The sequence below is a fragment of the Methylolobus aquaticus genome, assembly GCF_054172105.1.
Map to the genome: position 1 here is coordinate 115,343 of NZ_JBSYXP010000008.1, position 115,343 is coordinate 230,685.

At 63.6% G+C, this 115,343-nt stretch carries 99 protein-coding genes and 2 tRNA genes (2 of these 101 running past the window's edge); 48 read left to right on the plus strand and 53 right to left on the minus strand.

Annotated features, from left to right (window positions below; genetic code table 11):
- Positions 1-201, minus strand: the 5' portion of a protein-coding gene (locus tag ACW73L_RS12445) for a hypothetical protein (RefSeq protein WP_498922397.1). The gene continues 114 nt to the left of window position 1, outside the view; the window shows 201 of its 315 coding nt (coding positions 1-201); it begins with the start codon at positions 199-201; its stop codon lies beyond the left edge, outside the window.
- A 48-nt stretch (positions 202-249) separates the two neighbouring features.
- On the minus strand, positions 250-1,107 hold the full coding sequence (locus ACW73L_RS12450; protein ID WP_498922398.1) for a tRNA nucleotidyltransferase: 858 nt from the start codon (positions 1,105-1,107) through the stop codon (positions 250-252).
- 189 nt (positions 1,108-1,296) lie between these two features.
- On the opposite strand from ACW73L_RS12450, the gene ACW73L_RS12455 reads away from it, so the two are divergent.
- Positions 1,297-1,761 (plus strand): hypothetical protein, encoded by a 465-nt coding sequence (locus ACW73L_RS12455; RefSeq protein ID WP_498922400.1) that lies wholly within the window; start codon positions 1,297-1,299, stop codon positions 1,759-1,761.
- A 40-nt stretch (positions 1,762-1,801) separates the two neighbouring features.
- Here the strand turns inward: ACW73L_RS12455 and ACW73L_RS12460 are convergent, their stop codons facing one another.
- The gene (locus tag ACW73L_RS12460; RefSeq protein ID WP_498922402.1) at positions 1,802-2,368 is read right to left on the minus strand and encodes a hypothetical protein; all 567 of its coding nucleotides are present in this window, start codon (positions 2,366-2,368) and stop codon (positions 1,802-1,804) included.
- 650 nt (positions 2,369-3,018) lie between these two features.
- Between ACW73L_RS12460 and ACW73L_RS12465 the strand changes: the two genes are divergently transcribed.
- Positions 3,019-3,243, plus strand: coding sequence for a hypothetical protein (locus ACW73L_RS12465; RefSeq protein ID WP_498922404.1), 225 nt, complete (start codon positions 3,019-3,021; stop codon positions 3,241-3,243).
- A 185-nt stretch (positions 3,244-3,428) separates the two neighbouring features.
- On the opposite strand, the gene ACW73L_RS12470 is transcribed toward ACW73L_RS12465, so the two are convergent.
- On the minus strand, positions 3,429-3,593 hold the full coding sequence (locus ACW73L_RS12470) for a hypothetical protein (protein WP_498922609.1): 165 nt from the start codon (positions 3,591-3,593) through the stop codon (positions 3,429-3,431).
- Here ACW73L_RS12470 and ACW73L_RS12475 point away from each other — a divergent pair.
- Positions 3,526-4,050 carry a DUF4396 domain-containing protein gene (locus ACW73L_RS12475; protein ID WP_498922607.1) on the plus strand — a complete coding sequence of 175 codons (525 nt, stop codon included), beginning with the start codon at positions 3,526-3,528 and terminating at the stop codon, positions 4,048-4,050. The genes ACW73L_RS12470 and ACW73L_RS12475 overlap by 68 nt on opposite strands.
- Here the strand turns inward: ACW73L_RS12475 and ACW73L_RS12480 are convergent.
- The 3 genes from ACW73L_RS12480 to ACW73L_RS12490 form a co-directional block, all read right to left on the minus strand.
- Positions 3,962-4,333, minus strand: a complete 372-nt coding sequence (locus ACW73L_RS12480) for a translation initiation factor Sui1 (RefSeq protein WP_498922405.1) — start codon at positions 4,331-4,333, stop codon at positions 3,962-3,964. The two genes, ACW73L_RS12475 and ACW73L_RS12480, sit on opposite strands and share 89 nt — an antisense overlap.
- 276 nt (positions 4,334-4,609) lie before the next feature.
- Complete coding sequence (locus ACW73L_RS12485; protein WP_498922407.1) at positions 4,610-4,963, minus strand: hypothetical protein; 354 nt, start codon at positions 4,961-4,963, stop codon at positions 4,610-4,612.
- A gap of 45 nt (positions 4,964-5,008) precedes the next feature.
- On the minus strand, positions 5,009-5,377 hold the full coding sequence (locus tag ACW73L_RS12490; RefSeq protein WP_498922409.1) for a hypothetical protein: 369 nt from the start codon (positions 5,375-5,377) through the stop codon (positions 5,009-5,011).
- A 420-nt stretch (positions 5,378-5,797) separates the two neighbouring features.
- Here ACW73L_RS12490 and ACW73L_RS12495 point away from each other — a divergent pair, with 420 nt between their 5' ends.
- On the plus strand, positions 5,798-5,968 hold the full coding sequence (locus ACW73L_RS12495) for a nuclear transport factor 2 family protein (RefSeq protein ID WP_498922410.1): 171 nt from the start codon (positions 5,798-5,800) through the stop codon (positions 5,966-5,968).
- A gap of 267 nt (positions 5,969-6,235) precedes the next feature.
- Here the strand turns inward: ACW73L_RS12495 and ACW73L_RS12500 are convergent, their stop codons facing one another.
- Positions 6,236-8,128 carry a hypothetical protein gene (locus tag ACW73L_RS12500; protein WP_498922412.1) on the minus strand — a complete coding sequence of 631 codons (1,893 nt, stop codon included), beginning with the start codon at positions 8,126-8,128 and terminating at the stop codon, positions 6,236-6,238.
- A 124-nt stretch (positions 8,129-8,252) separates the two neighbouring features.
- Positions 8,253-9,599: a hypothetical protein gene (locus ACW73L_RS12505; protein WP_498922414.1), complete on the minus strand. Its 1,347-nt coding sequence runs from the start codon at positions 9,597-9,599 to the stop codon at positions 8,253-8,255.
- Between the two features lie 497 nt (positions 9,600-10,096).
- Between ACW73L_RS12505 and ACW73L_RS12510 the strand changes: the two genes are divergently transcribed.
- Positions 10,097-10,825 carry a class I SAM-dependent methyltransferase gene (locus ACW73L_RS12510; protein WP_498922415.1) on the plus strand — a complete coding sequence of 243 codons (729 nt, stop codon included), beginning with the start codon at positions 10,097-10,099 and terminating at the stop codon, positions 10,823-10,825.
- A 24-nt stretch (positions 10,826-10,849) separates the two neighbouring features.
- On the opposite strand, the gene ACW73L_RS12515 is transcribed toward ACW73L_RS12510, so the two are convergent.
- From ACW73L_RS12515 to ACW73L_RS12525, 3 genes are read right to left on the minus strand one after another with little or no spacing between them, the layout of a single operon-like run.
- The gene (locus tag ACW73L_RS12515) at positions 10,850-11,743 is read right to left on the minus strand and encodes an alpha/beta fold hydrolase (protein WP_498922416.1); all 894 of its coding nucleotides are present in this window, start codon (positions 11,741-11,743) and stop codon (positions 10,850-10,852) included.
- Between the two features lie 50 nt (positions 11,744-11,793).
- A complete protein-coding gene (lplT, locus tag ACW73L_RS12520; protein ID WP_498922417.1) occupies positions 11,794-12,945 on the minus strand; it encodes a lysophospholipid transporter LplT in 1,152 nt (383 codons plus the stop codon).
- Positions 12,942-15,164: an AMP-binding protein gene (locus tag ACW73L_RS12525; protein ID WP_498922418.1), complete on the minus strand. Its 2,223-nt coding sequence runs from the start codon at positions 15,162-15,164 to the stop codon at positions 12,942-12,944. The genes lplT and ACW73L_RS12525 overlap by 4 nt, the downstream gene beginning before the upstream one ends.
- A gap of 160 nt (positions 15,165-15,324) precedes the next feature.
- Between ACW73L_RS12525 and ACW73L_RS12530 the strand changes: the two genes are divergently transcribed.
- The 4 genes from ACW73L_RS12530 (at position 15,325) to ACW73L_RS12545 (ending at position 20,185) form a co-directional block, all read left to right on the plus strand.
- Entirely contained in the window at positions 15,325-15,780 is a 456-nt protein-coding gene (locus ACW73L_RS12530; protein ID WP_498922419.1) for a gamma-glutamylcyclotransferase family protein, read from the plus strand.
- A gap of 165 nt (positions 15,781-15,945) precedes the next feature.
- Entirely contained in the window at positions 15,946-16,281 is a 336-nt protein-coding gene (locus ACW73L_RS12535; RefSeq protein WP_139559413.1) for an STAS domain-containing protein, read from the plus strand.
- A gap of 9 nt (positions 16,282-16,290) precedes the next feature.
- The gene (locus ACW73L_RS12540; RefSeq protein WP_498922421.1) at positions 16,291-16,716 is read left to right on the plus strand and encodes an ATP-binding protein; all 426 of its coding nucleotides are present in this window, start codon (positions 16,291-16,293) and stop codon (positions 16,714-16,716) included.
- Positions 16,717-16,813: 97 nt separating this feature from the next.
- The gene (locus ACW73L_RS12545) at positions 16,814-20,185 is read left to right on the plus strand and encodes an NAD-glutamate dehydrogenase domain-containing protein (protein ID WP_498922423.1); all 3,372 of its coding nucleotides are present in this window, start codon (positions 16,814-16,816) and stop codon (positions 20,183-20,185) included.
- Here ACW73L_RS12545 and ACW73L_RS12550 read toward each other — a convergent pair.
- The 5 genes from ACW73L_RS12550 to ACW73L_RS12570 form a co-directional block, all read right to left on the minus strand.
- Positions 20,179-22,413 carry a SpoIIE family protein phosphatase gene (locus ACW73L_RS12550; protein WP_498922425.1) on the minus strand — a complete coding sequence of 745 codons (2,235 nt, stop codon included), beginning with the start codon at positions 22,411-22,413 and terminating at the stop codon, positions 20,179-20,181. The two genes, ACW73L_RS12545 and ACW73L_RS12550, sit on opposite strands and share 7 nt — an antisense overlap.
- A gap of 206 nt (positions 22,414-22,619) precedes the next feature.
- Positions 22,620-23,018 carry an exosortase system-associated protein, TIGR04073 family gene (locus ACW73L_RS12555; RefSeq protein ID WP_498922427.1) on the minus strand — a complete coding sequence of 133 codons (399 nt, stop codon included), beginning with the start codon at positions 23,016-23,018 and terminating at the stop codon, positions 22,620-22,622.
- Positions 23,012-23,707 carry an SDR family oxidoreductase gene (locus ACW73L_RS12560; protein ID WP_498922428.1) on the minus strand — a complete coding sequence of 232 codons (696 nt, stop codon included), beginning with the start codon at positions 23,705-23,707 and terminating at the stop codon, positions 23,012-23,014. The genes ACW73L_RS12555 and ACW73L_RS12560 overlap by 7 nt, the downstream gene beginning before the upstream one ends.
- 132 nt (positions 23,708-23,839) lie before the next feature.
- Entirely contained in the window at positions 23,840-24,424 is a 585-nt protein-coding gene (locus ACW73L_RS12565; protein ID WP_498922429.1) for a superoxide dismutase, read from the minus strand.
- Positions 24,425-24,626: 202 nt separating this feature from the next.
- Positions 24,627-25,082 carry a YybH family protein gene (locus tag ACW73L_RS12570; RefSeq protein ID WP_139559407.1) on the minus strand — a complete coding sequence of 152 codons (456 nt, stop codon included), beginning with the start codon at positions 25,080-25,082 and terminating at the stop codon, positions 24,627-24,629.
- A gap of 119 nt (positions 25,083-25,201) precedes the next feature.
- Between ACW73L_RS12570 and ACW73L_RS12575 the strand changes: the two genes are divergently transcribed.
- The 7 genes from ACW73L_RS12575 to ACW73L_RS12605 all read left to right on the plus strand — a co-directional run bounded on the left by ACW73L_RS12575 (position 25,202) and on the right by ACW73L_RS12605 (position 30,350).
- Positions 25,202-26,128, plus strand: a complete 927-nt coding sequence (locus tag ACW73L_RS12575; protein WP_139559406.1) for a LysR family transcriptional regulator — start codon at positions 25,202-25,204, stop codon at positions 26,126-26,128.
- A 157-nt stretch (positions 26,129-26,285) separates the two neighbouring features.
- Entirely contained in the window at positions 26,286-26,477 is a 192-nt protein-coding gene (locus ACW73L_RS12580; protein ID WP_139559405.1) for a hypothetical protein, read from the plus strand.
- A gap of 8 nt (positions 26,478-26,485) precedes the next feature.
- Positions 26,486-26,962 (plus strand): CYTH domain-containing protein, encoded by a 477-nt coding sequence (locus ACW73L_RS12585; RefSeq protein ID WP_498922432.1) that lies wholly within the window; start codon positions 26,486-26,488, stop codon positions 26,960-26,962.
- Between the two features lie 64 nt (positions 26,963-27,026).
- Positions 27,027-27,587, plus strand: coding sequence for an SRPBCC family protein (locus ACW73L_RS12590; protein ID WP_498922434.1), 561 nt, complete (start codon positions 27,027-27,029; stop codon positions 27,585-27,587).
- Between the two features lie 88 nt (positions 27,588-27,675).
- Positions 27,676-28,284, plus strand: coding sequence for a CPBP family intramembrane glutamic endopeptidase (locus tag ACW73L_RS12595; protein ID WP_498922436.1), 609 nt, complete (start codon positions 27,676-27,678; stop codon positions 28,282-28,284).
- 130 nt (positions 28,285-28,414) lie between these two features.
- Complete coding sequence (locus tag ACW73L_RS12600) at positions 28,415-29,005, plus strand: hypothetical protein (RefSeq protein ID WP_498922438.1); 591 nt, start codon at positions 28,415-28,417, stop codon at positions 29,003-29,005.
- A 1,048-nt stretch (positions 29,006-30,053) separates the two neighbouring features.
- A complete protein-coding gene (locus tag ACW73L_RS12605; RefSeq protein WP_498922439.1) occupies positions 30,054-30,350 on the plus strand; it encodes a hypothetical protein in 297 nt (98 codons plus the stop codon).
- Between the two features lie 276 nt (positions 30,351-30,626).
- Here ACW73L_RS12605 and ACW73L_RS12610 read toward each other — a convergent pair whose 3' ends face one another.
- The 8 genes from ACW73L_RS12610 to ACW73L_RS12645 form a co-directional block, all read right to left on the minus strand.
- Positions 30,627-32,711 carry a cation:proton antiporter gene (locus tag ACW73L_RS12610; protein ID WP_498922441.1) on the minus strand — a complete coding sequence of 695 codons (2,085 nt, stop codon included), beginning with the start codon at positions 32,709-32,711 and terminating at the stop codon, positions 30,627-30,629.
- Positions 32,712-32,964: 253 nt separating this feature from the next.
- Positions 32,965-33,774 carry a phosphodiesterase gene (locus ACW73L_RS12615; RefSeq protein WP_498922442.1) on the minus strand — a complete coding sequence of 270 codons (810 nt, stop codon included), beginning with the start codon at positions 33,772-33,774 and terminating at the stop codon, positions 32,965-32,967.
- Between the two features lie 46 nt (positions 33,775-33,820).
- Positions 33,821-35,161 carry an amino-acid N-acetyltransferase gene (gene argA, locus ACW73L_RS12620; protein ID WP_498922444.1) on the minus strand — a complete coding sequence of 447 codons (1,341 nt, stop codon included), beginning with the start codon at positions 35,159-35,161 and terminating at the stop codon, positions 33,821-33,823.
- 16 nt (positions 35,162-35,177) lie between these two features.
- On the minus strand, positions 35,178-36,335 hold the full coding sequence (argE, locus tag ACW73L_RS12625; protein WP_498922446.1) for an acetylornithine deacetylase: 1,158 nt from the start codon (positions 36,333-36,335) through the stop codon (positions 35,178-35,180).
- Positions 36,336-36,340: 5 nt separating this feature from the next.
- Complete coding sequence (gene ilvD, locus ACW73L_RS12630) at positions 36,341-38,038, minus strand: dihydroxy-acid dehydratase (protein ID WP_498922448.1); 1,698 nt, start codon at positions 38,036-38,038, stop codon at positions 36,341-36,343.
- Positions 38,039-38,088: 50 nt separating this feature from the next.
- The gene (locus ACW73L_RS12635) at positions 38,089-38,718 is read right to left on the minus strand and encodes a TIGR04211 family SH3 domain-containing protein (RefSeq protein ID WP_498922449.1); all 630 of its coding nucleotides are present in this window, start codon (positions 38,716-38,718) and stop codon (positions 38,089-38,091) included.
- Positions 38,719-38,783: 65 nt separating this feature from the next.
- Positions 38,784-39,683, minus strand: a complete 900-nt coding sequence (gene argF, locus ACW73L_RS12640; protein ID WP_498922451.1) for an ornithine carbamoyltransferase — start codon at positions 39,681-39,683, stop codon at positions 38,784-38,786.
- 7 nt (positions 39,684-39,690) lie between these two features.
- Entirely contained in the window at positions 39,691-40,866 is a 1,176-nt protein-coding gene (locus ACW73L_RS12645; protein WP_498922453.1) for an aspartate aminotransferase family protein, read from the minus strand.
- Positions 40,867-41,106: 240 nt separating this feature from the next.
- Between ACW73L_RS12645 and grxD the strand changes: the two genes are divergently transcribed.
- On the plus strand, positions 41,107-41,418 hold the full coding sequence (gene grxD, locus ACW73L_RS12650; protein WP_498922455.1) for a Grx4 family monothiol glutaredoxin: 312 nt from the start codon (positions 41,107-41,109) through the stop codon (positions 41,416-41,418).
- On the opposite strand, the gene rnt is transcribed toward grxD, so the two are convergent.
- Positions 41,415-42,107, minus strand: a complete 693-nt coding sequence (gene rnt, locus ACW73L_RS12655) for a ribonuclease T (RefSeq protein ID WP_498922457.1) — start codon at positions 42,105-42,107, stop codon at positions 41,415-41,417. The two genes, grxD and rnt, sit on opposite strands and share 4 nt — an antisense overlap.
- A gap of 211 nt (positions 42,108-42,318) precedes the next feature.
- Here rnt and ACW73L_RS12660 point away from each other — a divergent pair, with 211 nt between their 5' ends.
- Positions 42,319-43,131: an MlaA family lipoprotein gene (locus tag ACW73L_RS12660; protein ID WP_498922459.1), complete on the plus strand. Its 813-nt coding sequence runs from the start codon at positions 42,319-42,321 to the stop codon at positions 43,129-43,131.
- Positions 43,132-43,161: 30 nt separating this feature from the next.
- On the opposite strand, the gene pyrC is transcribed toward ACW73L_RS12660, so the two are convergent.
- Entirely contained in the window at positions 43,162-44,211 is a 1,050-nt protein-coding gene (pyrC, locus tag ACW73L_RS12665; RefSeq protein ID WP_498922461.1) for a dihydroorotase, read from the minus strand.
- A 147-nt stretch (positions 44,212-44,358) separates the two neighbouring features.
- On the opposite strand from pyrC, the gene ACW73L_RS12670 reads away from it, so the two are divergent.
- The 3 genes from ACW73L_RS12670 (at position 44,359) to ACW73L_RS12680 (ending at position 50,924) form a co-directional block, all read left to right on the plus strand.
- Entirely contained in the window at positions 44,359-44,661 is a 303-nt protein-coding gene (locus tag ACW73L_RS12670; protein ID WP_139559389.1) for an FmdB family zinc ribbon protein, read from the plus strand.
- Between the two features lie 93 nt (positions 44,662-44,754).
- Positions 44,755-46,545 carry an aspartate--tRNA ligase gene (aspS, locus tag ACW73L_RS12675; protein ID WP_498922464.1) on the plus strand — a complete coding sequence of 597 codons (1,791 nt, stop codon included), beginning with the start codon at positions 44,755-44,757 and terminating at the stop codon, positions 46,543-46,545.
- Positions 46,546-46,682: 137 nt separating this feature from the next.
- On the plus strand, positions 46,683-50,924 hold the full coding sequence (locus tag ACW73L_RS12680; RefSeq protein ID WP_498922465.1) for a DEAD/DEAH box helicase: 4,242 nt from the start codon (positions 46,683-46,685) through the stop codon (positions 50,922-50,924).
- A gap of 22 nt (positions 50,925-50,946) precedes the next feature.
- On the opposite strand, the gene ACW73L_RS12685 is transcribed toward ACW73L_RS12680, so the two are convergent.
- Both ACW73L_RS12685 and ACW73L_RS12690 read right to left on the minus strand, forming a co-directional pair.
- Entirely contained in the window at positions 50,947-51,849 is a 903-nt protein-coding gene (locus ACW73L_RS12685) for a cation diffusion facilitator family transporter (protein WP_498922467.1), read from the minus strand.
- A 128-nt stretch (positions 51,850-51,977) separates the two neighbouring features.
- Positions 51,978-54,542, minus strand: coding sequence for a putative bifunctional diguanylate cyclase/phosphodiesterase (locus ACW73L_RS12690; protein WP_498922469.1), 2,565 nt, complete (start codon positions 54,540-54,542; stop codon positions 51,978-51,980).
- Between the two features lie 379 nt (positions 54,543-54,921).
- Between ACW73L_RS12690 and ACW73L_RS12695 the strand changes: the two genes are divergently transcribed.
- The 7 genes from ACW73L_RS12695 (at position 54,922) to ACW73L_RS12725 (ending at position 63,886) form a co-directional block, all read left to right on the plus strand.
- On the plus strand, positions 54,922-56,292 hold the full coding sequence (locus ACW73L_RS12695) for a GH1 family beta-glucosidase (protein WP_498922471.1): 1,371 nt from the start codon (positions 54,922-54,924) through the stop codon (positions 56,290-56,292).
- A 321-nt stretch (positions 56,293-56,613) separates the two neighbouring features.
- Positions 56,614-57,498, plus strand: coding sequence for a DMT family transporter (locus ACW73L_RS12700; protein ID WP_498922473.1), 885 nt, complete (start codon positions 56,614-56,616; stop codon positions 57,496-57,498).
- A 235-nt stretch (positions 57,499-57,733) separates the two neighbouring features.
- A complete protein-coding gene (locus tag ACW73L_RS12705) occupies positions 57,734-58,435 on the plus strand; it encodes a carbonic anhydrase (RefSeq protein WP_498922475.1) in 702 nt (233 codons plus the stop codon).
- 12 nt (positions 58,436-58,447) lie between these two features.
- Positions 58,448-60,175, plus strand: coding sequence for a uracil-xanthine permease family protein (locus ACW73L_RS12710; protein ID WP_498922477.1), 1,728 nt, complete (start codon positions 58,448-58,450; stop codon positions 60,173-60,175).
- Between the two features lie 39 nt (positions 60,176-60,214).
- Positions 60,215-60,541 (plus strand): STAS domain-containing protein, encoded by a 327-nt coding sequence (locus tag ACW73L_RS12715; protein WP_498922479.1) that lies wholly within the window; start codon positions 60,215-60,217, stop codon positions 60,539-60,541.
- 28 nt (positions 60,542-60,569) lie between these two features.
- The gene (locus ACW73L_RS12720) at positions 60,570-61,847 is read left to right on the plus strand and encodes an urea ABC transporter substrate-binding protein (protein WP_498922480.1); all 1,278 of its coding nucleotides are present in this window, start codon (positions 60,570-60,572) and stop codon (positions 61,845-61,847) included.
- Between the two features lie 2 nt (positions 61,848-61,849).
- Positions 61,850-63,886 carry a methyl-accepting chemotaxis protein gene (locus ACW73L_RS12725; RefSeq protein WP_498922482.1) on the plus strand — a complete coding sequence of 679 codons (2,037 nt, stop codon included), beginning with the start codon at positions 61,850-61,852 and terminating at the stop codon, positions 63,884-63,886.
- Positions 63,887-63,933: 47 nt separating this feature from the next.
- Here ACW73L_RS12725 and ACW73L_RS12730 read toward each other — a convergent pair whose 3' ends face one another.
- The 6 genes from ACW73L_RS12730 to ACW73L_RS12755 are packed head-to-tail and all read right to left on the minus strand — an operon-like array spanning position 63,934 to position 70,764.
- A complete protein-coding gene (locus ACW73L_RS12730) occupies positions 63,934-65,109 on the minus strand; it encodes a SpoIIE family protein phosphatase (protein ID WP_498922483.1) in 1,176 nt (391 codons plus the stop codon).
- A complete protein-coding gene (gene cheB, locus ACW73L_RS12735) occupies positions 65,106-66,137 on the minus strand; it encodes a chemotaxis-specific protein-glutamate methyltransferase CheB (protein ID WP_498922484.1) in 1,032 nt (343 codons plus the stop codon). The genes ACW73L_RS12730 and cheB overlap by 4 nt, the downstream gene beginning before the upstream one ends.
- Complete coding sequence (locus ACW73L_RS12740; protein ID WP_498922485.1) at positions 66,134-68,410, minus strand: hybrid sensor histidine kinase/response regulator; 2,277 nt, start codon at positions 68,408-68,410, stop codon at positions 66,134-66,136. The genes cheB and ACW73L_RS12740 overlap by 4 nt, the downstream gene beginning before the upstream one ends.
- A complete protein-coding gene (locus ACW73L_RS12745) occupies positions 68,407-69,066 on the minus strand; it encodes a chemotaxis protein CheW (RefSeq protein ID WP_498922487.1) in 660 nt (219 codons plus the stop codon). Before ACW73L_RS12745 ends, ACW73L_RS12740 begins: the two co-directional genes overlap by 4 nt.
- Positions 69,063-70,292: a CheR family methyltransferase gene (locus ACW73L_RS12750; protein WP_498922488.1), complete on the minus strand. Its 1,230-nt coding sequence runs from the start codon at positions 70,290-70,292 to the stop codon at positions 69,063-69,065. Before ACW73L_RS12750 ends, ACW73L_RS12745 begins: the two co-directional genes overlap by 4 nt.
- Positions 70,293-70,299: 7 nt before the next feature.
- Positions 70,300-70,764 (minus strand): chemotaxis protein CheW, encoded by a 465-nt coding sequence (locus tag ACW73L_RS12755; RefSeq protein WP_498922489.1) that lies wholly within the window; start codon positions 70,762-70,764, stop codon positions 70,300-70,302.
- A gap of 381 nt (positions 70,765-71,145) precedes the next feature.
- Here ACW73L_RS12755 and ACW73L_RS12760 point away from each other — a divergent pair, with 381 nt between their 5' ends.
- On the plus strand, positions 71,146-71,313 hold the full coding sequence (locus ACW73L_RS12760; protein ID WP_162560232.1) for a hypothetical protein: 168 nt from the start codon (positions 71,146-71,148) through the stop codon (positions 71,311-71,313).
- Positions 71,314-71,525: 212 nt separating this feature from the next.
- Here the strand turns inward: ACW73L_RS12760 and ACW73L_RS12765 are convergent, their stop codons facing one another.
- On the minus strand, positions 71,526-73,061 hold the full coding sequence (locus ACW73L_RS12765; RefSeq protein ID WP_498922491.1) for an FG-GAP repeat protein: 1,536 nt from the start codon (positions 73,059-73,061) through the stop codon (positions 71,526-71,528).
- 400 nt (positions 73,062-73,461) lie between these two features.
- Positions 73,462-74,808 (minus strand): right-handed parallel beta-helix repeat-containing protein, encoded by a 1,347-nt coding sequence (locus tag ACW73L_RS12770; RefSeq protein ID WP_498922493.1) that lies wholly within the window; start codon positions 74,806-74,808, stop codon positions 73,462-73,464.
- A 1,143-nt stretch (positions 74,809-75,951) separates the two neighbouring features.
- Between ACW73L_RS12770 and ACW73L_RS12775 the strand changes: the two genes are divergently transcribed.
- Positions 75,952-77,673, plus strand: coding sequence for a hypothetical protein (locus ACW73L_RS12775; RefSeq protein ID WP_498922495.1), 1,722 nt, complete (start codon positions 75,952-75,954; stop codon positions 77,671-77,673).
- A gap of 442 nt (positions 77,674-78,115) precedes the next feature.
- On the opposite strand, the gene ACW73L_RS12780 is transcribed toward ACW73L_RS12775, so the two are convergent.
- The 5 genes from ACW73L_RS12780 to ubiK all read right to left on the minus strand — a co-directional run bounded on the left by ACW73L_RS12780 (position 78,116) and on the right by ubiK (position 82,185).
- A tRNA-Pro gene (locus tag ACW73L_RS12780) sits at positions 78,116-78,192 on the minus strand.
- A gap of 75 nt (positions 78,193-78,267) precedes the next feature.
- Positions 78,268-78,344: transfer RNA gene (locus tag ACW73L_RS12785), tRNA-Arg, on the minus strand.
- A gap of 24 nt (positions 78,345-78,368) precedes the next feature.
- Positions 78,369-80,381 carry a DNA helicase Rep gene (gene rep, locus ACW73L_RS12790; protein ID WP_498922497.1) on the minus strand — a complete coding sequence of 671 codons (2,013 nt, stop codon included), beginning with the start codon at positions 80,379-80,381 and terminating at the stop codon, positions 78,369-78,371.
- A gap of 3 nt (positions 80,382-80,384) precedes the next feature.
- Positions 80,385-81,914: a YifB family Mg chelatase-like AAA ATPase gene (locus ACW73L_RS12795; protein WP_498922499.1), complete on the minus strand. Its 1,530-nt coding sequence runs from the start codon at positions 81,912-81,914 to the stop codon at positions 80,385-80,387.
- Positions 81,915-81,933: 19 nt separating this feature from the next.
- On the minus strand, positions 81,934-82,185 hold the full coding sequence (ubiK, locus tag ACW73L_RS12800; RefSeq protein ID WP_498922501.1) for a ubiquinone biosynthesis accessory factor UbiK: 252 nt from the start codon (positions 82,183-82,185) through the stop codon (positions 81,934-81,936).
- A gap of 311 nt (positions 82,186-82,496) precedes the next feature.
- Between ubiK and glnK the strand changes: the two genes are divergently transcribed.
- Both glnK and ACW73L_RS12810 read left to right on the plus strand, forming a co-directional pair.
- Positions 82,497-82,835 (plus strand): P-II family nitrogen regulator, encoded by a 339-nt coding sequence (gene glnK, locus ACW73L_RS12805; RefSeq protein WP_129883045.1) that lies wholly within the window; start codon positions 82,497-82,499, stop codon positions 82,833-82,835.
- A gap of 15 nt (positions 82,836-82,850) precedes the next feature.
- Entirely contained in the window at positions 82,851-84,260 is a 1,410-nt protein-coding gene (locus ACW73L_RS12810) for an ammonium transporter (protein WP_129883044.1), read from the plus strand.
- 114 nt (positions 84,261-84,374) lie between these two features.
- Here the strand turns inward: ACW73L_RS12810 and ACW73L_RS12815 are convergent, their stop codons facing one another.
- On the minus strand, positions 84,375-84,599 hold the full coding sequence (locus ACW73L_RS12815) for a YgaP family membrane protein (RefSeq protein ID WP_129883043.1): 225 nt from the start codon (positions 84,597-84,599) through the stop codon (positions 84,375-84,377).
- A gap of 92 nt (positions 84,600-84,691) precedes the next feature.
- On the opposite strand from ACW73L_RS12815, the gene grxC reads away from it, so the two are divergent.
- Positions 84,692-84,952 (plus strand): glutaredoxin 3, encoded by a 261-nt coding sequence (gene grxC / locus ACW73L_RS12820; RefSeq protein WP_129883042.1) that lies wholly within the window; start codon positions 84,692-84,694, stop codon positions 84,950-84,952.
- A 24-nt stretch (positions 84,953-84,976) separates the two neighbouring features.
- On the opposite strand, the gene ACW73L_RS12825 is transcribed toward grxC, so the two are convergent.
- On the minus strand, positions 84,977-85,141 hold the full coding sequence (locus ACW73L_RS12825; protein ID WP_498922504.1) for a hypothetical protein: 165 nt from the start codon (positions 85,139-85,141) through the stop codon (positions 84,977-84,979).
- On the opposite strand from ACW73L_RS12825, the gene ACW73L_RS12830 reads away from it, so the two are divergent.
- The 5 genes from ACW73L_RS12830 to ACW73L_RS12850 all read left to right on the plus strand — a co-directional run bounded on the left by ACW73L_RS12830 (position 85,140) and on the right by ACW73L_RS12850 (position 92,814).
- On the plus strand, positions 85,140-86,231 hold the full coding sequence (locus tag ACW73L_RS12830; RefSeq protein WP_498922505.1) for an efflux RND transporter periplasmic adaptor subunit: 1,092 nt from the start codon (positions 85,140-85,142) through the stop codon (positions 86,229-86,231). The two genes, ACW73L_RS12825 and ACW73L_RS12830, sit on opposite strands and share 2 nt — an antisense overlap.
- 7 nt (positions 86,232-86,238) lie before the next feature.
- On the plus strand, positions 86,239-89,295 hold the full coding sequence (locus ACW73L_RS12835; protein WP_498922507.1) for an efflux RND transporter permease subunit: 3,057 nt from the start codon (positions 86,239-86,241) through the stop codon (positions 89,293-89,295).
- A 182-nt stretch (positions 89,296-89,477) separates the two neighbouring features.
- The gene (locus tag ACW73L_RS12840; protein WP_139555984.1) at positions 89,478-90,065 is read left to right on the plus strand and encodes a hypothetical protein; all 588 of its coding nucleotides are present in this window, start codon (positions 89,478-89,480) and stop codon (positions 90,063-90,065) included.
- 98 nt (positions 90,066-90,163) lie between these two features.
- On the plus strand, positions 90,164-91,900 hold the full coding sequence (locus tag ACW73L_RS12845) for a multicopper oxidase domain-containing protein (RefSeq protein WP_498922608.1): 1,737 nt from the start codon (positions 90,164-90,166) through the stop codon (positions 91,898-91,900).
- A gap of 8 nt (positions 91,901-91,908) precedes the next feature.
- Entirely contained in the window at positions 91,909-92,814 is a 906-nt protein-coding gene (locus ACW73L_RS12850) for a cupredoxin domain-containing protein (protein WP_498922509.1), read from the plus strand.
- A gap of 146 nt (positions 92,815-92,960) precedes the next feature.
- Here the strand turns inward: ACW73L_RS12850 and ACW73L_RS12855 are convergent, their stop codons facing one another.
- The 3 genes from ACW73L_RS12855 to ACW73L_RS12865 form a co-directional block, all read right to left on the minus strand.
- Complete coding sequence (locus ACW73L_RS12855) at positions 92,961-94,169, minus strand: HD domain-containing phosphohydrolase (RefSeq protein WP_498922510.1); 1,209 nt, start codon at positions 94,167-94,169, stop codon at positions 92,961-92,963.
- A 119-nt stretch (positions 94,170-94,288) separates the two neighbouring features.
- Positions 94,289-94,786: a glutathione peroxidase gene (locus tag ACW73L_RS12860; protein ID WP_498922512.1), complete on the minus strand. Its 498-nt coding sequence runs from the start codon at positions 94,784-94,786 to the stop codon at positions 94,289-94,291.
- Between the two features lie 75 nt (positions 94,787-94,861).
- Positions 94,862-96,535, minus strand: a complete 1,674-nt coding sequence (locus ACW73L_RS12865; RefSeq protein WP_498922514.1) for a formate--tetrahydrofolate ligase — start codon at positions 96,533-96,535, stop codon at positions 94,862-94,864.
- Between the two features lie 210 nt (positions 96,536-96,745).
- Between ACW73L_RS12865 and mutL the strand changes: the two genes are divergently transcribed.
- Positions 96,746-98,533, plus strand: a complete 1,788-nt coding sequence (gene mutL, locus ACW73L_RS12870) for a DNA mismatch repair endonuclease MutL (RefSeq protein WP_498922516.1) — start codon at positions 96,746-96,748, stop codon at positions 98,531-98,533.
- Entirely contained in the window at positions 98,530-99,495 is a 966-nt protein-coding gene (miaA, locus tag ACW73L_RS12875; RefSeq protein ID WP_498922518.1) for a tRNA (adenosine(37)-N6)-dimethylallyltransferase MiaA, read from the plus strand. Before mutL ends, miaA begins: the two co-directional genes overlap by 4 nt.
- A 55-nt stretch (positions 99,496-99,550) precedes the next feature.
- Here the strand turns inward: miaA and ACW73L_RS12880 are convergent, their stop codons facing one another.
- The 3 genes from ACW73L_RS12880 to ACW73L_RS12890 all read right to left on the minus strand — a co-directional run bounded on the left by ACW73L_RS12880 (position 99,551) and on the right by ACW73L_RS12890 (position 104,429).
- Entirely contained in the window at positions 99,551-101,968 is a 2,418-nt protein-coding gene (locus ACW73L_RS12880) for an AMP-binding protein (protein ID WP_498922520.1), read from the minus strand.
- Positions 101,969-102,144: 176 nt separating this feature from the next.
- Entirely contained in the window at positions 102,145-103,884 is a 1,740-nt protein-coding gene (locus tag ACW73L_RS12885) for an ABC transporter transmembrane domain-containing protein (protein WP_498922522.1), read from the minus strand.
- 50 nt (positions 103,885-103,934) lie between these two features.
- A complete protein-coding gene (locus ACW73L_RS12890; protein WP_498922524.1) occupies positions 103,935-104,429 on the minus strand; it encodes a CIA30 family protein in 495 nt (164 codons plus the stop codon).
- A gap of 195 nt (positions 104,430-104,624) precedes the next feature.
- Here ACW73L_RS12890 and ACW73L_RS12895 point away from each other — a divergent pair, with 195 nt between their 5' ends.
- Positions 104,625-105,332 (plus strand): potassium channel family protein, encoded by a 708-nt coding sequence (locus ACW73L_RS12895; RefSeq protein WP_498922526.1) that lies wholly within the window; start codon positions 104,625-104,627, stop codon positions 105,330-105,332.
- Between the two features lie 202 nt (positions 105,333-105,534).
- Positions 105,535-105,759, plus strand: coding sequence for a YdcH family protein (locus tag ACW73L_RS12900; RefSeq protein WP_498922528.1), 225 nt, complete (start codon positions 105,535-105,537; stop codon positions 105,757-105,759).
- 166 nt (positions 105,760-105,925) lie between these two features.
- Here the strand turns inward: ACW73L_RS12900 and ACW73L_RS12905 are convergent, their stop codons facing one another.
- Positions 105,926-107,158, minus strand: coding sequence for an MFS transporter (locus tag ACW73L_RS12905; protein WP_498922530.1), 1,233 nt, complete (start codon positions 107,156-107,158; stop codon positions 105,926-105,928).
- A gap of 175 nt (positions 107,159-107,333) precedes the next feature.
- Between ACW73L_RS12905 and ACW73L_RS12910 the strand changes: the two genes are divergently transcribed.
- Positions 107,334-107,474, plus strand: a complete 141-nt coding sequence (locus ACW73L_RS12910; RefSeq protein WP_498922532.1) for a hypothetical protein — start codon at positions 107,334-107,336, stop codon at positions 107,472-107,474.
- A 259-nt stretch (positions 107,475-107,733) separates the two neighbouring features.
- Here ACW73L_RS12910 and ACW73L_RS12915 read toward each other — a convergent pair whose 3' ends face one another.
- Positions 107,734-108,399: a TVP38/TMEM64 family protein gene (locus ACW73L_RS12915; RefSeq protein WP_498922534.1), complete on the minus strand. Its 666-nt coding sequence runs from the start codon at positions 108,397-108,399 to the stop codon at positions 107,734-107,736.
- Between the two features lie 260 nt (positions 108,400-108,659).
- Entirely contained in the window at positions 108,660-112,334 is a 3,675-nt protein-coding gene (locus ACW73L_RS12920) for a hydantoinase B/oxoprolinase family protein (RefSeq protein ID WP_498922536.1), read from the minus strand.
- A 123-nt stretch (positions 112,335-112,457) separates the two neighbouring features.
- Here ACW73L_RS12920 and ACW73L_RS12925 point away from each other — a divergent pair, with 123 nt between their 5' ends.
- The 5 genes from ACW73L_RS12925 to rlmN all read left to right on the plus strand — a co-directional run.
- On the plus strand, positions 112,458-112,958 hold the full coding sequence (locus tag ACW73L_RS12925) for an Rrf2 family transcriptional regulator (RefSeq protein ID WP_498922538.1): 501 nt from the start codon (positions 112,458-112,460) through the stop codon (positions 112,956-112,958).
- Positions 112,955-114,106, plus strand: coding sequence for a cysteine desulfurase family protein (locus ACW73L_RS12930; RefSeq protein WP_498922540.1), 1,152 nt, complete (start codon positions 112,955-112,957; stop codon positions 114,104-114,106). Before ACW73L_RS12925 ends, ACW73L_RS12930 begins: the two co-directional genes overlap by 4 nt.
- Positions 114,107-114,220: 114 nt before the next feature.
- Positions 114,221-114,544, plus strand: a complete 324-nt coding sequence (locus ACW73L_RS12935) for a HesB/IscA family protein (RefSeq protein WP_498922542.1) — start codon at positions 114,221-114,223, stop codon at positions 114,542-114,544.
- A gap of 216 nt (positions 114,545-114,760) precedes the next feature.
- On the plus strand, positions 114,761-115,192 hold the full coding sequence (gene ndk, locus ACW73L_RS12940) for a nucleoside-diphosphate kinase (RefSeq protein WP_139555970.1): 432 nt from the start codon (positions 114,761-114,763) through the stop codon (positions 115,190-115,192).
- On the plus strand, positions 115,167-115,343 hold the start of the coding sequence (rlmN, locus tag ACW73L_RS12945; RefSeq protein ID WP_498922543.1) for a dual-specificity RNA methyltransferase RlmN. 933 nt of this gene lie beyond the right edge of the window; 177 of the gene's 1,110 nt are visible here — the first part of the coding sequence; it begins with the start codon at positions 115,167-115,169; the stop codon falls past the right edge of the window. The genes ndk and rlmN overlap by 26 nt, the downstream gene beginning before the upstream one ends.

Sequence of the window (115,343 nt, forward strand, 5' to 3'; positions counted from 1 at the left end):
CCAGGTAATCAACTGCTTGATCAGCCTGCGGGCCGGTATCCTCTCGGGCACGAGGCCGGGGAAGGCAGCGAGCCCGAAGCGGCTCTCGATATCGCTTAGGCACGAGAAGATATAGTCTCGGTCCGCGCCGAAATCCACCGGATGCTCCGGGGCGCGGGCGACCATGCGCAGTTCGCTGAGTTCAGGGATGTAGTCGGTCATCGCCTCGTATGCTCCCATCCAGACCGCGAGCCCACCTTCGGTATATGGCTAGCAATCCGCGTTCGTCCAGCGTTCGGAGCGCAAGGCCGCCGCGATCGCCGCGGCCCGCGCTTCGACCAAGCCGTCGCCTGCAACGACGCCGGTGCAGGCCTGCAGCGCGATGCGCAGCACGGCCGCTTTTGGATACGCCTCCGGTGTGCGCCCGCGATAGGCGCCGTAATCGCAGGCACAAAGCGTCATCAGTCGCTCGAAGCGCTCCGGGTGCTCGAAAGCTCCCAGACGCTCCAGCATCACCGCCACAGGGCCCGCCCGCGTCTCGGTTACGCGGTGCACTCGCTCGCATTCGGCAAGCGCCAGCAGCGCGAGCTCGCGGCAGTCGTCCGGGATGTCGAATCGTTCACAAAGCGCTTCGATGCGCGGTTGTCCGCGCTCCACATGGCGGTAGTGCACCGGCAGATGCTCCGGCGGCGAGTCGGACTTGCCCGTGTGCATGACCAAGGCCGCGAAGCGCACCGACAATGGGGCGCCGGCTGCGGCCGCCAGGTCCAGCACCCGCAGCAGGTGCTGGCCGATATCGACTTGCGGCGGATCGTCCGCGATCTGCGGTACGCCGAACACTGTCGCGACCTCGGGCAGAATGGCGTGGAGTGCGCTGCACGCGAACAATGCGCGCAGCATATTGGAGGGCTTCGGTGCCATCAGTCCGACCGCGAGTTCCCGCCAGATATCTCGTGGAGCGACGGTCGCGAGCACGCCGGCCTGTACCTGGGCGAACATCAGCTCCAGCGTCTCGTCATCGAGCCGGCCATCGGGCCCCGCATACAGCGCCGCAAGGCGCAGAACACTCAGACCTGGCTCGATCTGCAGGAGATCTGCAAGAGGGGGATGGGGTGCTTCGGTGGTCATGACAGGCTCCCGGAACGTTCGGCTGCAGCATCACCGGCGGGTCTGGAATGCACCGCTGGTCCGGATGTGCGGGCTCCGAGCACCGACGGACTGTCGAGCCTCATCAACGGTATGGCATGTTTGCTGCCTGGGTCGGTGCAGCGCCACCCAATGGCGCAGCTCTCGTAAATCCTCTGCATGGAGTACACCGTGATTGCACTGTCCGAGAAAAAGCTGCTCATTCCGCTGAAATCAGCCAAAGCCACCGGCCTGAACGATCTGGGAGTTCCCCAGCCCGAAACGGCCGTGATCAGGAAGGGAACGTTGCACGAGTTGACACAGACGCTGGAAAGCGGTGCCGTCGGCCGCCGCTTTCAGAACCTTCGGGTCATCGCGATCAAGGCTACTGAGGGCGGTATCGAGTCCGCCAAGGTCTTCATTCAGTTCGAGGTCTTCGGCGACGACAACGTCCCGGAAACCGAGAGCAGCGGCTTCGAGGCCGCGCTGTATGGCGGATCGGAATGCTTGTTTGCGCTGCGCCCCGGTGCCATGTTCATGCCATATGCGCGGAGTTGGTACGATAACCGCTTCGTCTTCGATATCCCGATCGACGTGTTCGAGCGGGCTGATGGCCTGGAATTCACCGCGCGGGCGGACTCCGTCCGCGCGCTTTGAAATCCATGCGTCGCACAGCCGCCATGGGGGTGTTGGCCGATCAAGCATCACGCTGCCGGCTCCGCGCAAGTTTCTTCGCCAGGGCATCTGCGGCGCTGTCGATGTCCGATGCCCGGTTGCGCATCAGCCGCAGCATTTCCTCGAGAAGTTGCTCGGGGGCGGCCTCTGCCACGCCTTCACCGACGAGCCAGCACGCCAGCGCCGCTTCGTCGCGGTTCAGGGCACGCGCGGTTTCCCGCTGCCAGTCACTGCCGAAGAGCAGGCGCGCGGCGTCGCGGAACCAAGCCCTTGCATAGATCTCCAGCGGTGCTTCTTCCGCGTCGGTGTCATGGCTCGCCGATAGGCGCGGCGACTCCTGCATGGCTTCCGCCAGCCGAGATATCTCGGGCAGCACCGAACGAACGAGTTCGGCGCCGGCAAGGGGCACGCTCCAGCAGCGCAGATCCGAACGCCAGCGGGCATTCGGTACCCAACGCAGCATTCGCTGCAGGGTTTCGCTATAGCCCGCCTTGATGATGATGTGGTCGTCGCGGATCTGGACCCACTGACTCGCCGGAAACGGATTGGCTGTCAGCCGGGCTTTCGCGTCTTCCTCCGATCCCTTCATGCGCGCCTCCGGCGTCTGTGCGCGTTGGCCGTCACGCCCGTCTGCGTCATTCCGGGGTCCTCTTCAGCGGCCTCGCAACGCCGGTGGTGGGCATCCGCGATGGCGCGGGGAGCGACACCCTATGGGCGTCGCCGACGCCTGCGACGGGGTCCACAAAACTGACAAAGCCGACAAACATGACAATACCGAGACTGCTCCAGCGGAACTACGAAAGGTGTTCGAGGTGTTGAAGTCGGGCGGATCAGGTGAGCGGGAAAATCTCCCGGTGCAATCGGGTGCGCGGGCGGCAGGAGCCATACACACCACTTTGCACCGACGGGGTTTACCCCGGCAGCGGTCCGGACCGACCCGATCCTGCGCCGTCCATTCGGCGATTGCGAAGCAATTTTCGGCCCAGTGGGTGCAACGGGATGGTTGCCTGCGGCTGAGCAACGCGAGGAGTCGGGCGTCAAGCTGCAATCAGTCAGTGTGCTCGGCGATCCGGTTCGTTGTTGCGATCGGGCCCGCGCCCGGCCGATGGCGTGCAGGACCAGCCTGGAACATCGAGATTCAGGCCTCGCGAACGAACCTCATGGGCGAGGCATCGACCTTGCTTCATGCATGCCGGCCGATACTCGGTTTGCTGTGAACAGACATTGCGAGGCTTCGAGATGAGTGGATTTTTCGTGGATTGGGACGGCAACTTGCGCAGCGTCGAAGACCCGGGCGACGGCTATGTGTGCGATGTCGATAACGTAACGCGCTACGTCGCCGTCATGAAGGGAAGCGTGCTGGCGCATGAGGCGACGCTGTACCGCACCCTCACCGATGTCGAGAAGGCGGGAATCAAAGCGACCCTGGTGCCCGGTTCACAGCCCTGGGGCGACCCGAACTGACAGGCTCCCAAAATTCCGGTAGCTTCCGCGACTTCGTTGCAGGTCCGGGGATCGCACCGAAGAACGCGCCGCCACCGGGCGGGGGCTGGCATCGCCATCGGGTGGGAACTCGGCGTGGTTCCGGCGCCGGCAGATCATGCTGTGCGTCCGGTATCCCGTAGATCAGGAGTTGCCATGCCTCAAAGTCACCCAGCGGCCGCAAGGTCTTCGCTGAGCCGTATCGCCTTCAGCGCGACCGCCCATTGCCTTTCCGGCTGCGCCATCGGCGAGGTACTTGGCATGATGATCGGTACTGCACTCAAGTGGGGCAGTAGCGCGACGGTCGTGTTGTCGGTCGTGCTGGCGTTCATCTCCGGCTATGCGCTGACTCTGACTCCTCTGCTCAAGGCCGGTCTACCCGCCGCCGCGGCCATCCGGCTTGCGCTGGCGGCGGACACCGTGTCGATCACGATCATGGAGATCGTGGATAATGCGGTGATGATCGCGATTCCGGGGGCGATGGACGCGACACTGCGTAATCTGCTGTTCTGGGGCAGTCTGGTGTTGTCGTTGCTGGTTGCCGGCCTTGCGGCCCCCCCAGCGAATCGCTGGCTGATCGCGCGCGGACGGGGGCAGGCGGTGGTGCACTCGTACCACAAGTCGCCGTCCGATTACGGGCACCACCACGGAAGGGCGCATCGTATGGACTCTGCTTGGTGCGCCGCCGCTTGGCAGTCGCTCAGTGCCCGCCCGCCTTCTTCACGGTGTAGCCGCGCTTCGTCAATTCGGCGACGACCGTGTCGCGGTGGTCGCCCTGGATCTCGATGACCCCATCCTTGACCGTGCCGCCGGAGCCGCAACGCTGCTTCAATTCCTTGCCGATTGCATCGAGCGCCGCAGGCAGAACCGGAATGCCCATGACTACCGTGACGCCTTTGCCCTTGCGGCCTTTCGTCTCAAGCCTGACTCGCACGATGCCGTCCGACGGTACGCCAGCTTTCTGCTGTTTGCAGATGCATCTTGCGACCGGCTGCCGGCATCCCGGGCACATCTTGCCGTGAGCGGTGGAGTAAACGAGTCCGCCCTGTGCGGTGCTTTTGTTCAGCTTCATGACGGTATGAACGGGTAGGGAACGGAGGGCACAGGGTAGCAAAGCGGAGCAGGCTGCGGGTGTCGAAGCCGGTCGGTATGTGCACGGCGTTCCGACGAGGAGACGCTCAGTTGCCCATGGACGGAAGCGTCACTCTGGCCGGAAGAGATGGCGCAGTGTCTGCGTCAGGGTCTAGGGCTGGCCGGCCGCGCGGCAGGTGGTGTGTTTCCCTGCCGTGGCTTGGCTCGGTCATCAAGGGGCGTGCGTTACGGTCGGGCAAGCGCTTGAGCGCCTTGACTACTTGCGCAGCCAGGGACCGAGCGGGCAACTCAACGAGAACTGGTGACGGCGTCGGAGATCCAGGCCACGAAGTCCCGGGTAGTTGCGCGCGTACTTGCAGGCGCGGAAGAAGGTCAGCGGGGGATTCTCCTCAGCATTGGACTTGCACTTGATCTCGCCATTCGCGAAGACCGGGCTGATGAATTCCCACGCCACAATTCCGGCCGGCGTGACTTCGATCACGTGCTGCATCGGTGACGATGCGAACAGCGTATTTCCATTCGGAAGCCGCTGGCCGTAAGCCTGGAAATCGGTCAACAGGGATTGCTGCGCCGAGGTCTGGTACTGCCAGGCGACGTTCGGTTCAGGCATCCACCGGCCTTGCGCATGTGTCTTGAACTCGATCTCCAGCACACGTCAACGGCGATCTTCCGGGCGCATCCATCCATTATCGAAACCCTGCATACGTCCGGCGGACTCGGACGACGTGACGAAATTCGTGCGATGCGGGCCCCAGAGTTGAGTGGCACCATCGTTCATCCACTTCGGCTCCGGGCCCGTTTTGGTCGCAAACGGGTTACCCCAGCGGCCGACGATCTGCTGGGTGTGGGGGTCGATGAGGTAGGTTTCGCAGAACGATCGTGAAGTCAGCAGTAACGGCTCATTCGTCGGGTCATGGTCGATCCAGTTGACATGCATGTAGTCAGCGGTGCTGCGGTTCGAAATCGCGCGTTCCGGAATGTGATGACTGATGTCGAGCCGGTCTGCCGAGACCGAGGCCTCCATCAGTGCCCAACCATCCCATTTCCCGGCCCTGTCCGCCGAGTTCGATGGCCACGTCGGCCCATGGTCCGCCGCAGTAGGTGCTGCGGGCGCAGCGTGACAGGTTGCCTGCGGCGTTGAAGAGCAGATAAAGATACGCGTCCTGGATCCGGCCTCTGGCAAGGGCTTCGGTATCGCTGTGGCGTTCCCATACCGCGACCAAGGAGTTGCCGTCGCCGTTCTAGCGAAACGTATGGTGCAGGACCGAATCGGCGTCCGCGTTGGTGCAGCTCCAGCTGAGAGTTCCGTTGGTGAAAAACGGGTTGATTTGTCCGACCGTGCCGCGCCAGTTGACGAAGTTATCCGGGCTCGTGTTGGCGCCATGACGCAGGATGTCCCCGTTTTCGAGAAGCTCTTCTGACCGCCGCCGGGACGCCGCTACAAGTGGGACATACGGGCTCGGCAGGCTGGATCGCGACTGAAACGACGTGGCAATTTGCGAACGGTACCGTTCCCTTCCGAATTAGCCTCGTATTGGGGAAGGAGCACGGTAAGTGGAAGATCGTGCAGCAGCACTTTTCCGTAGGGATTGGCAACGATCAGCTGCCTCTTTGAAACGCGCTTGAACTGAGGTCAGGGAGCCAGGCCTGAAGACATCCTGCCTGGCTCCTTCCTCCTTCCGCGGTCCGACGGCAAGCGACGCGGGTAATCTCGATGAGTTGGGGGATTTCTGGTTGGGACAGCGAGCGCTTTTCGAGTGGATGAGCGGGCGGTAGACGCGATATTCGCCCGGTTGATCGACGGGGCGGCGGAGAAGTGGTCAGGGCGGAACGTCCGCGGGGTCCGGTCGTCGGGCGGTCCCGGATGAAGCCGATGACGCGGTCAGTCGGGAGCGGTGATCGGCGATGCGTCGCCCGGAGCGGCATCCAGAGTCATCGAACGGAACAGGAGTCCCAGTCGCCGCGTGTCATATGCCGACTGGCCGGCTTCCCGGGGCGTCGGGGCCGTATCCATGATCAGATCGATGTCGACGAAGCCCTCCTGAACATCGGTCGGCAGGATGAGAGCCGAGCGTGCGGCAAAGGTCCTCGGATCGTCGAAGTGCCAGGTCTGTGCGAGCCGGTGACCGATCGTCACCTTGACCTGTCGCGGGCCTGCTGGCATGAAGGCCCGCGCAACGACGGTCAGCCGAACCGCGTAGGGCAGATTCCCCACGAACGCTCGGAGGCGCGCGGTCGTCTGATCTGTCCAACGCGCGTCGACGGAAGGTTCGTACGAACTCCAGCCTTCCCGAAAAAACTCCGACGCTGTCGCCGAGATGGTGTTTCCCACCGAGAGCGCCGGAAAGGCGTAGCCGGCCAAACCGAAATACGTCACCCGGTGGCGAAACTCGGGGACTTGCTGTGCCACCCATGGGCCGAAGCGTTCGGGCGTCAGAATGAGGGTCCGGACACCACGCTCGGTCGCAATCCGGTCGACGTCGTGCCGCAATGGTAGCAGCGGGCTGCCCGTAACCTGGCCGTGGCGGCGATAGTCCAGAAAGGTTTCCAGTGTGATGCGTCTCCAGTCGTCCACGGCCGGTTCGAAGCCCCTGTCCTGTGTTGCCAAATCAGGTAACACAAACCATGAGCGATAGGGCAGCAGCGAGTCCACGAACGCCCAGTCGTGGGTTCGCGCGTAGCGGACTTGCTGGCTCTCACGATAGACGGCCTGGGCGGCCGGCGCAGACCATAAGACAAGGCCTGACAACAGCACGCAGGTGCCGATCCGGAGTGCAGGCTGCGGCGATGCCAGGCCGATCCGCAGGTTCCAGAGCAGCGCAGGGATCACGAGGATATAGGCCGGGGTGACATAGTAGAGCGCGTCCAGACCCAGAATGACGAAGGCGCCGGCGTAGGCTAGGCCGCCGGCGAGCAGCCCGTCGAAAGACGATATCCCCGTGGACCGCTTCAGCAGGGCAAAACGTAGGACCAACAGACCTGCCGCCACGATCAGCAGCGGGTGCTGTGCGCCGGTTGACAAAGCCACCTCGACTAGGCCGCGACCGCCGTCCCGACCCTGGTGATACCACTGTGTGGCGGTGCGAAACGACAGGAAGTAATACAGAACGAGAAAAAGGCCGCCACTGGCCAGCAGGGCCAGGTTCAGCCATCGGCGGCTGCCGGAGTCGGGGTCCCGATTAAGTGAATCGAACAGTGCCGGGACTGTCGTCGCGAGAAACGCCGGCTCCTTCAAATAGCAGCCTGCGGTGCCCGACAGCAAGGCCAGCAAACCCCAACCGGTATGGGTAGTCGAAGAGAACCGTAGCCAGGACAGCCCGAACACCGCCAGCAACGGGATCAGTGTCTGTTCCGGGTAGATCGTGACCGAAAAGACCTGGTAGACCCCCGGACTCAGCCAGAACACAGCAAAGAAGCCGCTCACGAGCAGTCCGGCGACCGACGGGCGCGCGAGTGTGGTGAGGGTGGTACCGGCGGCGGTCAGCAGCATCTGAACCAGCAGTGCGGCAGTCAGCAGGGCCTTCGCGGCCACCCATCCGAAAGCGAGGTCCGGCCTGTCGCCCAGGTAAACGAGTGCGTCGAACTCGAGATAGTAAAGCGGGTTGAACCGCCCCTGCGACCAGTTGCCGGCATGCGTCCAGAACTGACCAGACAGCACGGTTCGCAGCAGTTGGGCATCGTCCGAAAGCACCCAGGCACCGTCATCCCAAAGGGAAAACGTCAGCCATCCGAAGCACGCGACGACGAGGCCGCAGAGCAGGTAGTAGCTCGGCACCAAGAGCGCTTGAGCCAGGAATGAGCCATTATGCGCTGCAGGCGCATTTGGTCTGGGCTTAGGCGGGGTGAATTGCATGCCGGTCGAGACGTGGGTTCCGGTGTCCGGGCTCGTCGTGCCAGCGTCAGCTGGCGTGCCGCGCGGCGGCTCGCGTCAGGCGAGTGCTCGCGTAGCGGTAGGCCAGGGCGGCGGCCAGGACGATGCCGGCGCTGAAGCTGACCCACTGCAACGCCATCCGGTAGGCATGATTCACGAGCTCGGTAGCGCGGGCCTGTGTGCGTTCGGTCAGGGCCTCCGCCTGCGACGAGAGGGCTGCGAAGTTCTCCGGGTTCATGGTCGGCTGAAGGGCGGCGAGCAATAGCTGCAACTGCTGCGACATCCGCGTGATCTCGGCTGCAGTCTCCGCATACTCCTTGATGCGAAAGGGTTCTGATGGTTCCCGGGACGTTTTGGGGGCGTCCTGGAAGCGATCCGTCAGATCCCGGAATGTCTTAAGCGCACCGTTGGCGGCGTCAGCCATCTTCGTGCCGGCCCTCAGCGTCACGCCGAGCTGTTGCGACAGCACGGCCAGCTGCCCTTCCTGTGATTTCAGGGCGTCCAGGATACGTTCGCGTTCTGCGCTGATCACGGCCGGTGTTTGTTCGAGCGTCCGGCTCAGGCGGTCGCCGGAGGCGGCAAGCTGGGTGGAGTTGGCCACCAGTTGCCGCACCTCCGGCACGCTTGCGGCCTGCAGCGTCAGCAACTCCGCTTGCCACTGCAGGAGTTGCGGCATACGTTGCCCGATGAACAGCGCGCGCTCCGCGAACAGACGGGTCTGAGCCAATTCGCGTGTGGCGGGATCCAGGCCGGCGAGCGGATCCAGGTCCAGCAGGGCAAACACGCTGGTGGTAACGGACTCGCGCCGCCGGCGCGCCGCCTTGGTCACCTCGTCCACCAGGGATACACTGGCGTACAGCGGCAGGCTGGTCGGCTTGGCGCTGCGTTCCCGCTGCCAGGTGTTCAGCGCTTGCCGCAATTCTGCGCAGTGCTCGGGGCTCAGGGCCTTTTCGGCCAAGGCCCAGATCGTCGCTTCCCGCGTGCGGAAGGCGTCCAGCATGGCGGTTGCCGAGCTGCCGTAGACCTGGGGCATCCAGTAGTCTTCGATGCGCATACGCCCCGCGGTCGTAAGGAAAAGCAGGTCGATCAGATTGCCCAGGGCGCTGGCACCTGTCGCACTGGTCAGGATATCCCACCCCAGGTAAACCCGGAGCTGCAGCAGTTCGGCATGTTCCATCGGCTTGCCGCCCAGTCGCAACTGATCGGCGGCGGTGATCGCTGCGGCGGACAGATTGTCCGCGTAGCGCAGCAGATCTTCCTGTAGTTCGACAGGATCGAAACTGCCCGTCTCGCTATGCCCCGGAAACCACGAGGCCGCTTCCTTGAAGGCTGACTCACCCGTGTGGGTGATCGAACTGCAACCGGCGATCGTCAATGCCAGTATCGAGCCCAGCGCAGCGACCCCGACTGTAAGTAGACCCTGGGTAGTCCTGACGGCCCTCGTCCGCCTGCGTGGAGGCGCGTCGGCCTCATGGTCAGGCCGATTCCGATCAGCAGGCGGCGTCATATGAAGGCAATCGCTTTCCAGAGCTTATCGAAGGTGCGGTGAGGAGCGCCGCGGGCGACCCGCTGGTGAAGCCAAACTGCCCTGTCAACCCGGGCCGAGGCCGCAAACTGAGGGCGTTGAGCACAACAGGCATGCGGTTCGAAGGACGTTATATCATTTTGCTCGCCGCGTGCGACAGAACGGGTGTTGTTGTCGCGTTCTTCATCCGATGCAAGGCCCTGGCCCGCACGGGGCGGAATCACGTGAACGACGGTCGTACACAGGTTCTGGTGCACTTCCGAACGATCGTTGCGGCACCCAATGGCACGTGGCGAGTCAGTTTGCGGAGCCATAAAGAGCAAGGTGGCAAGATGTCGACGTTTCGGATGAATTCGCCTGAGGGCAAGGCCATCCTGGCCCGGGTGCGCGGCGGTGACTATGCACACCCAGGGGAGGAGGCCGCGATCGTCCAGGCCGCTGCACTGGTCGATCGCACCGGAGTCCGGCGGATATTGGATGTGGGCTGTGGTCGCGGTGGCACCGCGGGATGGTTCAAGCAGTGCGGCTGGGGCGAGATCGTCGGAATCGACATCGATGCCGACTCGGTCGGCCTCGCACAATCACAGTATCCCGGAGTCGAGTTTCTCGTGGCCGACGTCGGACACCTGGACCGGGTAGGCCTCGCGCCGTTCGATCTGGTGTACCTGCTGACCGCGTTCTACGCGTTTCCGGATCAGAGCCTGGCCCTACGGCAACTGGCGCAGGCCTGCCGTCACGGCGGGCAGCTGTTGCTGGTGGATTACACCTGTCCAGCGGGCGCCGCGCCGCCAGCGGAGCTCGGCCGCGAGATCGGTCAGCCGGTGGTGCTGGAGGTCCTGGCCGACGCTCTGTCCCGCGACGCCTGGGTGAATATCCGAATCACCGACTGGACGACGCTCTTCGTCGGCTGGTACGCGGACCTGCTGCAGCGGTTTGGCGCGCAGCGGCAGGTCATCGTCGCCGAATGGGGTCGCGACTGGTACGACTACGTGAGTCGCTGGTATGACGCATTGCATACGGCGTTGGTCGAGAGACGCCTGGGCGGTGCTGCCGTGACGGCGATGCGTGCGGGGTGACGGAGGAGCACGCTCGTCTGGCTGTCAGCTGTTCGGTCCGGGATGCAGAAAGTCGAGGAGCAGCGCGTTGACGGTTTCCGGCGCATCGGCCTGCACCCAGTGGCTTGCCTCGGGGATGCGCGCCACGGTGAGATTGCTGACCCAGCGCTCCAGCCCCTCGGTGAACCGCAGGCCCAGGTAGCGGTCCTGTTCGCCCCAGATCAGCAACGTGGGACACACGATCGGGCGAGCGGCCCGGTAGATATCGAGCGGGTTGCGGCGGAACAGCGCACGGTAGTAGTTGATCGTCGCGGTCAGCGCTCCCGGTTGTGCGAGCGCGCTGCGGTAGGCTTCGATGTCATCGGGGTTGAAAGCGGCGGAATTCACTGGATCGCGCGACAGCACCCGGTCAAGCGACGCGAAATTGGCGCGTCTCAGCAGCCATTCCGGCAGCCAGGGCAGTTGAAAGAAGAACACGTACCACGATTTCAACAGTTGCGAAGCCGTTCTGAATTCCTCGAACACGCGGCGTGGATGGGGCCCGTTCAACACCACCAGTCGCTGGACCACCTCAGGGTGAGCCATGGCGACGCTCCAGGCGATCGCGCCGCCCCAGTCATGGCCGACGACGATGGCACTGTCCTCGCCGGCCGCCCGGATGATGCCGACGACATCGTCGACCAGATGTTCCAGGCGGTAGGGCGCGATGCCGAGCGGCTTCTCCGAGGTGTTGTACCCACGCTGGTCGAGCGCGATGACGCGGAAACCGGCGTCGACGAGTGCCGGAATCTGGCGGCGCCACGCGTACCAGAACTCCGGAAAGCCGTGCAGCAGCAAGACCAGCGTTCCCTGTCCGGCTTCCACGTAATGCAGCCGAACATCATTGACGTGGGATTCCCGGTGCTGCCAGCCGGCTGGGAGCGCAATCGCGTCGATCATCGTGCCCGGTTCTCCTGTTTATGCCCTTCCCGGCCGCGCTCGGCCGTCGCTCAGCTCTTGGGCAATCGGAGCGATACCGAGATCGTCGCGGCCAGCATCAGCCCGCCCAGCGTGTAGATCGCTCCGACCGGCCCGACGCCATGCGCTGCAGCCAGCGTGTAGCCGGACACCGCACCGAGCATCGTCAGGTTCTGAAACAGGTTCTGCATCGCAACGGCGCCACCGCTCCCGATGGTCTGGTGGCCGATATGCTGCATGGCCGCGTTCAAGGGCACGACGAACAAGCCGCCAGCGGTGCCGATTGCCAACAATACGGCCCGTGCCGCCCAGATGCTTTCGACGTCGGCCAGCAGCAAGAACGACAGGGACAGTGCATAAGCGGGGATCCGGGCCCGCCGTATGCTGTCCAGGGTAATGAACCGCGGTGCCGCCACGGAGCCGATCACGATGCCGATCGCGAGAAACAGCGTCAATTCGGCGATGTCACCGGCGTTCCTGGTCTGCAGGACGAGGGGTGCCCAGGCCACCAGGACGATGCGCAGCGTCGCCGCGGCCGCCCAGAAAAGGCTCAGCGACAATACCACGAGCCGGGCGCGGGCCGATGCGAAAACGGTCCGGATACGGGCGGCAAGTTGTCCCAGGGCGACATCGAGGCGGGCGCCGCGTGCTTCCAGTCGGGGCAGCGCGAGCCCGGCGACGGCTGAGAGGACGTATAGCCCCGCAGTCAGCGCCAAGGCTTGCGGTACCGAATGGTCGGCGAGTTTGGCTCCGGCCAGCGTGCCGATCAGGATAGCCGCGATTGTCGCGCCCTCGACCACGCTGTTGGCGCGCACGAGGTTATCCTTGGCAACGAGTTCGGGCAGGATTCCGTATTTTGCCGGGCTGTAGAGTGCCGCCCCGACACCGACGACCGCATAAGCGATCAGAGGCTCCAGCCCAGCCAGGATCAGCAGTGTCCCGGTGGCCTTGAGCGCGTTGGCCGCCATCAATACCTGAGGTTTCGGGAAGCGGTCGGCCGCCGGGCCAACCCATGGCGCGCACGCGACAAAGGCGACCAGAAACACACTCTGCAGTGCCGGAATGTACCAGGCGGCCGGATTCCCGGCCTTCAGCACGATCGCGACGACGACGAACAGGATGGCATTGTCGGAAAACGCCGAAAGGAACTGCGCAACGACCAGCGCCAGCAGGTTGCGGTTCATGAATCCCGAAACTCGGGCAGATACCCTTGCAGTGCCGGATAGTCGACCTTTCCGGTTGCCAGCAGCGGTATCGAGTCAATGGATTGCACGCTGCGCGGAATCATCAGTTCGCCCAGTCCCTCGGCACGGGCTGCGGCGACCAGTGCCTCGCGCGTTGCGGACGGTTGTTCGGTCAGCAGCACGATTTGCTCGCCCTTGCGGCTGTCCGGCATGCTGAGCGCTGCGCTGATCACGTTCGGCCAGGCTTTCGCGGCCAGTTCCTCGACGCGCGTCAGCGAGACCATTTCCCCCGCGATCTTGGCAAAACGCTTGGCGCGGCCACTGATCCTCACAAAGCCTTCGTCGTCCAGTTCGACAATGTCCCCCGTGTCGTACCAGCCTTCGCCCTGAGTCGAACGGGGGGGCACGAGGACGCCGGGCTGGTCGGCCAGCAGGTAGCCCAGCATGATGTTCGGGCCACGAACGTGGAGCCGACCGCCATGCTCGATTCCGGAGACGGGCTCCAGATGGGCTTCGATGCCGGGCAGCAAGCGCCCCACGGTGCCCTCGCGGTAATACATGGTCGTGTTGACGGCCAGCACCGGGCTGGTCTCGGTCGCGCCGTAGCCCTCCATGATGCGGATACCGAATTTCTCGACCCAACTGCGCCGCGTATCGGACTGCAGTTTCTCGGCACCGGCAAACACATAGTGGATGCTGTAGAAATCGTAGGGATGGGCATGCTTGGCGTATGCGGCAAGGAAGGTATTGGTACCGAACAGGATGGTCGCGTTGATGTCGTAGGCGACTTCCGGGATCACCCGGTAGTGCAGCGGTGAGGGGTAAAGGAATGTCAGCATGCCCGACATCAGGGGCAGCAAGGTACCGGCCGTGAGCCCGAAGGAGTGGAACAATGGCAGCGCATTCAGCACGATGTCCTGGGCCGTGAAATCCACTCTGGCCGCCATCTGCGCGCGATTGCTGAGCAGGTTGGCATGCGACAGGACCACGCCCTTCGGCACGCCCTCGGACCCGGACGTGAACAGAATGACGGCGGGCTGGTCCGGGTCGATGCCTTCGTCTCGCTGCCAGTAGCCTGCAGTGATCGCGGCGAGTGCCCCCCGCAGCTTGTCGAAACGGCTGATCGTCGGAGCAATGTCTTCCAGATAGACGAGCCGGACGGCTTCCTGCAGCCGCTCCACCGCTTCCTCGAGCTTGGCTGCGGTGATGAAGCGGCGCGAGGTCACAACCGTCCGGATCTCGGCCAGACGGCAGGTCGCGACCAGGCTTTCGATCCCGAGGCTGTAGTTCAGCATGGCGGGCACGAAGGCTCGATGCTGCAACCCGAGCAGTGTGGCGACCGTTCCCGCCGCGCTGGGCAGCATTACGCCGATCGTGCGGTGCTCGGTGGGCAGCGTCCGCTGCAGCGCCTGTCCCAGGACCAGCGCCCGCGTGATCAGCCCGTTGTAGGTAATCCGCTGGCGCGACACGTCTTCCAGCACTTGCCGGCGGCCGCCATGAACCCGGCGCGCGTCGAGTACGGCGTGAAATAGCGTCTGTCGACGCTCGCCGGTGGCGAAAATCATCTCGCACATCAGGTCGGAGAGTTCAGTGCCCGCGGTGCGGCGCCGTCGGCGGAGATTGCCCTTCGGGCAGCAGGCGGTGACCGAAAGATGCCGCGGCGGCAGGAAGTTCAGCGAGATCTTGGGGAACCAGCGCAGGCGCACGACACCCTGCAGGCGCGAGAACGGCGTGTACTGCGCGCCGTCGATGCGCACCGGCAGAATGACGGCGCCCGACTTCTCGGCGATCAGGCCGGCCCCGTCGTAGATCTTCATCAGGGCGCCGGTGACGGTGATCCGACCTTCCGGGAAGATGACTGCCTTGCGGTCACCCTGCAGGTAGCGCGTCAGCGCCTTCGTGGACATCGGACTGGTCGGGTCCATCGGGAAGGTGCGGACGAAGCGCAGCGCCGGCTTGACCCACCAGTGTTCCGCGATCCGGGTGTTGATTGCGAAGGTCACATCGTCGGGCAGGAAAGCCCACAGCAGGAGAGGGTCGAGGTAGGACGTGTGGTTGGCGATGATCAGGACCCGTTGTCCTGCCGCGCAATAATGCGCGTCTCCTGTCACTTTGACCTGGTAGAGCCAGGACAACACCGCCCGGGCGCACCGCTTGACGATACCGGCGACGAAACGGCCGGAGGGTGAGTCCTCGGCCTGAGGGTTGGCGGCGGTCATGAAAAGTCGCATCCTTTGAGTCGTTGTTCGGTCGGTTGCCTGCCGATGGGCGGGCACGGCGCGCCCAATGATAGCAACAGCCATCGTTCCGTTGCGTGACGCTGCGCGAAGGGAACCCGCGAGAAGCCCGCTCACCGGTGCCAGCAAGAGAGAAAGTGTCATGCGGACTCATGTTTTTACCTACGGCTCCCTGCAGTTGTCCTCCGTCATGGGTGCTGTCACGGGACGGCATTTCACCGCAGTTCCGGCGCAGTTGCCGGGTTATGCGCGCTATTCGCTCCGCCGTCGTCGCTATCCAGGTCTACGCCCGCGCCGCAATCACACCACCCCAGGTGTCTTGTATCGGGACGTGGATGCGCTGTCGTTGCAGCGGCTCGATGCCTTCGAGGATGCCTTTTATCGGCGTCGGCGCGTGACGGTTTACGTCGGTGGGGAGCATCCGGTGCTGGCCGATGTCTACGTTGTCGAGGCGGCGAGTTACCGCTTGTTGCAGCCGCGGCGCTGGGAACTGACGGCATTTCGGCGGCGCTTCCTGAAACCTTATTTGCGGCACTGCCGACGCGGCTTCGCCGCCGGGCCACGGGATGCAGCCGTCGTATCGGCCTGCGGCGGGTAACACCCCGCTCCCTGTGGTTGCGTGGTGTGGTCAATCGCGCTAGCGTGTCGAAGCTGGCGATGTTCGGAATTTCTCTGCTCGTGTCGGCCGCTACCGGAGATCTGCCGGGGCGCATTCGGAATCAGCCCGACCGTCCCTGGGCGGCGGGAAGGAAAGTGTAGACCGATGAATGTTGAAATCGACCAGAGTGACGCTCGCTCGGTGCTCCGACTGAATGAGGAGCGCATCGACGCTCACAACGCTGGCGAGTTGAAGAACTCGCTGCTCAATGCCTTGGAAGACGGTTGTCGACTGCTGATCGTGGATCTTGCCGCAGTGCATTTCATCGACAGCTCGGGGCTGGGTGCTTTGCTGTCCGGCTACAAGAATGCCAACCTGCGTCAGGCGCGCTTCGTGCTGACTGGTCTTCAGGCGCGCGTACGTTCGATGTTCGAGCTGACGCGGCTGCACCGCGTGTTCGAAATCGCCGAGCACGTGGGCGATGTGGTGGTGAATCCTTAGGCTGGTGCCGTGCACAAAAACCGATTCACGCTGGACTTGCGAGTTCCGGGTCGTACCGAGTACCTGTCGCTGGTCGGCAGTATCGCGGAATGCGTGGCGCAGCGGCTCGACAATTACCGCGGTGATCGCGAGGCACTGGCTTTCCACCTGAATGTGGTGGTCACCGAGGCGGTCGGCAATGCGATTCGCCACGGCCTTTCGGAGCATCAGCAGAGCCGCGTGCGGCTCTGCATCGAAGTTCGTGGGGACGAGTTGATCATCGAGGTTCATGATCGCGGTCAAGGATTCGATTTGTGCAGCCTTTCCGAGGCCTGCCCCGACGATCTCGACGAGGGCGGGCGTGGTCTGTTCCTGATGCGCTCCCTGATGGACTCGGTTTCGTACCGTCGCACCAGGGCTGGCAATGTGCTGGAGATGCGCAAGCGCTTGCGATGAGTACCGCACGGAGGGCGGGGGCGAGGATAACGGTATGGTCTGCCGTTGCCGCCCGCGGGCCGCTTGTCGACCATCTGCGAAGGCGTGAGGAGGGACGGTGAGGGCAGCCGCAATACCGAATTGGGACGTCTCATTCGCCAAGGCCCTGCGCCGCTGTGCGGCCGGGGCCAAACGGTCTGACGACGTGGCCGGGTTCCTGGCCGCGATCAGTTGCGATTATCGCCGGTGGGTCGAACCTTGCGCGGCGGTTCGGGACTGCCGTGATTTTTCGGCGATGAAGAGCCCTACGGATCTGGCCGTGGCGCTGCGAATCAGCCCGGACCGCGTCTCTCTGCTGGTACGCTTCGCCCTGCCATTCGAGCGTCCGCTCGATGAATTTCTTCCCTGGCTCGCGCATCTGGGCTTGCGCGTCCACGACCACATTCAGTTCGTGCTGCAACTGCCGTCGCGCCTCGGGTTCGTGCGGTTGTTCCGCGTGGTGCCGCAACAAGCCGATGTGGCGGCGCTGCTCGCGCGGCGCCGGCAACTGATCGAAGCGCTGGAAGCCGTTGCGCGCGGCGCCTTGGCCGACGACCCCATGAACGGTCTGATCGCATCGGGTAATCTGGCGGCCGCGGATGCGGATGTGCTGCGCGCTTACCGGAACTACTATGCGCAGCTGCACGGCCCCATCGCGGGAGGACGTCTCGAACAGGCGCTGCTGGCGCACCCGCAGGTGGCGCGGATCCTGTTCGACTACTTCGCGGCCCGTTTCGACCCCGCCGACGGAATGTCCGATCTGTCGGTCCGAGAGGAGACCCGTTTGGAGCCGCTGCGCCGGACCCTGTCGGAGGCCTTGGTCGATGTGGTGGATGTCGAGGCTGATCGGGTGCTGCGGGCGTTGTTCAACATGATCGATGCCACGCTCCGGACCAACCACTATCAGCGGGGCGAACGTGCCGATGCGGCCCTGGCGCTGAAAATCGACGCGCTCGGCGTCATCGACATGCCCGCTCCGCGACCGGCGTACGAGACCTACGTGCATGCCGTCGATTTCGAGGGCATACACCTGCGAGGGGCCCGCGTCGCGCGGGGAGGCATCCGCTGGTCGGAACGGACGACGGACCTCAGGGCGGAGATTCTCGACCTGCAACAGACGCAGATGCTGAAGAACGCGCTTATCGTGCCCCAGGGTGCGAAGGGCGGGTTCGTGATCCGCAAGCCACCCGCGAGGCTGGATGACCGGAATGCCGCCTGCCGCCGCATCTACCGCCGCTTTATCGAGGCCCTGCTCGACGTGACGGACCAGACCCCCGGGCCGGTGCCGCGTCGGGGGCCGCAGGTGCTGGCCTACGAAGGAACCGACAGTTATCTGGTTGTGGCGGCCGACAAGGGAACCTCGGGTCTTTCCGACCTGGCCAACGAAGTTGCCGCCGAAACGGGTTTCTGGCTGGGAGATGCCTTCGCGAGTGGGGGTTCCCGCGGTTACAACCACAAACGCTTCGGCATCACAGCGCGCGGCGCGTGGGAGAGCCTCCGGCGGCATTTCCGCGAGTTGGGTCGTGATCTGGAGCGCGAGCCCATCACGGTCGTCGGGGTCGGCAGCATGGATGGCGATGTGTTCGGCAATGCCATGCTGTTGTCGGAAAACATTCGGCTTCTTGGCGCATTTTCCGCCGCGCACGTGTTTCTCGACCCGAACGGTGACGCTGCCAGCGCCTTTCGGGAGCGCAGGCGGCTGTTCGAGTTGCCGGGGTCGACCTGGGACCACTATGACCGCTCAGTGATCGGCAGCGGCGGCGGCGTTTTTCCAAGAGGCGCAAAGTGGATTCCGCTGTCGCCCGTTTGCCGCGAGTGGCTCGGCGTTCGGGAAAGCGGGGTGGATGGCGAGGAGTTGGTGCGGCTACTGCTGACTGCCCCGGTCGATTTGCTGTGGTTCGGCGGCATCGGGACCTACGTCAAGAGCCGAGACGAAAGTGCGGAACAGGTCGGCGACCGTGCGAACGAAAGCGTGCGGGTGGACGCCGCCGCGCTGCGGGCAAAGGTGGTCGGCGAGGGCGCCAATCTGGCGTTCACGCAGCGGGGCCGGGTCGAATACGCGCTGTCCGGAGGGCGGATCAACATGGATGCGATCGATAACTCCGGCGGAGTGGATCTGTCCGATCACGAGGTCAACCTGAAGATTCTGCTCGGCCCGTCGTCGGGTATGGAGACGCCGATGCGCGACAGCCGGGACGACTTGCTGGCGGCGGTCGCGAACGAAGTGTGTGCGGCGGTCATTGCCCACAATGCCGATCAGAGCCTGGCGTTGTCGCTAGACGAGGCGCGTTGTCGCGCCCGGCCCGAGCCCTTCTTCGAATTGCTTTCCCGGTTCGAGGAAACGGGACTGCTGGATCGCCGGCGTGCGGGAATTGCCAGCCGGACCGAGGTGCAGTCCCGGCCGCAGCGCGGCCTGACGCGGCCGGAACTGGCGCAGCTGCTGGCGCCCGCGAAACTGACGCTCAAGACGGCGTTGACGGAGGCCCTCGAATTTTTCGATTGCGATTGTTACGAAGCGGAGCTGAGGGCCTATTTTCCCGAGCGGATCCGAGCCGGCTTCGGCCGCGAGTTGCGCCGACATCCGCTCGCCCGGGAGATCACCGCCAGCCAGCTGTGCAACCGGATCATCGATCGCGCCGGGGCGACCTTCCTGACCTGGACCGGCGAGCCGACACCGCGAGTCTTGAGTCGGGCGGTGATGCTGTACGTTCTTTTCGACGGCGCTCTGGGTGGCGCGGGTTTGCAGCGCGCGATCCGGGCCATGACGGCGCTGCCGGCCGAGCGTGAGATCGCATGGCTGCTGCGGGTGGAGCAGGCGCTGCAGGTGTTGTGCCGCTGGGGTTTGGCGCGCTCCGCGCCGAGCGCGGCTGACGCCGCGACCGTCGAGCTCTGGCGTCGAGACTGGCTGGCCTTTTGCGAAGTCGTCCACGCGGCGCGCCTCGATAGTGACAAGGCCCTGGCGGACGCGGTGACGGCTGCCGACGAGGAGGCGGATCCGGAACTGGCAAAAGCCCTGGTGCCCTTGGAGTACGCGGCCGAGTTCCCCCATGTCGTGGCTATTGCCCGTTACGCCGCGATCGATCTGAGCGAGGCTTGGTCGCGTTACCGTCGCGTGGCCGCCTGGCTGGGATGGCCCGAGATTCAGCGCAGCGTGTCACGCTCAGTGCTCGAGGAAGGCCAGGTGGCGGCCCTGTTCGCAGCGCAGGAGCGATTGTTCGGAGCCTTCGGCCGTCTCGCCACCGCATCGGTCGTGGCCGGCGGGACGGATCCGCAGCGCTTTCTCGAAACGCTGCGAGATCAGGGATTACTGTCTAAGGTGCCGCGCCTCAGGCAGCGGATTGCGGGTGCCGCCAGCCACCAGCTCGTGGAGTGGCTCATGATTCTGCTGAGCGAGGCCGAAGCGGCCGCGGACGATTGCAGCGGTGCGGTGGGAGCACTCGGCACTCAGTAGACCTTCAAGACCAGCAGGCTGGTGTCGTCCGCCTGATGGTCCTCTCCCCGGAATGCTCGGACATCGTCGAGCAGAGCCTGCATCAGGGTGTCGGGTGGTTCCAGTCGATGCTTCAGCAGCTGCGAGCAAAGCCGCTCGACGCCATACATCTCGCCGTTCCGGTCGATGGCCTCGATGACGCCATCGGTGTAGAGCAGCACGACGTCTCCCGCCTTCAGCAACAGACTCTTTTCCTCGAAGCGGACTTGCGGTCGTACGCCGAGGACAAGTCCCTCGGCATCCAGGGTGACGCACCGCTGACTGTGGTTCTTGGCGACCAGGCCCGGGCAATGTCCCGCATTCGCATAGCGCAAGCGGCGGGTGATCGGGTCGAAGTCGACGAACAGCATCGTGATGAACAGGTCAGCGCCGTTCAGATCGTCGAAGAGCAGTTCGTTCAGCACGGACAGCATGCCGGCCGGTCCGAACCGACCGCCGTCGGCGCCCGCGGTGCGGATTTCCGCCCGCAACGCACTGCGCGTTTCGGACATCATCAGCGCCGCCCCGACACTGTGTCCCGAGACGTCCGCAATCGCGAGGCTAACGCCTTCCTTCGACGAAAAATAATCGTAGAAGTCGCCGCCGACCGCGCCGGCCGGGATGCAGATACCGGTGGCCTCGAGTTTGTCGCTCTTCAGGGGTGCCTTCGGTAGCAGCGACGTCTGTATATGGCGCGCCATCTCCAGTTCATGCCGTGTCTCGGCGGCCCGCTGGCGCTCGGTGACATCGGCGATGATCCAGATGAAATGGGTGACGCGGCCATCACCATCACGTACCGGTGATACCTGGAGGTCGGCCCAGAATGACGCGCCGTCGTGGCGCTTGACGCGGGTGGTCAGCGAAACCGGTGCGGCTTCGGCGAGCCCGGCGTCGATCACCCGCCAGGCGGCCGGGTCGGCGTCGGGTCCCAGCAGGACGGTTTGGCTGCAACGCAGCAGACGTTCTTTCGGAACCCCGACCATGCCGCTGAGCGTGGCATTCGCATAGATGATCGGCCGGTCGTCGGCCACCGCATCGATGATGGTGATGCCGACGCTGGCGGCCTCGATCGCGCGCTCGCGAACGCGCAGCGCATCCTCGAAGCGTTTGCGTGTCGTAATGTCATGATCGACCCCGCGCCAGGCCAGGATCTCCCCTCGTTCCCCGATTACGGGCTCTCCGGAGGACTCGGTAAAGACCTCTCGCCCGTCCTTGTGGCGGTAGCGGTTGACCAGGCGCCGAAAGGCCCGCGGAATGTTCGGCGAGGCGGGGAGGGCGCTAGTCCAGTGCCGGCGGTCGCCTTCGGTGAGGATCTCGAGATACGACTTGCCAATGATTTCCTCCGGCCGGTATCCGAGGATGGTGAACAGGGCTGCGCTCGAGTAGGTATACCGCCCCTCGCTGTCCTGTTCCCAGAGCCACTCCCCTGCCAGTTCCGTGACTTTTCGGAAGCGCTGTTCGCTGCGGGCGAGGGCGGTTTTAGTCATCTCCTGCTCAGTGACTTCCTGCCGCGCGATCAGGAAGTGGGTGACCTGGCCCGATTCGTCAGTGAGTGGGGATAGCGTTTCCAGCAGCGAGACCGCCGTCCCGTCGATGACTTCCTGCAGAATCTGCTTTCCGCTTGCGGTGCCGGCTCCCCCTTGCAGTTTTGCGACGAAACTCTCGCTCCCCAGGTTGAGGGCCGCCTCGTCCAGGCAGCGACCACGCAGTTCCGTTTGTTCTGCGCCGGCCAGGTGACAGAAGGCCGGATTACCGTGCACGGCCCGTCCGTCGTGGTCGACGATCAGCATCGCGAACGGGCTCTGTTCGAAGGCCCGGGTCAACAACAGCGCATCAGCTGGACACGCGTCGCGCGCTGGCGACTCCTCGAGCGTCATGACCGCCCCGCCTTCCGCAGTCCGTCTGATCGTCACGTCGAGCCGCAGCGCTGAACCGCGGAACTCCTGCGCCGGCCATCGCTGAGTGACGGCCCGTTCGACAGCGTGAGGTTCCGTCCCCAGGCGACGATACGCAGCCAGTACCGGCGCGCCGAGGATTGCAGTGAGAGCGTCCAGCTTCGCTCCGGTCAGCTCCGAGGCCTGGGTTCCCAACGAGGCGGCGGCCCGGTGATTTGCGAAAGCGACGCGCCCCGATCCGTCAATCGCAAGGATTGCGATCGGAAGGGCCTCCAGTATCGGGGGCAGCGGCGCTGTGACCGCCGCCTCGGGCAACAGAGACGCCTCCGCGTTGGGGGCTGGCCTGCTGTGGGTGTCCGACGGGGTTGGCCTTCGGTCGTGTTCAGCCACGGCCGTGCCGGCCTTTCGGCTGATTGAGCCGGTGGGTGTGAGACAGGCGCCGCGACCTCATGTGTCAGTCTGCTGACCCGTATTACGCAGGGTTGTAGGGCGCCTGTCCAGCCGTTACCGGAAGGGCAGGTTCAGGGGCGTTGAAAGACGGGCCCGTATTGGGTTTCCGTCTGGAAGTCCTGCCATACCAGCGGTGGTCGGGTGATCGGCTGGGTCGGCACCGGGAACGTCACGATGTCGACGATTCCGGAGAGCGTGCGGCCCAGCGTATGCAGCAGTCCCTTGATCGCGCCACCCGTCACGCCGAACAGCGCATTGGTCTGGTTGGTCGTGATGATCATATTCTTGGGTATCTCGGCGATACCGAGAGCCATGTTGCTGAATCCGGAGGCCAGCTTGCGACCAACGAGCTGCCCGTAATCGGCGGGTGGCGGCGCAGGTTCCGCGGCACTTGCACTGTGCCAGAGCAGTTGCCCCAGCAGCACCATGACCGCGAGTAGCGATGCCGCACGTGACGACCGGGTTACCATGGCAGTTCTCTCCCGCGGAAATCCAGGAACCGGCCGGACTGTGCCGGGGTGTAACCGTCGATGATGCGGCGCATTCCGGCGACGCTCTCGGGCGGCAGGGTGGGGGCTTCTCTTCCGCCCATGTCGGTCCTGACCCATCCCGGGTGCAGTATCAGTACGCCGATGCCGGAGGCTTTCAGGTCGATCGAGAGGCTCTTCATTGCTGCGTTCAGCGCGGCCTTGCTGGAGCGATAGAGGGGCGATCCGCCGCTGCCATTGTCGGCGATGCTGCCCATCAGACTGCTGACCGCAATCACCAGCTTGCGCTGCCCGGCTTTCAGGTTGGGGAGCAAGGCTTCCGCGAGCTTGACCGGGGCCAGGGTATTGATGCGGAGCACTTCGGCCCAACGGGCGTAATCGAGACGCCCGAACGGCCGGTCGCGCGTGTCACCGTAGACGCCGGCGTTGTTGAGCAGTATGTCGATTGCCGTGCCCCTGAGGCTGGCGGCGAGTGCGTCGACCGCGTTGAAGTCGCTCACGTCGAGCGCATGGATCGATAACTGGCCCTGCGCAGGGTCAAGTTCTTGCAAGTGGATCGCTGCCGTGGGAGAACGGCAGCAGGCCAGCACGTTCCAACCGGACTCGAGGTATTGACGACAGAATTCAAGACCCAGCCCGCGATTGGCTCCAGTGATGAGAACGGTCGGCATGTTCGAACGGACTCCGCTAGATTGGCACCTGACAAAACAGCGCGAGGAGCCGCGTCTCTCGGTTTGCGGTCACTCGCGCCGCATGATAGCCGATGCCGCGCAGATGCGGTAATCAGGCGCGTCGGGAGTCGCTCAGGCCGCGAAATTCTTGGCGGCGAATTCCCAGTTGACGAGACTCCAGAAGGCCTCGACATACTTCGGACGGACGTTTCGGTAGTCGATGTAATACGCGTGCTCCCAGACGTCGCAGGTCAGCAGCGGAGTCTGTCCGGCCGTCAGAGGGCATCCGGCATTGCTGGTGCTGACGATCGCGAGACTGCCATCCGCGCTCTTTACCAGCCAGGCCCATCCGGAGCCGAATGTGGTCACGGCGCACTTGGTGAATTCCTCTTTGAATTTCTCGAAGGAGCCGAAGGCGCTGTCAATGGCGCTGGCCAACGCGCCGGTCGGGGCGCCGCCACCATTCGGGGCAAGGCTGTGCCAGTAGAACGTGTGGTTCCAGATCTGCGCCGCATTGTTGAAGATGCCACCCGCTGGCGCCTTCTTGATGATTTCCTCGAGCGACAGACCGGCGTACTCGGTGCCCGGAACGAGATTGTTCAGGTTGGTCACATAGGTCTGGTGATGTTTGCCGTGGTGGAACTCCAGTGTCTCGGCAGAGATATGCGGCGCCAGAGCATCCTTGGAATACGGCAGATCGGGCAGGGTATAGGTCATAAGGCAATCCTCCAGGTAAAAAATCGGGCTTTACAGGCTTTGGACGCCGCAGAAGGCGGTAACTTCATGCGACAATCATGCCATGATTTTACCATCGCCCGCGCGACGCGGAGAAGTCGTTCGCTGTGAGCGGGTGTGTTGCCCGATATGCCCAGACGGAGGGGGGTGTCGCGTCGTGGTGGGCCCGCAGTAGCGGAGACGGTCAGCTTTTCGTTGGGCCGGACCAGCGCTGGATTCTGGCTTTCCAACTGCCGTCGGGTTGTCGCTGGAGAACGTTGTACAGCACGCCGTCGTACTGGTAGCGGATACCTGGGGTCGACGTACCGATGCGCTTGATTTCCGAAAAGGTCGTGGTCACTACGATGGTGTCCTCCTTCTCACTGTGCGCGCCTACCACGTCGACCGCGAACTCCCCGGACTGCATGAGACTCTGCCAGAACGCCCGGATCTGCGCGGGGTTGCGTGAGACCTCGCCGTCCGGCCGCAACAGCATCGCGTCACCCGTATAAAGCGCGAGGATCTCGTCGAGTTGGCGGTGGGCAAGCGCGGTGTTCCAGCGTGCAGCGCTCATTTCGGCAACGCTGTGGGCGGTTTCGGCGTGGACGGAGCCGGCGGCCGCCATGGCCGCGAGCAGGGAGGAAATCCGTAATCGCTTCATCTTGATACTCGTCAATTGAGACTGAATTACTATAGACTATAGCTCGGGTATTTTGGTTGACAATGTTGAATAAAATTTTCTGATTGTTTCCATAAACGGACAGATGAACAAGGTCGCGAATGGATAAACTGACTAGCATGATCGTGTTTACGAGGGTCGCCAAGGCGGGCTCGTTTGCCGCAGCTGCCAAGGAGATTGGTCTCTCTCGGGCGATGGCGACGAAACACGTCATGCAACTCGAGAACAGCCTCGGTGTTCGCCTGCTGAACCGCACGACACGACACCTCAGCTTGACCGAGGTGGGCGTGGTCTATCTGGAACGCTGCCTGCAGATTCTGGACGACATTGAAGAGACCGAGCTCGCGGTCACACGGCTGCAGACCGAGCCGCGCGGCGTGCTGAAGGTCACGGCGACGCCTTTTTTCGGCGCCTATCATCTGGGCCCAGCCATCGCCGCCTATCTCGAACAGTACCCCGACGTGGGTGTCGAACTGATTCTTCAAGCCGGCTATGTGGATTTGGTTGAGGAAGGCTTCGACCTCGCCATTCACCTGGACGAATTACGGGATTCCAGTCTGATTGCCCGCAAGCTGGGGATTTCTCAGCGCATCGTTTGCGGTTCGCCGGACTACTTTCGACGGCGGGGTACACCAAAAACTCCGGAGGACCTCAAAAAGCACAACTGCCTGGTCAATTCGACGCTGGCGCCGCGGGACCAATGGCAATTCATCGAGCCGACCGGCGGCAAGCCGACGGTCGTCAAGGTTTCGGGTTCGATGGAGAGCAATGCGGCCGATGCCTTGCGAATGGCAGCCATTCAAGGGCTCGGTCTGGTTTTGCTGCCGACTTATATGGTGGGCCAGGATATACGCAAGGGGCGCCTGACGGCCGTGCTGACCCATCATGTTCCGGCTCCGCTCGAGATCCATGCCGTCTATCCGCACCGCAAGCATCTGTCGGCGAAGGTTCGGACCTTCGTGGATTTTCTCCACACCCGCTTCCAGCCCACGCCGTACTGGGAAGACTGGGGTGAAGCGCACGACTGAGGAACCTTCCGCCTGCCCCGAGTGGTCTTACTAATCTGGTTTGCCTCAAGCCGAGGCGACCGGCGGCGCGGCGCACAAAGAGCGTGGCGTTTGCGGTGCGGCCAGTGCGTCCCACCTTACGAGTGCTGACAACCCTTTATCGGAGGCTCGGTTAACAATGCAGCGGCAGGATGAATTCATCACCATCATGAAGGACATGATGCTCCTCTTCTCGGTCTTGGCGAGCGTCGGTTCCTTCTACCATGCCAAGATCGTGGCCGGGCTGTGCTACCTCGCGGTCGCCGCGGTTTTGTATCACGAGGCGGCCGTGCGCCATTGGCTTCGCCGGCACTTCTCGTCAGGCGTTTAGGCAACAGCATGCCGGTCGAGATCGAGCGGAAGTTCCTGGTCGTCGGAGGCGAATGGCGGCAACAGGCCGCGCGTTCGTTGCGGCTTCGCCAGGGTTATCTGAATCGCGCACAGGACTGCTCGATCCGTGTGCGCTGCGACGGCGAGCGTGGGTGGCTGAATATCAAGGGCGTGACGATCGGCGCACAGCGGCGGGAATACGAGTACGAGATCCCGCTGGAGGAAGCCGAGGAGTTGCTCAACGATTTCAGACAAGGCCCGCTCGTAGAGAAAACCCGGTTCTTCATCGAAGCCGGGGACCATGTGTGGGAAGTCGATGAATTCGAGGGTGACAATGCCGGTTTGGTCGTCGCCGAGATCGAACTGGAGGATCCCGACGAAGTCTTCGAGCGCCCCGTCTGGCTCGGCGCGGAGGTGACCGACGACGTCCGCTATTACAATACCCAACTGGCGCACCATCCGTATCGCGAGTGGGCTCGTCCCTGAGGCTCGACCGAGTCGTCGGGGGCGTGCCGGAACCGCCGGGATGGTCTGAACTTGAGCGAAGTGAATGACGATGTTCTGGGTCTCGTTTCTGGCAATTGGATTGAGCGTCGTCGGCGTGGTTGGCTGGATCGGGTCCCGCTTGCCGAAGACCCACATCGCCGCCAGCCGCATACGGCTGTCAGTCCCGCCGGAGGAGGTGTGGCGCGTGATCACGGATTTCAGTACCCATCCCGATTGGCGCCCCGGTCTCGAGCGCGTGGACTTGGGTCCGGATATCGATGGCCTTCCGAGTTGGTATGAGGTCTGCGCGCGGGCGCGCGTGCATTTTCGCGTGGTCGAAAGCGCGCCGCCCCGGCGCCTGGTCACTCGACTGGTGGGCGAAGGTCTGCCCTTGAGCGGAACCTGGGTGTATGAACTGGTGCCGGTCGGCGAGGGCGAAACCGAATTGGTCATTACCGAGCAGGACCGGATCTACAGTCCCTTCTTTCGCTTTGCGACACGCTTCATCCTGGCATATCACGGCGTCATGGACGTATTCCTGATCGCGCTGGCGCGTGCTTTCGGTCAGGACGCGCACCCGGAACATCTGAGTTTGCGTCAAGAAACCGCAGCGGGTGAATCATGAGACGCGCGGTGCGTGAAGGGTGCGCTGCGCCAGAGAGCTTTGTCCTCCCGGGCGGGAACGCGCTTAGCCGGACATACGGGGGTCAGCAATGCTGAGTCCCGGCGGGCAGGCGTCACGGGATAACTTTCTGCTGCTGGCCACGGTTTTCGAGGGCGGTCTATTCGGAATCGCTTTTTTGCTGGGCTGGGTTCTCTCGATCGATCCGATCGCTCACTGGTCGCTGAACACGACCGCCGTGGCGTGGGGTTTGGTCGGCACGCTGCCGTTATACGCGCTGTTCGTCTTCAGCTATCGCGCGCCGGGCGGCGGACTTAAGCAGATCCGTGAACTGCTCCTCGAGCGGTTGGGCCCATTTTTGAACGCTTGCAGTGTGCCTGATTTGATTTACCTCGGATTGCTGGCGGGCGTGACCGAGGAAGTGCTCTTCCGCGGCCTTCTGCAGCCGTGGTTCGAAGGCAACTGGGGCTGGTTGGGCGGTCTGGTGTTCAGCAATCTCGTGTTTGCTCTGGCGCATTGGGTGACCCCGCTGTACGGGTTGCTGGCGGGGCTGACCGGCGCCTATCTCGGCTGGTCGCTGGACGTTTCCGGTGAGCGGAACCTGCTCGTTCCAGTCTTGATCCATGGTGTCTACGATGTGCTGGCCTTCATGGCCGTGGCCCGCAGCTACCGGGCCTATGCCGGGGGGCGCAGACTTTAGGTTAGCGCAGAGGCGAGCCGGCGCCCTCGGGCGCGCTTCGGTGTTGGCATCGTCGCCGGCCCCCTGTCCCGGGCCGCTCGGAGTGCCTGTGCTGGTGCCACCAACGATAAATTTGGCATACGGATTTCCAATGCTTGGCATTCATTCACTGGAGTGGTCGACGAGCCGTACTTCGCGGCGCGTTCGAAACCTGGGCCTCATCGCGGTTGCTGCGGGACTGGTCGCATGCGCGCACGTCGAACGCGAGGCGTCTCAGGGTATGGAAACGGAACTCGGTCTGGCCGGGTTCAAGGTCATGGCCGCCGACAGCGCCGAGAAGCAGAACATGTTGCATTCTTTGCCGCCACAAACGGTGACGCGCATCGTCCGGCCCGATCAGACCTATTACATATACGCCGACCCCAATCTCTGTGCCTGTCTTTACGTCGGGCGTCAGGCCGAATACGACGCCTTGACACGCCTGGGCGTCGAGCGGCGCCTGTCCGACCGACAACTCGCGGTCAACGAGATGGAACAGGGACAAGCCGCCGGCTGGACCCCGTCCGGACCCTGGGGCAACTGGGGATGGGGCGGTGGTTATGGCGGTTACGGTGGGATGGGCTACGGCGGCGTAGGACCGGGGGGGACAGGCTACGGCGGGGGCATGGGACCGGGCGCCACCGGCTACGGTGTGGATGGCTGGGGCGGAGCCTACATGCGTCCCGCCTGGGATCCGTGGTAGGTCCGCGGCGCGGGGGCTGCGGCGGTGTGTTGCGTCCCGAATCAACCCGCTGACCGGAGTGTCGTTGCCGCCGGTACCGCGTCTCTCGTCGCGTCCGCGACGACCCTCTGACTCGATCATCTCCCGAATCGCCGGCGCTCTTGAGGCTATCGATGCGGGAACGCGTAGCCATGTCGAGGCATACGGCCTCCTGTGTCGATCCCATCTGTGCTGCGCACTTGCTGGGGTGGTACACGCAACAGAGCGACATGGCAAGCACGGCGTGGGTGTCAATTACGTCCGGGGGGCTTCGCGGCATCCCCTGTCTGCGTTGCACTCAACCGCAGCATTCAGCCGCGCTTCTGCTCGCCGTTCACGTTACTTTCGGTCACGGATGGGCAGGGACATCCGGGCCCCGCGCTGTTCGTCCGTCGTGCTGAGCAGTCCGATCAGTGCGCCGCGCGCAGTCGTTTTCCGAAAGATGAAGCTAATGAGGCGCTTGTGTCGAGGCTCCGAAAACGGGATGTAACGGATTCCGTGTACCTCAGTGGGCGCAGTGATGCGCTCGATCAGAGTTGCAGCAGCGCCGGCCTTCACCATCGTCCATGGTGTCTCCAGACTGGCGGCAGGTAAATCGGGTTCTTCGTGGCTGCCGTGCCGATCTCAAGGGTCCGGGGCCTGTTCCCGGAGGCAATGGCCCTTATCCAGCACGAACAGCTTCAAGTCAGCGAGAGCCGCCGTGTCGATCGGTTCCCGTTGGGTCCAAGGGTGGCTCTCTGGCAGCGTAGGCAGAAACGAAGCCGTGTTCCGCTGCCAGACTGAAGTCGTTCAGGTCGGCGATCGCAATACGGCACTTAGAGCCGTGCAAATCCATCGAGAAACGACGTGCTCGCCTGCGGAGGCGGGGCTTCGGGGTGCGCTGTATGATAGAGATAGATGATTAATAAAATAAAAACAAACGATTTCATTTATAACAAATCGGGCCCCAGAATACAGTTCACGCGGGAAGTCGGGACTAAAGATCCCCTTCCCGGCGACGGCTCCGCTTCATCGACTCAGGAGATACGCCATGAAAGCTCGCCAACTGTATCAGGCCGCAATCGTCATCGTTACCGTCTTGGTCTCGGGCTCAGCCCTGGCCCATGGTGCTCAGGCATCGGGCACCGGATCCACCAACCGGCAAGTCCTCGGCCCCGTGCTTTACACCAACGCGGCCTACACCCATGCGATATCGGGGGCGCCGAACCCTGCAACGGAAGTCAGCGCTGCGGATGGCGACCCGATCTACGTCGACCCGGCGAACGGCCAGGCCATCTATGGTTATCCGGGTCACGCCCGTACCGGGGGGGGCAGCGTCGGCCGCTAGCGCTCGTCGACCCAGCGCTTGCATGGACAGGCCTGACGTGAGGAATGCGCTGACGGAGCCGTCGGGGACGACCCCGGCTCCGCCCGCACGCTGATTTAGGCCTGCCTTGCCTGACGGCCTCGCATGACCGTTGTCACGCAACGGTTCGGTGACGCCCCCTGCGGGTCGGACGGACGAAAGCTCGACTTTGTCGGTTGATCGCCACGCCCGGCGCCTATCGCCGAAAGGTGGTAGATTATCCTCACGGGTTTCGAAAACCGGATCAATCGGGTTGCGTCAGCCCGTCTCATCCAGTTCGTTGCTGAGCAGGATGAACAGCTTGCTGGTGATGATCTCGTTCTTGTGCAGGTTGTTGAGCGTTTCGATCTGTACGGAGTTCAGCGCGGCCTCTGCGCTCGCTTCGTTCAGGTGATTCAGCAGGAACGCATGCTTCTTCGTCAGTGTCTCCATCCGACTCCGGGTGTTCTCCTGAAAGGATTGGTAGAGCGCGACCAGTTTGTCGAGCGCAGTCTTGTCATCGAACACCTCGCCGAAGCTGCTGTCGCTGAGTGAGGCCAGTTGGTCCAGGGCATGGGCATTGATCTTGGTCAGCGCCCACAGGTACAGGTACATCTCCTCCGGTTTGATGAAGTAGCTCCGAGAGAAGAACATCCGTCGAAAGAATGCGATGAGCTGTTCGAAGCCATCGGTCGGGAAGCTTTCCTGGGCTGAGCTGACCTGGGCCTTGCCGTTTTCGATACGGTCCGTCTGGATGCTCAGCATGTTGAGGATCTTCTTGTAGATCTTCTCGGTTATCTCGCCCCTTTGGAATAGCTCCTTCAGCTTTCCCTTTTCGACGCCCAGGGCGTAGATGCGCAGTATGTTCTCGAGCAGTTCACCGGACTCGCGCAGATGGCTCTTGCAGTTGAAACAGGCCTTCTGGTAGAGCGCCAGATACTGCTGATCGAGGATCTGGTACTGTGGTTCAGTGATCTTGTTGTTTTCGACCAGTTCCTTCAGCTTCGCACGCATTTCGTCGTACATCGCCGCCTTGCTCTTGTGGTAGCCCACCCACTCTTCCTCGGTCAGGGCGTCGATGCCTAGCCAGTTCATGACCCTGCCTATCGTCGTGGCCTTGACCAGCAGCGTGAAGTAGATGCTGCCGATCGTGATCGCGGCGACAAACTGCTTGACGCTGAAGTCGTAGGTCCAGCCCGGTATGGTCACGTCGTCGGGAATCAGCAGCACCATAATGACGGCCAGCGACCCGCGCAGGCTGCCCCAGGACAACAGGTGCATCCAGTTGGCCGGAATCGGCTCGCCCCGGCCGATCAGGTTCAGTATCCATAACAACGGATAGATCGAGATCGCGCGTCCCACGACGACGACGGCTATGGCCAGCGCAATGGGCAAGATGGCGACGTTCAGCGAGATCGACAGGCTGGCGAACAGCAGGCCCATCAGGATGAAGACCAGGGAATTCGTGACGAAGGCGAAATAACCCCAGAACTGCTCCATGTATTCTTCGACGCCGGGCGACATCTTGTAGCGTCCGAAATTACCGATGACCAGCGACGCGACGGTAGTGGCAATGATGGACGACAGGTGGATGGAGTGGCCGAGGATCACCAGATGCTCTGAGATGACCTCGGCCAGTATGAACGTGAAATGCGCGACCAGCAGTGTCAGCGTGATTTCCAGGTGTTCGTTGCCCCGCACCCATTCGATGATCTTGGCGAAACCGAAGCCCATCAGCAGGCCGAAAAGGATGCCGCCGATCAGCATCGTGAAGAACGAAAAGAGCGCCGACGTGATCGAGGCGTACCCGCTGTAGCCGTGCACCAGCAATTCGAGCACGACGAGAAAGGCGGCGAAGCCGGTGGCGTCGTTCAGGAGGCTTTCGCCCTCGAAGATCAGGGTCAGCCGCTTCGGCGCGCCGTACTCCTTGAACAGCGCGAGCACGGCGACCGGGTCGGTCGACGAAATGATCGCGCCGAACAGCAGCAAGGCCAGCAGCGGCACCTCGAAGCCGGCCAGCCGGAACACATAGAATCCGACGACGCCGATGAAGACGGTGGAAACGATCAGGCCGACGACGGCCAGCAGCGCAATCGAATGGATGTTCTCGGTCAGGCTCCGGATGTTCATGTTGTAGGCCGATTCGAAGATCAGGATCGGCAGGAACACGAAGAAGAGGAGCTCCGGTGTCAGATGAAAGCTGGTGATGAACGAGAAGAACTCGATCTTCGAGATCGGGACCAGCAGGGAGCCGGCGATCACCAGCAACACCGTGTAGGGAACCTTCAGCTTGCGCGCCAGCAGGAACACCGCGAGCGAAAGCAGCATCAGGCTGAACAGGGACAGGAATACGTCGAGGTGCATGCTGGATTCCTTTTCGAAAGCCTCAAGATTCTTTGGAGTGGTTGGACCGCAGTGCGGTGCCGGCCCGAGCACGAACTCGTGACATCGTCAGCCTCTTGCCGCGCTCGGGTTACCCGTCTGCGCCCTTTCCAGCTCGAACCAAGCTGACCGGTGGCCTCCCAGGGCGCCGGTGCCGGCTTCGCGGAGCGGGGGTCGCGTTAAGGTTTCCATTTAAGCACAGCAGTTTAGATTCTGCGCCGGCGTCTCGTTGCCTTCAGTGTTGCCGCGGAACGTCGCAGAGCACATGGCTCTCGCCGAGATAGCGGACGCCGGTGTCGAAACCGCCGTCCGGGTGGAGTTCCAGCCAGCGGTAACCCGGCGGCAAGACCGAGCGCCGGAACGTCGGCGACCGCGGCTCGAACTGGCAGCTGGTCGCCGGGGCCCCGAGCACGCGAACGCGGCCTACCGTCGCATCGAATGCCTGGTGGATATGACCAAAAATCACGACGCGGGTGCCATTGCCCCGGCTCTGCAGCAAGCCCATCAAGGCGTCGCCATTGCGCAGCATCATGGCATCCATCCATGGGCTCCCGCAGGGCACCGGATGATGGTGGACCGCGACCAGCACATGTTGGTCCGGGGCGTCGTCTAGTGTCGAGACCACCCATTCGAGTTGATCGTCGCACAGGAAGCCGTCCGAGCGGCCAGGCACCGAGCTGTCCAGCATCAGGATCCGCCAGTCGCCGTGTGTGTGCGCGGACTCGACCGCGGGGTTGCCGCCGCTCAGGCACCCGCGCAGCAAGTCGGGGTGATCATGATTGCCCGGCAGGCACAGACAGGGGACTGGCACGCGGCGCAGTTGCTGGCGGAGCAGGGCATACGCTGTCGGCGTTGGCTGCTCGACCAGATCCCCGGTCAGCAGGACCACATCATAGGCCCGTGGCTCGGACAGCGCCTGATCCAGCACCGCCCGCAGCGAGGTTTCCGTGTCCAGCCCCTGCACTCGCCCGCCCGCTGCATCGGGCAGGTGGCTATCCGTCAGCTGGAGGATCCGGAGCGGCTGCATGACGTGGTCGACGATCATCGTCTCGGCGGTTTCGGAGCCAGTCCGGTGTGCAACGGGGCGGCGCTCAGGGGCCGCCGGTTTCCGACGAAGCCCGCAGGGTCTTGGCCAGCACCATCGAGTTGCGTCCGGGGCTGTAGGTCTGCTGGCGCTCGAGCGGCATGGCGCCTATGGCCAGGGGAACATAACCCCGCTCACGGAACCAGTGGCTGGTCCGCGTGGTCAGTGCGAAAAGTTGTCTGATCCCCTGCTGACGCGCACGCTCCTCGATGTGCAGCAATAGCCGCTCGCCGCGCTTCGCGCCGCGATAGCCGGCCCGGACGGCGAGGCAGGCCAGCTCGCCCATGCCTGCCTCAGGGTAGGCATGCAAGGCCGCACAGGCCACGATCAATCCGTCTCTCTCAGTCACGAAATAATCGTCGATATCGGTTTCCAGGCGTTCCCGCGAGCGCGGGACCAGGATGCCGCTGTCTTCGAGCGGGCGGATGAGTTCCAGGATGCCGGCGACATCGTGGCTGGTGGCGGTTCGTGTCGCCTCGAACGGCGTCTGGCTGACCAGCGTTCCGACCCCGTCGCGCGTGAACAACTCCTGCAGCAACGAGCCGTCGATGTGCCGGTCCAGCAAGTGAGCCCGCTCGACACCCGCGTCACAGGCCAGGCAGGCCGCGCGCAGGTGCGGCCGCACTGCCTCCGGTACCGGTGAGTCCGCGGCGGCCATCGCGGCCTCGGCTTCCCCGGTCGTGATTTGCTGTACGAGGGATGCGCCGTCGGCGCCATAGAGTGCCTGTTCCATCAACAGGATCAGCTTGTGAGCGCCGAGTGCCACGGCTGCCGAGGTGGCGATTTCCTCGGCACTCAGATTGAAGACCTCGCCGGTGGGCGAATAGCCGATCGGCGACAACAGCACGACATTGCCGGCGTCCAGCTGGCCGCGGATGCCTTCGGCATCGATACGGCGGACCTCGCCGGTGTGTTCAAAGTCGATGCCGTCTTGCACGCCGAGCGGCTTGGCGACGACGAAATTACCCGAAGCGACCCGAATCCGCGCGCCTGCCATCGGCGAGTTGGCCAGGCCCATCGACAGCAGTGCCTCGATCTCGACCCGCACGGCTCCGGCAGCCTCTTTGACGCACGCCAGGGCGGCCGTATCGGTGACCCGTAGGCCGCGGTGGTAGCGCAGCATCGCGCCCTGCTCGGTCAGGCGTCGTTCCACCTGTGGCCGGATCCCGTGCACCAGCACCAGCCGCACGCCAAGGCTGTGCAACAGGGCGAAGTCATGGGCAAGGTTCGCGAAAAGTCCGTCTGCGACCGTTTCACCGCCGAAGGAAATGACGAAAATCTTGCCGCGATGGGCATTGATATACGGCGAGGTATCACGCAGCCAGCGGACGAATGGGACGTTGCTCAACGGATTCCGTTCCCCGTCAGTGCAAACAGAACTCGTCGATCAGCTGCTCGAGGGTTGCGATGCAGGGATCGATATGCGCCAACGGTAGGAACTCATCCGGCTGATGTGCCTGCGCGATATGCCCCGGGCCCATGACCAGCGTCTGCAGTCCGGTTTGCGTCAGCAGTGGGGCTTCGGTGCCGAACGCCACCGCTGCGGCGTTGGCTCCCGTAATGGCTTCGCAGCGACGCACTAGCAGCGCATCGGCTGGCGTCTCGAACGGCGGAACCCCGGCAAACAACGATTCGACCGACCCGCGCAGACGTGGGTGGCGGGTCAGTGCGGCGGCCACACGCCGCCGCAGGTCTTCACGCAGCGCGCTCATCTGCATCCCGGGAAGCGGTCGCAGATCGATGTTCAGCCGGCAGTGGCCACAGATCCGGTTCGGGTTGTCGCCCCCGGCGATCGCGCCGAGATTGAGGGTCGGGAATGGCACGTGAAACGCCGCGTTGTGATGTTTGGCCTTGATCTCTTCGCGCCATTCGATCAATTCGCACAGGATGGCGTGCATGCCGTCGATCGCATTGGCGCCGAGATCCGGATCGCTCGAATGTCCGGACTGTCCTTCGACATCGATCGCTTCCATCATGACGCCCTTGTGCATCCGGATCGGCTTCAGGCCGGTCGGTTCCCCGATGATGCAGTAGCGGCCCAGCCGTCGCTGCTGTGCGGCCAGCAGACGGGCTCCCGACATCGAGCTTTCCTCGTCCGCGGTGGCCAGGATGACCAGCGGCCGTTTCAGCTTCCGAGCGTCGAGCCGGCTGGCAGCAAGCACGGCGAGCGCCAGAAACGACTTCATGTCGGCGCTGCCGAGGCCATACAGCGCATCGTCCCGAATCTCACCGGCGAACGGGTCGGTGGACCAGCGACCCTCGTCGAACGGGACGGTGTCGGTATGGCCGGACAACACCAGGCCATCCATGGCTTCCAAGCCGCCCAGCGTCGCGATCAGATTGGCCTTGCGGTCGTTGATCTGCTGGATCTCGACAGCAAAGCCCAGGGCATCCAGCCACTCGGCAAGTAGCGCGATGACGCCGGCGTTGCTCTGGTCGAGTGCCGGGTCGGCGCTGCTGACCGACGGGCTCGCGATCAGTGCCCGCATCATCTCCAGCACCGAGGGCGTCCGGACGATCATCGGCGTTACGGCAGCGGCAGGTCGCGATCGGTGACGGCGCCTTCCGACGCGGTTCCGACCAAGGCGGCGAATTTGGCCAGCACGCCGCGCCGATAGCGCGGCGCCGGAGCTTGCCACGCGGCCAAGCGGGCTGCCAGGACAGGCGGCTCGACATGCAACCGGAGTTCACGGGTTTCGGTGTCGATCGTGATCGTATCGCCGTTCTCGACCAGAGCCAGCGGTCCGCCTAGGCAGGCTTCGGGAGTGATATGCCCGACGACGAAGCCATGCGTACCGCCGGAGAAGCGCCCGTCGGTGATCAGCGCCACCTCTTTGCCTAACCCGCGACCCATGACGGCGGAGGTCGGTGACAGCATTTCGCGCATGCCGGGGCCGCCCTTGGGACCCTCGTAGCGAATCACGATGACATCGCCGGACTGCACCGTGCCATCCAGGATCGCTGTCAGAGCCAGCTCCTCGCAGTCGAACACACGGGCGGAACCCGTGAACTGCAGCCCTTCCTTGCCGCTGATCTTGGCCACGGCACCTTGCGGCGCGAGGTTGCCGCGCAGCACGACCAGATGACTGTCCTTCTTGATGGGTTGCTCCAGGGGCCGGATGATCTGCTGTCCTTCCGGATAGGGCGCGACATCGGCCAGATTCTCGGCGACGGTCTTGCCGGTCACGGTCATGCAGTCGCCATGTAGCAGTCCCCGATCCAGCAGCATCTTCATCAACGGCAGGATGCCGCCAATCTCGATCAACTCCGCCATCGAGTAACGCCCGCTCGGCTTAAGGTCGCCGAGCACCGGCACGCGCTGGCCGATGCGCGTGAAATCGTCGAGTTCCAGCGGCACGTCGACCGCATGGGCCATCGCCAGCAGGTGCAGCACCGCGTTGGTCGAGCCGCCCAACGCGATGACGACCGTGATCGCGTTCTCGAAAGCCTGGCGGGTCATGATGTCGCGCGGCCTCAGGCCCAGTTCCAGCAGTTTCAGTACCTGCGCACCGGCACGCTCGCAATCCAGCGTCTTGTCCGGCGACACGGCAGCCTGCGCAGAACTGCCCGGCAGGCTCAAGCCCAGTGCTTCGATGGCCGAGGCCATCGTGTTGGCGGTGTACATTCCGCCGCAGGAGCCGGGGCCGGGAATCGCCTTGGCTTCGATAGCCTTCAGTTCCGGATCGTCGATCTTGTTGTTTGCTCGGGCACCCACGGCTTCGAACACGGAGACGATGTCCAGCTTGCGCTCGCCGTGGCTGCCGGGAAGGATGGTGCCGCCGTAGACGAAGACCGATGGCCGGTTCAGTCGGGCCATTGCGATCACGCAGCCCGGCATGTTCTTGTCGCACCCGCCGATCGTGACGAGGCCGTCGAAGCCCTGGCAACCGACCACGGTTTCGATGGAGTCGGCGATGACCTCGCGGGAAACCAGCGAGTATTTCATGCCCTCGGTGCCCATCGAGATGCCGTCGGAGATCGTGATCGTGTTGAACACGACGGCCTTACCGCCCGCCGCATCGGCGCCGCGGGCGGCATCGTCGGCCAGGCGATTGATGTGCATGTTGCAGGGCGTGACCATGCTCCAGGTCGACGCGATGCCCACCTGAGGCTTGGCGAAGTCGGCGTCGGTGAAGCCCACCGCATGCAGCATGGCGCGGCTCGGCGCGCGCTGCATGCCGTCTACAACCTCGGCGGAAAATTCACGGCGTTTGTCGTTGCTCAAGTCGGTCTCCCGGGAAATGCCTTATGGGGTGAGTGCCGGTTCTACTCCGGCTAGAAAGTATCCCAGCTGCTGCGCTTGCGCCAGCTTAGATGGGGCAATATCAGACCAAGCACTATTCCGCCCAGCATGACGCCGGCCCCGACCAGAAACCAGCTTTGCCGCGAGTCGGCTTCCAGCGAAACCTTGGCGCGTTTTACCGTTTCGAGCTCCCGCTCAAGTCTGACCACGCTTTCATGCAGATGATCGCGTTCCGCCTGGATCTGGAGCGCGTTGGCGGCGCTTTGTCGAATGGTCATAAGCTCATTCCGGAGTTCCTGGATCCTGGCTTCGAGCTCCGGTATCGTCTCTCCCGAGCTGCCGCGGTTCACCGACAGTGCAGCAACCTGCCCTTTCAGCAACCGATTCTCGTCGGTCAGTTCGTTGATCCGCTGTTGGCGCGGGTCAACCTTCCGCTGTGCGGTGGTCTTGCCAGCCGGTTTGTGGGAGTCGGCCGCAGCAAGCTGAATGAACGGAGCAGGCTCCCATGGGGAAGGGGCGGTTCCGGGTCCCAACTGGGCTGCTGTTCCGGCGTCGCACCACAGGGACATGAAGCCGAGGAGCACGCAACAGATTGACGAAAGATTGGGGCGCAATCGACCCGCGAGCGGCGGTCCCGCGTGGCTGAGGGTCGAAGCTGACATATTGCGGATCAACTGCTTTCGAACTGGAGCCTTTGCTCGTTTCAGAGGCGAAGGAGCGGGATCGATCAGCCTGTCAACAGAAGCTCGAGCAGCGCCTTCTGAGCATGCAGGCGGTTCTCCGCCTCGTCCCAGACTATGCTCTGCCGGCCTTCGAGCACCTCGGCAGTGACTTCCTCGCCCCGGTGTGCCGGGAGACAATGCATGAAGACGGCGTCGGGTCTGGCCAGCGCCATCAGCGCCCCGTCCACGCAATAGGCCTGAAAGGCTGCGGCCCGCGCACCTTGCTCCTCTTCCTGGCCCATGCTGGCCCAAACGTCGGTGACGACGAGATCCGCGTTGCGGACGGCTTCCCGCGCGTCGCGCAGTAGCGTGACGCGATCGCCGGCGGTGGCGAGCAGTTCGTGCTCCGGCTCGTAGCCATGTGGGCAGGCGATGCGCAACTCGAAGTCAAGCAACTCCGCCGCGTGGATGTAGGTCTGGCAGACGTTGTTGCCGTCGCCGATCCAGGCCACCGTGCGCCCGGCGATGTCGCCGCGGTGTTCGACGAACGTCTGCATGTCGGCCAGCAACTGGCACGGATGAAAGCGGTCGGTCAGCCCGTTGATTACCGGCACCCGTGAGTGTTGGGCGAAGGTCTCGACAGTCGCATGCACATGGGTTCGGAGCATGACGACATCGACCATGCGCGACAGCACCCGCGCCGAATCCTCGATCGGTTCGCCACGCCCGAGTTGCGTGTCACGGGGCGACAGAAAAATTGCGGCGCCTCCGAACTGGACCATCCCGGCCTCGAACGACACGCGCGTGCGGGTCGACGACTTCTCGAAGATCATCCCGAGCACCTTGTTCTTGAACGGCTCGTAGGTTTCCCTCAGCGCCTTGAGTTGCATGGCGCGGTCGATCAGTCGACGGAATTCGGCGCCGCTGATGTCCAGCAGCGTGATGAAATGACGTGGCTCCGCCATCGGCGTCCTATGCAGTGAGTTTGAGATAGCCGACGATCAGTTTGCTGAGCTCGTCCGCGAGCAGACGGGCCTGTTCCTCGGTAAAAACGAGGGGCGGCAGCAGTCGGACCACCTTGTCGGCCGTGACGTTGATCAACAAGCCCCGTTCCAGGGCCAGGCTCACGAGTTCGCCGCAGGGCTGGTCGAGCTCGATGCCGATCATCATGCCTTTGCCGCGCACGTCGACCACGTGGGGATGATGGCCGAGAGCCGTGCGCAGTGTCTCGCGGATCTGGTCACCCAGGCGCGCCGCCCGCTCGATCAGCTGGTCACGGCTCAGCGCCTTCAGCACGGCAAGCGCGGCGCTGCAGGCCAGGGCATTTCCGCCGAAGGTCGAGCCGTGCTTGCCGGCCGTCAACATCTCGCTGGCGACGCCGGAAGCGAGGCACGCGCCGATCGGTACGCCATTGCCCAGGGCCTTGGCCACCGAGATGACGTCCGGGCGCACGAAGGTATGTTGATAGGCCAGGAACTTGCCTGTCCGGCCAATTCCGGTCTGAATCTCGTCCAGCATCAGCAACCATTCGCGCTGGTCGCAGATGCGCCGTAGCTGGAGCAGGAAATCATCCGCCGGGACACGAATGCCGCCTTCTCCCTGGATGGGCTCGACCAGAATGGCGACGACATTGGGGTCGGCAACCGCTTCCACTGCCGCTATGTCGTCATAGGGCACGCGCACGAAGCCGCTCATCAACGGCGCAAAGCCTTCCTGGACCTTGCGATTGCCGGTGGCGCTGAGGGTTGCCAGCGTGCGTCCGTGAAAGGCGCCCTCCATGACGATGACGGCCGGCTCGTCGATGCCGCGAAAGTGACCGTAGCGGCGCGCAATCTTCAGCGCGGCCTCGTTGGCTTCCGCCCCCGAGTTACAGAAGAAGACGTTTTCCATCCCGCTGACGCGGCAGAGTTCCTGCGCCAGCTCTTCCTGTTTCTCGATACGGTAGAGATTCGACGTGTGGACGAGCTTGCCGGCCTGTTCACAAACGGCCGCGAAGACGGCGGGATGCGCATGACCGAGATTGCACACGGCAATTCCGGAAATGGCGTCGAGATAGCGCCGGTCCTGCTTGTCCCACAGCCACGCGCCTTCCCCGCGTTCGAACATCACCGGCAGCCGGGCGTAGGTCGGCATCACCTGACTGGGCATTAATGCGTAACCTCATGAAAAGCAAAAGGCAGTCTTTAGACTGCCTGTAGGTCAGCCCAATACTATATGCGACCCGGGGACGGTCCGACAAGCGTAGCGTAACGGCAGCGAAGGACAGGCCGATACGCTCGGTGGCACGAACGCGCATCGCGCCCGCGGGGAAAACAAACCGGCTGAGCTTGACGGCACGGCTGCCATTTTTCTATAAACACGCTAGGTTTTTGCTTCAGGAAGGTACCCATGAACATTACTGAGCGTCTCAAAAAGCAGGTCGAAGAAACTCCGGTCATCCTTTACATGAAGGGGACGCCGGACTTCCCCCAATGCGGATTTTCCGCCCGGGCCGTGCAAATTTTGGAGCAGTGCGGGGCCCGGTACGAATTCGTCAATGTCTTCGAAGAACCCGAAGTGCGTGAAAACCTGAAGCTGGTATCGGGTTGGCCAACCTTTCCGCAACTCTTCATCCGGGGCGAACTGGTCGGTGGCAGCGACATCATGATGGAGCTATTCCAGAGCGGCGAACTGCAGAAGATGCTGCCCGCGGCAGACTAGCCCACGGGTACCCTCGCGGAGGATTGTTCGAGCGCGGTCAGATCCGACCAACGGTTGACCATCCAGAAGAACAACCGGGCGGTGCGTTCCGCGTCGTAGGCCGCACTGTGGGCGGACGCGGAGTCCCAATCGAAGCCAGCGGCCCGCAGCGCCTTGGGCAAAGCGGTCTGGCCCAGCATCAAACCGCTCAACGTCGCCGTATCGAAGCTGGTGAACGTATGAAAGGGATTTTTCCCGATACCCGTTCGTGTCACTGCGGCATTGAGAAAAGCGAGATCGAAGGCCGCGTTGTGCGCAACCAGCACGGCCTTGAGACAATCCGAGCGGGCCAGCGCGGCGCGGATCGGGGCGAAGATGGCTTCCAGCGCCGAGGCTTCGGGTACCGCGAGGCGGAAGGGATGGAATGGGTCGATTCTGTTGAAGGCCAGCGCCGAGGCCTCGATTTCGGCTCCTTCGAAGGGCGCGACGTGGACCGAGTGAATCTCGCCGATCTGCCAGCGTCCAGCCTCGTCGGCTGACGGGATGACCGCGGCGATTTCGAGTATCGCGTGGCGGTGAGCGGTCAGTCCCGATGTCTCGATATCGACGACGATCGGCAGGAAGCGGCGAAATCGCCGTGAAAATGGTATCTTTCCGTTGGGCGCGGGCATGGGCTCCTGAATCCTCTCGACGACAATGCTGTGGACCATTATATTTTCAGCGGTCCACGCTGCAGACTGGTGGGCAAAACAGGCTGCGGTCAACGACGACCAGCCTCGTCGGGCAGCTTCGAACAACAGCGGTGTTTCGGCCTGTGTGGCTGTGAGCCTGGGTCCGCTCGGCCGGGGGGACGATGGGAATCACAGCGCTGGTGGCTGTCTGGATCCCCCCCGTTGACGTGAATAATAAGGAACAACTGCAATGAGCAACTTCCCTATTGGGAGCCTACTGCGCGGCGTGGCAGTCGCTAGCCTTGTCGCCCTGGTCGTTTCGGGCTGCGCGTCGACTGCACGCCACGATCCGCGGGATCCTCTCGAAGGCTGGAATCGCGGGGTCCAGTCGTTCAACGACCGTTTGGACGATTACTTCATGAAGCCGGTTTCACGCGGCTATCAGTGGATCACGCCGACCTTCGTCGACAAGGGCGTGACCAACTTCTTCAACAACATCGACGATATCGCGGTCGTTGCGAACGACTTGCTGCAGGCCAAGTTCCTGCAGTCGGGGAGGGACACCGGGCGTTTCCTGATCAACACCACCGCCGGTTTGGGTGGCCTCTTCGACGTCGCATCGAAGGTGAATCTGACGAAAAGCAACGAGGACCTGGACCAGACGCTCGGCTATTGGGGCCTTCCGACCGGCCCGTATCTGGTGCTGCCGCTGCTGGGTCCGAGTTCGCCGCGCGGCGTCGTCGGCGTTGGCGGCAACACGGTGGCCAATCCGATCAACTGGATCTCGCCCTGGTACGTGCCCTTCAGCGTTGGCGTGCTGAACACGCTGGATACCCGCGCGGACCTGCTGAGCGCCACGAAGATCGCCGACGAAGCCTCGGTCGATCGGTACGAGTTCATTCGGAACGCCTATTTCCAGCAGCGCGAATATCTGGTGCATGACGGAAATCCGCCGCTTGACGAGGATCTGGAAAAGCAGATCGATCTCGAACTGGAAGGCCTGGACGAGCAGTTGAATCGAGAGGCAAACCAGCCGGGGCCGGACGCGATCGACGCGAAATAATCGCCGGGTAGTCCGCCGTTACCGCGAGGGTCAGTCGTCACCGCTCGAGCCGTCCAGTCGCCACGCGACCGTTTCGCCCGCGGTGAGGGGGATCAATCGATCGGCGCCGAACGGGAAGGAATCGGGCGTCGCCATCGGTTCTCGGCGCAAGGTGATGGTGCGGTCATTGACCGGCAACCCATAGAAGCGAGCGCCGCTGAGGCTGGCGAATTGCTCCAGGCGGTGGAGTGAGCCGGCCTGGTCGAAGGCCGTCGCGTACAATTCGATCGCGGCGTAGGCCGTATAGCAACCGGCACAACCGCACGATGCCTCTTTCCGCCCATGTGCGTGCGGTGCACTGTCGGTACCCAGGAAAAACTTCGGGTCTCCGCTGCACGCGGCCTCCACGAGTGCCTCGCGATGCGGTTCGCGCTTCAGGACGGGCAGGCAATAGAAATGCGGCCGGATGCCGCCGGCCAGCAGCGCATTGCGGTTGTACAGCAGATGATGGGCCGTAATCGAGGCCGCAACCTTGGGACCGCACGCGCGGACGAAGGCCACGGCCTCGCGCGTAGTGATGTGTTCGAAGGTAATCCTGAGCTCCGGGAAACGTTCCGTGATGGGCGCAAGGTGGTCATCGATAAAGGCCTTTTCCCGATCGAAGATGTCGACCTCGGCCCGCGTCACCTCGCCGTGCACCATCAGCGCGACGCCGCACCGTTCCATCGCCTCAAGAATCGGGTAGATTCCTTCCAGTTTCGCAACGCCCGCCTCGGAGTGCGTGGTCGCGCCCGCCGGGTAGAGCTTGAAACCCAGCACCTGCGGTTCTTGCGCCGCGGCGAGTACGTCCGCAGCCGTGGTTCGCGGCGTCAGGTACAGGCTCATATAGGGGTTGAAGTCGGGGAAATCGGGTACCGCTGCCATGATCCGCGCCCGGTAGGACCGCGCCTCGGCTACGGCCGTCACCGGCGGCACGAGATTGGGCATCACCAAGGCGCGGCCGAAACGCTCCGCGGTATGTCGCACGACGGTCGCCAACGGCTCGCCATCGCGAAAGTGAACGTGCCAGTCGTCGGGTTGGATGAGGGTCAGGGAGTCCATCGCATCAGGTAGCAAATTGGTGCAGACGTTCGGTCACGGCCATCATTTTTCCGGAGCGCAGGCCTTCTGGCAAATCGGCGACTTGAAAATGACCTGCCAGACTTCATCTTCTCTGCTGGTGTTTCCCAAATACGGAGTGAGTAACCGATGCCCATCTATGAGTACCAATGCCGCGCCTGCGGACACGAATTCGAGGCGATGCAGAAGGTTAGCGAGTCGCCCCTCGTCGATTGTCCTGCGTGTGGTCAGCCGCAGTTGACCAAGCTTGTTTCGGCGGCAGGCTTCCGGCTAAAGGGCGGCGGCTGGTATGAGACGGACTTCAAGAGCGGCAGCGAAAAGAAGCGCAACCTCGTCGGTGACGGCGGCGACAGCAAGAGTTCATCCGGTGCCAAGGAGTCCAAGCCGGCCGCCAGCGCGACCGAGAAGAAGTCGTCTGGAACCAGTGGCTGAGGTCAAGCTGTCGGCCGCGCCGCCGCAGCCGTTTTATTGCCTAGGCGCGCGCCAGATCGTACCATCACGCGTTTTGTTGTAGGCCAAGTCACCATGCGCAGCCACTACTGTGGACAACTCAATGACGCCCACCTCGGGCAGACTGTAACCCTCTGTGGCTGGGTCCACCGCCGCCGCGACCATGGCGGCGTGATCTTCATCGACCTCCGTGATCGCGAGGGCATCGTCCAGATCGTGTTCGATCCCGATCGCCCGGAAGCATTCGGCATCGCTGAAACCGCGCGCAGCGAATACGTGCTCGCCGTGGAGGGCGTCGTCCGCTCGCGTCCGGATGGCACGATCAATACCACGCTGCCGACCGGCACGGTCGAAGTGCTGGCGAAGCGTCTCGAGATCCTCAACAAGGCCGAGACTCCGCCATTCCCCGTCGAGAGCGAGACCGAAGTCAACGAGGAAACGCGGCTGCGTTACCGTTACATCGATCTGCGGCGTCCGCTGATGCAGCAGCGCATGCGGATGCGGCGCGATATCGTCCGGATCTTGCGCAATTTCCTGGACCATCATGGCTTCTACGAGATCGAGACGCCCTTCCTGACGAAGGCCACGCCCGAGGGCGCCCGCGACTATCTGGTGCCGAGTCGCACCCACCCGAATTCCTTCTTTGCCTTGCCCCAGTCGCCGCAGCTCTACAAACAGTTGCTGATGGTGGCGGGTATGGACCGCTACTATCAGGTCGTCCGTTGTTTCCGCGACGAGGATCTGCGAGCCGACCGTCAGCCGGAATTCACCCAGCTCGACATCGAGACCTCGTTCATGGACGAGGAACAGATCACGCTGTTGCTGGAAGGCATGATTCGCGAACTGTTCCGCGACGCGCTTGGGTTCGAGATGCCCGACCCCTTCCCCCGAATGACCTACCGGGAAGCGATGGCGCGCTTCGGTTCCGACAAACCGGATCTGCGCATCCCGCTGGAACTGGTCGACATCGGTGACCTGATGCAGTCGGTCGAATTCAAGGTCTTCGCCGGTCCGGCGCAGGATCCCAAGGGCCGCGTCGCCGCCCTGAGGTTGCCCGGTGGGGTCGACCTGTCGCGCAAGGAGATCGACGATCTGACCCAGTTCGTCGGGATCTACGGGGCCAAGGGTCTCGCCTACATCAAGGTCAACGATCGCCACTCGGGGATGTCCGGCTTGCAGTCGCCGATTCTGAAGTTCCTACCGGAGTCCGTCGTCTGCGATATTCTCGATCGCACCGAGGCGGCGACGGGGGACGTGATCTTTTTCGGGGCCGATAAGGCTAGTGTCGTCAACGAAGCACTCGGTGCTCTGCGCGTCAAGCTGGGTCAGGACCGCGGGTTGGTCGAGCCCGGCTGGCGTCCGCTGTGGGTGACCGATTTTCCGATGTTCGAATGGGACGAGAAGGCGGGGCGCTGGAGCGCCTTGCATCATCCGTTCACGGCGCCCAAGTGCTCGCTCGAGGAACTCGAGGCCGATCCGGGGCGCGCCCTGTCCCGAGCCTATGACATGGTCTTGAACGGTATGGAGATCGGCGGCGGGTCGGTCCGTATCCACCGGATGGAAATGCAGAATACGGTGTTCCGGTTGCTCGGCATCGGGGCCGAGGAGGCCAACGAAAAGTTCGGTTTCCTGTTGCAGGCGCTCCGCTATGGGGCGCCGCCGCACGGCGGGCTGGCCTTCGGTCTGGACCGGCTCGTGATGCTGATGACGGGCGCGTCCTCGATCCGCGAAGTCATGGCCTTCCCGAAGACCCAGTCGGCCTGGTGCCCCATGATCGATGCGCCGGCCGTCGTCACCGACGCACAGTTGCGCGAACTGGGGATCCGCCTGCGCAAGCCGCCCGAAGCGCCTGCCACCCCGAGTTGACGGCGCGCGCTGCGGGCGTGCCGTTCCGGGTCGGTCCCGGCTCGCCGCGCTCGGCAGACGCCGCAGATAGCCGCGGTTCGGCGTTGGCGGTCTCGGGCCCGCTGTTTCCGGCGGCGTGACGGCGTTCAGGAATTCCCATGCTTCCCGCCCGCTTCCATCCCGCCGTCGACGCCTGGTTCGGCAAGGCCTTCGCGTCACCGACTGCCTGCCAGCGCCGCGCCTGGGACGCGATCGGGCGCCATCGGCATGTTCTGATCGCGGCACCCACTGGCTCCGGCAAGACCCTCGCAGCCTTTCTCGCTATCATCGATGAACTGGTGCGCGAGGGTGACGCCTTCGGACTGCCCGACCAGACGCGCGTCGTCTACGTCTCGCCGCTGAAGGCGCTCAGCAACGATATCCAGAAGAATCTCGCACAGCCGCTGGACGGCATCAACCGCGAACTGTTCGAGCGGGGCGGCGCTAATTTTGCGCTGCGTTCCCAGGTGCGGACCGGCGACACGCCCGCGGCGATTCGGGCGGCGATGCTCCGCCATCCGCCGCACATCCTCGTCACGACACCCGAGTCGCTCTACCTGCTGTTGACCGGTACCGGAGGCCGGCGGCTGCTAGGCAACGTCCGCACCGTGATCGTGGACGAGATTCACGCGCTCGCGGGGTCGAAGCGCGGTGCTCATCTGGCACTGTCGCTGGAACGCCTGGCGCGGCTAGCGGGCCAGCCACTGACACGCATCGGTCTCTCGGCGACGCAGAATCCCATCGAGGATGTGGGCCGCTTCCTCACCGGCGGCGCGGGTGACTGCGTCATCATCGACGAAGGCCGGCGCCGGGACCTGGATCTGGCGATCGAGCTCCCGGAGGTTCCGCTCGAAGCGGTGCTATCGCAGCAGGCGGCCGGGGAGATTCATGACCGGATGGCGGCGCTGATATGCGAGCACCAGACGACTTTGGTCTTCGTCAACACGCGACGCCTGGCCGAGCGCGTCGCGCGTGCCCTGTCCGAGCGCTTGGGTGAGGATCGCGTGAACGCGCACCACGGCAGCCTGTCGCGCGAGCAGCGGCTGGGTGCCGAGGAGCGCCTGAAGCGCGGCCAAGTGAGCGCACTGGTCGCGACCGGCTCGCTGGAACTGGGCATCGACGTCGGTCAGATCGATCTGGTGTGTCAGCTCGGTTCCACCGGCTCGATAGCGACCCTGATTCAGCGGGTCGGGCGTTCCGGTCACTGGTCCGGCGGGTTGCCAAAAGGGCGGCTGTTCCCGACCACCCGCGACGACCTGCTCGAATGCGTTGCCCTGATGCAGGCGGCCCGCCGCGGCGAGCTGGATCGGATGACGATCCAGGCCCAGCCACTCGACGTGCTCGCACAGCAGATCGTCGCGATGACCGCGGCCGAGGAATGGTCCCTGGATGAGCTTTACCACTGCATCCTCGGGGCCTATCCGTATCGCAGTCTCGCGCGTGCCGAGTTCGATGCGGTCGTGCAGATGCTGGTGGAGGGCTATAGCACCCGGCGCGGCGCCCGCGGTGCCCATCTTCATCGCGACGGCGTGCGTTACCGGCTCCTGCCGCGGCGCTCGGCGCGGCTGACGGCGGTGACCTGCGGCGGGGCGATCCCTGACGCCGCGGAGTATCGCGTGATCCTGGAGCCCGACGGTTCCTTGCTCGGGGCCGTGGACGAGCACTTTGCGATCGAGACTGTCCGCGGCGATGTCTTTCAACTGGGCAACACTAGCTGGCGCGTGCTCGGAGTCGAAGGGGATGTACTGCGGGTTACCGACGCCGAGGGTCAGCCTCCGACCATTCCATTCTGGTTCGGCGAAGCGCCAGGACGCACCGATGCGCTTTCGGCCGCGGTATCCCGCTTGCGCGAAGCGGTCGAGGAGCGTCTGACGACGGCGGGACTGCCAGGGGCGGTTGAATGGCTGGGTCAGGAAAGCGGCGTCTCCGGCGACGCCGCGGAACAGTTAGGCCATTACCTGGCGGCGGCGCGCGTTGTGCTGGGCGTGCTGCCGACCGCGCGCCGTATCGTCGTGGAACGCTTTTTCGATACCTCCGGGGGCATGCAGCTGATCGTGCACGCGCCCTTCGGCAGCCGTGTGAACCGCGCCTGGGGACTGGCGTTGCGGAAGCGCTTCTGCCGCGCCTTCAACTTCGAGTTGCAGGCCGCCGCCAACGAAAATGCGCTGATCCTGTCGCTGGGGACTTCGCAGAGCTTTCCGCTGGAGGATGTGCGGCATTTCCTGAAGCCGGGCACGGTGCGGGACATCCTCGTGCAGGCTTTGCTCGATGCGCCGATGTTTACGGTTCGTTGGCGCTGGAACGCCGTCATTTCACTCGCCATCCGACGTTTTCATGCCGGACGCAAGACGCCGCCGCATCTGTTGCGAATGCAGGCCGAAGACCTGGTGACCGGCGTCTTTCCCGACCAGTTGGCCTGTCTGGAAAACATCGTCGGTGACCGCCAGGTGCCGGATCACCCGTTGGTCCGACAGACGATACACGACTGCCTGACCGAGGCGATGGACATCGAGCGGCTGGTCCAGGTGCTGTCCGACATCGAGACGGGAGCGATTGCGTTCGAATGCCGCGACGTCAGTGAGCCCTCGGCGCTAGCTGCCGAGATCGTCAATGCGCGGGTGTACAGCTTCCTGGACGGCGCGCCGCTCGAGGAGCGCCGCACCCGCGCCGTGGCCATGCGGCGCTGGCTGGAGCCGGTGACGGCGGAGGACCACGGGATTTTGGACCCGACAGTGGTTGAGCAGGTGCGTCGGGAGGTGTGGCCGAACGCGCGCGGCCCGGAGGAATTGCACGATATCCTTTACTCCTCGGGGTTTCTGCTCGATTCGCAGGATATTGCGGCGCCATGGCCCGCATTTCTTGATGATCTGGCGCGGCAAGGCCGTGTGCGGCGGCTAATCCTTCCGTCCGGAGACAGCCTCTGGTTCGCGGCGGAGCGGGCCCCCCAGTTCGCAGCGATCTACGCAGCGAAAGAGACCGCAGAGGGCGGCGCCGGTGACCCGGAGGAGGCCTTGACCGCCGTTCTGCAAGCCCGGCTCGGCATCCTCGGTCCCGTCACCGAGTACGAGCTGGCGGAGGCGCTGGCGCTGCCGTGCGCGCGCGTGGCCGCGGCGCTGGCTCGGTTGCAGCACCAGGGGGCCGTCTTTTGCGGCCGCTTCACCGCCGGTTTTGATGTTTTCGAATGGTGCGATCGGGTCAATCTCGGACGGATTCACCGGCGCAGCCTGAAAGCCGCACGGCGCTCCGTCGAACCGGTATCGCCCGCCGAATACTGGCGGTTCCTGACGCGCTGGCAGCATGTGCATCCGGAAGCCAAGCTGCGCGGCCCTGACGCTCTGGCCGGACTCGTCGGGCAGCTCGAAGGCTGGGAAGCGCCGGCGGCGGCATGGGAAGCCGACTTGCTGCCCTCCAGGATGGAGTCGTATGAGCCGCATTGGTTGGATCAGCTCTGTCAGTCGGGGCGGTGCCGATGGTTGCGTTTACGGCCCGGGCAGGGCAGCGCCGGCTTGCCCATCCGGTCCACGCCCATCGCACTGACGAGTCGCCGATACGCCCCTTTTTGGCGCCAGGGAGCGGCCGGGGTTCGGGTGGCATTGTCCGACGAAGCCACACTGCTGGCCGATGTGCTCGGGGTGCACGGCGCCCTGTTCTACGACGAACTGGTCGAACGGTCCGGTCTGGCGGGGGCTTCCACTGAAACCGCGCTGGGCGAACTGGTGGCTGCCGGGCTGGTCAGTTCCGACGGTTTTTCCGGCCTGCGCGGCCTGCTGGTTCCCGCCGCCCAGAAGCAACGCTTCAGGGGCCTCAGTTGGGGGCTGGAAAGCGCTGGACGCTGGTCCTTGCTCGGTGAACCGCCAGCGGGGCAGGCGGGCAGCGTCGGCCACGATGAAGGCTTGACCTACCTCGCGCACAAATTGCTGCAGCGTTACGGGGTCGTCTTCCGGGATTTGTGCGCGCGAGAAACCGCGCTGCCGGCGTGGTCCGATCTATTGCCGGTTTTCCGCCGGCTGGAAGCCCGGGGTGAGGTGCGTGGAGGGCGGTTCGTCAGTTCCCGCCACGGTGAGCAGTTTGCGTTGCCGGAGGCGGTTGAAGGTCTGCAGGTCGTGCGTCGCCAACGCGATGACTGCGAAATCGTCATCAGCGCAGCGGACCCGCTGAATCTGGTCGGTATCCTGTTTCCCGGTTCGCGGATACCCAGCGGTCTTGGCCGGTGGGTCGTTTTTCGGCGCGGTGTGCCGGTCGCTTTGGGCGCTCGCGAAGGGGAGATGCGATTGCCCGGCGATGGTGCAGGGTCCGATGAGATGAGCGTCCGCCCGTCCGAACGTGTGCCGGGTTGGCGCGAGGATGAGTCGAAGCGCTGAGCGGAAGCCGAATCGACCGGATTCAGTCGGCGTCGTCCGGCTCGAAGAATATCCACCGCAGTTGGGGAAATGCGCCGCGCAGGTCACGCTCGCAGCGGTTGATGGCAGCGATCAACTCCGAAGCCGAGCCGTGCGACACCATGCGGGCCTTGACTGCCAGCATTACCTCGTCGCCAAGCTGCAGGGTGATCAGATTGAAGACCGCGCCGATCTCCGGATGGGATCGCACGAAATCCTCCATGGCTTGCCGGGTCTTGGGGTCGACACTCTGCCCGATCAATAGGCCTACGACCTCGAGGCCGACACCGATGGCGACGGCCACGAGCAGCACGCCGATGGCGATACTGCCGAGTGCATCATAGATCGGGTCGCCGGTCGCGATGGTTGCCATGACGGCTACTGCGGCGAACGCCAGGCCGAACAGGGCGGCGAGATCTTCTCCGAGGACGACGATCAGTTCGCTCTGCCGCGAATCACGGAACCAGCGCCACAGGCTGCGGCCCTGACGAGCTTTGCGGACCTCCGCCAGACAGGCCCTCAGTGAATAAATCTCCATGACGATGCTGAAGCCCAGCACTGCCAGCGCGACCCAGGGCGACTGCAAGCCCTGTGTGGCGTGGAGTTTGTGCCAGCCTTCGTAGATCGAGAAAAGGCCGCCCATGCTGAACAGGATCAGCGCGACGACGAACGACCAGAAGAAAACCGCTTTGCCATGGCCGAGCGGATAGTCGGGGGAGGGCGGGCGCTTGGCACGATGACTCCCGACCAGCAGCAGAACCTGGTTACCGCAGTCAGCGAAGCTGTGTACCGCTTCGGCCAGCATCGCGTTGGAGCCCGTGAACAGCGCCGCGGCCAGTTTGGCGGCACCGATGGCTGCATTGGCGCCGAGGGCATAGAGTATGGTGCGCGTTGTGTTCGCTTGCACGGAGTGTCGTGAACGGGCGGCCGCAGTCGGGAAAAACGGGCCGGAGTCCCACTCCTTCCCCTCCAATACCCAGGATTATGCGACTTCCGGCGCCAGGTTAACAGGCTGATGAGTGGGCGGCCGTGTGATCAACCGCCGGAGACCAGCGCCATCGGAGGTTTCGCTTCGCGCGATGGGGTCGGACAGAAGTTCCAGTAGAACCGGCCGCCGATCTGTCGGCACGAGGTCCTGAGCCACTTGGTGAAGTCGTCCGCCGAGAGCGCCTTGCTGGCAAGGAAGCCCTGCATCAGGTTGCACCCCTGCCGTTGCAGGAATTCCCATTGCTCCGGAGTCTCGACGCCCTCGGCAACGACCACCAGGCCTAGGCTGCGGGACAGATTGATGATGGCGGAGCTAATGGCGACATCGTCCTGGTCGGCCGGAATGTCCTGTATGAAGGACCGATCGATCTTGAGTGCGTCCGCGGAGAGTTGTTTGAGATAGCTCAGCGAGCAATAGCCGGTACCGAAATCGTCGATGGTCAGGTGAATGCCCATCGCCAACAGTTCGCGCGCGGTGGCGTTGATCGCTTCCGGATCCAGCAGCACGCTTTCCGTGACCTCGATCTCGATATTCCGGGCTGCGATGCCAGTTTCCCGGAGTACCGCGTCGATCACGGCGAGCAGATTCGTCTGCAACAGCTGGCGTGCCGACAGGTTGAGCGCCATGCGAAAGTCCGGGAAACCCAAGTCGCGCCAGGCACGAACCTGACGGCAGGCTGTCAGAAAGGCCCAAGGCGTCAGTTCCTCGATCATTCCCGATTGTTCCAGCGCGGGGACAAACTTTGCGGGCGGCACCAGGCCGACTTCCGTCCGCCAGCGCACCAGAGCCTCGACGCCCATTACTTCGCCGGTCTCCAGGGAGAGTTGCGGTTGGTAATGCAGCTCGAATTCACGGTTTTTGACGGCGGTGCGCAGCTGGTTCTCCAGCGCCAGACGATCTTGGGCTTCGCGATTCATCTCCGGCGTGAAGAAGCGGTAGAGGCCCCGTCCCTCCGACTTGGACCGGTACATCGCGATATCTGCGTTCTTGAGCAGATCTGTCATTTCCGTGCCGTCGTCCGGGTACATGGTGATGCCGACGCTGCAGGACGTGCCGAGGTCGCGGTCTCCCACGACGAAGGCATGCGAGAACGTGTCGGCAATCCGCTCGGCGATCAGCGCGACATCGCGGTGATCACCGATGTTCTCGAGAATGACGGTGAACTCGTCCCCGCCGAGCCGCGCGACCGTGTCGCTTTCCCTGATGGTTTGCCGCAAGCGGTTCGCCGCGATTTTCAGCACTTCGTCCCCGACCGCATGGCCGAGCGCGTCATTGATGCCCTTGAACGAATCGAGATCGAGGAACAGCAAGGCGAACCGGGTATCGCGGACCTCGGCGTTGGCGATCGCATCCTGCAGGCGCCGTTGGAAGCGGTTGCGGTTCGGAAGTCCGGTGAGTGCATCGTAATTGGCCATGTAATTCAACGTCTCTTCGGCGGCCTTGCGCTCGGTCACGTCCTGCAGCGTGCCGGTCCAGCATAGACGCTTGTTGGTGGCATCGTGCAGCGCCTTACCCTGCAGCCGCAGCGTGCGCAGCGTGCCGTCCAGGCGCCTGAACACGAAGTCCACGGCCATGGGGTGTAACCCTGCCCGCCGGAAGACTTCCGTCAACTGGCGGCGGTCGGAAGGGACGACGCGGCGGAGTAGGTCGCGCAGATCCGGTTTGCCTCGTGCCGAACGATAGCCGAGGATGCGCAGGGCCTGTCGCGACCAGATCAGCTCCCGGGTCTCGGCATCCCACTCCCAGCTCCCCAGGTTTGCGATCTCCTGGGCACTCGTGAGCAGTCCGCCGGTCTTTCTGAGGTCTGCCGCCATGATGTTCAGGGACTGTGCCAGCTGCCCCAGTTCGTCGTCCGAACGCACGGCAAGCTGTGTTTCCAGATTGCCCATCGCATACTCGCGAGCGGCCTGGATCATTTCGTGCAGCGGCTTGACCAACGAACGGGACAGGAAGAACACCAGAATCACGGCGAGGCAAAGGACGAGAGCCAAAGCGATCGCACCGATGCCGATCAGAAACGCGGCGTAGGAATTCCACAATTGAGACAGTCGGAGGTCGAGGGCCTCCAGTGAGGATGCGGTGTTCAAGCCTTCCAGCGTGAGCTTGGCGTACCCCAGCGTGTTGCCCGGTTCGCCGACCGCAAAGGCGAGCTCACGGCCGTCGTGGCCCACGGTCGAAACCGTGCGCTTCTGACGCAGGTTGTCGGGCAGGGCTTCTTTCTGGAGCCGCTTCGGGTTCTGGGAAGTGCCATCGGTCAGGATCCGGCCCTGTGGGTCCATGATCAGGAAAGAGGAGATCGGCAGCCAGGTGGCAACCTCCTCGATCTGTGCGTTCAGTTTGCGCATATCCTGTTGCCCCAGGGGTTCGCGCAAACGATGACTCAGATAGGATCCGGTCCGGCGTAGCTCGCGCTCCTCGTTCAGTGCCTGCGCCTTCGCCACGGCATCCTGCACCTGGTAGCGAATGGCTTCAAACTGGCTGAACGTGATCAGGCCGGCCGATACCAGAATGACCGTGACGGTAACGTTGACCAGCAGTGCGAAGACCAGTGAATACTTGGTGCTGATGCTGCGGCTGGCGGCTTTTCGGATGCGGTTGATGATGGCGGGCATGGCGTTCACACGGCTTGGAAGTAACAACCTGAACCGGTATTGGTCACGAGGGCCGGGCGCTGTTTCGGGGCGTTGCGACGAGGAAGGAAGATTCGACTTGCCTCGTGTGAGTAACCTCGACTCGCTGGCTCGATCAGAAGCTTAGTAATTTCGCGCCGGCTTGCGGCAGGCCAGGGCACCGGCCGCGGGAAGCGTGGGCAGTTCTGCAAACGGCGCAACGTTTGCCGGCGGCTCCCGCCGCGAGGTAAGTTATGCGCCGCTCGATTTGTCCGGTGGGCGCGGTATGAGAAACCGAAGCGTTCGGATGCGCGGGCGCGTTGGTCGTACGAACCCGTTCGCGGCCATTTTCAGATGATCTCGACCCGATGGGAGCAGCAGCGTGAACGACGAATCCTACGGTAGTGCCGCGGGTTTCCCCGAGACGTTTCTATGGGGCGCGGCCACGTCCGCCTATCAGATCGAAGGCTCACCGCTCGCGGATGGGGCAGGTCCCAGCATCTGGGACGAATTTTGCCGTCAGCCCGGCCGTATTGCCGGTGGCGATACCGGTGATATGGCCTGCGACCACTACCGCCGCTTTCGCGACGACATCGAGCTAATGGCGCAGATCGGCCTGCGTTCCTATCGCTTCAGCATCGCCTGGAGCCGGGTCATGCCGGAGGGCCGGGGGCGCCTTAACGAGCCGGGGCTGGCGTTCTACCGCGAACTGGCCGAGCGACTGCTGGAACGGGGCATCAAGCCCTTCGCCACCCTGTACCACTGGGATCTGCCGGCGGCCTTGCAGGCTCGGGGGGGGTGGGCAAACCCTGACTGCGCTTATTGGTTCGCCGACTACGCAGCCCAGATGTTTCGGCAACTCGGCGAGCACATCACATTCTGGTCGACCCTGAACGAACCGTGGGTGGTCGTGGACGGCGCCTACATGACGGGAGCGCACGCACCGGGGCAGGCGGTACCGCACGCCGTGCCGCGGGTGGCACACACGCTGCTGCGCGGGCACGCACTGGCGGTCCAGGCTTTCCGCGCCGAGGGTCGGCCCGGGCAGATCGGACTGGTCGTCAATTTGGAGCCGAAGCATGCCGCCAGCAGCGACACTGCGGATATCGCCGCGATGGAGCGAGCGCATGCCTACATGAACCGTCAGTTCCTCGATCCCGTGTTTCTCGGCTGCTATCCGGAGGAACTGGCCGCAGCCTTCGGCGACGCCTGGCCGCTGTTCCCGGCCGAGGAGATGCGGCTGATCCAGGAACCCATCGATTTTCTCGGCATCAACTATTACAGCCGGAGTGTCGTTTGCGATGACCCGGCAGGCGATTTCTTCGGTGTCTCGCGGGTGCGCCAGGACGGTTCCGAACACACGGAGATGGACTGGGAGGTATATCCCGAAGGACTGGGTTCGGTGCTGCGCTGGGTCAAGCGCCGCTATGGCGACCTTCCGCTGTATGTCACCGAGAACGGCGCCGCCTTCAACGATCCCCCGGTGGCCAGCGGCCGGATCGCCGACGACAGGCGCATCGCCTATCTGCGCGATCATCTCAAGGTGGCCCAAGGCGCGCTGCGCGATGGCGTCGATTTGCGCGGTTACTTCGTCTGGTCGCTGTTCGACAATTTCGAATGGTCGTACGGCTATGCGAAGCGCTTCGGAATCATCGGTGTGGACTTTGCGACCCAGCAGCGTGTGTTGAAGGACAGCGCCCGGTTCTACGCCGACGTCATCGCGTCCCGGGGACGAAGTCTGCCGGACTTGTAGATTGGGAATTTCCCAGCAGACGCCGGGTCGCTCTGGCGAATTCTCCCACCCGGTATCGTCAGTCTCGGAAGGCAGGGCGAGGGTTTCCCGCAAGTCATTTGGCGCCCTGAGCTGGCCCGTAGATGGGCGCTGCGTCGAACCCGCGCTGCTGCCGCGGTTTATCTCAAGAGAGAGGGTCGTCTGACGTCATCTCGCTTGAAATTGTGTCTTAAGTTGCCTGGTTGGTGATTTTTTGTTTGGTTGGGGTGTTCCATGCCGGACGCGGCCAGCGACGGTCAGGGGTTAACTTCGCCCCGTCGCTTCTCGGGTGTTAGGTACGCGATGAGAATACCGGCTGCCTATCTGGCAGTGATCTTGGTGTGGGCAACGACGCCGCTGGCTATAAAGTGGAGCGGTGAAGGGCCCGGGTTCGTCTTCGGTGTCACCAGCCGCATGGCCATCGGCACTCTGTGCGTGCTGGCGCTGTTGGCCCTGCGACGGCAAGCCCTGCCCCTGCACCGCCCTGCGCTGCTGACCTATGCGGCGGGTGCGGTGCAGATCTACGGCGCGATGTTCGCCGTCTACTGGGCGTCGCAGTTCATTCCGTCCGGTTGGATTTCGGTCGTGTTCGGTGTCACGCCCTTGTTGACGGGCGTGCTCGCGGCCATGTTTCTCGGCGAGCACAGCCTCGGCATCCTGCCGATCGTGGCCTACCTGCTGGGTATCGCCGGGCTGCACCAGGTCTTCGGGTCGGCGATGAATTTCGGCCACGATGCCGTCCTGGGTATTGCCGGCGTGCTGCTGTCGTCGCTGTTGCAGTCGGCGAGCGCCGTGTGGATCAAGCGCATCAATGCCGGTGTACCGGCACTTGCCGTGGTCGCGGGATCGCTGATGCTGGCGCTGCCGGCGTACCTGACGACCTGGTGGCTGCTCGACGGTCATTGGCCGAGTGTTCTGCCGCCGACCAGTCTGCTGTCGATCGTGTATCTCGGGATGATCGCGACCACGCTGGGTTTCGCGCTCTACTTCTACGTGTTGCAGCATCTGGGTGCGACGCGGGTCGCGCTGATCTCGCTGGTTTCGCCGGTGTTGGCGCTGATCGTCGGACATGTCGTCAATAATGAGCCGCTGACGCCGCGGATCCTGATCGGCAGCTCACTGATCCTCGGCGCACTGCTGGTGCATGCCCTGGGTAGCCGGAAGTCGGTGCCCGCGCCGGCCCGTTAATGCGCCGAGTCTTCTTCGCGTGCTGCGAGCGGGAGGGCTCTGTTCCCGCCCGAGTCGCGGGGGATGACGATTCCCGGATTCCCTTCCCCACACCCCGCGCGAGAACGGCAAAAACTAGCTAAACTCCCGCCGGTAACCGAGCGACCGCGTGACGAGCGGCAGATTTCGGCCCATCGCCGCCTGATGCCCGTACCCTGGCGATGTCCTACCAATCCGGAACGGTGAGTAAATCCCTTTGACCTCTGACGCGATCACGGCCCACGGCGACGATGGCCAACTGGCGCGCTTCCGCGCTGCGATCCGGAGCTTCAAGACCCGGTTCTACGAAGAGCAGCCGGAAACCATGCGCACACTGCTCGAGGAAGGCCAGCACCCGACGGCGTTGCTGATCGGTTGCAGCGACTCGCGCGTCGATCCGGCGCTGCTGATGGGAGCCGGTCCTGGCGATTTGTTCGTCGTCCGCAATGTCGCAAATCTCGTCCCGCCCTATCGTCCCGGCGCGGTGCTCGATGGTGTCGGTGCCGCCATCGAATACGCCGTTCGGGATTTAGGGGTCCAGCACATCATCGTACTGGGGCATGCCCAATGCGGTGGCATCAAGGCGTTGCTGAACACCGTCTCGGGTGAGCGTCCCGAACGCGAGTTCATCGCCGACTGGGTGTCGATGGCCACCGAGGCCTGTTGTCACTATGTGCCGGACCCGGCGCGTGGAGGAGGGGGCCGGGCGGTTTCGCTCGACAGCCTCAAGGGGCATCCCTACCTGGTGGAACGCGCGGCGATCCAGGGCTCGTTGCGCAACCTGTTGTCCTATCCCTGGCTGAAAGTGGCCGTCGACGACGGCCGATTGAACTTGCATGGCTGGTGGTTCGACCTCGAATCCGGCGACCTATGGGCGACCGACATCGAGAACCGCGTGTTTCTTCCCTCCAGCGACTGAGGACTGCTGCGGATGCGCCGACCCGAGACCATACAGTACGGTCTGGATGACTTCCCCCCACGCCACATTTCTCTGTTCATCGCCGTTCAGCAGATCTCGTTCCTCGGGGTCTATCTGGTGATCTCGCCGTTGTTCGGCCGGACGCTGCACCTGGAGTCCGGGGCATTTCACCATCTGATGGCCGCGACGCTGCTGGTGTCCGGCATCGGGGTGGTCATCCAGGCGGCGGGGCGGCTAGGGGTCGGGTCCGGTTATTTTTGCCCGCTACAGGTCACGTCTTCGACGTTCCCGGCCATCGGTATGGCCTCCGCTGCCGGCGGGCTGGAACTGGCCTTCGGTATGGTCAGTGTTCTAGGTGCTGCGCAACTCCTTTTCGGCGAACTCTTCCGCCGCGCGCGCGGCATTTTCTCGGTGGAAGTGGCCGGCGTCGCCGTGACGCTGATCGGCATCGGGCTCGGCTTCAGCGGGCTGAAGCTGGCGGTCGGCATCGATACGCCGTCGGTCGCGATGGCTCACGACGGGCTCGTTGCCGTACTGAGCCTAGGGACGATGATCGCCTGCAACGTCTGGTCTGCGGGCCGCTTGCGGATGTTCTCGGCGATGGTGGGACTGGTCGTCGGCTTTCTGTCCAACTGGGCCATCGCGGGGTTGGTTCCTGCCGATCTCCAGCAATTGGCGGATGCGGCGCTGTTCATGCGGCCTCATCTGCCGGCGTTCGGCTGGAAGTTCGATCCGGAACTCGTGCCAGCATTCGTGGTGGTCGGACTGGCGCTGTCGCTGCACGGCTTTGGCGCGCTGGCGGCGGCTCAGCGCTTCAACGACGCCGACTGGAAGCGGCCGGACATGCACCAGGTCTGTCGCGGCATTCGCGCGGAGGGCGTCGCGAACCTGTTCGCGGCCCTGTTCAACTCGCTGCCGCTGACCTCGAGTGGCGGGGCGGTCGGCCTGGCGGCCGCGACCGGCTGTACCAGCCGCATCCCGGCCTACTGGCTCGGGGCCACGATGATCCTGTTCGCGTTCAGTCCAAAGGTCATCTTCCTGTGGTTGCTGGTGCCGGTGCCCGTCATCGGGGCGGCGGCAATTTTCCTGTCGGCCTTCACGATTATGGCCGGGATGCAGATGATCGCCTCGCGGATGCTCGACAATCGCAAGATCCTGGTCGTGGGACTGGCGTTGACCTTCGGCCTCAGTCACGAGCCCTTGCGCCATTTCTACGATCGGGAGGTTCCCGCGTCGCTGCATCCGATCTCGATGTCCAGCGTCGCCCTGGGTGTGACGGTGGCAACGTTACTGTCGGCGCTGTTCCGAATCGGTGCCCGCACGCGTCGCCGCGAGACCTTCGACGCGCACCACTCCTCGATGGACGAGGTCATCGAATTTCTGGAACGACAGGGACGGAGTTGGGGCGCTCGGCCCGGCGTGGTCCGGCGCGCCGAATACGCTACCTGGCAGGCGTTCGAGATCCTCGCCGACAACGATCTGGCGGGTCGGGACGAGTCCGACACGACGCCGATCGAGCTGGAGACCGTTTTCGACGAGTTCACGTTTACCGTGATCGCCCGCTATCGCGGGCGCGCCGTTCCGGTCGAGGCCCATCGACCGACGCAGGAAGAGATGATTGCCGACGATACTGCGGTGCTCCGGATGGCGGGTTATCTGTTGCGCCGGCTGGCCGATAGCGTAGAGACCTGGGATGATGAGTCCGGCCAGGCCAAGCTGACGCTGACATTTAACGATTGACGAAGGGCGCCTCGAGAGTCGCCCGAGGATACGAAGGATATGCTTGAAATCTCATCGAACACACAAGGCGATCTGCTCATCGCTACCTTGAGCGGCCGTATCGACGCGGTCGCATCGAAAACGCTGGAGGAACGAACCGCAGCCTGGATCGCCGCGGGGCACCACCACCTGGTACTCGACTGCACGCCGCTGATCTATATCAGCAGTGCCGGACTGCGTGTGTTCCTGCTGATGGCGAAACAAATCGCCGCCGTCGGCGGCTCGCTAAAGCTCTGCGGCATTTCCGGTGCTGTGCATGAGGTGTTCGAGATCAGCGGCTTCAGCCAGCTGTTCACGATTCTGCCGACCCTCGACGAGGCAATCTAGGCCCGCGCGATAACGACGAGGGACACCGTTGAAAAGGAAGATTCTGACCATCGCCATCGTCGTCCTCCTGGCGTTGGGCGTGCTGGCCGTCCTTAACCGCGACCGGCTGTTTCACCCGCCGAAGCCGATTCGCCTGGGTGTTCTGCACTCGCTGACCGGTCCGATGGCCATCAGCGAAAAGCCGCTGGTCGATGCCGAGCTGCTTGCGATAGAGCAGATCAATGCGGCCGGTGGCCTCCTCGGGCGTCCGCTGGAAGCCGTGGTCGCCGACGGGGCCTCCGACTGGCCGACCTTTGCCCGCGAGGCGGAACGGCTGATCAACACGGAGGATGTCAGCGCCATCATCGGATGCTGGACGTCCGCCTGCCGCAAGCATGTGAAGACCGTGGTCGAGCAGACCGGGCACCTGCTGATCTATCCGATGGCCTACGAAGGGCTCGAGGTCTCTCCGAACATCGTCTACACCGGCGCCGCGCCCAATCAGCAGATCTTTCCCGCACTGAAATGGAGCCTGGACAACCTCGGTCGCCGCGTCTTCCTGGTGGGTTCGGATTACGTCTGGCCGCACAGTGTGAACGAGATCATCCGCGACCAGATTGCGGCCTTGCGTGGCGAGATCGTGGGCGAGGAATACGTGTTCTTCGGCAGTCAGGACGTCGACGATACCGTTGCGCGCATCCGTGCCACCAAGCCGGACGTGGTCATCAGCACGGTCGTCGGCGATTCGAATTTCGCGTTCTATCGGGGGTTGCGCCAGGCCGGTCTGGATGCCCGCGAGACGCCGGTGGTGTCGCTCTCGATCGGTGAATCGGAGCTGCGCGCGCTGAATGCGCTCGATGTGGCCGGGCACTACTCGGCGTGGAGCTACTTTCAGTCGCTGCGCCGCCCCGAGAACCAGGCCTTCGTGCAGCGTTTCCGGGCGCGCTATGGCAGTGAACGGGTCACCAGCGATGTCGTAGAAACAGCGTACTTCAGCGTGTTGCTGTGGGCCAAGGCCGTCGAACAGGCGGGTGTCCCCGACGTGCAGCAAGTCAGCGAGCTGATTCTTGGCGAGAGCATCGATGCACCGGAAGGCGTTGTGACCGTCGATGCGGCGACGCGTCACACGTGGCGCTCATTCCATATCGGACAGATTCGTCCGGATGGTCAGATCGACATCGTCTGGTCGGCGGAGCATCCGATCCGCCCCGTTCCCTATCCGCGCACCCGGAGCCGCATGGACTGGGATAACTTCCTGCTGCAGCTTTACAAGGGTTGGGGCAACAGCTGGGCCAACCCGGTGCCACCGGTCCGGACGCCGAGGTGAGCATGGACTGGAAATCCTTCGGTTTGAAGTTGCCGCACCGTGGCATTGCCGCGAAGATCCTGTTCTGGTTCGTGGTGATGGCCTTCGTGCCGACGCTGCTGCTGATGCTGGCGACCGACAAGCTGTCGGGCGATACCCTTCGGGAGAAGGTGCGCACCGAGTTGCTTCACCTCGCCGTCGACAAGGCCGAGCAAGCCGAGACCTATGCCTACGAACGCGTCCGCGCGGCCAATGTGCTAGGCCGCATACAGCGTCTGTCCGCGGCCGTCATCGAAATTCAAGGCTACCGCAAGGACCCGGTCCGCTATGCCCGGGAGATTGCCGAGATCGAGGGCCGCATCCGCCCGTTGATCAATGCCTTTACCGAGAACCTGGGTTTTGCCAACTTGATGGTGTTCGCCCCGGATGGCGATATGCTGCTGGAGACGCGGCCGCTGCTGAGTCTGGGCGGCAATCTTTTTCAGGGGCCGTTGCGGGCTTCCGCGCTGGCGAAGGTGGTCAGTCGGTCCGCTACCTTGCTCGATGCCGATATTTCCGATTTTGCGCTGTATCCCGGAGCCGACAAGCCACTGGGCTTCCTGGCTGCGCCGCTGTTCGATCCCCAGGGCGTGATGGTCGCGATGCTGGCCTTGCAGTTGAATACCCAGGACATTTTCGGAATGCTGCTGGACAACACCAGTCTCGGGGACTCCGGTCAGACCATCATCGGCTACTTGGACCAGGACAAGGTTCGCGTGATCGTGCCCTTGCGCAACAACCCCGATGCCGCCTTCAAGACTGCCGTGCCGATGAACGGACCGACCGGCAGTGGCATCCAGCGTGCGGTGCTCGGTGATCGGGGCTTCGGTGAAATCACGGGGATCGGGGGACAGCAGGTCGCCGCAGCCTGGACTTACCTGCCGTCGTTTCGCTGGGGGTTGTCCGTGAACGTAGACCTCGAGGAGGTCATGGAACTCGTCTATGACCAGCGCCGCATCACGCTGGCCCTGATGGGTTTGGTGCTGTTGCCGACGCTGTGGGCCGCCTATGTCGTCGCGCGCTCCATTTCGCGACCCATCGCCAAGGCGGTCCAGACGGCGGAAACGATCGCCAGCGGTGATCTGACGCTGCCCCCGGATTTCCATGCCGATGCGGGACGTGGCGAGACGGGCAAGATGCTCAGGGCGCTGGGTCGCATGACCGCCTACCTGAACTCGCTGGTCGGGCAGGTGCAGAAATCCACCATCGATCTCGTCTCGACCTCGAATTCCCTGGCGGTGATGACGAAGGCCCAGGGCGAGGAGGTGTCGAACCTCGGCGCCACCACGAACGAGATCGCGGCCGCGTCAAAGGAAATCTCCGCAACGGCCGAGGAATTGCTTCGCACCATGGACGATGTGACGCAGGTGGCCAACGAAACGGCGGAGTTTGCGAACTCCGGCCGCAGCGAATTGACCGATATGGAACAGGTCATGCGCACCCTGGTCGATGCGACCGGATCGATCGCCGACAAGCTCGGCGCGATTAGCGACCGCGCCGGCGATATCGGCGGGGTCACCACCACGATCACGCGGATCGCGGACCAGACGAACCTGCTGTCGCTGAATGCGTCGATCGAGGCCGAGAAAGCCGGTGAGTACGGTAGAGGCTTTGCGGTCGTCGCGCGCGAGATCCGGCGCCTGGCCGATCAGACCGCCGTTGCGACGCTGGACATCGAGCAAATGGTCAAGGAAATGCAGTCGGCCGTCGCGGGCGGCGTCATGGAGATGGACAAGTTCAACGAGCATGTCCGACAGGGTGTCGAGGAGACCCGGCGGCTCAGCTTTCAGTTCGCGCGCATCATCGAACAGGTGGAAACGCTGAAGCCGCGCTTCGACAGCGTGCATGAAGGCATGCAGTCGCAATCGGCAGGGGCGAGGCAGATCCGCGACGCGATGGTCGCGCTGACCGAAAGCGCGCGTTCGTCGGTCGATGCGCTGGAAGAGACCAATCGCGCGACGCGTCAGCTCGAGTCCGCAATCGCCGAGTTGCGCCGCGAGATCGCGATCTTCAAGATCTGAGGAACGCGTCCCCGGTCAATGCCGCACGGGGGCGCCGGTGCGGCGTGTCATTCGAAATGCAGCTCCAGCAACGAGACGTCGTCGTCGAAGTCGTCGTGGCCCTGGAGTCTGCACATCAATGCGACGGTCTCGCGCGGCTTGTCGCCCGCGGATGCCGCCGGCATTGCGAGATGACCCACGAATTCGCTGAAGGTGTAGGCTTCGCCGCCAGGGCGCGTGATCTCGTAGACGCCGTCGCTGAACAGGTACAGCCGGGCGCCCTCGGGTATCACCGTCCCGGCCGTGGCATACGGGAAGTCGGCAGCCACGCCGACCGGCACCGAGCGCAGTTTCAATTCGGTCGTGTTGCCGTCCGGCGTCACGAGGATGGCCGGCGGATGCCCGGCAACGCAGTAAGTCATGCGACGGGATGGACGGTGCCATACCCCATACCACAGCGTGAAATACAGATTGTTGTGCCGCTCCATCGCATACAAGTCGTTCAGCGCGCCGACTACGGCAGCGGGGTCACGGTAGTCGATACCCGACAGCGTCTGCCGGACCAGCGCGTTCATGACCGACAGCGACAACAGCGCCGTGCCCACGCCGTGTCCGCACACGTCGAGCAGAAACACGGCGAAGTGCGCGGGATCGATATCGAAATGGCCGAAGGTATCGCCGCCCAGTGCCGTGCAGGGAATGAATTCCCAAGCGCTGCGGATCGGCCCGTCGAGCGGCTGCGGCAGCTGCGAACGCACATAGTCGGCGGCTTCGGCCAGTTCCGCGGTCAGTGTCCGGAACGCCGCGTCGCGCTCCAGATGGGCGACATAGGCACTGGAGTGATAGCGAATGCGGGCGATCAGCTCGATGCGGTCGGGTAGCTTGACGAGGTAATCGTTGGCGCCGAGGGCGAAGGCTTCGGCCTTCCGCTTCGGGTCCTCGGTGCTCGACAGCACGATCAAGGGGACTCGCTGTGTGGCCGGATGCCGGCGGAAGGCCCCGACCAGTTCGAGCCCGTCCACATCGGGCATGACCAGGTCCTGCAGGATCAGCGTCGGGCTGAGCCTCTCGGCGTCCGCGATGGCGTTGGACGGCTCGTTACAGAAGTGGAACTCGATGTCGGCTTCATCGCGGAGCAGGCGGCGCACGGCCTCGCCGATGATCTTCTGGTCGTCGATCAGCAGCACCACCATGCGATGCTGGCCGACGCCCGGAAGTAGCTGTTGTGCGTTCACCGCGCTCATCGGGCTGTCCTTTCGATTTCTGCTGTCGGTTGCAAGGTACGAATGTGGGTATCAATCGCGGTCGCAAGTTCGTCGAGCGGCAGGATTCGGTCGGCCGCACCGAGGGCGACTGCCGCGCCGGGTATGCCCCAGATGACGCTGCTGGCCTCGTTCTGGGCCAAGGTCAGAAAGCCGGCGCGCTGCAGTGCCAGCAAACCGTCGGCGCCGTCACGGCCCATGCCGGTCAGCAGTACCCCGCACCCTGCAGCCGTTCGGTGGGCTGCGATGCGGCGGAACAGGACGTCGATCGACGGGCGGTGCGGTGCGTCGGCCGGATCGTTCACATAGGTCAGCAGGCCATCCTCGGTCAGGATCAGATGCGCCTCGCGCGCCGCGACATAAACCCGTCCGGGTTGCGGCGCAGTCTCGTCGCCGACGGCCTCGACGCGAAGGCCCGTGTGTTGTGACAGCGACGTCACCAGCCCTTCGGTGAAGCGGGCATCCAGGTGCTGTACGACGAGGATGGCCGCCGGCAAATCGGGTGGCAGGTCACGCAGTAGCGTGGAGAGGGCGCTGGGTCCGCCGGTCGACGCACCGATCGCGACGATCGGCGGCAAGCGGCCGGGTTTTCGTGTAACCGCTCGCGGGGGGACGGTCCTTGTCAGCGAGCCGATCATCGCGATCTTGCGCAACAGGGCATCCCGACCGAGAACCCTGCCATTGGTATCGCGGGTCGGCGTTTCCACCGCGTCGAGTGCCCCCGCCGAGATGGCTTCGTACACGCGGGAAAATCCACCCTGGATGTCTCCGGTCACCACGAGAATCGGGCAGGGTACCTCGGTCATGATGCGCCGCGTCGTTTCGATGCCATCCAGCCCCGGTGTCAGCAAATCCATCAGGATCAGGTCGGGCCGGTCTTCGCGGCAGCGGTCAAGCGCTTCCCGACCGTCGAGGGCAGTCCAGCAGAGCTGGAGATCGGAGGCGTCCCCGATCGCCATCGCGAGGGTCTCGATGACCGCGGGTCGATCGTTGACGATCGCAACTCTCATCTTTCGGTTCGCCCGATCAGATCCCTTACTGCCTCGACCAGCGCGTCGTCGCGGAACCCGCTCTTCGCGAAATAGCGGTCGGCGCCTGCTTCGAGTCCGCGCAGCCGATCTTCCTCGCGATCCTTGTAGGACAGAATCATGACCGGCAGTTGGTTCAGGCGGGGGTCCTCGCGTATGCGCTTGATGAGGTCGATGCCGTTCATGCGGGGCATGTCGACGTCACTGATCACCAGATCATAGCCCCCGAGCCGGAGTGCATTCCATCCTTCGATGCCGTCGACCGCAACGTCGACGTCGTAGCCGTGGTTCTGCAAAAGGTGGCGCTCCAACTCCCGGACCGTAATCGAATCGTCAACGATCAGCACGCGCGGAGCACGCGTTGCAGAGCGTGTCGACGAGTTCCGGCTGCCGACGCGGCGACCGCCGGAAACGAGCGCGTGGATTGAGCGGACCAGGTCCTCCGTGTCCAGCACGAGTACCGGTACCCCATCCTCCGTCGTCGAGGTCGAGCTGACATGGGGCACCTTGCCGAGCCGTGGATCGAGCGGCCGCACGGCCAGTTCCCGCTCGCCCAGAAATTCGTCCACTTCGACCGCATAGTGGCCACCGGATTCGCCGATCACGACGGTGTGGAGGGTCTCGCCGCTTGGGGCTTGGTCGTCCAGTTCGAGGATCTCGGCCGCCCGGACCAAAGCCATGCGGCGTTCGTCCCGGGTCACGTAACGACGCCCCTCCACGGTGCTGATCTCTGTCTCCGCGAGCTTGAGCACTTGTTCGATGCCTGTCAGCGGAAAGGCATACGGTTCGCCTTCGATCGAGACCAGCAGCGCGCGGATGACCGAGCGGGTCACGGGCAGCCGCAGTACGAAGCACGCTCCGCGGCCGGCGTTGGACGACACCGACAGGGCGCCGCCTTCGGCCTGCACCATTGACTGTACTGCATCCAGACCGACGCCGCGCCCGGAGACGGCGTCGACGCTGGCACGCGTCGTGACGCCGGGCAGGAACAGGAAGTCGAACAATTCCGCGTCGTTGAGGCGCGCCGCCGTCTCGGCGCTGGTCAGCGACCGCTCGACGATCCGGGCCCGCAAGCTGTCGCGGTCGATGCCGCGTCCATCATCGCTGACTGTGATGATCAGTGCGCCGCCCCTGTGACGCGCCTCGAGCCGCAGCAGCCCGGCCTCGGGTTTGCCGCTCACCCGGCGTTCCTCCGGCCCTTCGAGGCCATGGTCGACCGCATTCTGCAGCAGGTGCCGGAGCGGGGCTTCGAGCTTGTCCAGTATTTCCCGGTCGACACGGGTGTCCTGGCCGGAGATCTCGAAGCGTACGCGCTTGCCGAGGTCTCGCGCCAGATCGCGTACCAGGCGAGGAAACATTGCGATCCCGTCGGCGAATGGCCTCTGTCGGCTGGCCACGGACCATTGGAACAATTCTTCGGCAATCAGCGCGGAGCGTCGCGAGACGTTGTCGAAGTCCTCCAGACTCCGGGCCAGCGCGGCTTGGGCCCATTCGAGCAGTGCCTCGCTGGCGTCGGTGAGCTCGATCAGCTCCGGGCCGCTGGCACCGTCGGCGAGGCGCGCGCGCAGCCGCTTCAGTCCTGCGCCCAATCGCAAGTGGTGCGCCCTGATCCCCTGCAGTGCCTTGCCGAGTGCTTCGATGCGATGTGCCTCGATGACCGATTCGGAGGTCAAGCCGAGCAGCCGGTCGACGACATCCGCGCTGATCTTTACGGCCCGATCCGTGTCGTCATTCGCAATGGGTAGGGGTATGGGGGTTGCCGGTGCCGGTGGTTCGATTGCGGCACCGGCTTGCGCCGTGCCAGCGGCGGCCTCCACCGCTGTCGCCGCCGATGGTGCGGAACCCGGCGCGGTTTCCCCGAGGCGCTCGAGGTGCGTTAGCGTGTCGATCAGCGCCTCGGTCTCGGCCGCCTGGGCGACCAGCCATACCGGAAGGCTGTCTTCCGGCACGGCGGCGAGGCTCGTGATCCAGTCGACTCCGCGGAGCAGGGCGTCGATACGCGGTGGGCTGAGCGTCAGTTCGTGTCGCTGGGCAGCGACCAGCGCGTCCTCCATTGCGTGGGCAACCCGCACGGCCGTGTCCAGTTCGACCACACGCGCCGCGCCCTTTAGCGAATGCGCGGCCCGCATCAGCGGCTCCAGCGGCCGTATGTCGTCCGGAGCGCCGGATTCGACGGCAAGCAGGCCCTGGGTCAGGGTGGCCACGTGCTCGGCGACTTCCTCCCGAAACAGGGCGAGCAGGGAGATTTCGGTCATTGCAGGATGCGCTCGATCCGTCGGGCGAGGCGATTCGCATCCAGCAGGGCGACCGTGCCTATGGACAGTTCGATCAGGCTGGTCGTCAGTGTCTGGTCAGACCGGCTCACCGTTGCGGGTGGTGTCTGCAGTTCCGCAGTGGCCACCCGCCACAGGCCGGCTGTTTCATCGACCGGGAAGGCGAAACGGTCGCGCCCCTCGCCACAGACCAGAGTTGCCGGACGCGAGAGCTTTGTTGCTTGGATGGGCGCGGGTGCAGAACCGACCGACAGGATCGATCGCAGCGAGAAGCACAGCACGGGTTCACCACGGACCGTGATCAAACCGAGGAATTCCGACGAACTGCGGTGAGGTATCCGGCGCGGTGCCAGGCTTTCGAGCGTCTCGCTGAGCATGCCGGCAGGGAGCGCAAACCACTCGGCGCCCAGCCGGAAGGGGCATAGGGACAGGTACTCGCCATCTTCCGCGACCGGCTCCGCGGCGATCCAGCGCGCCCATTCGTCGCGATAATCGGCTGGCGCCGGGCGATCCAGAAGACTCTGCGCCGCGGCGGCGAAGACCTCGCAGTTCACGCAGAGCTGATGCTGCGCGAGCTTCGGACAGGATCGGTCGCCAGTCGATCCGATCTCGCGCCAGCAACAGCGTTCCGCGTTCATGCGGCTGTATCGGAGCCGGGGTCGGTCGTGGGGCGATTCCGGACCGACGTCGATTCGGGTGACCGCGGCGCCTGCAACAGCGACAACAACGCGCGACCCTCGGGATGCGAGGGATCGAGATAGACGGCCCGGCGGAGGTGGCCGATCGCCTCGTCGCGGCGTCCCGTCGCCATAGCAATTAGCCCGAGCAAGGCCAGCGCGTCCGGATCGAGCGGTCGTCGCTGCAGGATTCGCTGGCACGCCTGTTCGGCATCGCCATAGTATCCGCCGTCCGCCAGACGCCGGATTTCGGACAAGCCATCCGGTACGGAACCCTTTGCGGGGTCGTCCGTGTCCGGGAGCTGAGCGGTCCGAGTGAAGCTCTTCGGCGGCAGCGGCTTGCCGGCCTTGGACTGCCTGGCCGGTTCGGTCGAGCGCGGCGGGCTGGGAAGCCGAGCGTCTGCGTCGCGAACCCATGCAAATGCGCCCGTCGTCGGATGTCGCCGAAAGCCGGCCTCTGCCGCCGCTGGCGCATCGGCGTGACCGACGAAGAACAGGCCGCCCGGCGTGAGCCCGGAACGCGCGCGTTCCACGGTGCGCTGACGGGCCGAGGCGGTCATATAGATCATGACATTGCGACAGAAAATAGCGTCGTAGGTCTGCTCCGGTGCCGGATCGAGCAGGTTGCCCGTCGCGATCGTGGCGCAATCGCGCAAGGTAGGGGTGACTTCGCGCCTTCCTCCCCCGAGATCGAGGAAGAACCGCTCCCGATGCCCTAGCTGGGATCCGCGGAACGAATGCGGGCCATATATTGCCGACTGCGCCGCCGCGACGGCGTTCCGGCTCAGGTCCAGACCGTCGATCCGGATTTGTGACGGCAACAGTCCCGCCTCGTGCAGGACGATGGCGATCGACCAGATCTCCTCCCCCGTCGAACAGGCCAGGCTCAGCACCCGAAACGGGGCATCCCCGCGGCTCCCGCGCCGGTGTTCGACAGCGGACTGCTGCAGCAGATCGAAGGCGGCGGCATCGCGAAAGAACCAGGTCTCGGGCACAAGCAGCCCTTCGAGCAGTTCCTGCTGTTCACCGGCATCCCGGGCAAGCAGTCGCCGATAGATGCCGGCGTCGCATCCCGTCGCGTGCATCCGCGCGCGCACTGCCGAAAGCACGGTCGCCGGACCGATCACCGCGAGGTCGATACCGTGCCCTGCCGCGAATCCGGCCAGTTCTTCGTGTATCGCAGGCATCGCCGGATCATCCATCATCGCCGGGGTCCGTCTGGTAAAGGGCCCGCACTTCCGGCGTTGCCAAAGACTCCCAGGCGATCAGTTGCACCAGTTGACCGTCGATCTGGGCCCACGACCCTGTGTAGGCCGGCCCGATCGGCCCACCGACCGTTCGCGGGACAGCCACGGTGTCCCCACGCACGGCCTGTGTGACCGCCTCGGCGAGCAAGCCCAGCGCCGGCAAGTGAGTGTCGTTTCCACGGTTGCCGACAAGCAACAGGCGCGAACTCAGAAGCTCAGGGCAGGCCTGGCCGCAGGCGATCTGACACAAGTCGACCACCGGCATCACCGCGCCCTGGAAGACGAACACGCCGCGGAGCCAGTCCGCCGCGCCCGGTACCGATCGGAGCCTGGGCAGCGGCAGCACCTGATGCACGTCGGTCACATCGACGGCGTAAGCGACAGCTCCGAGCCGGAAGGGAATCAGCAGCACCGCAGCGACCTTGTCACGGTGTCGGCGCCGGATGGGCTCCAGAGCGGTGCCGGTGGTGCCTGAGTGATGCAGTCACTCGGCCGCGTGCGGAATGTCCTGGGTGCAGTGGCGGGGGTATCGTCATTGGTCCGGCGGTCCATGGCGGAGACATCTGTACAACGCGCCTCGATTATCGCGCCAAAACGGCTGTCAGGTCTCGGTGTTCACGCCGTATGGGCTATCCCCGGCACTCACCGCATGATCCTGTTCGTTTCCGCATGTCCGCTGCAGCCGAAGCATGTTCGGGTCCGATCAAGGCAAATGCTGTGTAAGATACACGGGGCGCGAAAAATCGCGTTCTATTCATAACTAAAATTAACTGTATCAATCGGAGGAGAGGCAATGGCAGAAGAGCAGAAAGATCTTGCGGAGCGGGCGGGCGGTTACATCGACTGTGCCGCGAACTGGCTGAGGATCGTCGATGACTGGTCCATCGGCAGTTTCAAGAACACGTTTCCCAGACTCTATTACGTTGTCGCCGGTCTGGTGATCCTCTTCATTCTGCTGTGACGTCCGGCCCGTCATCACGGCACGGACCTGGCTCCGTGCCGTGATGGCAGACCGATGCACGAGTCCGCCCGGACCAAACAGGCCGCAGACGACACCCGATCACAATCCGAACCGATGGCCATCGGGGCGTTTGCGCCCGGGGCCCGGTCCGTCGCTTCGCCGGCAGCCGTGGTGGTTGGCGGTTTCCTGATGTCACGCCCAGGCCATTTTCGCTAGAAGCTCCCGAAGTTGTCGCCGTTCTCGACCGTATCGAGAATTCCGGCGCTGTCCTGATTCCAGAACTGATCACCCACCGCGGTGAGACCTGCCGCATTGCCCGGGAGTAAGTTGACCGCACCCGCGTCGAAGACCCCGGCCAGGTCCTCGCCGAAGTTGCCGATGGCCATGTCGGCGTAGCCGTCCTGGTTGAAATCACCGGTGGCCAGGGCATCGCCGAACTGATCACCACCCTCCGCGGTGTCCAGAACGCCGGCCGTATCCTGGTGCCAGAACTGATCACCGGCCGCCGTCAGTCCCACTGCCGACCCCAGAAACAGGTGTACGGCACCGGCGCTCGCCAACGCACCGATGTCTTCCCCAACCACGCCGATGGCCAGATCGTCGAATCCGTCGGCATTCACGTCGGCGGCTGCCAGCGCGTGACCGAACTGATCATCCTGCTCGACGAGATCGTGGATCCCCGCAGTATTCTGGTGCCAGAGCTGGTCGCCGGCCGCCGTCAGACCGGCGGCGGAGCCCAGCAGAACATTGATGGCGCCGGCGTTCGCCGTGCCGGCGACATCCTCCCGAGGCACGCCGATCGCCAGATCGTCGTAGCCATCCTGGTTGAAATCGCCCGCAGCCAGCGCCCGACCGAACTGGTCGTCCGCCTGGGCGACACCCAGAATGCCGCCGCTGTCCTGGTGCCATAGCTGATCGCCCGCATCGGTCAGGCCAGTCGGCGAACCCAGCAGCACATGCACCACACCGGCGGTGCTGATGGCACCTAACGACTCATAAGGCACGCCGATCGCGAGGTCGTCGTAGCCGTCGTCGTTGAAGTCGCCGACTGCCAGCTTCGATCCGAACTCATCCCCGGCCTCGGCGGCGTCGTGCACCCCGGGGCTATCCTGATGCCAAAACTGGTTTCCCGCGTCGGTGAGACCGGCCGCCGAGCCCAGCAGTACCTGGATGGCGCCCGCGGAGATCGCCGCGCCGACCGACTCGCCCGGTATGCCGATGGCGAGGTCTGCGTAACCGTCATGGTTGAAGTCACCGGTCGCCAGCGCTGCTCCGAACCGATCGTTCGCCTCCGCGACGTCCACGAGGCCGGTGCTGTCCTGGTGCCAGACTTGATCGCCGACCTCGGTAAGACCAGCGGCCGAGCCGAGCAATATGCTGACCGCACCAGCGCCGCTGATTGCACCGATATCCTCGAAGTGCGTGCCTATCGCGAGGTCGTCGTAGCCGTCGCTGTTGAAATCGCCAACCGCGAGCGCATCGCCGAACTGATCATCCGCCTCGGCTATATCTAGCACCCCGAGACTGTCCTGATTCCAGATCTGATTACCGACGTCGGTAAGGCCGGCCGCCGAGCCCGAAAGTACGTTGACCGCGCCGGCGCCGCTGACCAGGCCGACCGATTCGCTCGGGACGCCGACGGCAAGGTCGTCGTAGCCGTCGTTGTTAAAGTCGCCGGTCGCGCTCAGCGCGACGGCGGGAAGCAAAAAAAGCAGGCCAGAGGCCTTGGTGCGTTTGCTCGCAGCCATGTCGGATCTCCCCATTCCAAGGTGGTGACAGTTACCCGGCCGGTGGTCAGTGGCTGTGGTTGCGCGACGGTACGGGGTGGGCCGCAAGACGATCGGGGCGCATGCGCCGCCAGAACGCTTCCGACCTTTATTCAGCAAGGCCTTGACTGTCCGGCAGACCCAGTTTCCCAGTCCTGCGAACCGGAGTCCGGGCATTGGCTCACGCCCCGTGTGCGTAGGATTTACTGGTGGTTGGGGCTGATGCGGGTTAGGGGTTAATGGCGTGACGCGGCCCGGCGCCAACAGAAATCGGCGCCGCCCTTGAGATCAGTCGCTGTGCGACGGCCTCGCCAGGCCCGGGGGGGCGAGCCTGCAGGCCGGTCTGATTGTCGAGTACTACGCGTCGCCGGCTGAGTCCGGATCAATATTCGTGGGCTCCGATGTCCGGCATCGTGTCACGCGGGGTGCCGAAGTAATCGTCCAGCACGTCGCTGAGCAGGTCGGCGCGGCCGATGGCGGGTGAGGTCGGCGTGAGCGTGAAGTAGTCGCCGGTGAGGGCGCCGGCCGCGACCGGTCCGGTCAGCGCCAGTTGCGGTGACCCGACGACATCGTTGCCGGCCGAGGCGGCCGCATTCGGCGCCTTGGACCACAGGTTGGCGGAGAAGGTGATGTCGCCGGCGCCGACATTGATGCAGCGCGGGGCGGTGTCCTGTTTCACGAGATTGTTCCGGATCTGCACGTTTACATGCGCGGCGGCGTCGATGGCGAGGGAGGCCGATTGGACGTTGGTCGATTGCGTGTCGACGAAGGTATTGTTGGCGATGAGGACGTCCTGCAGCTTGCCCTGGGGGAAGCGCCGGTCGGCCCACCACTTGAGATTCAGCGAGCCGCCCTTCACCAGGTTGTTGACGAGGGTCGTGCCGCGGGAAGCGGGTGTGCCCTTCTCATCGGCGAGGGCAATATTGATCGCGATGCGCCCGACAGCGGGGTTCGCCGAGAAGTAGATCAGATTGCCCGCCACCCAGGCGTTCGTGGCATCCGACACATAGAGGTTGGCGGCCCAGTTGTCGTAGACGACGTTGCCCTCGAGCGTGGTGTCGTCGGCCTGGAATGTCGACAGGCCCTCGCCCCAGTTGTTGAACACGGTATTGCCGCGCAGGACGGCATGCTGCGTCAGGCCGTCGACCGGGTCCTTCGCCGCACTCAGTCCGCTGCCCCAGCCGCCGTTCGGCGTTTTGGTCGGCGGACAGGTACTGAGGCGGCAGTTGTCGGTGGCGTTCCACCAGACCCGCGTGTCTTCGACCAGGCTGTAGTCACCGGCGGCCAGTACGCCGCGTGCGGCATGGTGATGCACGTTGCAACCGCGGACGGTGTTGTGGGGCCCGACCATATTGATGCCTTGGCCGAGGCCGTTCCTGACCTCGAAGCCGGCGAACTCGATGTAGGTCCCGGTCAGGGCGACGAGATTGCTCCAGTTGGCGGCCAGGCGGTACTGGCCGTCGATGACCGGGGTTTCGCCGGGATAAGCGCGGACGGCCAGCGGCGCGGCGGCCGTGCCGGATTTGCTAATGACCAGGCGTTCGACATAAGTGCCGCCGCGCGCAAACAGCGTATCGCCCGGCGCGAGTTTTCTGGCGGCCGCGTTGAGCGTCTTGAAGGGACGGTCGAAGGATCCGGGGTTCGCGTCGCTGCCGCCCGGCGCGACGTAATAGGTCGCCGCGACGGCGTTGCCGCCGGCTATCGCGAGGCTCATCCCGGCGATGAGCAACAGGCTTCGGTCTGCCGATGCGTCTGCATGGCTGGTCGGGGTCTTGGGCAATTCACGAAACAGCATAGATTGGGTCCAGTCTCTTGATGGTTATTCTTCTTGCGGGCTGGGGCACAGGCCTCGGCCCGTTGCGGTGAGTCTTGTCGAAGTCGGTTGGCCGCCGAACACCGGCGACGGGATCGAATGAGATCAGGGAGGTAACCGCATGGCTACGAGCCGGACCGTAGCGGCCATGGCCTTCGTCGTAAGCATAATGGGTGCCACTCGACGATCCCAGATGGTCGCGCTGCTCCGTTGCAGCGTTGACTTTATGCGCTTCGACTGCCTAAGGTTATGTTCAGTAAAGAGAAGTTTGCTCATGGCATGATCCCTTGGAGCAAACGGTCGGCGGTCTTGCCTCGGCAGGGATATAGGCCTTCAGTCGCGGCATCGGGCTTCCCCTGACCTGCTCTTGTCGTTAGCGAACGACAGCGCAGTCACCACATGACGTGCCGAGAATCGAGACCCTGGGAACCGGGCAAACTCGGTGTTCGCTCGGGTTCGCCTTCCACTCGGCCATCCAAGGACGGCATCTTGAGTTGCCGAGGGGATGGGCAAGATCAAGCTTGGCAGTCGTTAGCGAGATCGTCAGAGCAGCGCCGCGGTATCGAATGTCATGCCCATCACGCTGCGCTTCACCGCGTGGCGAAGGTGCGAGGCCAGCGGCGCCCCGAATACCGTTTCAGCTCGTCGGGCAAGCGGATGATGGCGCCAAGGTGCAGGTAATCGTCATCGCGATGGACGGCTCAACCGTGTGTCCCGACGGCGGCGTCTTTCGCATGGTTTGGAATATCTGCATTCCGATCGCGGGTAAGCCTGTAGACCAAGACGAACGGGACGAGGGGCGGTTGTGGGACTCGGATGTAGGATTCATCCGTTTACCTGTTCTGGCCATGACCTGACCGATGGATGGTAATGCCAAAAGCAGTCACTCAAGCGTCAAGGCTCTGCCCGGCTCCGAAGCTCGCCGCATGGGCGGCCCGCTTCCATAGCGAGCGCCCGAGCGCTGAAGCGAGTGCGCCATGGCATCAATTGTTGCGATACTTGGCCTAGGCGGAGAGACAACAGGCAGGTAAGTCGCGCGTGTCAGCAGAGAAGTGCTTAATGGGCATCTGCTTCATTCCACTTGATGCCAGTGGCCAGAGGTTTTTCGGGTTCTCAGAGTTCCTGGCTGCGCTCGCGCTGATGGTGCTCGCTTGGACTATCGCGGACGTGCGCTATCGCTTCCGCGTTCGTACGGCCCCAATCCCTCTTCAAGGCGTAACGTTCTCTGTTGTAACTGCCGTAGGTTTCCTGTCGCTGTTGACCGACCTTTGGCGTGCGGAGCAGTGGCTAGTGCCGAAAGGGAATATCCTGACGCCCGCATCGTGGCAGGCTCTTCTTGGCGCGTTGTTCCTGTTCACCTTTCTGACTTGGGCATGGTTCGCCTTTATTCGGCCGCCTACCTATGGCAGGCGGAATGCCCAGCGATTTGCGCGCACGCTGTACCGCTTCATTCTGAAGGGCTCCCCAGCAGAACTGGCGGTCATCGCCGATGAGATCACGCCGTCAGCTAGGACACTCGTGCGTTATGCAACCGATAGGAGCAAGCACGAGAATTACGGACTCAAGCGCGAGGGTGAGCAACCATGGGAGCCGCCCAAGGTCGAGGCATACGCGAACGACCTGCTGTTGCTAATTGCTGACAAGAGGCTATGCCGGGCAATCGTCGAGTCGTCACCCGGGACCGCACTGGCCATTTTCCAAGCGATGAGGGATGCGAAGAAGTACGACATCCAGTTGGAGATCTTCGCCAGGAACATCGTTAACGAAGCCTTGGCCAACCGGGACTCATTTATCTTCCACGAGGCTGAAGGGTACGACTCGGGGCTTATCGGTCACCACAAGCCTCTCACGCAGACTATGTTCTCGGACTATTTGATGGTCGAGACTATCGGAACGCTCTTTGACCCAGATCCAGATATCTTCTGGTGGGGCAAGTCGAAGTGGAATGCTGCGCAGTGGAAGGCGTACTGCAGAGTCGTCCTTATGACTTTCAGGGACTATGTGGACGAGAACATCCAGACCCACTCCTTCGTCTTGTACCGAGCGATGGGTCACATCGAGGAAGCTGCATCCGACGTTTACAAACTCGACAGAGTCACCAACGTCGCATGGGATGACGACGTGCTGTCCCGGCTTCAAGTCGTCGTCAAGTTCATTGAAGAAGCGGTGGAGATTCTCGACAAGAAGGGCGTACCGGATCACCTGAAATTGCGCGGCCGGGAGAAAACCGGGGGTCTGGGTTGTGAGAAAGTCTATGACGGTCTCGCCGGCATGATCTTCGAAGTCGTTTTTGCCGCCTCCGCCGTGACATCGCCGAGCGACCAATGCTGGAGGGTTCAGTACAACGCCGTCTGGGGCAGACTGTTCAATGGCAACCACCTCAGCGGAGTGGCTGGCAAGTTGGTCAAGTTTAAAGCTCGTCGGTTGATTTACGAGGAAGTCGCCAAGATGAGGCAGTTTGCAAACTTCAAGGGGGCAAGAATTCTCGGGTTCTGCCTCAATGTCCTGGACCTCACCATTAGGCAGGGTGACTACGACAAGGACAGCCGTGCCCTCCAGAAGGCCGTACTCGCCTGGACGAGAAAGAACTTCGTTTGGCTGCACGGCTACAATCCGCGCGTCGCCGAGGCGTGCTTGGTCGACGGCATCGCCTATGACGCAGAGAACCAGCGGTTGGTGAGAACCTATCCGGCAGAGGGACTGCGCCGAGAGGCGAGTTACGTCTACCTCGATTTGTATCCTGAACCGGTCGAGGCCACCGGACAGAAGCCGGCACAGTAGCTACTGATCGCAAAAGTGTCCTGAGTTGGGATAGCGGCCTGCTTCGGGATTTAGTTCGGTGTTGATTAGCGTGCGCCGCAGGACCTGGAAACTCGGAGGCGGATGGTCGAATACTCCATGCCAGTGATGCCGACCTGTTGCAACGAAATCGCTTTAGCGCCGTTCCCCACTATGCCGCGGGTGAATCAGGCCGGACGCTGCCGGGCGCCGATCCTGGCAAAGAACTGGGCGACTTTTTGTCGGATCAGCGGTGAGTCGGTGGGTAACGCGCGCTGATGGTCTTGACAGGGACTGTTACGACAGCCCTTTGATCTTACAGGTAGCGGAGCGTGTGTCCGCCGATGGCGAGCCACCTTCCGCGTTGGTTGGGGTAGAAGTTGGGGTAATTTTTGGGATTCGCGAATTTGGCGTCTAGCTCTAATTCGTATCCATTTGTTTTAATTGGTCGGGGCGAGAGGATTTGAACCTCCGACCACCTGCACCCCATACAGGTGCGCTACCAGGCTGCGCTACGCCCCGACGACTGACTGGACTTTGGCCGATTGCCGGCACTGGGGAAGACAACTGCGCTCTATCACTGCGGAAGCGATAGAGTGGCGCGCCCGAGACGACTTGAACGTCCGACCTTTGGCTTCGGAGGCCAACACTCTATCCAACTGAGCTACGGGCGCGTTGAACGCGAACTATATCACAGTTCAACCGTCGCTTAACAGGCTGCGCAGTTGGGCCAGCGAGGCGCGGCCGCGCTCCTTGCGCTCTTCGGGGTCGATCGGCACGCGGTCCGGCCACTCCAGATCTTCCGGCGGCAATTCTTCGAGGAAGCGGCTGGGTTCGCAACTTACCGCTTCGCCATAGCGTTTGCGCTGCGAGCAGTAGCTCAGTGTGAGCTGCTTCTGCGCCCTGGTAATGCCCACGTAGGCGAGACGGCGTTCTTCCTCGATGCCGTTTTCCTCGATGCTGGTCTGGTGTGGCAGCAGGTTCTCCTCGACGCCGACGACATAGACGTACGGGAACTCCAGGCCCTTCGCCGCATGCAGCGTCATCAGGTTGACGCGGTCGCCGCTGTTCTCCTCGTCCTGGCGGTCGAGCAGATCCAGCAACAGCACTTTGGAAACGCACTCGGCCAGCGTCTTCTGCTGCTCCTGCTCGCTGGCGATGCGCTTGAGCCAGTCCAGCAGCTCGCGCACGTTGCCGTAACGCCGTTCGGCGGTCGCGGCGCTGGCGCTGTTCTCGCGCAGCCAATGCTCGTAACCGATGCCTGTAATGAAGTCGTCGAGAACGCCGAAGGTGTCGCCGCGCTCGCAGCGGTCGGCGACGTCGCTGATGCGTTCGCAGAAATGCCGGAGCCGCTGCAGGGCGGAGTCGGACAGTTCCTGCGCGAGCCCGAGCTCGAAGCAGGCATCGAACAGGCTGACATGCCGCCGCTGCGCATATTGGCCCAGCTTCTCGAGCGTTGCCGGTCCGATCTCGCGGCGTGGCACGTTGACGATGCGGAGGAAGGCGGCGTCGTCGTCCGGGTTGATGATCAGTCGGAGATAGGCGAGCACGTCCTTGATCTCCGCATAGCCGAAGAAGGACGGACCGCCGTTGATGAAATAAGGCACGCTGAATTCGCGGAGCGCGCGCTCGAATAGCCGGGATTGGTGGTTGCCGCGGTAGAGCAGGGCATAGTCACGGAACTCGGTGCCGTGACGGAACTTGTGGTGGACGATGTCCGAGGCAATCTGGCGCGCCTCGGCGATTTCGTCCGTATGGCGCAAGACCCGGATCGGATCGCCGTGGCCCAGGGCGCTCCAGAGTTTTTTCTCGAAGACGTGCGGATTGTTCGCGATCAACTGATTCGCGGCGCGGAGGATCCGTCCGGTCGAGCGGTAGTTCTGCTCCAGCTTGATGACCTTCAGGCGCGGAAAATCGCGCTGCAACTGCGCGAGGTTCTCCGGCTGCGCGCCCCGCCACGCGTAAATCGACTGGTCGTCGTCGCCGACGACCGTGAAACGGCCGAGTCGCCCGGTCAGCAGCTTGACGAGCTGATACTGGGTTTCGTTGGTGTCCTGATACTCGTCGACCAGCAGGTAGCGGATGCGGTTGCGCCATTTCTCCAGCACGTCGTCTTGCTGCTGGAACAGCATGACCGGCAGCAGGATCAGGTCGTCGAAGTCGACCGCGTTGTACGACTTCAACAGGCGCAGCAGTTCGGCATACAGGCCCGCCGCGGCGCGCTGCGGCTCGTCTGTCGCCGCTTGCAGCGCTTGCTCGGGCAGCAGGAACAGGTTTTTCCAGCGACTGATCTGGCTCGCGTACGCGGCCGCGAGATCGGCATCGAAGCGTTCGGGGTGCTGCGCGCACAGTTCGCGGATCACGGCCATCCGGTCGTGTTCGTCGAAGATCGAGATGCCGGACTTCAGGCCCAGCGCCTTATGCTCGCGGCGGACGATGTCGAGCCCCAGGGCGTGAAAGGTCGAGACCGTCAGCCCACGCAGTTCGCGGTCGTCCAGGGTACGGCTGACGCGGCTCTTCATCTCGCGGGCGGCCTTGTTCGTGAACGTGACCGCGGTGATATAGCGGGCCGCCGTGCCCTGGCGCACTAGGTGGGCGATTTTCTCGGTAATTACCCGCGTCTTGCCGCTGCCGGCGCCGGCGATCACCAGCAGCGGACAGTCGACGGTCGTGACCGCGGCGCGCTGCGGCGGGTTCAGTTCGATCGCCATGCGTCACGCGGCCGGAGTTTGGCGGTCGAGCCGGCGGTAGGAGATCGCCTCGCCGACGTGCGGCGGAAGAATGTCGGCGCTGCCGGCAACATCGGCGATGGTGCGCGCCACCTTCAGGATGCGGTGATAGGCGCGGTGCGACAGGCCGAGCCGCTCAATCGCCTGCTCCAGCAGGTTCTGTCCCGGCGCATCGAGCCGGCAGACGCGCTTGATCTGTTGCGGCGTCAGCGCGGCATTCGGCACGCCACTCCGGTCCAGCGCACGCTGACGGGCCGCCGCAACCCGTGCGCGGATCGTGGCGCTGGTTTCGTCTCGGTCGGGGCTGGCGTCGCGCAGCATCGCGTTTCCGATGCGCGGAACCTCGATATGCATGTCGATGCGATCGAGCAATGGGCCCGATATGCGCTGGCGGTACCGCTGCACCTGATCCGCGGTGCAATGGCAGCGTCCGGAGGCATCGCCCAGATAGCCGCAGGGACAGGGATTCATCGCGGCGATGAGCTGGAAGCGTGCCGGGAAGTCGACGCGCCGGGCCGCGCGCGAGATGGTGATCGTGCCGGCTTCCATCGGTTCCCGCAGTACCTCGAGTACCTTGCGGTCGAATTCGGGCAGTTCGTCGAGGAACAGCACGCCATTATGCGCCAGCGAGATCTCGCCGGGCCGCGGGTTGCTGCCCCCGCCGACCAGGGCCGGTGCCGAGGCCGTGTGATGCGGTGCTCGGAACGGCGGCGTTCGCCACAGCGCAGGCGCGAACGGCAACTCGCTGACCGATGCGATCGCCGCGGTTTCCAGCGCTTCGGCCTCGCTCAACGGTGGCAGGATGCCCGGCAGGCGGGTGGCGAGCATGGACTTGCCCGTGCCCGGCGGGCCCGCCATCAGCAGGTTGTGACGGCCGACGGCAGCCACCTCCAGCGCGCGCTTGGCCTGGAAATGACCTTGCACGTCCGCGAAATCGGGGGGATCCGGCGGGATGGTTGCCGGCGCCTCGAATTCGGGGACCGAGGTCCCGAATGCGATGGATTCCTGGCCGTTCAGTTGCGCACAAACCTGCAGCAGGTGAGCTGCCGGCAGGATGTCGGCGCCGTCGACCAGACTGGCCTCGGCAGCATTGCCGCAGGGCAAAACCAGCGATCGGCCCGCATTGCGGGCTTCGACGGTGACCGGCAAGGCGCCGACGATCGGCCGCAGTTCGCCGCTCAGGGACAACTCGCCAACGCACTCCATCGCCGCCAGCGCTTCACGACGGATCTGCCCCGAGGCGGCGAGGATGCCGAGTGCGATGGCCAGGTCGAAGCGGCCGCCTTCCTTGGGAATGTCGGCCGGCGCCATGTTGACGGTGATGCGCTGGGCGGGGAATTCGAAGTGGCAATTGAGCAGGGCGCCGCGGACGCGGTCCTTGCTTTCCTTCACGGCGGTTTCGGGCAGGCCCACGATGGTGAAGTTCGGCAGGCCGTTGGAAATATGAACTTCAACCGTGACCAGCGGGGCTGCGATACCCTGCCTTCCCCGCGTGTAGACGATGGCCAGGCTCACGCTGCGACGCGGCCGGGCGCTAGGGCTTCAGAAGCTGCTTTTCCAGCTCGGCGATCTGGGCTTCGAGCGCTTCGAGTTTGGCCCGGGTGCGGGCCAGCACCTCGCGCTGCACGTCGAATTCCTCGCGACTGACCAGATTCATCTGGGACAAGGTGCCCTGAAGGATGGCGCGGAAATTTCTCTGAATCTCGTCGCGGATCTGCATCAGGCCGCCGGGGATGGCGTCGGCCAGACGCTTGGAGAGTTCATCGAGGGATGCGGGATCGAACATGGCTTGGAGGATAGCGAAGGGTGAACACGCTGTCCAGCCGAGGCGGCTGCCTTAGAAGTTCTACGAGTGCACCTAGATGGTGCGTATGCGTCAAATAGCCCTGTTGTGGTGCGTTCTTGGGGTTGGGTCAGGCTGGGCGCTCGGCGAAGAAGCGTAGGTTTCGTTGGAAGTCGGTCATGGCATAGGTCGTGCTTTTCCTGCTCTCGAATCGGCCGAATTGTCGGTCCGTGACGGTGAATATTGATTTCGGCCCGGATCATTCGAGGTCTCGACGGAGCCGCCATAGTGATGTTTTCTCAGGAGAACTTAAGATGAAATTTGTGACAGCGATTCTTAAGCCGTTCAAGCTCGATGATGTACGGGAGGCTCTTTCCGAAGTGGGCGTTTCCGGGATCACGGTGACCGAAGTCAAGGGCTTCGGACGGCAGAAGGGCCATACCGAGTTGTACCGGGGCGCCGAATACGTGGTCGACTTCCTCCCCAAGGTCAAGCTCGAAGTCGCGCTGGCCGACGACCAGCTCGACGCCGTGCTGGATGCCATTCGCCGCACCGCCAACACCGGCAAGATCGGTGACGGGAAAATCTTCGTGTTCGATCTCAATTCGGTCATCCGCATCCGGACGGGTGAAACCGGTCCCGAAGCTCTATAAGAAACGGAGAATCAGATGAGATATTTGACTGGGTTGTTGCTTTTCCTGAGCTTGGGTTTGTCGGGCGCTGCATTCGCCGAGACGGTTTCGCCCGCAGGCACGGTCACCGAGACCATCGTCGAGGTCATCGAGACCGAAGCCGCGCCGGACACGGCCGCGGCAGCTGAGGAAAAACCGAAACTGGACTCCGGTGACACGGCATGGATGCTGACCTCCACGGCCTTAGTGCTGTTCATGACCATCCCCGGCCTATCGCTGTTCTACGCCGGCATGGTGCGAACGAAGAACGTGCTGTCGGTGTTGATGCAATGCTTCGCCATCACGTCGTTGATGACCGTGCTGTGGATGCTATACGGCTACAGTCTGGCCTTCGACACCACCGGCATGGAAAAGGGTGTGTTCAACTTCCACTCGTTGATCGGCGGTTTCGGCAAGGCGTTCCTCTCTTCGGTGGAGCGCGACAGCCTGACCATGACGATCCCCGAAACGGTGTTCATGACCTTCCAGATGACGTTCGCGATCATCACCCCGGCGTTGACCGTGGGTGCCTTCGCCGAGCGCATGAAGTTTTCCGCGCTGCTGCTATTCACTGCAATCTGGTTTACGTTGGTGTACACCCCGATCGCCCACATGGTATGGAGCGGTGACGGTGGCTTGATGTGGGACTGGGGCGTCCTTGATTTCGCGGGCGGCACGGTCGTTCACATCAATGCGGGTATCGCGGGCTTTGTGACCGCGCTGATGCTCGGCAAGCGCAAAGGCTATCCCGAAACCCCGATGCCGCCGCACAACCTGGTGCTCACCGTGATCGGCGCGTCGATGCTGTGGGTCGGCTGGTTCGGCTTTAACGCGGGCAGCGCCGTGGCGGCGAACGGTACGGCCGGCATGGCGATGGCAACCACGCAAATCGCGACGGCCACGGCGGCCCTGGCCTGGATGTTCAGCGAGTGGTTGACCCACGGCAAGCCGAGCGTCCTCGGTATCGTGTCGGGCGCCGTCGCCGGACTGGTCGCTATCACCCCGGCGGCCGGCACCGCGGGTCCGATGGGCGCGCTGCTGATCGGTGGCGTGGCCGGCGTGGCGTGCTTCCTGGCTTCGACGAAACTGAAGCGCGCGATGGGCTATGACGACTCGCTGGACGTGTTCGGTGTCCACGCCGTCGGCGGTATCGTCGGTGCCATTCTGACCGGCCTGTGCGCGGCGGCCGAGCTCGGTGGCGCTGGCCTGGCTGAAGGCATCACGATCGGTGCGCAGCTTGGCGTGCAGGTCAAGGGCGTGTTGGTCACGGTCGTCTTCACGACGATCGGCACCTACATCATTCTGAAGGTGGTCGGCCTGCTGGTCGGCGGCCTGAGGATTTCCCCGGAAGACGAGACGCTGGGTCTCGACCTGGCCGAACACAACGAGCGCGGCTACAACCTCTGATCGAACCGGACATTCCGGACTTCGCGGACGGGCGCCTCAGGGCGCCCGTTTTCGTTGCGGCGACGTTACCGGCGATCCACCCGGGGGCCTGGCGCGCGGAACGTGAGGCTTCGGTCAGCGGGAGCAGGCGCTCTCGGCAGATTTCACGCCCATCTTTCTCAGGATCGTTTCGAGCGGGCAGAGCCGGGTGAAACCGCTCTGCAAGAGATTGGCGCCGACGAACGCAGTGAACCAGAGCCAGTTCGAACTGACGAACAAGGGACTGGTCTCGATACCCAGGCTCAGTGACAGCAACACAAAGAATCCGGCGACGACGCGGACCCAGCGTTCAGTGGTCATGATTCTTTCACCCCTTCATCAGCGGCCGCGACGCGGCGGTTGTCGGAGGGTGCATGGTACACTAAATGCTCAACCTTTCTTCCGGAGCGGGCATGCCCAAAGTCGTGATGTACACGAGTCGCTTATGTTCGTTCTGTCGTATGGCGGAACGGTTGCTGAACGCGAAAGGCGTCGAGCAGATCGAAAAGATACAGGTCGATGTCGAGCCGGCGCGCCTGAGCGAAATGATCGCCCGGACGCAGCGGCGGACAGTACCCCAGATCTTCATCGACGACTTCCATGTCGGTGGCTTTGACGACCTGGCGGCCCTCGACCGGTCCGGACAACTGGACGCGCTGCTCGAAGCCGGCTGACCGCGTGACCGAGAGCATTTCCTCTCAGTCCTGACCCTTCGAGCCGGATACGTCTACGACAGGCAGGGTCGGTTTCCGGTACGGCGCCAGCCACGGGCCACCGCCGACACGTCGGTGGATTTCGGAGTCTACCCTGGCCGGTTTTTCTTCGCCGGCATGAGTGGCCTTGCCCTCTTCGATATCCTTCATGCGAACCCGAATTCTCGCGCTGATCGCCCTGCTGGCACTCGCTGCCGGTCTGGCGTTGTGGCGGTATCTGCAAACTGCCGCATCGGGTGATCTCCCCGCGCAGCAGCAGGCAGCGCCGACGCCACCATCCCCAGGGCCGCCGCCGGCCGTCGGCGTCCGTGTGGCGAGGGTCTCGAAGGAGCGCGTGGATGACGAAATTACCGCGGTCGGCACGCTGGCGGCGAACGAGTCGGTGGTGATTCGTCCGGAACTGGCCGCCCGCATTGAGGCGATTCGCTTCACCGAAGGCGCGAAGGTTCGGACTGGCGATGAGCTGTTCGTGCTGAACGCCGATGAGATCCGAGCCACCCTAGCCCAGGCTGAAGCGCAGCAGTTGCTGGACCGTCAGAACTTTGAGCGGGTCAAGGAGATGCGCCGCAAGAACCTGACCAGCGTGCAGCAGTACGACGAGGTACTGGCCAAGCTGAAGGTCTCCGATGCCACGGTCGAGCGCGAGCGGGTGCGCCTTGCGAAGATGGTGATCCGGGCGCCGTTCGACGGCATTATCGGTTTGCGCGTAGTCAGCGTGGGCGACTACGTTTCCGTTGGCCAGGATCTCGTCAATCTGGAGGCGGTAGATCCGGTCAAACTCGACTTCAAGATTCCCGAGAAGTTTTCGGGTTCGATAAGCAACGGGCTGGCAGTTACCGCCAGCGTCGAGGCTTACCCTGGCCGGACCTTTGCGGGAAGGATCTTTGCGATCGATCCGCGCCTGGACGAGGCGACGCGAACGGTGCGGATCCGGGCGCGGTTGCCGAACGACAGGATGCTGCTGCGGCCGGGTATGTTCACGCGGATCCGGCTTGGGCTCGCCGGCACGCGCGAGGCGCTGTTCGTGCCCGAACAGGCCATCGTGCAGAAGAGCAGCAGCGCCTACGTGTTCCGCCTTGCCGGCGACAAGGTGAGCATGGTCGAGGTTACGACCGGCCACCATCGGCAGGGCGCGGTTGAGATTACGTCGGGACTGGCTCCCGGCGATCGTGTCGTGACCGATGGTCAGACCAAGTTGCGCGACGGTGCCACCGTGTCGGTGCTGGAACCCCAGGGCTGATTCCCCGATGGTCCTGTCCGATCTCTCGATCCGACGTCCCGTTCTGGCGACCGTCGCCAGCCTGATCCTGATCCTGCTCGGGGCCATGTGCTTCGAACGCCTGCCGGTCCGAGAGTATCCCGATATCGACGCCTCGGTGGTCTCGGTGAACACGGTCTACAAGGGCGCCAGCGCCGAGGTCATCGAGAGCCAGGTGACTCGTCCACTCGAGGATTCGCTGTCCGGAATCGAGGGCATCAAGATTCTGAAGTCGGTCAGTCGCGAGGAGGTCAGCCGGATCTCGGTCGAATTTACCCTGGCACGCGATCCGGACTCGGCGGCGGCCGACGTGCGCGACCGCGTGTCGCGGGTGCGCGCCCGCCTGCCGGAGGAAATCGAAGAGCCGGTCATCAGCAAGATCGATGCGGACGCGCAGCCGGTGCTCTGGTTGGCGTTCTCCAGCGAACGCCACAGTGCGCTCCAGATCACTGACATTGCCGACCGCTTCGTGCAGGATCGCCTGCAGACTCTGCCCGGCGTCTCGAATGTGATCATCGGTGGCGAGCGGCGCTACGCGATGCGCATCTGGCTCGATCGGGATCGGCTGGCCGCGCACGGTCTGACCGTGGGGGATGTCGAGAACGCACTGCAGCGTCGTAACGTCGAACTCCCGGGCGGGCGCATCGAGGGCTTGATGCGGGAGTTGACGGTCTTCAGCGAAACGGATTTGCGCACACCGGAACAATTCAACGCGCTGATCATCCGCGAGGTCAACGGTTATCCGATTCGGCTGAGCGACGTCGGGCGCGCCGAGATCGGTTCCGAGGACGAGCGCAACATCGTGCGCGTGAATGGCAATCCGGCGGTGGGGCTGGGCGTCGTCAAGCAGGCGACCGCCAACACACTCGAAGTCGCGCGCCTGGTCAAGGAGGAACTGCCGAAGATCAATGCGACCCTGCCGGCGGGCATGACGCTGCGGGTTTCCTTCGATACCTCGCTATTCATCGAGGAGTCCATCCGCGCCGTCTACAAGGCATTGTTCGAAGCGCTGGGCTTGGTGCTCGCCGTCACGTTCGTGTTCCTGCGCTCGCTCCGCACACTGCTGATCCCCTTCGTGACGATTCCAGTGTCGCTGATCGGTGCATTCATCTTTCTTTATGTGTTCGACTTTTCCGTCAACATCCTGACGCTGCTGGCGCTGGTCCTGGCGATCGGCTTGGTAGTCGACGACGCGATCGTCATGATGGAGAACATATTCCGGCGCATCGAATCCGGCATGAAGCCGTTTCCTGCGGCGCTGGAGGGTAGTCGGGAGATCGCCTTCGCCGTGATCGCGATGACGTTGACTCTGGCATCGGTCTTTACGCCACTGGCCTTCATGAGCGGCAACACCGGGCGATTGTTCTCGGAATTCGCGCTGGCGGTGTCCTGCGCGGTGCTGGTGTCCGGCTTCGTGGCGTTGACGCTCACGCCGATGATGTGCTCCCGCCTGTTGCGCGCGAGCGGACCGGAGGCCGGCGGCCACGAGCCCGCCGCGCCCGGACGGATGATGCGGGGCTTCGAGGCGCTGCTGCGCGTGTGGCTGCGCCATGGTCTCTGGACTTTTCTGTTGATGGGCCTGATGGGCTATGCGACCTACCGGCTGTTTGCGGCGCTGCCGTCGGAACTGTCGCCGCAGGAGGATCGCGGCAACATCATCGGTGCGATCTCCGCCCCCGAGGGTGCATCGATCGACTACACCGATGCGTACGCGGCGCAGATCGAAAAATTCGTCGCCGTCATCCCGGAAGTCAGTAGCTATTTCATGGTCGTCGCGCCCGGGTTGGAACGGCCGAATCCGGTCAACAGTGCACTGGCCTTCGTTCGGCTCGTGCCGTGGGGTGAGCGCACGCGGTCGCAGCAGCAAATCGCCGCCGAGCTGATGCCGAAATTTACGAGCCTGCCGGGGGTGCTCGCCTTTCCCATAAATCCTCCGTCCCTCGGGCAGAATTTCCGGAACCCGCCGGTTCAGTTCGTGATCCAGGGGCCGACCTATGCGGAACTGGAGGAGCGCGTGACCAGCTTCATGCGCAAGGTCACAACGCTTCCCGGGATCATGAACGTCGACAGCGACCTGAAGATGGACAAGCCGCAAATCCGTGTGTTCGTGAACCGGGAGAAGGCGGCGGACCTCGGGGTCGATATCGATGAGATCGGGCGGACGCTGCAGACGCTGCTCGGCGGCCGGCAGGTGACCCGTTTCAAGCGGGAGGGAGAACAGTACGATGTCATCGTGCGCTTGGCGGACAGCGAGCGCGCCGCGCCGGGCGACATCCTTTCCATCTACTTGCGCAGCGAAAAGGGGGAACTGGTACAGCTGGCGAATCTGGTCGACTTGCAGACGCTGGCCTCGGCCAAGGAACTGAATCACTTTAACCGCCTGCGGGCTGCGACCGTCTCCGCGAATCTCGCGCCTGGGTTTACGCTGGGGCAGGCGCTGGCGGAGTTCGACCGCGTCGCGCGTGAGTTGCTGCCGCCCAGCTTCAAGACCGACCTGACCGGGCAGTCGCTCGAGTTTCGGGAGTCCAGCCAGACTTTGTACCTGACTTTCCTGTTTGCGCTGGCCTTCATCTACCTGGTGCTGGCGGCGCAGTTCGAGAGTTTCGCCGATCCGCTGATCATCCTGCTGACCGTTCCGCTCGCCCTGATCGGGGCGCTGCTCGCACTCAAGCTCAGTGGGGGTACGCTCAATGTCTACAGTCAGATCGGCCTCGTGATGCTCGTCGGGCTGATCACCAAGAACGGCATCCTGATCGTGGAGTTCGCCAACCAGCTCGCGCGCTCGGGCATGGCGGCCGTCGATGCCGCCGCGAGTGCCGCGGTGCTCCGGTTGCGCCCGATCGTCATGACCTCGCTGACGATGATCCTCGGTGCGCTCCCTCTGGCCCTGGCTACCGGGGCGGGCGCCGAGAGCCGACAGCAGATCGGCTGGGTTATCGTCGGCGGTATGACGATTGGAACCTTTCTGACAGTATTTGTCATACCATCCGTGTACGTTTCGTTCTCGACGCTCTTCGGTGCACGGCGTTCGCACGACAATGGTTGACAAACCGTCAGGTTTTGACCGTTGAGCGCACGCTAATGTATAGTCGCCACTCCTCATCCTGAGGCCGGGTGAAACGGCATCCGGGCATTCCGAGCGCTTAGCGTACGACCAGCCAGACACTCTGTTCTGAGTTCCGGATAGAGAAATACAACAACCTTGAATTGCAAGCGAGGGAAGATTTTATGCGTACATCCAATTTTATAAGGGGCGGACTGCTCGTTATCACCCTGTTCCTGGCTGCACTGGCCCCGTCGGCCAGTTGGGCCCATGGCGGTGCGAGCGTCGAGGCAGACAAGTGCCGGATCAACGTCGGCCCGCACTTGGTGCATTTTACGGCTTACCAGCCGCAGATCGGCGGAACCACGGAGTACTGTAACGACATTCCCGAAGTGGGCCCGGTCACCATCGTATTCGACTACGAGGGCAAGGCGCTGCGCGAGATGACGGTGGAGTTCGAGATCACGAAGGAGCCTGCCGGCACCCGTGTCTTCTATCAGCCGCCCACGAAGAACCCCAAGGGGACCTACAACACGCAGCTTAACCTGACGGAGTCCGGTCCTTACCTGGCGCATGTCACTCTGGTGAATGAAGGCCAGAAAGTCGACGCGCACGTCCCGTTCAAAGTGGGTGCATCCGCCAGCGGGATGTCGACCACCACCTTCATCGTGATCGCAGTGATCCTGATCGCAGTCGGTTACATCCTTTATCTGTCGAATCCGGCCTTCCAGGCGATCGTGGACAAGTTGCTGAAGAAAAAGAAGGCAGCCTGATCCCTGCCGGATCTGGAGAGACACTTCGGGAGAACGAAAGGGACGTCGCCCGACGTAATTAGCGCTACACACATTACGCCGTAATGGCCCCGTGCAAGATGATCAATCGCTCGTTTGCTTTCCTCGCCGGTGCGATGCTCGCCCTCGGGGCCGCACCCGTCAGTGCCGTCAACACGCCGCCGCCGAGCGCCAAAGTGGCCCCCGGCAAGTCGGAACCGTTCTGTGACACCGGAACACCTTCGATCTGGCGCGATGCGCAAACCCTCGAGGGAGTTGCAATTCAGGAATCACGGGTGTGCGATCCGGACAATCCTGCCGACATTGCGGCGTTCGTGAAAGGCACGAACAATATCTCCATGCAGACTTTGATGGATACGCAGCTCGCTGCGGACGCCATCACCAAGACGAACGATATCGACGGGGACGGCGACCCCGATCATATCGTCATCAAGCTGGAAGTGATCGAAGTCAACGGGCACTCGCCCGATTTCCCGGGCGTCGTGCCGACTTTCGACGTGGCGCCCGGCATCCAGCCCGCCTTCTGGGTATTCGCCCCGAAGACGCGCGACATGTCCACAAAGAGCTTTGCCAGCGCCGAAGCCAATCCGTATCTCAGGGCACCGGCTCCGGTGATTCGCGTGGAGCAGGGCGATGTCGTGTGGATCACGCTCGAGAACAGCCACTATTTTCCGCATTCCATCCATCTGCATGGCGTCGATCATCCATTCATGGATCACAGCGGCGACGGCAATGACGGTGTCGGACAGACGAGTCAGATGGACGTAATGCCGGGTCAGAGTAAGACCTATGTGATCAAGCCGCGTCAGGCCGGCACCATGTATTACCACTGCCACGTGCAGCCGCACACCCACATTCCGATGGGATTGGCGGGCATGTTGGTCGTGGAGGAAAACCGTCCGAACAACTGGGTCCAGACCCTTAACGTCGGGGCAGGTCAAGTACGGCACCCGTCCGCGTCCGTTGCTGCGGAGTATCAACAGGAATACGACATCCACTACCAGTCGGTCGACAAGGAACTGCACAAGCTGACGCAGTCGTACAACGATCCGCGTCTGATCGCCCGCGCGATCAACCAGGAATACGACATCACGGACGCTACCGACGATTATTATCTTATGAACGGGCGTGCCTTCCCGTACACGCTGCGGGAGTCACTGATCGTCGTCGAACCGAACCAGAAAGTTAAGCTGCGGGTCCTCAACGGGCATACCGAGAATCTCGCGCTGCACATTCACGGCCACAAGGCGACAGAAACGCACTATGACGGTGTGCCGCAGCGGCCCGAGGCGCGCGTAACGCGCGACGTCTACAACATGGCCCCCGCACAGCGACTGGATCTGGAACTGAACACCACCAATGACGGCCTGCATAGCTTCGGCTCGGGCATATGGATGTTCCATGACCATGTCGAGAAGGCCTTCACCACTGACGGGGTCGGTGAGGGTGGCAGCATCAGCCTACTCGTCTACAAGGAATTCATTGACGATAAGGGGCTACCCAAGACGCACGGAATGGATCTCAAGCCCTACTTCACGAAGGAATTCTGGCAGCGCAAGGTGCCGGTGTGGCAAGAGTCCGGCGACGACTGGGGCAGTCTCGCGCTGCCCGAGACCGAAGTGTCGGCTGAGCCAGCGCCAGCACCCACTGCGACCGCTGCCGCACCAGCCGCAGCAGCTGCCTCAAGCGCTTGGGGAAACCTGTTCTTTGGGTTTTTGCTGGGCACCTTGGGTTACTTCTTGTTTGTTCACCGTGAGCGAGTGATGGCGCTTTCCAACCAACTCATCACCCAATTCCGTAGCAAGACTTCCGGTTGAGATTCCCGATGAACACGCTCAGACGCTTACTCCTGGCCTCTGCTGTCGCGGCCGTTTCGACGACGGCTTACCCTGCCGGTGAATCCAACGAAATCGTCGAACACACGATGCTGATGGATCATGGTGACGGCCATTTGATGGATATGGATGGCGGCATGATCATGGGGCAGAACAAAGATCGCCTGCCGGATGGATGTAGCAAGATTGCCGCGACCAAGGAAGTGACGGTACGCGCCGGGCATAAGTATTCGAAGAATTTTCCCGGAACGATGTTCGCGTTCGACCAGCAGGAGTTTCGCTTCGAGCCTTGCACCAAGCTGACCGTGCACTTCATCAACGAGGATCACATCCGTCATCAATGGATGATGCATGGCCTGCCGAAGTACATGTACGACAAGGGCATGTTCCATCTTGAAGTCACCGGGCCGGCCAAGATCAGCGGCACGCTGATCCTGCCCAACGAGGACAAGACCTATCTGGTGCACTGCGATATCGCGCAGCACATGGAAAAGGGCATGAAGGCGCAGTTGATCGTTGGGAAGGGCAGTGCGCCGTTTCCGAGCATTCCCGGCTTGACCGATCAGGTGATTCGGGACCACTACGGCCCGGGGCCTGCTCCGACTCAGGTGGTGGTGCCCGCGGATATTGATCGAACCGGGATGTCCAATGCGGCTGCACCGGCAAGCGCGTCTGCGCCGGAAACCGAATCGTGGTTTTCCGGTATGACAGTGATCGGCGCACTGGTCGGTGCCTTCGGTGCCCCGTTTGCGGCTCGTGCGTGGGGCGGGCGGCTGGCTCGCCTCACGGCAAAGGACGCGGGGAACGTCCTTGCGGCTGCGGCTCGCCGGATGTGGGACCATGCCATTGTGGTCGTTGAATGGGTCGTGCGCCAGATAAGGGCCCGAACCGGTTGAATGTCCTTTCACGCTGGCCGTTGGGGGGATCTCTACCTGATCGCCCCGGCGCCGGAGCCACGATGCGGCGGCATCGGATGTTGAACAGTCGATAGCAATCCCGAAATCAAGGGCGTTATCCGAGCGAATCTCGGATACCGTGTCGACTAACGGTTTGGCGGGGTTTGGTCCGGATACCGGAATGCAACCGCGGCAAACTCCTCCTTGAGTGTCATGAAGGCGTCGACGACATCCGCGTCGAAGTGCCTACCACGACCCGCCACGATGATCCCTTCCGTTTCGTCCAGCGGGATCGGTTCCTTGTAGACGCGACGGCTGATCAGAGCGTCGAACACGTCAGCCAGAGCCATCAGGCGGGCGGGCACCGGTATTGCCTCGCCCGCCAGTCCGTCGGGGTATCCGCTGCCATCCCATTTCTCGTGATGCCGCAGCGCGATCTCCTTCGCGATTTCAAGGAAGGCGAGTGGACTACCCTCGATTTCCTGAGCACTGCGGTCGAGCGCCTCAAATCCCAGCCGGCAGTGTTTTTGCAGCGTCGCGTAATCGTCGCTGTTCAGAGCGCCGCGCATGGCCTTGTCAATGGCATCCGCGCCGAGCCGGCTATGGGTCTTCATGATCTCGAATTCCGACTCGGTCAGCCGTGAGTCCTTGAGCAGTATCTGATCGGGAATGCCGACCTTGCCAATGTCGTGCAGCGGTGCGGCCTTGACGATGAGTTCGAGGCGACGTGGCTTCAGGGCTTCCGCAAAGCGGGGATGGCCGCGCAGCGCATTGGCCAACAACGACACATAGGCCTGAGTGCGTCGGATATGGTTTCCGGTCTCCCAGTCGCGCGTTTCGGCGAGATTGGCGAGGGCGCGGATGCTGACGTCCTGAATCAACTGGTTTTCACGGATGCGGCGAGCGACCTCCGACTCCAGAAACCCCGTCTGGTCCTTCAGCCAGTCGCGTGTTCGTTTCAGTTCGAGATGATTGCGCACGCGCGCGAGCAGAATCGCCGGGCGGATCGGCTTGGTGATGTAGTCGACCGCGCCCAGGTCGAGTCCACGTTCCTCGTCGTCCATCTGGTCCATTGCGGTCACGAAAATGACCGGGATGTCCCTGGTCGATGGATTAGCCTGCAATTCCTGAAGCACCGAATATCCATCCATGTCGGGCATCATCACATCCAGCAGGATGAGGTCCGGGTGCGGCGCGCTGGCGGCGGCCCGAAGCGCACGTGTGCCGTTATTCACTGCCCGCACGCGGTAATGGGGCTGCAGCAGTTCACCCAGAACCACGAGGTTTTCCGGCATGTCGTCGACGGCCAGTATGGTCGCTCTGTCAGCCTCGAAGTTGCTGTCCGTGTTACTCATGTTCCGGATCTGGCTGGCTGCCGGAAGTTACCGATAGATGATCCGGCGCTTCCGTCCCCCACCCGTCGGCGCGCGGCGTTTGCAGCCGGTTTTTCTGAGCCATCGGGCCCGTTGCGGGTTCAATGGTTCTGGTCCAGCAGCCGCTCGATCGCACTGCGCAGTGACTCCGGCGCGTCGGTCGGCGCGTAACGAGCAACGACCTGGCCATCGCGATTCACCAGAAACTTCGTGAAATTCCACTTAATCGCGGTAGTGCCGAGGAGGCCGGGAGCGCTCTGCTTGAGGTAGTTGAACAAGGGGTGAGCTCCGTCGCCGTTCACTTCCTCCTTTTCCGACAGCGGAAAGCTGACGCCGTAATGCGTGTCGCAGAATGCGGCGATCGCCTCGGAATCTCCGGGTTCCTGCGCTCCGAATTGATTGCATGGAACGCCGATGACCGTCAGACCACGCGCTGCGTAATCCCGGTGCAGCCGTTCGAGCCCGGCATACTGCGGTGTGAAGCCACAGCGACTGGCGGTGTTGACGATCAACAGGACGTGCCCGCGAAAGTCGGCCAGCTTGAGCGGGTGTCCGTCAAGCGTTCGTAGAGCAAAGTCATAGACCGATGTGTTCGTCATGCTGGAAGTTCTTCTCGACAGCGTTGGGCACTCATGAACAAAGACTTTGACCTGGCAGGCAGGCGCGTAGTGCCGCTAGAACAAACCGGTGACACGGCCCTGCTCGTCGAGGTCGATATGTTCCGCGGCTGGAACTCGAGGCAATCCAGGCATCGTCATCATGTTGCCGCAGATAGCGACGACGAATTCGGCGCCGAGACTGGGGCGGACCTCGCGTATCGACAGAATATGGCCTGTCGGAGCGCCCTTCAGGCTGGCATCACCGGAAAACGAATATTGAGTTTTCGCAATGCAGACCGGGAAGTGACTGTAGTCCTTGCTGAGCTGGGCCAGTTGTTCACGCGCCTTGGAGTCGGCCGTGACGTCGGCAGCACCGTAAATTTTTGTGGCCACGGCCTTGATCTTGTCCCAAAGCGGCGCGTGCTCGTCATACAGAAAGCGGAATTCGGGGGGCTCGTTGTCGAGCGTCGACATCACTTCCCGAGCGAGATCTTCCGCTCCCTTGCCGCCTTCCGCCCAGTGTTTGGAGAGCACGGCCCGTACGCCCAGTTCGCCCACCCGGCGTTGCAGCAGGTTGATCTCGGCATCGGTGTCGGAACTGAAATGATTGATCGCAACCACGCAGGGCAGACCGAATTGCTGAGTCAGGTTGTGGAAATGCCGTGCCAGATTCGCAAAGCCGGTTTCCAGTGCAGCGAGGTTCTCGGTTTGCAACTCTGCGACGGGAACGCCGCCGTGGTATTTCAGAGCGCGCACCGTCGCGACCAGCACGACGGCGTCAGGCTGGATGCCGGCCTTGCGGCACTTGATGTCCAGGAATTTCTCGGCCCCCAGGTCTGCGCCGAAGCCGGCTTCGGTGACGACGATGTCGGCGAGTTTCAGGGAGGCTTTGGTTGCAACGACCGAGTTGCAGCCGTGGGCGATGTTTGCGAAGGGCCCGCCGTGGACCAGTGCCGGATTGTTCTCGAGGGTCTGCACGAGATTCGGGCGCAGCGCATCCTTCAGCAGGACCGCCATGGCTCCATGGGCGTTGATGTCACGCGCGAAGACCGGACGGTTGTCGCCTCGCGTGTAACCGACCAGGATGTTGCCGAGTCGATGCTTCAGTTCCTGCAGCGAGTTCGACAGGCAAAGGATCGCCATGACCTCCGATGCCGCAATGATGTCGAAGCCGTCCTGGCGCGGAAAACCGTTGGGAACGCCGCCGAGTCCGACTACGATGTCCCGCAGCGCGCGGTCGTTCATGTCCACGACGCGTTTCCAATGGACTTGCCGGGCGTCGAGATTCAGCGCGTTCCCGTGATGGAGGTGGTTGTCGATCATCGCCGACAACAGGTTGTGGGCGACAGCAAGCGCATGGAAGTCACCCGTAAAATGCAGGTTGATGTCCTCCATGGGGACGACCTGCGCATAGCCGCCGCCGGCGGCACCGCCCTTGACTCCGAAACAGGGGCCCAGGGCCGGTTCACGCAGGCAGATCATCGTACTCTTGCCGAGCCGGTTCAGCGCGTCCCCCAGTCCGACGGTGGTCGTCGTCTTGCCTTCTCCGGCCGGGGTCGGGCTAATCGCCGTTACCAGCACCAGTTTGGCATCGGGGCGGGCCGGCAGTTGGTCGATGTATTCCAGTGACAGTTTGGCCTTGTAGTGGCCATACGGATCAAGGTGTTCAGGCGGTATACCCAGGCGGTCTTGGGCAAGCTCGATGATGGGCCGCATCCGGGCGGATTGCGCAATTTCGATGTCGGACATGGATACTCCTTGAGGGGCTCCCTGCGCTGTCCCCGCTGTTATGCAGGGTAGCGGCAAGCCTCGGGTGGCGGACCAATGGGTCGCCGTTATTCGTCGAAGATGGTAGCAACTTGGACAGCCAGTTTCAGCCCTTCAGAGCGGTTTTTCTGCCACCCGGCATCAGTCGGACGCTTTCCCATTACAATGAAGGCCGTTGTGTCGGCTGACCTCATGCGTATCCAAATCCTGCCCCCCCAACTGGTCAACCAGATTGCCGCCGGCGAAGTGGTTGAAAGGCCTGCATCGGTTATCAAGGAATTGCTCGAGAACGCCTTCGATGCGGGTGCCGGAACCGTCCACGTCGATGTCGAGCGGGGAGGGCTCGCGCTGATCCGTGTGCGCGACGACGGCTGCGGTATTGTCCGCGAGGACCTGCCACTGGCGCTGTCGCGTCACGCGACCAGCAAGATTGCTTCGCTGCGCGATCTGGAGCGGATTCGCAGCATGGGCTTTCGCGGCGAAGCGCTGCCGAGCATCAGCTCGGTCGCCCGGCTGCGCCTGACCTCGCGTACCGCGGACGACGCCTGCGGCTGGTCGGTCGTCGCCGACGGGACCGAGGATGGCTTCGAATTCCAGCCCGCGGCGCATCCTCCGGGCACGACCGTCGAGGTTCGCGACCTGTTCTACAACACGCCGGCGCGGCGCAAGTTCCTGCGGTCGGACAAGACCGAGTTCTCGCATATCGACACGCTGATCCGGCGCATGGCACTGAGCCGCTTCGGGACCGGCTTTCAGCTGCGCCATAACCAGCGCGAAATCCTAAACCTGCGACCCGCGACCGACGATCACGAGCAGAGCGGGCGCGTCGCGCTGTTGTGCGGCGAGGCGTTTCTGCAGCAGTCGCTGCGGCTGGATTTCACGGTGGGCGAACTGCGGCTGACGGGCTGGCTGGGGTTGCCGACCTTCTCGCGCAGCCAGCCGGACCTGCAGTTTTTCTATGTCAACGGGCGTCTGGTTCGCGACAAGATCGTCAGCCATGCCTTGCGTCTGGCCTACGACGATGTCCTCTACCATGGGCGTCATCCCGCCTACGTGCTGCATCTGGAGATCGATCCGGTACTGGTCGATGTGAATGCCCACCCGGCCAAGCTCGAAGTCCGCTTTCGGGAGAGCGGCCTGGTCCATGACTTTCTGCACCGAGGAGTCAAGAGAGTACTGGCCGACAACCGGCCGGGGCAGGAGCAGACGGCCACCGGTTTGGCGTCAGTGCCGGCTCCGGCCTTCCCGGAGGCACAGTCTTTCGGCGAGAGCAGGACGCCAGTCCAGGCCCCATTGTCCTTCGGTGTCGCCGATCAGGTTCGAGCTTACGCCGACCTGTATCGGTCTTCCCCGGAAAACGCGGGATCGCCAATGGTCGCGCCGGCCGGGCAGGAGATACCGGCGCTCGGTTTCGCGCTGGCGCACCTCCATGGCGCGTACATTCTGGCGGAGTCGCAGGAAGGGCTCGTGGTGGTCGATGCGCATGCCGCTCACGAGCGCATCACTTACGAGAAGCTCAAGCGGCAATGGTCCTGTGGTGCCGTCGCCTGCCAGCCGCTGCTGCTGCCGGTCCAGATTGCGGTCAGCGCAGCCGAGGCCGATCTGGTCGAGGAGCATGGCGAGGAACTCGCTGCTCTGGGGCTGGAGCTCAGCTGCGCCGGGCCCGGCTCGGTGCTGATCCGCGGAATTCCGGCGCTGCTGGACGAAGTCGATGCCGAAAGCCTGGTGCGCGATCTGCTGTCGGATCTGGTGTTGCACGGGCGCAGTTCCCGCCTCGAACAGTACCGGCACGAGATTCTGTCGACACTGGCCTGTCATGGATCGGTCCGCGCCAATCGCAAACTGACCGTGCCCGAGATGAATGCCCTGCTGCGCGAAATGGAAGCGACCGAGAACAGCGGTCAGTGCAATCACGGGCGGCCGACCTGGGTGCAGTTCAGTACCCGAGATCTCGACCGCCTGTTCCTGCGCGGGCGGTGAAGAAGGCCGATTTGCCGGTCGTCGTGGCCGTGATGGGGCCGACGGCCTCGGGCAAGACCCGGCTGGGAATCCGGCTGGCCCAGTCTTTCGACGGCGAGGTAATCAGCGTCGATTCGTCGCTGGTCTACCGCGGCATGGACATCGGCACGGCCAAGCCGACACTCGACGAACGGGCTGGTGTACCGCACCACCTGATCGACATCATCGACCCGCGGGACGCCTATTCGACCGGGCAGTTTCGGGACCAGACCCTGAGCCTGATTCAGGACATAGCACAGCGCGGTCGGTTGCCGCTGCTCGTGGGTGGAACGATGCTGTATTTCAATGCGTTGTTCCAGGGTCTGGCCGATCTGCCTGAAGCCGACCCGGCGGTCCGGCGTGCGATTGATGACGAGGCGGAACGCTTCGGTTGGCACCATCTGCATGCCCAGCTTCAGGTCGTCGATCCGGCCGCCGCGCGCCGGATCCATCCCAACGATCCGCAGCGCATCCAGCGGGCCCTGGAGGTGTACCGGCTCACCGGCCATTCGCTGACGGCGTTGTGGGCGCGTGCGGCCACCCAGCCCCTGCCGTTCCGTGTGATCCGCCTGATCGTGGCCCCGTCAGACCGCGAACGCTTGCACGAGCGCATCCGCTCGCGCTTCCTCGATATGTTGGAGCGTGGTTTGGTAGCCGAGGTTGAAGCCCTGTTTCGTCGCGGTGATCTCGATGAATCGCGCCCGGCGATCCGCGCGGTCGGTTATCGCCAAATCTGGTCTCTATTGAAGGGCGAGTGCGACCATCCGGAAATGATCGAGCGGGCGGTTGTCGCGACCCGGCAGTTCGCGAAGCGGCAGTACACCTGGCTGCGCCGCGAACACGAAGCGCTGTCGTTCGTCAGCGAGGATCCCGAGCTGGATGAGCGCGTCATGTCCGCGCTGCTTCCCCGGCTGTGTGCTCAGCGCGCCGTGTCCCAGCGCTGACCGGTTTTTTCCCGGGGCGTTGACGGAGCCGTCGCCCAGCAGATCCTGCGCCCGGTCAGGCGGACAGCAATCTGCCCAGCGCCGTGTGCACGCGCGCGGTCAGGGCGTCGGCCCGGGTTCCCTCGGCGGGTTGCATGGGCGCGCCGAAGCGGACGTCCACCGTCGCGCGACGTTGGGGAAATATACGGCCAGGCGGCATGATTCCGGCCGTGCCCACGATCGCCACCGGAACGATCGGCACGGCCATCTCCACCGCCAGGAGCCCGGTACCGCCTTTGAGCTCCAGCAATGGCCGATCCGTGCGGTTCATCTGGCCTTCTGGGAAAATCAGGACATTCCACCCGTCATCGAGCAGGCGCCCGATGTACTCGAGTCCCGGCCGGATGTTTTCGTCGCTGCCGGTCGGAAACGGAAACGCATTCAGCGCCAGTTCCCCCAAAGGGACGGCCCACGGGAAGCGCCGGTAGAGCACTTCCGTGGAGGCCGCGATGGCGAGACGGCTGCGTATGTGCGAGGGCAGGGCGAAACTCACGACGGCCGAGTCGAGATAACTGCGGTGATTGGCCATGAACAGCACCGGTCCCCGAACCTCAGTCAAGGATTCGAGGCCACTGATGCGCAGCCGGCAGAACGGCTGCAGCCATGAGCGCACGAAGATCGCCAGCGCCGCGGGCCGCAGCGCGCAGGCCCAGGGGGACAGCGACCAGCGCGGATAACGGGCCACGGATGGCGCTAGCGCGGACTGCCGTTCCACCCGATTTTCGAGTTCGGCGAGCGTCGTTTCCGGTTTGATCTCCACCTCCTGTAGCACGACGCCCAACGTGTCCTCGATGCGGGCGACGAGTTCGAGGCGGTGCAGAGAGTCCAGGTTCAGATCCGCGACCGGACGCAGGGTGTCGGACAGCGCGTTCAGGGGGGTGCCCGTCAACTCGGCGATCAGCCGGCGCAGCGGCGTGTGGCGCCCGTCCGGCTTGGCAGGTGGTTCGGGATGTTCTGCCAGGCGCCGAATCACCTCTTCCTTCTTGACCTTGCGCGTCACCGAGCGCGGAAAGTCGGCCTCCGGCCACAGCGACCAGCTCGTGACCTGCTGATGGGGTGCCAGATGGCGGTTCGCGGCGGCGACGGTTGCTGCTGCGTCCCCGGTGTCGCAGATCAGGACGGCATGCACGATCGTTCTTCCGTTGCGGTCCAGGCCAACCACGGCGCTGTCGATCACGCCGGGGATCCTGTTGAGTTCGGCCTCGATATCCTCGGGAAACACGTTCTCTCCGCTTGGCCCCAGAATCATATACTTCCGACGCCCGAACACGTGCAGGAAACCGTCCGGGTCGAGGCGACCACCGTCCCCGGTGCGGAGCCAGTCGCCATCGAAAGTCTCGGCAGTGCGAGCGGGATTGCGGAAATAGCCCTGCATGACGCCCGGACCGCGGACCTCGATCTCGTCGCCGACGATTCGGACCTCCACCCCGGCGATGGGGCGGCCGACCGTACCGCTGCGGTGCGCTGTCGGCGTATTCGCGGCGATCACAGGGCTGGTTTCGGTCAGGCCATAGCCCTGCAGCACTTCGAATCCCAGCGCCCACCACTTCTCCTCCAGTTCCGCATCCAGCGGTGCGCCGCCGCAGACGATGGTCCGCAGTGTTGGCGAGAGGCGCCGGCGGATGCGGGCGCGCAGCAGCGGGCGGGACCACCGGGGCAGGCGGCCGAGCCTGGCTTCCAGGCGGTCCATCATCGTCCGAAGCACCTCGGGGATCACGACCAGGTGCGTGGCCCGGGTATGAGCCAGGGCCTCGAGTATCGCCCGAGACGTTGGGGTTGCCAGATAGGTGACGCTGGCCCCGGCCCGGAGAGGGCACAGGATTCCGGTCATCTGTCCGAAAACATGGAACAGCGGCAGCAGCGTCAGCACCTGGTCCTGCGGTTGCAGCGGCACCGCTGCATGCACACCTTCGAGATTCGCCAGCAGATTGGCATGCGAGAGCATGACGCCCTTCGGATCGCCCGTGGTTCCGGAGGTGTAAATGATTTCGGCGAGGCCGCCGGCAACCTCTGCCGACGCCTCGCCGGTAGCCGGCGGGTCGCGGTCGAGCGGCACATCTATCGTCATCAGCGGCAGGGCTGCCAGCGGCCACGCTGAGTGTATCGAAGCCAGAACCAGCTTTGGTTCCGCCGCCGCGACGATACGTTCGAGTTGTGACGCGGGGCTCTTGGGGTTCAGTGGCACGACCACGGCCCCCCGCGTCAGGATGCCGAAGAACGCGGCGACCCAGTCGAGTGAATTCTCCGCGAACAGGAGCACGCGATCGCCCGCGACGACACCGCGGTTGCCCAAATCAGCCGCGACAAGTGCTGCCCGCACCGACAGGTCCTGGTAGGTCCACCGGACCGTGCGGTAGCGCGGACGGCTCTGCAGCGCGAGGCAGGTCGCGTGCCGCTCGGCTTGGCACGCCAGAAAGGAAGGCAGATCGGCCATGGCAGCGGCTCTCCGAAGGGGCCGCGCTGGCGGAGCGGAGGAACCGGGAGGACCCGACTCGAACGGCTGGGCTTTGGCGGCTGACACAGTTTAACCGAATCGCGGCACGGTACCCTCGTGGGCTGCGAGAGCCGCCATGAAGGGGATAGGACTGGTCCGCCGGTCAGGCGGCTGCGTCAACCCCCAATCAATTGCAGTTCCGAAAGCCGCGCGTAGAGGCCGCCGGATTGCCTCAGCGCATCGGGGCGTCCCTGTTCGACGATGCGGCCATGCTCCATGGCCACGATGCAGTCGGCGCGCTGCACCGTCGCGAGCCGGTGGGCGATGATCAGCGTTGTGCGTCCGGCCATGGCCGTCGCCAGCCCCTGTTGCACGAGACGCTCAGACTCGGCATCGAGCGACGAGGTGGCCTCATCCAGTAGCAACAGCGGCGCGTTCTTCAGAATGGCACGTGCAATGGCGATACGCTGCCGCTGACCGCCGGAAAGCCGGATTCCGCGCTCGCCGAGGAAGGTCCGATAACCATCGGGGAGTCGCTGGATGAACTCGTCGGCCTGCGCATCGCGCGCGGCAGCGATCACTGCCTGGTCATCGGCGTCGGGCCGGCCGTAGCGGATGTTTTCCATCGCGTCGGCCGAGAATATCACGGGCTCCTGCGGCACGACGGCGATGGCTTCGCGGAGTTCGTCCAGGGCGAGTGCACGGACGTCGACACCGTTGAACCGCACGGCCCCCTCGCTCACGTCGAAAAATCGCTGCAGCAAAAGGAACACCGTCGTCTTCCCCGCTCCGGAGGGACCTATCAAGGCGACCGTCGCGCCCTCGTCGACTGCTAGATCGAAGCCCGAGAGCGCCGCAATCTGCGGGCGTGACGGGTACCGGAAGCTAACGCGTTCGAAGCGGATGCCGGCTCGCTGCACTTTAGGCAATCGAACCGGCGCAGGCGACGGGGTCAGCGAGGGCACAGCATGCACCAGTTCCATCAGTCGCTCGGCAGCACCGGCGGCGCGCATGACGTCCCCCCAAACTTCCGACAGTGTGCCCGCCGCTCCCGCGACGATGACGGCATACAGCACGAACGACGTCAGTTGGCCGCCGGTCATGCTGCCGTCCGCCACAGCGCGTGCGCCCAGCCACAGCACGAAGAGAATGGCGCCGAAGACCGCCATGATGACCAGTTGAGTCAGCAGGGCGCGCCATCGCGAGCGCGTCATCGCCGTCCGGAAGGCGGTTTCGACCAGCCCGGCGTAGCGGCGGGCCTCGATGTCCTCGTGCGTGTAGGACTGGACGGTGCTGGCGGCGTTCAGGATCTCTCCGGCGACGGCCGACGCGTCGGCGATACGATCCTGGGAGTCGCGTGACAGACGGCGAACGTGGCGTCCCAGGACGATGAGCGGCAATATCAGCGTGGCCAGCAGTCCAGCCGTGATCCCGAACAGCCGGAAGTCGGTGACGGCCAGCATGGCCAGACCGCCCAGAGCCTGAAACAGGCTCCGCAGACCCATCGAAGCCGAGGAACCGACCACCGTCTGGACCAGTGTCGCATCGGCGCTTAGCCGGGACAGGATCTCGCCGGTCTGCAGCGTCTCGAAGAAGGCCGGCGACTGGCGCAGGACGCGCGCATAGATGGCGTTGCGGAGGTCGGCCGTGACCCGTTCACCCAGCCAGTTGACCAGGTAGTACCGCCCGGCGACGGCTGATGACCAGACCAGTCCGATGCCGAAGAGTGCGACGAACCGCCAATGCGCGCGTTCCGCGGTTTCGGGCCCGGCGCCGGCGCGCAGGAACCCTTCATCGATGAGGGTGCGGAAGCCCGCGGGTACCATCAGGATCGAGGCCGAGCCGATGCACAGCAGGACGAAGGCGAGAGCGATGCGCAGCCGATAAGGCCGCAGGAAGGGCCCTAAAGTCTTCAATGCCGAGATCCGCCGGGGCGCGCCCCCTGCGGGTATGGGTGATGGAGCCGTCACCTGGCCCGCACCTCGCGTAGCGCGAGGCGAAACGCGCCGGCCTGACGGTCGGCGATCAGGATGCCGAGCGCCTTGGCCTGCGGGAACGCCAGCCCGGGTGCATGTTCGACGGGCCGGCCGCGACGGCGGGCAGTGAAATCACTCGCCGTGAAGCTTAACCACTCCCAGTGGCCGGATGTCACGAAGGGCGCCTGATAGGTCAAGCCATGGTCGAAGGGTTCCGTTCTCAGCGTGATACGGTAGCGCTGCCCGTCTCCGCGCAGATGCACGGAGAGGACGGTGGTCTCCGGCGGCAGCGCCAGCGGGCCGCGGAAGGAGGCGAATCCACCGCCATTGGCGAGGGAAAGGGCGCCGGCGAAGATCAGTGCGTCGCCCTCATGCATTACCCGGCTGGTCGAGATGCCGCCCATGACGTCGTCGTTGACGGTTCGGAAGGGAGCGACCGACAGGAAATCCGGGAACGAGAGGAGTGGGTGGTTCGGGTGGCGCATCGTTCGCGGCGTCTGGACTTTTGGGATGGTACCCCACCCTGCGGGGGTCGGAAAGCAACGCGCGCCGTCGCATACCCTTGCACAGTGCGGGTGTCGCTCGTCAAATCGATCTTGACAAGCGGCTCAGCCAAAGCGATCGTGCGGGTTTCGTGCCGCGCCGGCGGTTCGTCAACGGGACGTTTCATGGAGACCAGGATGGAGGGTCCATTCGGAGGGTTGCTGAGGTCGTTGCGGGAAGCGAGCTTCGTCTGGCTGTTCGTCCTCACGCTGCTGCTGCTGGTGGGCTATCCCCTGCTGCGAGGCCCCCTGATTCTGCATCTACTGCGCGGCAGCCTGTTCGTGGCGATCTTCCTCCCCAGCATCATCGCCTATCGCCGCAGCCGAACACTGTTGTTCATCACGATGGTCTTGGTGCTGATATCGCAATTGACCCTGGTCATCGAGGTTACGACGGCTTCGGTCATGGCGGGCTTATGGCACAGTGCCGCGAATGCAGCCTACTTCGGCCTGATCATTTTCGTGCTCATGCGCTTTATCGGTCGGCAGCACTCGGTCACTCACAATGTCGTGTTTGCGGCTCAGGTGGTGTATGTGTTGTTGGCCTTCGTTTGGACCTTTGCCTTCGAGTTCCTCGAGGCGCTACAACCCGGCTCGTTCGCCCATGTCTCCGGAGCCGATGCGGATGAGGGCTGGCGAGCGGACTTTCTGTATTTCAGCCTGATCACGATCACGACAACCGGGTACGGCGACATCGTCCCGTTGACAGCGCTGGCGCGGATGCTCACCACGCTCGAGGCTCTGGTCGGGCAGATCTATCTGGTGGTGATCGTCGCGATCATCGTGGGGTTGCGCACCGTTGAGATCGTCGAGAGTCGGCGTGCGCGAGATCCGCGCAAGGACTGAACTCGCGTAGGCCACTTAGGGTCTCCTGCGCCCGCTACATGTCACGCGGGCGCCCGCAACTGGTAAGCTTAAGTGCCGCGCGGATAAGGGAGCGTTCCGGACAGCGAACTGGTCCATGCTCGCTCCTCGGGAGTTGCGTTTCCGGTGCTGGAGCCCGTCCCGGTCCACGAGGCACTTTCCCAACTGGTAACGAATACCCCGAATGGACGAGTATCCGCACAACATCGAAACGGAAACTTTCCGACGTACCGCGTATCTGCGGGAGCTCCGCGCCGAGCACCGTCATCTTGACGAGCTGATCCAGCGGCTGCAAACGGAAGCCTCGGCCGACGAGATCCAGTTGCGCCGGCTCAAAAAGCACAAGCTGCGGCTCAAGGATCTGATTGCCCTGACGGAGAGTGCCCTGATTCCCGATCTCGACGCTTAGGGAATACCGCCTTACTCCCGGGCTTGCCTTTCCGCGCCGAGCCACCGAGGCAAACACGCTTCGGCAGGATCGATGCTTTTTTCGTCAGTGCCCAAGTTGATCTGCACTGACAGGCATTTAACCAAAGGACCTGGCATGACTCGGCGCCTAGCCGCGTTCGCTAGCCTCAAGGTTGGGGGCTTCGTGCTAACTCTCGCGGAAAGCGATCCATCGAGCGCAGCGCCGGAAATTTCCAAAGCCACAGGCCGACGACCAGCAGTGTCGCCGTGCCGCCGATCAGGATCGCTGGCACCAATCCGAACCAGGCGGCGGTCAGGCCCGATTCGAATTCCCCCAACTCGTTGGAAGCGCCGATGAACACGGAATTCACGGCACTGACCCGACCACGGATGGCGTCGGGGGTGTCCAGCTGGATCAATGTATGGCGGACATAGACGCCGACCATGTCGCCCGCACCCATCAAGCCCAGCGCGACCAGCGATAGCCGGAAGTCGGTTGAGAGGCCGAGTCCAAGGGTTGCCGTGCCGAAGAGCGCAACGCCGGTGAACATGCAGAGGCCAACGCGCCGCGTGATGGGTTTGAACGCTAGCAGCAGTCCAGTGCCCGCCGCGCCTAGGGCCATCGCAGTCCGTAACAGGCCGAGTTCGGCCGGCCCGACGCCGAGGACGTCGTTGGCATAGGCGGGCAATAGCGCTGACGCGCCGCCGAACAGAACAGCGAACAGATCCAGCGAAATCGCACCCAGGATGACTGGTCGGGAACGTACATGACGCACGCCGTCGAGCAAGCGTTCCAGGCTGAGCGGACCGCTGACGGGCCGCGCTCGGCGTGGGCGCGTGCTGCTGATCAGGATGATGGCGATGCCGAGGAGTGTCCCTGCCGACGCGTACACGGCGGTGGGCCCCGCAAGATAAAGCAGGCCGCCGACCGAGGGTCCGGCGATGACCCCGATCTGGAATGTGGATGAACTGAGGGCGACCGCTCGCTCGAAATCATCCCGGTGGACGAGATCCCGAAGTACTGCCTGGTTTGCGGGCATCAGGAATGCGCGGGCAGAGCCGTGCAGCGCCATGACAGCAAAGATCATCCCGACGTCGGCCTGCGGTACCGCACTGAACGCCATCAGCAATAACGCGCAGACGAGTTCCAGACCGTAACACAGTGCGATGATCCATTGCCGGCTGAAGCGGTCCGCAGCGTGGCCGGCGAGCAGGACCAATGGTACCAACGGAGCGAACTGTGCCAGTCCCAGCCAGCCCAAGTCGAGCACGTCCCCCGTGAGGGCATAAACCTGCCAGCTGACGCCGACACTGATCATCTGCACGGCCATCGTGGCGAGTAGCCGGGCGCCGAGGAAGAGAGTCAGATTCGCGTAGCGAGAGCTGGATGGACGCGTCATCGGGGTGGCGTTCGGCCAACGTCAAGTCGTATCGCTGAGCCTCAGGCTTGTGAAGTTTGCGGGCGCAGCAACCAACTGTTAAGGCGTACGCAGGAATATCTCGTGGCGCCGGCTATGCTTCTTGTCGTTTTGGCTTCGTCTTTCACAAGGTCGGCCCGCGACAGGATGAATCGTCATGATCGCTCTCCCCATCACCGCAGCTCTGCTTACCTACTCCTGGGCATTGGTGCACACGCTCCATGTCTATCGCTGCTCTAACTCGCAGCGCTCCCGCATCGCCCGCCAACGAATCGAACGCGTGTTGCGGGCGCATTAGTCGCCGTTCGCGGCGGACTTCGCCCGCCTACCTTCCGCGGGGGTATACAGTGCCGAACGGCCTGCGATACCCCCGTCGAGTTCATCTCTTTCTGCCAGTACTTCCACACGGTGAGCGAGGCATCGCCCGCGACCATCGCTGGTACCTGCGTCGAGCGGCCCCGGCGGCAGATGTGGCGACATCGCATAGTGCCGCGGATTCCGACACCTTGATGGCAGTCGGTAGACACGCGTCGCGACCGGAGTCTGCGGGACGCTTGTCAGTAGCGCAGATCGGGCTTCCGCGTCCGGGATGCGAGCCAGTTCCAGGCACCGCCGAGCGCAACCATCGCGATGGCTGCCGACGCGAGATAGGCTGTCAGTTGGCTGATATCCGCTTGCATCAGGCCCGCACCGATCAGGGTCGCAGTGACACCCAACGGTAGAAACCCTAGCAGCGTGCCCGCCCAGAAGGCGCCGTGAGTGACGGGCGACAAGGCCAGCAGGATGTCGTTGTAGAGGCCGCTAATGGGCATTTGACGTATCAGGATCACTGACCACCAGCCGGAGTCATCGATTTTCGCCGCCAGAGACTGCAGGCTCGGATAACGCGCCAACAGGTAATCGCGCGCGGTCCAGCGGGCTACGACAAACGCCCCATAAGCCCCCAGCACGGTGCCGAGATGACTCCAAAGGAAACCCCAGGCACCTCCGAAGAGCACACCGCCCACCGCACAGAAGATCAGGCGCGGCATGCCGATCGCCGTCAGCAGCGCCGAACCGAGCGTGAAGATTGCCGGCGCCAGCACACCGACCTGGGCGAACCATTGCCGGATCTCCTCGACATACTGCTGCCAGTCGCGAAACGCGGCGGCGAAAACCAGCGGCAGGCAGAACACCAGGCCCAGGAACAAGGATCGTGACCACGCCTGCAAACGGCGCCGCATTGGTGAAACTGCCTTCATGATGTGGCCGATGACCGTGTGAAGCCCATGGAAGCGCAGGACAGCGTGCTATCGGGTGAACGTGAGTTGTTAATACGCGACACGCAATCGATCCGATCGAAGTGAATAAGCCATTATTTTACATGGAATGCCGCGGAGCGCCACCGGCGGCGGATTCCAGCTATGGCCGGAATCTGTCGCATACACGCATTTCAGGTTTGCTCCCAGCCTTCAGGTTTCGTGGCGGTCGCTCCTACGGCTCGTCACGTCGCAGCGGTCGCGCTGTCGTCAGCGTGCTCGCTGTCCGGAGGCGTCGGCTCCCGTTCCTGACCGAATCCGCCCCCACCGGGTGTTTCGACCACCAACACGTCGCCCTCCAGCGCAGTGCAGGACGCGCGCCCGGACAAGTCCTCGCTCCGGCCGTCCGCTCGCACCAAGGTGTTGCGGCCCAGTGCACCGGGTTTGCCGCCGGCGAGGCCAAAGGGCGGGTGCAGCCGGTGGCTAGACAGCACGGCGAGCTTCATCGGTTTCAAGAACCGGATTCGCCGGGTTACCCCGTTGCCGCCCCGATGACGGCCGGCGCCACCACTTCCACGCCGGATCGAGAACTCTTCCAGACGCACCGGAAAGCGGCTTTCGAGGATCTCCGGGTCGGTGATGCGTGAATTGGTCATATGGGTATGCACCGCATCGCAGCCGTCGAAGTCCGGTCCGGCGCCGGCACCGCCGCAAATGGTCTCGTAGTACTGGAGATCATCATCGCCGAAAGTGACGTTGTTCATCGTGCCCTGCGACGCGGCCATGATGCCCAGGGCGCCATACAAGGCATCGACGATGTATTGGGAAGTCTCCACATTCCCGGCAACGACCGCTGCGGGGGAGCGAGGATTCAGCATCGAGCCGTCGGGAATCATTATCTCCAGCGGTCGCAGGCAGCCGGCATTGAGAGGAATGTCGCGCTTTACGAGGGTACGGAAGACATACAGCACTGCGGCGCGGCAGACCGCTGCCGGTGCGTTGAGGTTGTTCGTCCGTTGCGGGGAGGTTCCGGTGAAATCGATGCAGGCACGCCGCGCATCCCGATCCACCCGAACGTTCACGCGGATCTCGGCCCCGTCATCGAGCGGGTAGGAGAACGACCCGTCCGTCAGCGTCCCGATGACCTCGCGCACAGCGGTTTCGGCGTGGTCCTTGATATGCTCCATATACGCGGCGATGGTCGCGTGCGAATACTCGGCGACGAGGCGTCTCAATTCTTCGGCTCCCCTTTCATTGGCCGCAACCTGCGCGCGGAGATCCGCCAGATTCTGGTCCGGGTTGCGGGCCGGGTACGCGTTCGCTCCCAGCCAGTCGCGGACAGCCGCTTCGTCGAAGCGCTGGCCGGCCACGATGCGAAGGCTTTCCGCGAGCACGCCCTCCTCCGTGATCGATACACTGTGCGGCGGCATCGAGCCTGGCGTCGGTCCGCCGACGTCGGCGTGATGCCCGCGGCTGGCGACGTAGAACGCTGGTCGTTCGGCAGGGTCCAGGTAAACCGGCGTAACCACCGTGATGTCGGGCAGGTGCGTTCCGCCGTGGTACGGCGAGTTGGTCAGGTAGACGTCGCCGGGGCGCAGGCTCTGGCCAACCGTCTCCAGCAGGTTCCTGACGCTTTCTCCCATCGACCCAAGGTGTACCGGGATGTGGGGCGCGTTGGCGATCAGTTCGCCGAGGTGGTCGAATACGGCGCAGGAGAAGTCGAGCCGCTCCTTGATGTTGACCGAATGCGCCGTGTTCTGCAGCGCAAACCCCATCTGTTCGGCGATGGCCATGAAGGCCTGGCTGAAGATCTCGAGCATCGCCGGATCGACGGCCGTGTCGCTGCCCGCACGCCTGAACGCGGTTCCGATGCGCTGCAGGAGCAGGTCCTCGTTCGCGGACACCCCGGCGGACCAGCCCGGTTCGATGACGGTCGTTGCCGTGTCCTCGGCGATGATGGCAGGGCCGTGAAGGTACATTCCGGGGGCCAACTCCGACCGCCGATAAATGCCGGCCACGTGATGGCGGCCGCCGGAGTAGAACTGCGTCAAGGCAGTGGGTGCCCCGGCACTCCGCGATCGCACGGCATGCGGCGGTTGGTCCATGTGCTCGTTGCTCCCGATCGCTTCGACCTCGACGCGTTCGATGACCAGCGATTTGTCCGGAGCGACGAAGCCGAAGCGTTGACGGTGGGCGTCCGCGAAAGCCTGGCGAATGGCCTGTTCCGTGCCCCACGGAATCGCCAAGGGTGTATCGGTCCCGGCGTAGCGCAGCAACAGCCGGCGCATCATGGACGTTTTTTCGCGCGTAATGCCTTGCGCGATCAGTTCGTTGAGGGCGTCAGCCTCCAGCTCCGAGGCGAGTTGGTCTAGTTCGGCGATCAGTCCCGCGCGCAGTTCCGCGGCGATGGGCGTCCCGCGCAGGATCCGGTGGTCCGCGAGTCCCATGCCGTAGGCCGACAGCACACCGGCGAGCGGATGTATCAGAATGCGTCGTATGCCGAGCAGATCCGCAATCTGGCAGGCGTGCTGGCCACCTGCGGCGCCGAAAGAGCACAAGGTGTAGTCGCTGACGTCATGGCCGCGCTCGACCGAGATCTTGCGGATTGCATTGGCCATCCCTTCCGCCGCCACGTTCAGGAATCCTTCCGCGACGGTTTCGGGTTGGACCGGTCGTCCGGTGGACGCGGCGATCACCGCCGCAAGTTCGACAAAGGCGGCCTGCACTCCGTCGCTGTCCAGCGCCTGGTTTCCATTCGGCCCGAACACACGGGGAAAGAACTCGGGATGGAGTTTACCGACCATCAGGTTTGCGTCGGTAACGCACAGCGGCCCGCCACGGCGGTAGGCGACCGGTCCCGGGCTGGCGCCCGCCGACTCGGGGCCGACCCGATAGCGCCCGTCGTCGAAACGCAGCACCGAGCCTCCGCCCGCCGCGATCGTGTGGATGGCCATCAGCGGTAAGTGGACCCGAATGCCGGCGAGGTCGGCCTCCTCGGTGCGCTCCAGTGCACCCGCATGGTGCGCCACGTCGGTGGACGTACCGCCCATGTCGAAGGTGATGATCTTCTCGTAGCCGCTTCGGCGAGCGCTCGCGATCGCGCCGATGATGCCGCCAGCCGGTCCGGAAAGCAGGCTGTCCTTGCCGCCGAAGCGCGTCGCGTCGGTCAGCCCGCCATGGGATTGCATGAACGATAGCCGGCATTGGCCTGCGGAGCCGACCTGCCCGAGCACCTTATCGAGGCCTGAGGCGAACCGTTCCACATACAGGCGCAGGACCGGTGACAGGTAAGCGTCCAGAACGGTGGTATTGCCGCGGCTGACGAGCCGGATCGTCGGGCTGGTGCGGTGCGACAGAACGACATTGGTAAAACCGATGTCGGCGGCGACCTGGCCCACCATCGTCTCGTGCTCCGGATGGCGCCAGGCATGCATCAGGACCACGGCCACCGAACGCAGGCCTTGTCGATAGGCCTGTTGCAAGCTGGCCTCGATGTCGGCCAGTTCCAAGGGCTCGAGTTCGCTCCCGGCAGCATCGATGCGGCCGGCTATCTCGATCACGGCTTTGTAGAGTCGGTCGGGCAGCCGGATATCGAGTGCGAAGATATCGGGACGGTTCTGGTAGCCAATCCGCAGGATGTCCCCAAAGCCGCGGTTGGTTACCAGAACGGTGGGTTCGCCCTTGCGCTCGAGCAGCGCGTTGGTGCCGACGGTCGTACCCATCTTGACTGCCGACACCCGGGTTGCGCTCTCCGCACGGCCCGTGAGGATCTCGGCGATCCCGTGAAGGGCCGCGTCCGCATAACGCTCGGGATTCTCGGACAGCAGCTTGCGCGCCTCAAGCACCCCGTCGGGCCTGCGCGCCACGATGTCGGTGAACGTCCCGCCGCGGTCGATCCAGAACTCCCAGCCACCCTGCATGGCCGTCACCGAGGTGGGCGAGGGCGCTTGATCACCCCGTGATTGTTCGGGAAATTGACTCTTAAAATTGGATGTGTCCTAATTGTTTTCCTACGCTTTTGATCAACAAATGGGAGAACGCCCGTGCGGTTAACGACGAAGGGGCGGTACGCGGTTACGGCGATGCTCGACCTTGCCTATCATAGCGAAAAGCGTCCGGTAACGCTGACGGACATCGCGAAGCGGCAAGACATATCGCTATCGTACCTGGAGCAGCTGTTCGCGCGCTTGCGGCGTGCCGGTATGGTCGAAGGTGTCCGCGGTCCCGGTGGTGGCTATCAGCTCAGCCGCGATGCGCAACTCATCAATGTCGCGGACATCATCCTCGCCGTTGACGAGCCGATCGATTCGACGCGCTGCGGGGGCAAGGCGAACTGCCAAAACAATCAGCCCTGCCTGACGCACGATCTCTGGATGGGTCTGAGCGACCAGATACGCAACTATCTGGCGACGATCAATCTGCACGATCTCCTGCAGCGTCGCAGCGTCCGCCAGGTCGCCGAGCGGCAGGACCGGCATGGCGCCGGTCAACCGATCGAGATGGCACTGCGATCGGACGTGCAGGCCCTCGATACCGGCGGATGATCTATTTCGATCATAACGCTACGACACCGCTCGACGAGCGGGTCCGCGAGGCGATGGAACCGTATCTGTCCCATTTGTACGGCAACCCCTCGAATCTTTACCGGCTTGGCCGGGTCTGTCGTGGGGCGGTGGAAGCGGCCCGGGAACAGGTCGCGGCACTGGTCGGTGCCGAACCGCCGGAGGTGACTTTCACCTCCGGCGGCACCGAGTCGAACAATCTCGCGATCAAGGGTTTGGCTTTCTCGATGAGGCCGGGTACCGTTGCCGTTGGGGCGACGGAACATCCTGCCGTCAGCACGCCGGCGGCTTTTCTGCGGACGATGGGGTGGCGCGTGGAGACGCTGTCCGCCGGAGCCGATGGGGACATCGTTGCCGAGCAGCTCGACCGCTTCAAGCCGGGCGGGCTCAGCTTCGCTTCGGTGATGTGGGCCAACAACGAGACCGGGGCGATCAGCGACATTCCGAAAATCGCCGCCGCGGTTCGTGAGCGGGGAGGTTTGTTGCACACTGATGCGGTGCAGGCTGTGGGCAAGGTGCCCGTCGATTTCCACCGATCCGGCGTGCACTTGATGTCCCTGTCGGCGCACAAGATATTCGGCCCCAAGGGTGCCGGCGCACTGATCTGCGATCCGGCAGTCTCCCTCGTGCCGCTGTTGCATGGCGGCGGACAGGAACGCGGGCTGCGCGGTGGCACCGAGAACGTTCCGGCGATCGTGGGCTTTGGGAAGGCGGCGGAACTGGCGCGCAGCGCGCTCGACGAGCGCAGCAGGCATACCCGGCAGCTGCGGGAGCGCCTCGAACAGGGGTTGGCTGCGATGCCGGGCATCACGTTGTTTGCCGAGCATGGGGCGAGACTGCCGAACACCGTGCAGTTCGCGCTGCATGGTTATGATGGCGAGATGCTGGTCATGGCGCTTGATCGTGCCGGATTCGCCGTGTCGAGCGGATCAGCCTGCGGCAGTGGTGTGGACGAACCCAGTCCGGTGCTGCTGGCGATGGGCGTGGAACCCGCCGTCGCCAAGGGAGCAGTGCGAGTGAGTCTGGGGCCTGCGAACTCCGAGCAGGAGGTCGACCAGTTCCTCGCCGCGTTGCAGCAGTTTGCCGCGCAGACGGGTGCTGAGCACTGGCCACGTGCTGCGACTGTCTGATCCGGTCGGTAGCTTGACCGAGGCTTCGCGCCACCGGGCACTCGCTGGATCGCTAAACCTGTTGGCGGCCCCACGCCCGACAGCCAATACGCATCGATTGAGAGAGGTGAGAACATGACATTGACGGTGACCGAGAGCGCGGCGCGGCAGATCAACAAACAACTGGCGCGGCGCAGTGACGCGATTGGCCTCCGGCTCGGGGTCAAGAAATCGGGCTGTTCCGGTTTCGCGTATGTGATCGACTATGCCGATTCCGTGCTGCCGGAGGATGCAGTGTTCGAGCAGTATGGCGTCAAGGTCGTCGTCAGTCAGGATGCCTTACCGTATTTGGACGGTATCGAAGTCGACTATCGGCGGGAGGGGCTCAACGAAGCGTTTCGCTTCAATAATCCCAATGTGAAGGCCAGTTGCGGTTGCGGCGAGAGTTTCACGGTCTAGCCCTCCCCAGGCGAAAGCCTTACCAAGGCGCGCCGATTCCTTTACAATCCGCAGGCTAAATCGGGCTCTCGCGGCGCAAGTTGCCTTATCTCCGCCAAGCATAGCGGTTCGACGACGTTCCTTTGCCGCGCTCCAGCCTTAGGATGGCGGTGCCGTACCCCGTATCGCCCCTAACCGATTCCCGACTCATCCAAACTTTCTTAAGGAGTGCCAAGCATGGCGGTTGAACGTACGCTGTCGATCATCAAGCCGGATGCCGTTGCGAAGAACGTCATTGGGGAAATCTACAGCCGCTTCGAGAAGGCAGGGCTCAAGGTAGTCGCGGCAAAGATGAAGCAGTTGAGCCGCGCCGATGCGGAAGGCTTCTATGCAGTGCACAAGGCGCGGCCGTTCTTCAATGATCTGGTCGCGTTCATGATCAGCGGGCCGGTCATGATCCAGGTGCTCGAGGGCGAGAATGCCATCGCTGCGCATCGCGACATCATGGGCGCCACGAATCCCAAAGAAGCGGCTCCGGGAACGATTCGCGCCGACTTCGCGGTGAGTATCGACGAGAACGCCGTGCACGGTTCCGACGGCAGCGACACGGCAGCGCAGGAGATTGCGTACTTCTTCAACAGCGATGAACTCTGCCCCCGCACCCGCTGAGGTAACTGCTCCGGTCAACCTGCTCGATTTGGATCGGGAGGGACTGGAGGCCTATTTTCGGCAGATCGGCGAGAAGCCGTTCCGTGCCCAGCAGGTGCTGCAATGGCTCCACCAGCGCGGCGCGGACGGTTTCGATGCGATGACCAATCTG

Bases quoted from the DNA above. Each gene is read 5' to 3' on its own strand.
- ACW73L_RS12450 (WP_498922398.1), bottom strand. From the start codon at position 1,107: ATGACCACCGAAGCACCCCATCCCCCTCTTGCAGATCTCCTGCAGATC.
- ACW73L_RS12460 (WP_498922402.1), bottom strand. From the start codon at position 2,368: ATGAAGGGATCGGAGGAAGACGCGAAAGCCCGGCTGACAGCCAATCCG.
- ACW73L_RS12465 (WP_498922404.1), top strand. From the start codon at position 3,019: ATGAGTGGATTTTTCGTGGATTGGGACGGCAACTTGCGCAGCGTCGAA.
- ACW73L_RS12475 (WP_498922607.1), top strand. From the start codon at position 3,526: ATGATCGGTACTGCACTCAAGTGGGGCAGTAGCGCGACGGTCGTGTTG.
- ACW73L_RS12470 (WP_498922609.1), bottom strand. From the start codon at position 3,593: ATGAACGCCAGCACGACCGACAACACGACCGTCGCGCTACTGCCCCAC.
- ACW73L_RS12480 (WP_498922405.1), bottom strand. From the start codon at position 4,333: ATGAAGCTGAACAAAAGCACCGCACAGGGCGGACTCGTTTACTCCACC.
- ACW73L_RS12485 (WP_498922407.1), bottom strand. From the start codon at position 4,963: ATGCCTGAACCGAACGTCGCCTGGCAGTACCAGACCTCGGCGCAGCAA.
- ACW73L_RS12490 (WP_498922409.1), bottom strand. From the start codon at position 5,377: ATGGAGGCCTCGGTCTCGGCAGACCGGCTCGACATCAGTCATCACATT.
- ACW73L_RS12510 (WP_498922415.1), top strand. From the start codon at position 10,097: ATGAATTCGCCTGAGGGCAAGGCCATCCTGGCCCGGGTGCGCGGCGGT.
- ACW73L_RS12515 (WP_498922416.1), bottom strand. From the start codon at position 11,743: ATGATCGACGCGATTGCGCTCCCAGCCGGCTGGCAGCACCGGGAATCC.
- lplT (WP_498922417.1), bottom strand. From the start codon at position 12,945: ATGAACCGCAACCTGCTGGCGCTGGTCGTTGCGCAGTTCCTTTCGGCG.
- ACW73L_RS12525 (WP_498922418.1), bottom strand. From the start codon at position 15,164: ATGACCGCCGCCAACCCTCAGGCCGAGGACTCACCCTCCGGCCGTTTC.
- ACW73L_RS12530 (WP_498922419.1), top strand. From the start codon at position 15,325: ATGCGGACTCATGTTTTTACCTACGGCTCCCTGCAGTTGTCCTCCGTC.
- ACW73L_RS12535 (WP_139559413.1), top strand. From the start codon at position 15,946: ATGAATGTTGAAATCGACCAGAGTGACGCTCGCTCGGTGCTCCGACTG.
- ACW73L_RS12555 (WP_498922427.1), bottom strand. From the start codon at position 23,018: ATGGTAACCCGGTCGTCACGTGCGGCATCGCTACTCGCGGTCATGGTG.
- ACW73L_RS12560 (WP_498922428.1), bottom strand. From the start codon at position 23,707: ATGCCGACCGTTCTCATCACTGGAGCCAATCGCGGGCTGGGTCTTGAA.
- ACW73L_RS12565 (WP_498922429.1), bottom strand. From the start codon at position 24,424: ATGACCTATACCCTGCCCGATCTGCCGTATTCCAAGGATGCTCTGGCG.
- ACW73L_RS12570 (WP_139559407.1), bottom strand. From the start codon at position 25,082: ATGAAGCGATTACGGATTTCCTCCCTGCTCGCGGCCATGGCGGCCGCC.
- ACW73L_RS12575 (WP_139559406.1), top strand. From the start codon at position 25,202: ATGGATAAACTGACTAGCATGATCGTGTTTACGAGGGTCGCCAAGGCG.
- ACW73L_RS12580 (WP_139559405.1), top strand. From the start codon at position 26,286: ATGCAGCGGCAGGATGAATTCATCACCATCATGAAGGACATGATGCTC.
- ACW73L_RS12585 (WP_498922432.1), top strand. From the start codon at position 26,486: ATGCCGGTCGAGATCGAGCGGAAGTTCCTGGTCGTCGGAGGCGAATGG.
- ACW73L_RS12590 (WP_498922434.1), top strand. From the start codon at position 27,027: ATGACGATGTTCTGGGTCTCGTTTCTGGCAATTGGATTGAGCGTCGTC.
- ACW73L_RS12595 (WP_498922436.1), top strand. From the start codon at position 27,676: ATGCTGAGTCCCGGCGGGCAGGCGTCACGGGATAACTTTCTGCTGCTG.
- ACW73L_RS12600 (WP_498922438.1), top strand. From the start codon at position 28,415: ATGCTTGGCATTCATTCACTGGAGTGGTCGACGAGCCGTACTTCGCGG.
- ACW73L_RS12605 (WP_498922439.1), top strand. From the start codon at position 30,054: ATGAAAGCTCGCCAACTGTATCAGGCCGCAATCGTCATCGTTACCGTC.
- ACW73L_RS12610 (WP_498922441.1), bottom strand. From the start codon at position 32,711: ATGCACCTCGACGTATTCCTGTCCCTGTTCAGCCTGATGCTGCTTTCG.
- ACW73L_RS12615 (WP_498922442.1), bottom strand. From the start codon at position 33,774: ATGATCGTCGACCACGTCATGCAGCCGCTCCGGATCCTCCAGCTGACG.
- argE (WP_498922446.1), bottom strand. From the start codon at position 36,335: ATGATCGTCCGGACGCCCTCGGTGCTGGAGATGATGCGGGCACTGATC.
- ACW73L_RS12635 (WP_498922449.1), bottom strand. From the start codon at position 38,718: ATGTCAGCTTCGACCCTCAGCCACGCGGGACCGCCGCTCGCGGGTCGA.
- argF (WP_498922451.1), bottom strand. From the start codon at position 39,683: ATGGCGGAGCCACGTCATTTCATCACGCTGCTGGACATCAGCGGCGCC.
- ACW73L_RS12645 (WP_498922453.1), bottom strand. From the start codon at position 40,866: ATGCCCAGTCAGGTGATGCCGACCTACGCCCGGCTGCCGGTGATGTTC.
- grxD (WP_498922455.1), top strand. From the start codon at position 41,107: ATGAACATTACTGAGCGTCTCAAAAAGCAGGTCGAAGAAACTCCGGTC.
- rnt (WP_498922457.1), bottom strand. From the start codon at position 42,107: ATGGTCCACAGCATTGTCGTCGAGAGGATTCAGGAGCCCATGCCCGCG.
- ACW73L_RS12660 (WP_498922459.1), top strand. From the start codon at position 42,319: ATGAGCAACTTCCCTATTGGGAGCCTACTGCGCGGCGTGGCAGTCGCT.
- pyrC (WP_498922461.1), bottom strand. From the start codon at position 44,211: ATGGACTCCCTGACCCTCATCCAACCCGACGACTGGCACGTTCACTTT.
- ACW73L_RS12670 (WP_139559389.1), top strand. From the start codon at position 44,359: ATGCCCATCTATGAGTACCAATGCCGCGCCTGCGGACACGAATTCGAG.
- aspS (WP_498922464.1), top strand. From the start codon at position 44,755: ATGCGCAGCCACTACTGTGGACAACTCAATGACGCCCACCTCGGGCAG.
- ACW73L_RS12680 (WP_498922465.1), top strand. From the start codon at position 46,683: ATGCTTCCCGCCCGCTTCCATCCCGCCGTCGACGCCTGGTTCGGCAAG.
- ACW73L_RS12690 (WP_498922469.1), bottom strand. From the start codon at position 54,542: ATGCCCGCCATCATCAACCGCATCCGAAAAGCCGCCAGCCGCAGCATC.
- ACW73L_RS12700 (WP_498922473.1), top strand. From the start codon at position 56,614: ATGAGAATACCGGCTGCCTATCTGGCAGTGATCTTGGTGTGGGCAACG.
- ACW73L_RS12710 (WP_498922477.1), top strand. From the start codon at position 58,448: ATGCGCCGACCCGAGACCATACAGTACGGTCTGGATGACTTCCCCCCA.
- ACW73L_RS12715 (WP_498922479.1), top strand. From the start codon at position 60,215: ATGCTTGAAATCTCATCGAACACACAAGGCGATCTGCTCATCGCTACC.
- ACW73L_RS12725 (WP_498922482.1), top strand. From the start codon at position 61,850: ATGGACTGGAAATCCTTCGGTTTGAAGTTGCCGCACCGTGGCATTGCC.
- ACW73L_RS12730 (WP_498922483.1), bottom strand. From the start codon at position 65,109: ATGAGCGCGGTGAACGCACAACAGCTACTTCCGGGCGTCGGCCAGCAT.
- cheB (WP_498922484.1), bottom strand. From the start codon at position 66,137: ATGAGAGTTGCGATCGTCAACGATCGACCCGCGGTCATCGAGACCCTC.
- ACW73L_RS12740 (WP_498922485.1), bottom strand. From the start codon at position 68,410: ATGACCGAAATCTCCCTGCTCGCCCTGTTTCGGGAGGAAGTCGCCGAG.
- ACW73L_RS12745 (WP_498922487.1), bottom strand. From the start codon at position 69,066: ATGAACGCGGAACGCTGTTGCTGGCGCGAGATCGGATCGACTGGCGAC.
- ACW73L_RS12750 (WP_498922488.1), bottom strand. From the start codon at position 70,292: ATGCCTGCGATACACGAAGAACTGGCCGGATTCGCGGCAGGGCACGGT.
- ACW73L_RS12760 (WP_162560232.1), top strand. From the start codon at position 71,146: ATGGCAGAAGAGCAGAAAGATCTTGCGGAGCGGGCGGGCGGTTACATC.
- ACW73L_RS12765 (WP_498922491.1), bottom strand. From the start codon at position 73,061: ATGGCTGCGAGCAAACGCACCAAGGCCTCTGGCCTGCTTTTTTTGCTT.
- ACW73L_RS12775 (WP_498922495.1), top strand. From the start codon at position 75,952: ATGGGCATCTGCTTCATTCCACTTGATGCCAGTGGCCAGAGGTTTTTC.
- rep (WP_498922497.1), bottom strand. From the start codon at position 80,381: ATGGCGATCGAACTGAACCCGCCGCAGCGCGCCGCGGTCACGACCGTC.
- ubiK (WP_498922501.1), bottom strand. From the start codon at position 82,185: ATGTTCGATCCCGCATCCCTCGATGAACTCTCCAAGCGTCTGGCCGAC.
- glnK (WP_129883045.1), top strand. From the start codon at position 82,497: ATGAAATTTGTGACAGCGATTCTTAAGCCGTTCAAGCTCGATGATGTA.
- ACW73L_RS12810 (WP_129883044.1), top strand. From the start codon at position 82,851: ATGAGATATTTGACTGGGTTGTTGCTTTTCCTGAGCTTGGGTTTGTCG.
- ACW73L_RS12815 (WP_129883043.1), bottom strand. From the start codon at position 84,599: ATGACCACTGAACGCTGGGTCCGCGTCGTCGCCGGATTCTTTGTGTTG.
- grxC (WP_129883042.1), top strand. From the start codon at position 84,692: ATGCCCAAAGTCGTGATGTACACGAGTCGCTTATGTTCGTTCTGTCGT.
- ACW73L_RS12830 (WP_498922505.1), top strand. From the start codon at position 85,140: ATGCGAACCCGAATTCTCGCGCTGATCGCCCTGCTGGCACTCGCTGCC.
- ACW73L_RS12825 (WP_498922504.1), bottom strand. From the start codon at position 85,141: ATGAAGGATATCGAAGAGGGCAAGGCCACTCATGCCGGCGAAGAAAAA.
- ACW73L_RS12835 (WP_498922507.1), top strand. From the start codon at position 86,239: ATGGTCCTGTCCGATCTCTCGATCCGACGTCCCGTTCTGGCGACCGTC.
- ACW73L_RS12840 (WP_139555984.1), top strand. From the start codon at position 89,478: ATGCGTACATCCAATTTTATAAGGGGCGGACTGCTCGTTATCACCCTG.
- ACW73L_RS12845 (WP_498922608.1), top strand. From the start codon at position 90,164: ATGATCAATCGCTCGTTTGCTTTCCTCGCCGGTGCGATGCTCGCCCTC.
- ACW73L_RS12850 (WP_498922509.1), top strand. From the start codon at position 91,909: ATGAACACGCTCAGACGCTTACTCCTGGCCTCTGCTGTCGCGGCCGTT.
- ACW73L_RS12855 (WP_498922510.1), bottom strand. From the start codon at position 94,169: ATGAGTAACACGGACAGCAACTTCGAGGCTGACAGAGCGACCATACTG.
- ACW73L_RS12860 (WP_498922512.1), bottom strand. From the start codon at position 94,786: ATGACGAACACATCGGTCTATGACTTTGCTCTACGAACGCTTGACGGA.
- ACW73L_RS12865 (WP_498922514.1), bottom strand. From the start codon at position 96,535: ATGTCCGACATCGAAATTGCGCAATCCGCCCGGATGCGGCCCATCATC.
- mutL (WP_498922516.1), top strand. From the start codon at position 96,746: ATGCGTATCCAAATCCTGCCCCCCCAACTGGTCAACCAGATTGCCGCC.
- ACW73L_RS12880 (WP_498922520.1), bottom strand. From the start codon at position 101,968: ATGGCCGATCTGCCTTCCTTTCTGGCGTGCCAAGCCGAGCGGCACGCG.
- ACW73L_RS12890 (WP_498922524.1), bottom strand. From the start codon at position 104,429: ATGCGCCACCCGAACCACCCACTCCTCTCGTTCCCGGATTTCCTGTCG.
- ACW73L_RS12895 (WP_498922526.1), top strand. From the start codon at position 104,625: ATGGAGGGTCCATTCGGAGGGTTGCTGAGGTCGTTGCGGGAAGCGAGC.
- ACW73L_RS12900 (WP_498922528.1), top strand. From the start codon at position 105,535: ATGGACGAGTATCCGCACAACATCGAAACGGAAACTTTCCGACGTACC.
- ACW73L_RS12905 (WP_498922530.1), bottom strand. From the start codon at position 107,158: ATGACGCGTCCATCCAGCTCTCGCTACGCGAATCTGACTCTCTTCCTC.
- ACW73L_RS12910 (WP_498922532.1), top strand. From the start codon at position 107,334: ATGATCGCTCTCCCCATCACCGCAGCTCTGCTTACCTACTCCTGGGCA.
- ACW73L_RS12915 (WP_498922534.1), bottom strand. From the start codon at position 108,399: ATGCGGCGCCGTTTGCAGGCGTGGTCACGATCCTTGTTCCTGGGCCTG.
- ACW73L_RS12920 (WP_498922536.1), bottom strand. From the start codon at position 112,334: ATGCAGGGTGGCTGGGAGTTCTGGATCGACCGCGGCGGGACGTTCACC.
- ACW73L_RS12930 (WP_498922540.1), top strand. From the start codon at position 112,955: ATGATCTATTTCGATCATAACGCTACGACACCGCTCGACGAGCGGGTC.
- ACW73L_RS12935 (WP_498922542.1), top strand. From the start codon at position 114,221: ATGACATTGACGGTGACCGAGAGCGCGGCGCGGCAGATCAACAAACAA.
- ndk (WP_139555970.1), top strand. From the start codon at position 114,761: ATGGCGGTTGAACGTACGCTGTCGATCATCAAGCCGGATGCCGTTGCG.